The sequence below is a fragment of the Paraburkholderia sp. MM6662-R1 genome (assembly GCF_050436245.1).
In the GTDB taxonomy this organism is placed as follows: Bacteria; Pseudomonadota; Gammaproteobacteria; order Burkholderiales; family Burkholderiaceae; genus Paraburkholderia; species Paraburkholderia tuberum.
On record NZ_JBNDLV010000001.1, the window covers coordinates 1,257,766 to 1,371,903 of the forward strand.

Below are 114,138 nucleotides of genomic sequence, written 5' to 3' on the forward strand. Positions count from 1 at the left end.
CATCCAGTTCGGCTTCGGCATGCTCAAGGCCGGCCGGTTCGCCGCCTACGTGCCGTCGCCGGTGATCAAGGGGATGCTCGCGGCAATCGGCGTGCTGTTGATCCTCAAGCAGTTTCCCGTTGCGCTGGGGCTGTCCGGCACCGCCGACTCCGGCCAGTCGGCGGCGGCGGTCGCAACGCCGCTCGGCCCAATCTCACTGACCGCCGTGCTGATCACACTGCTGTCGCTCGCGATCCTCGCCGGCTGGGAAACGCGCGCGCTGCGCCGCTTCGCTGTCGTGCGCATCATGCCCGCGCCGCTCGCGGTGGTGCTGCTCGGCATCGGCGCGACGCTCGCCCTCAATCTCGTCGCGCCATCGTTGGCACCGCCCGCCGAAGGGCGGGTCGCGTTGCCGTCGCTGGAATCGTTCGCGGCACTGCAGGCCGTGCTCGCGTCGGCCGACTTCGGCCCACGGTTCGCCCAGCTCGTCAATCCCGACATATGGCGCGTTGCGATCACGATCGCCATCCTCGCAAGTCTCGAAACGCTACTGAGCCTCGAAGCGGTCGAACAGATCGATCCGGAGCGCCGCCGCGCGCCTCCCGATCGCGAGCTGAAGGCGCAGGGCGTGGGCAATCTGATCGCGGGTGCGATCGGCGGCCTGCCGATCACCGCGGTGATCGTGCGCAGCTCCGCGAACGTCCATGCCGGCGCAAAAAGCCGACTCTCGGCGATCGTTCACGGCGTGTTGCTTCTCGTCAGCGTGTTCGCGCTCACGAGCGTGATCAACCTGATCCCGCTCGCCTGCCTTGCCGCGATCCTGATCTTCACCGGGTTCAAACTCGCCAAGCCGTCGTTGTTCGCCGGGCTCGCGCGGCAGGGATTCGCGCCGTTCGCACCATTTATCGTCACGGTCGTCGGTGTGCTCGTCACCGATCTGCTGATCGGTATCGTGCTCGGCATCCTATGCAGCATGCTGTTCGCGCTGTACGCAAACCTGCGCGGCCCGATCGTGCTCGCGCAGCATGGCGATCACTACCTGCTGTCGTTTCGCAAGGACGTATCGTTTCTCGGTAAGGTGCCGCTCAAGCACTATCTGCAGCAGATTCCGGATGGCGCCACCGTCATCGTCGATGCGACACGCGCCGATTTCGTCGACCACGACGTGCGCGAACTGCTGGACGCGTTCGTCGCCGATGCGCCTCGCCGTGGGATTACCGTCGACGTCAGATTTCAAGTCCGCGAGCAGGCCCGCGCAACGCGCGGCTGGTCGCTGCGGCGCACGACGGCGGACTAGTTTCGTCATATCGCGCCACCGCAGCTGCGCGATGACGGCAGAAAAAAGCCCCGTGTGCCGAGCACCACGGGGCTTCTCCTCCGATCCACACAAGCGATCGCGCGCTACCGGCGCGCCATGCTCGCGTTACTCCGAGCGCTGCGGATTCACCTTGTCCGCATTCGAATACAGCTTGTTGAGCGCCGAAAAATATGCCTTCGCGGATGCCGCGACGATATCCGGATCAGTGCCCGTGCCGTTGACGATGCGCCCGCTCTTCGACAACCGCACGGTCACTTCGCCCTGCGCCTGCGTGCCGGTCGTGATCGCGTTGACCGAGTACAGCAGCAGTTCGGAGCCGCTGCCCACTTCCGTTTCGATCGCGTTGAGGGTGGCGTCGACCGGTCCGTTGCCGCGCGCTTCGCCGGTGATCTCTTTACCCTCTACCGAGAACACGACCTTCGCGTGCGGCTGCTCGCCGGTTTCGGAATGCTGCGACATCGACAGAAACTTGTAGTGCTCCTTCTCGTGCGCTTCCGCCGATTCCTCGTTGACGATGGCGATGATGTCTTCGTCGAAGATCTCCGCCTTGCGATCGGCGAGTTCCTTGAAGCGCGCGAACGCGGTGTTCAGTTCGGCTTCGCTGTCGAGCGCGATGCCAAGCTCCTGCAGACGCTGTTTGAACGCATTGCGGCCCGACAGCTTGCCGAGCACGATCTTGTTCGCGGCCCAACCCACGTCTTCCGCGCGCATGATTTCGTAAGTATCGCGCGCCTTCAGCACGCCATCCTGATGGATGCCCGACGCGTGCGCGAAAGCGTTCGCGCCGACCACGGCCTTGTTCGGCTGCACGACGAAGCCAGTGATCTGCGACACGAGCTTCGAGGCCGGCACGATCTGAGTCGTGTCGAGGCCGACGTCGAGTCCGAAGTAATCCTTGCGGGTCTTCACCGCCATGACGATTTCTTCGAGCGACGTATTGCCGGCGCGCTCGCCGAGACCGTTGATCGTGCATTCGACCTGGCGCGCGCCGCCAATCTGCACGCCGGCGAGCGAATTCGCGACCGCCATGCCGAGGTCATTGTGGCAATGCACGGAGAACACCGCCTTGTGCGAGTTGGGAATGCGCTCGCGCAGCGTCTTCACGAGTTGGCCATAGAGTTCCGGCACGCCGTAGCCGACGGTGTCCGCGATGTTGATCGTGGTCGCGCCTTCGGCGATCACCGCTTCCAGCACACGGCACAGGAAGTCCAAATCCGAGCGGCTGCCGTCTTCCGGCGAGAATTCGACGTCGTCGGTGAACTTGCGCGCGAAACGCACCGCAAGCCTGGCCTGCTCGAATACCTGCTCGGGCGTCATCCGCAGCTTCTTCTCCATGTGCAGTGGCGACGTTGCGATGAACGTGTGGATGCGGAAATGATCGGCCGGCTTCAGTGCGTCGGCGGCCTTCTGTATGTCCTTGTCGTTCGCGCGCGCAAGCGAGCAGATCGTGCTGTCCTTCACGAGGCCGGCGATCGTATGGATCGCGTCGAAGTCGCCGTTCGAGCTGGCCGCGAAGCCCGCTTCGATCACGTCGACTTTCATCCGTTCGAGTTGCCGGGCGATGCGGATCTTCTCTTCCTTCGTCATCGACGCGCCGGGCGATTGCTCGCCGTCACGCAGCGTGGTGTCGAAAATGATCAGTTTGTCGGACATGTCGGGCCTCCTCGGGAGTCGTTCAGATGTGGGACTTGGTTTTGGAATGGGACGATGAGCGCCGCCGCTGGCAAGGTAGGGCGATCACGATGATCGCGGCCGGTGCGGATGGGACGCAAAACCGCATAAGGGCGTGAACGAAGCATGATGGCGCGGCGCAGCGAACGGCCTCGCCGACCCGGCAAAATCGGCCACGCCCACGCACTGATCCGACGACTATAGCGGCATTCCAGCCACCGCGCAATGCGCGCCGGGGCGGCCTGCGGCGCTGTCCGAAGCGACCGCGTAACGGCACCAACCAACGAAAAACGGCAGCCTGCAGGCTGCCGTTTTTCGTACGTCGCTGCGATGCAGCGCGGTTCAAATCCTCAACGGTCGTGCGACATCGAACGCGCCGGATTGGCCCGGCCGCGCACCGCCTGATACGCCCAGAACACGTAGCCGGACAGACCGTACAGCACGAACAGACCGAACAGCATCAACGGCGGATCGGACGACACGAGCACGAAGGCGACCACCACCAGCAGGATCACGCCGAACGGCACGCGATGCCGTACGTCGAGCGCCTTGCCGCTATAGAACGGCGCGTTCGACACCATCGTCACGCCCGCGTAGATGGTCAGCACGAAGGCGACCCACGGCAGCCAGACGAGCTTCAGCGGCACGCGGTTGTCGGTGGCGAGCCACACGAAACCGGCGATCAGTGCCGCCGCTGCCGGGCTCGGCATGCCCTGGAAAAAACGCTTGTCGACCACGCCGATATTCGTGTTGAAACGCGCGAGCCGTAGCGCCGCGCCGGAACAATAGACGAACGCCGCGAGCCAGCCCCACCGGCCGAGGTCCTTCAGGATCCATTCGTACATCACGAGCGCGGGCGCAACACCGAACGACACCATGTCCGACAGGCTGTCGAACTGCTCGCCGAACGCGCTTTGCGTATGCGTCATGCGCGCGACGCGACCGTCCATGCCATCGAGCACCATCGCGACGAAGATCGCGATCGCCGCGATCTCGAAGCGCACGTTCATCGCCTGCACGACGGCGAAGAAGCCGCAGAACAGCGCGGCCGTGGTGAATGCGTTCGGCAGCAGGTAGATGCCGCGTTTTCTGAGGAACTGCTGACGCTGCGCGCGCCGGCTGTCGGCGACCGGCGACTCCGTGACCACCGGCGGCTTGTTGCGACGAAACGGCCGCGGCAGCGGTCCACTGCCGCGGGGTCGACGCGGTTTGAATGCGGCCATTCGGACAACCTCCTGTATGCCGCTTTACAGCTCGGCGAGGATTGTGGACGACGCCGACACCTTCTCGCCGATCGACACGCGCGGACGGCTGCCCACCGGCAAATACACGTCGACGCGCGAACCGAAGCGGATGAATCCGTAACGCTGGCCGCGGGTCAGCGGCTCGCCTGCACGGACGTAGCAAAGAATCCGCCGCGCGATCAGCCCGGCAATCTGCACCGACGTGACCGTCTGGCCGCCGGCCATTTCGATCACGACCGCGTTGCGCTCGTTTTCGAGCGAGGCTTTATCGACCGCCGCGTTCAGATAGGCGCCAGGAAAGTATTCGACTTTCGAGATCGCACCGTCGACGGGCGAGCGCTGCGAGTGCACGTTGAATACGTTCATGAACACGCTGATCTTCAGCGCTTCGCGATTCGCATAAGGATCATGCGCGGTTTCTACCGCGACGATACGACCGTCGGCAGGACACAGCACCGCGTTGGCCTGCGTCGGAATCGGACGCGCCGGGTCGCGGAAGAACTGCACGATAAAGATCAGGATCAGCCAGAAGAGCCACGCAAAGCCGAACCCCCCGAAGGCGTGAACCAGTAATGCAACGACGGCCGCGATGGCGATGAACGGCCAGCCTTCTCGCGCGATGATCGGATGAGGGTAATTCATGGATGGCTTCTGTGTTTTTGTAAAACCGTAGGATAGCAAAAGCCGCCCAGGGTTCAGCACCCTTGGACGGCTTTTTGACTGGTCCGGCCGCCGCACCGAAGCGCCGCGCCGGACCTCGTTACGTCGAGACGCTTAGTTCTTCGACTGGTCGACGAGCTTGTTCTTCGCGATCCACGGCATCATCGCGCGCAGCTTCGAGCCAACCTGCTCGATCTGGTGCTCGGCCGTCAGACGGCGGCGCGATTGCAGCGTCGGTGCGCCAACCTTGTTCTCGATGATGAAGCTCTTCGCGTATTCGCCGGTCTGGATGTCGGTCAGCACGGCCTTCATCGCCTTCTTCGTTTCAGCGGTCACGATGCGCGGACCCGTCACGTACTCGCCGTACTCGGCGTTGTTCGAGATCGAGTAGTTCATGTTCGCGATGCCGCCTTCGTAGATCAGGTCGACGATCAGCTTCAGTTCGTGCAGGCACTCGAAGTACGCCATTTCCGGCGCGTAACCCGCTTCGACCAGCGTTTCGAAGCCGGCCTTGATCAGGTCGACGGTACCGCCGCACAGCACGGCCTGCTCGCCGAACAGGTCGGTTTCGGTTTCTTCGCGGAAGTTCGTTTCGATGATGCCAGCCCGGCCGCCGCCGTTAGCCGCTGCGTACGACAGCGCGATGTCGCGCGCCGCGCCCGACTTGTCCTGCGCAACCGCGATCAGGTGCGGCACGCCGCCACCTTGGGAGTAGGTGCCGCGAACCGTGTGGCCCGGCGCCTTCGGCGCGATCATGATGACGTCGAGGTCGGCACGCGGGATCACCTGGCCGTAGTGAACGTTGAAGCCGTGCGCGAACGCGAGCGCTGCGCCCTGCTTGATGTTCGCGTGGACTTCCTTCGCGTACACGTCGGCGATCTGCTCGTCCGGCAGCAGCATCATGACGACGTCCGCGCCCTTCACCGCTTCCGCGACTTCCTTGACTTGCAGGCCGGCGTTTTCAGCCTTGCTCCACGATGCGCCGCCCTTGCGCAGACCGACCGTGATGTTCACGCCGCTTTCCTTCAGGTTCAGCGCGTGCGCATGGCCTTGCGAGCCATAGCCGATGATGGTGACCTGCTTGCCCTTGATGAGGGAGAGATCGGCGTCCTTGTCGTAGAAAACTTTCATGTCGGTTCCTTGGCTAGATTCGATGATTCAGAGAAATTCGGGTACTGCGAATGTTGTTATTGCCAGCCGGGCGATACAGCGTTGCCCGGCCTTGCGAAACGCGACGTCAGACCTTCAGAATGCGCTCGCCGCGACCGATGCCCGAGCTGCCCGTGCGGACCGTCTCGAGAATCGCCGTGGAATCGAGCCCCTCGATGAAGGCGTCGAGCTTGTCGCTCGCCCCCGTCAATTCGATCGTGTAGGTCTTTTCGGTGACGTCGATGATGCGGCCGCGGAAAATGTCCGCCATCCGCTTCATCTCCTCACGTTCCTTGCCGACCGCCCTCACCTTGATCAGCATCAGCTCGCGTTCGATGTGGGCGCCCTCGGTAAGGTCGACCACTTTCACCACCTCGATCAGGCGGTTCAGATGCTTCGTGATCTGTTCGATCACGTCGTCCGAGCCAACGGAGACGATGGTCATGCGCGACAGCGAACGGTCTTCGGTCGGAGCCACCGTCAAGGTTTCAATGTTGTAGCCGCGTGCGGAGAACAGACCCACCACGCGCGACAGCGCGCCTGGTTCGTTTTCCAGCAGGACGGAAATGATGTGTCTCATGTTTCGCTTCTTCCAGATGATGTGTCGATGTCTGCGAGCGGAGCGGCGCCGCTTCGTCTGCCCTCGCCTTTTTTGAAGACGCGCATCACGAAGCCGGCGCTGGAGTTATCCAGACGCCCCGTCGTTAAAGATCTTCCGAACCCATGAGCATCTCGGTGATGCCCTTGCCGGCCTGAACCATCGGCCAGACGTTTTCGGTCGGATCGGTCTGGAAGTCGAGAAACACCGTGCGATCCTTCAGGCGCAGCGCTTCCTTCAGCGCCGGTTCCACATCGGCCGTGCGCTCGATGCGCATGCCCACGTGTCCGTACGCTTCGGCGAGCTTCACGAAGTCCGGCAGCGCATCCATGTACGAATGCGAATAGCGTTTGCTGTATTCGATCTGCTGCCACTGGCGCACCATGCCCAGATAGCGGTTATTCAGCGAAATAATCTTGATCGGCAGGTCGTACTGCTTGCAGGTCGACAGCTCCTGGATGCACATCTGGATCGAGCCTTCGCCCGTGATGCACAGCACGTCGTCGTCCGGATGGGCCATCTTCACGCCCATCGCGGCCGGTAAGCCGAAGCCCATCGTGCCGAGGCCACCGGAATTGATCCAGCGACGCGGCTTGTTGAACTTGTAGAACTGCGCGGCCCACATCTGGTGCTGGCCCACGTCGGAGCACACGAACGCGTTGCCGTCGGTCAGCTCCCACGCCTTTTCGACCACGTACTGCGGCTTGATGATGTCGCTCTTGCGGTCGAACTTCAGGCAATCTTTCGCGCGCCAGCCTTCGATGTCCTTCCACCAGTCGGCGAGCGCCGCGGCGTCGGGGCCATGCTCGGCCGTCTGCAACTGCTCGATCAGTTCCTTCAGCACTTCCTTCACGTCGCCGACGATCGGAATGTCGACCTTGACGCGCTTGGAAATGGAAGAGGGATCGATGTCAATATGGATGATCTTGCGCGGCCGCGACGCGAAGTGGTTCGGATCGCCGATCACGCGGTCGTCGAAGCGCGCGCCGATCGCGATCAGCACGTCGCAGTGCTGCATCGCCATATTGGCTTCGTACGTGCCGTGCATGCCGAGCATGCCGAGGAATTTCTTGTCGCTCGAGCGGTAGCCGCCCAGACCCATTAGCGTATTGGTGACCGGATAGCCGAGCAGATCGGCGAACTGGTTCAATTCACGCGACGCATCCGCGAGCACGATGCCGCCGCCGGTGTAGATATACGGACGCTTCGCCGACAGCAGCAGCGACACCGCCTTGCGGATCTGACCGGAGTGGCCCTTCGTGACCGGGTTGTATGAGCGCAGCGAAACGCTCTTGATCGGCTCGTATTGGCACGGCGTCTTCGACACGTCCTTCGGAATGTCGATCAGCACTGGGCCGGGACGGCCGGTACGGGCGATGTAGAAAGCTTTCTTGACGGTGGCGGCGAGATCGCGCACGTCCTTCACGAGGAAGTTGTGCTTCACGCACGGACGCGTGATGCCGACCGTGTCGCATTCCTGGAATGCATCCTGACCGATCGCGGCAGTCGGCACCTGGCCGCTGATCACGACCAGCGGGATCGAATCCATATAGGCGGTCGCGATGCCGGTCACCGCGTTGGTGACGCCGGGGCCGGAGGTCACGAGACACACGCCGACCTTGCCGGTGGAGCGCGCGTAGGCGTCCGCGGCATGCACGGCGGCCTGCTCGTGGCGCACGAGCACATGCTGGAACTTGTCCTGCTTGTACAGCTCGTCGTAAATGTAGAGTACCGAGCCGCCGGGATAGCCCCAGATGAACTCGACGTCTTCGTCGGCCAGTGCCTTCATGAGCACGGTGGCGCCGATAGAGTCCGCTTCGTGATGGGGGGTCGTATCCGACGTGGAGAATTCCGCGCTGGGCATATTCATTGATTCACCTTTCGAATTTTCGGCAAAAAATTGATCGGGTGCTCTCTGCCGGGCTCGTGACTCGGGTTCAAGCGGCGCGTCCAGTTGACAGGCGGGCCTCTTGGGCCACACCTCAATTGAGACAACTCACTTATGTTGCGAACCAGCGACGATAGCTTCTGACGCGCTCGCGGTCAAGAAAATATTGCCATTGGCTCGCGCGTAGGAGCGCGCGATCGGACGGAATGACGACCGTCATGTAAATGCAAGCTTGAGCAGGTTTCACCCCTATCGGAGCAAAAGTTTGTTAGCATCCGCGAGTTTTACGACATTTTTCGACCGATTACGCGCACGCTTGCTGCGCCGACCCCAACCGGATGGCATCAGACAAGGAACTCGCCGATTTTCTGGCGGGCGTCGAAAGGCGCGCATTCAAGCAGACGGTCTACGCCGTGCGGGACGACGATGCGTCCCTCGACATCGTGCAAGACGCGATGATCAAGCTCGCCGAGAAATACGGCGACCGTCCGGCGGCCGAGCTACCGCTGCTGTTTCAGCGTATTCTGCAGAATGCGACGCACGACTATTTCCGCCGTGCCAAAGTACGCAACACCTGGGTTAGTCTATTCTCGTCGCTCGGCAATGCCGACGACGACGAGTTCGATCCGCTGGAAACCTTCGAGGCCGAGGCGGGTTCGGCTGGCGCCGAGAGCAACGAACAGAAGCTCGAACGAGAGCAGGTCCTGCAGTCGATCGACAACGAGATCCAGAAATTACCGGCGCGTCAACGGGAGGCGTTTCTCATGCGTTATTGGGAGGATATGGATGTCGCCGAGACTGCCGCCGCAATGGGCTGCTCCGAAGGCAGCGTGAAAACGCACTGCTCCCGGGCCACTCACACGCTGGCGCAAGCGCTCAAGGCGAAAGGAATCACGCTATGAGCTCCCTTGAAAACACAGAACTCGAGTTTGCGCGTCAACTGCGCCGCGCGCTTGACGAAAACACCGCCAGCCTCCCTCCCGCCACCGTCGACCGGCTCGCTGCCGCACGTCGTGCCGCGTTGGCGCGCAAAAAGCCCGAAGCCGTCAGCGCGCCGGTGTTCGTGCCTGCGTTCGCCGGCATGCCGGCCGGGATAGCGGGGCTACCGCAGGGAGGCTTCGAGCCGCGCCGCCGCTGGCCTCTGCGCCGCTTCGCGCTCGCGTGGCCGCTGGCCGCGCTGGTCGTGAGCCTGATCGGCATCGCCTACTGGGAAGATCACCAGCGCACCGCCGAACTTGCCGATATCGATGCCGCCATGCTAAGCGACGACCTGCCGCTCAATGCCTATCTCGACCACGGCTTCAACGCGTATCTTTCACGCGCCCACTGAGCGGGAGATTCCTCGGGTGAGTTACAAGCGCGGCCTGGCCGTTGTTTTCGGATGCACGATCGCGGCCCTGGTGTCGTTTGTCGCGACCTATCCGCGCTTTCACCCGAGCCCATCGTCGGCGGGCAATCCGTCGCCCGGCGTCAACGTCGCCGCGCCCGCGCCCGCCCCCGCACTTTCCGTCGAATTGCCCAGTCTGCCGGGCAGCAATAGCCCCCTCGCGTGGTCACGCCTGAGCGCCGCCGACCACGCCGCGCTGGCCCCATTCGCATCGCAATGGGATTCGTTTAGCGACGAACGCAAGCGAAAGTGGATCAAGATTGCGTCGCGATACGCAAAGATGTCGCCGGATGCGCAAAAGCGTCTGCAAGAGCGCATGAGTGAATGGATGCGCATGACGCCCGATCAGCGCCGCGTCGCGCGCGAAAACTACCAGGTTTCGAAGGAGTTGCCGCGCGAGGCGCGCCAGAAGGCGTGGAAAGCGTACCAACAACTGCCCGAAGAAACGAAGGAGCGGCTCGCCGCGAGCGAACACAAGCGTCGCCCCAGCGTCGTCAGCGCGCCGCCATCGGCTCGCAACGAGATCAAGGGCATCGACCGGTTCGTGAATGCGCGCGAGCACGGCGCCAGTGCTGCCGCGGCGGCGAGCGCCGCGCCGGCTGCCTCCGCGCCGGCCGCGGCCTCGCTGCCGGCAACGCCTGCGATTCCGGCGGCGGGCAGCTTCGTACCGGCGACGCCCGTGCCCGTGTCGCCTGCCGAAGCGCCGGCAATCTTCCACGGCTCCTGATTCCGACCCCGAACCCATTACGTGTCCCAGCCGCTCGCCACCCCCACCCTGCCTGCCGCCGCACCCGGCGGCAGGGCGCCCACCGTCCGGCGACGGCTCGCCGCATTGCTCTACGAAGCGGTCATTCTGTTCGGCGTCGTGTTTGTCGCCGGCTATCTGTTCAGCACGCTGACGCAGCAGCGTAACGGGCTCGCGCATCACAACCTGCTCGCCGGCTGGATCGGCCTCGTGGTTGGCGTGTACTTCGTCTGGTTCTGGACGCACGGCGGCCAGACGCTGCCGATGAAAACCTGGCGATTACGGGTTGTTGGCGCTGATGGCGCGCCGGTTTCGGTTGGGCGGGCGATTGCGCGGTATGTGTTCGCCTGGTTGTGGTTTTTGCCGCCGCTGGCGTTGCATCCACTTCTTGGGTTGCGGGTGCCGCAGACGCTTGTTATTGCGGGCGTCTGGTTCGTGGTGTGGGCCGCGAGTGGGCGTTTTGATCCGCAGCGGCAGTTTTTGCATGATCGGTTCGCGGGGACGCGGGTGGTAGCGGTTGGGCGCTAGCGCGCGTGGGGATGGGCCGAATGCGTTGCTCTCCTTGGGCGGGGGAGGCCTTTTTTGCCTTTGTTCGTGCGGTGTTGGCCTTTCCTTGCTGACTTATCGGTCTATTAGCGTTGCCCCTGTGCGGGGCGGCACCTACTTTCTTTGCTGCTGCAAAGAAAGTAGGCAAAGAAGACAGCTAAAACCGCCAACTCTTAAGCGGGTCCCTCGGTCCGCGTGAGGTAGTGGTGCATCTGGAATCCGTGCTCCCGCACATTCCGCGCTAGTGACAAGGCAGTCATTCTTCCGGCGGCGCTACGCGCGCCGAATCCCCGCTCAAAAACCACTGGTCGTTTCGGCGCGTCGCCGAGGCGCAGCCGAGGGTCCCCGCTGAGCGGGCAAAACCATTGGTTTCCCTGGCAGACCCGTCCGCGACGCACGCAGTGCGGAGCGGGAGGGATGATGGCTTTGTCACGACCGGGGGAATGTGCGGGGGCCCGGATTCCAGATGCACCACTACCCCCTCCAAGCAAGGGGACCCGCTTAAAAGTTTGCGGTTTGAGCTGTCTTCTTAGGTGCCGCCCCGCACAGGGGCAACGCTAATAGACCGATAAGACAACAAGGAAAGGCCAACAAAGCCAGAACAACGAAAAAACAGGCCCCGCCAAGGCCCCTCCGTAATAAGAACTTCTCATGACTGTCACGCCGCAGTCACGCGCACCCGGCCCAATACGGGCACCGCCACTCGACGCGTGAGCCATGGACCCCAATACGTCCGCGACTTCCCTGTTTCGTCAAACCGGACCGAGCGTCGACCCCGTCGCGTTCCGGCCCGCTCCGGGTTTTACTCAACACGGCCTACCGCTGCCCGCGACGCCATCACTCGATGCCCGCGCCGATCATCCCGATGACGGCCACGACGATCCGCATCGCTATCGCACGATCTGGCTCTCGGATATCCATCTCGGCTCGAGCGGCTGCCAGGCGGGATATCTGCTCGACTTCCTGCGCCACAACGAATCGGAGTACCTGTACCTCGTCGGCGACATCATCGACGGCTGGCAGTTGAAGAAAGGCTGGTACTGGCCGCAGGCGCACAACGACGTCGTGCAGAAAGTGCTGCGCAAAGCGCGCAAAGGCACTCAGGTCATCTACGTGCCCGGCAATCACGACGAAGCCGCGCGCCAGTTCTGCGACCTCGCGTTCGGCGACATCCACGTACGCGGCGAAGCGTTCCACACGACGCTCGCCGGCAAGCGACTGTGGATCGTGCACGGCGATCTGTTCGACGGCGTGATCCAGCACGCGAAATGGCTCGCCTATCTCGGCGACACGCTGTACACGATGATCCTCGTGCTGAACCGCTGGTTCAACCGCATTCGCAGCAAGCTCGGATTTCCGTACTGGTCGCTGTCGCAATACCTGAAGCATCAGGTCAAGAACGCGGTCAACTTCATCTCGTCGTTCGAACGCGTAATGACCGACGAAGCGCGTCGCCGCGGCTGCGACGGCGTCGTCTGCGGCCACATCCACAAGGCCGAGATGCGCGAGATCGATGGCGTGCTCTATTGCAACGATGGCGATTGGGTCGAGAGCCTGTCGGCGCTCGTCGAGACTTATGAAGGCGAGCTCAAGGTGATCTTCTGGACTGCGCTGCGCGCGCCCCAGGCGGGCACGCAAAAAGCCCGCGCCACTGCCTGAGCACTTCCACTCTCCACTTCCACAGGGCCCGCAGCGATGAACAACGCGATGAAGATCATGATCGTCACCGACGCATGGGAGCCGCAGGTCAACGGTGTCGTACGCACGCTGAAGAACACCCGGCGCGAACTTACCGCGCTCGGCCATCAGGTCGATCTGCTGACTCCGCTCGAATTCCGCACCATCCCGTGCCCGACTTACCCGGAGATACGCCTGTCGTTGCTGCCGCGCCGCCGGCTGCGCGAGCGCATCGGCCGTTTCGCGCCCGACGCGTTGCACATCGCGACCGAAGGTCCGCTGGGCATGGCCGCGCGCGCGTATGCGCTCGACCACAAGCTGCCGTTCACGACCGCGTATCACACGCGCTTTCCCGAGTACGTGCAGGCGCGCTTTCGCATCCCGCTCGCGGCGACCTACAGGTTTCTGCACTGGTTCCACAAGCCGTCGCTCGCGGTAATGGCGCCGACCCCCGTCGTCAAGCAGGACCTCGAGAAGTTCGGCTTCACGAACGTCGTGCTGTGGACGCGCGGCGTCGATCTCGAAATCTTCCGTCCGATTGACTCGAAGGTGCTCAACACCGCGCGGCCGATCTTCCTGTACGTGGGACGCGTGGCGGTCGAGAAGAACGTCGAGGCATTCTTGCAGCTCGACCTGCCCGGCTCGAAGTGGGTCGCGGGCGAAGGTCCGGCGCTCGCCGAACTGAAGTCGCGCTATCCGCAGGTCAACTATCTGGGCGTGCTGTCGCAGGCCGAACTCGCGAAGGTCTACGCGGCCGCCGACGTCTTCGTGTTTCCGAGCCGCACCGACACGTTCGGACTCGTGCTGCTCGAAGCGCTCGCATGCGGCACGCCGGTGGCCGCTTATCCGGTCACCGGCCCGATCGACGTGCTCGGCGACGGCGGCGCCGGTGCAATGCACGAGGATCTGCGCGAAGCGTGTCTGGAGGCACTGAAGATCGATCGGTCGCATGCGCGCGCATGGGCCGAGCGCTTCTCGTGGGCAGCGGCGTCCGCACAATTCGCCGCGCATCTGAAGCCGCTGCGCGACACAGCGTATCGTGAGGAAAGCGCCGCTGCGTGATGCGGCGCGCGGAGCCATCCATGCGAAGCAGTCGATCCAGCGCCGAAGGCGCGTCGAACGGCGCACTGCGCGCCGTCGAGTCTACCCGCGACACCACCAGCATCGAACCGTTCGACGACGTACGCGAGCCGGGTATGACCGGGCATGCGGATACCGTGCATCGGGTGAACGGCGCGAGGACCATGACCGGCGGCGCCAGCGTCGCGGGTGGCGTGCAACCTGACGCCACCCAGGACACGACTCGCGACTCAAGCCACGACGCCCCCAACGAACCGCTCAGCCCCGACGACCCGCTCGCCCCGCTGCCCTTCAACCCCTACAAAGGCAACCGCGGCCTCACGCGCGCATGGCACGCGATGAAAAACTCGCTGGCCGGTTTTCGCGTTGCGATTCGCGAGGAAAGCGCGTTTCGTCAGGAACTCACGTTGGCCGCGATCCTGATTCCGTGCGGCCTCGTGGTGCCCGTCGATCCCGTTTCGCGCGTGTTGCTGCTCGGCTCGGTACTGCTCGTGCTGATCGTCGAGCTGCTCAATTCGAGCGTCGAAGCGGCAATCGACCGGATCTCGCTCGAACGTCACGAGTTGTCGCGCCGCGCGAAGGATCTCGGCAGTGCGGCCGTGATGGTCGCGCTCGGCATGTGTGTGATGACGTGGGGAGTCATCGTCGGGCCGCTGGTCGTCGGCTGGGTTCGCGCGTGGCTTTGAGGTTCGATGCGGGTTGAAGCGCACGCTTCGCCACGCCCCACAGGATGAAAATCCGCGCAGGCGGTTGGGGATTAGAACGCTCGGTTTATAATCGTTTGACGGTCTCACAGGAAAGCGCTCGCGCAAACGGATCCGCGCCTCGCCTCATCCTGCCCTTTCGGGGGGCCCGCCGCGTGTCGGCGGGTTCGGGAGAGCTCAATATACCAACCGCATCCGGGTGGAACACGCAGCAGCGGCACGCCGCCACGCGCCCAGCCCGGCATAACCAGGGCCGGACGACATGGAAGCCAAACCTCCCCGCCGCACGCGCGAACGGATTCTCGAACTGTCGTTGAAGCTGTTCAACGAAATCGGCGAGCCGAACGTCACGACGACGACGATCGCCGAGGAAATGGAAATCAGCCCAGGCAACCTGTACTACCACTTCCGCAACAAAGACGACATCATCAACAGCATCTTCAGCCAGTTCGAGCAGGAGATCGAGAAGCGTCTGCGTTTCCCCGACGACCATCGCGCGACCATCGACGAGATGTGGTCGTATCTGCAGTACATGGTCGATTTCACGTGGCGCTACCGCTTCCTGTACCGCGACCTGAACGACCTGCTCGCGCGCAACCGCACGCTCGAGACGCACTTCAAGCAGATCATCAGCCATAAGGTGCGCTTCGCGAGCCAGTTCTGCGAACAGCTCGTCGCCGACGGCGAAATGGTCGCGACGCCGCAGGAAATGCAGGTGATCGCCACCAACGTCGGCGTGATCGGCACGTACTGGCTGTCATATCAGTTCGTGATGAATCCGCGCAAATACAACGAGCAGGAAGCGATCCGCGAAGAGCTGCATCAGGTCAGCGTGCAGATCGTCTCGCTGATGGCGCCCTACCTGCGCGGCCGCTCGCGGCAGCTGTTCGACGATCTCGTATCGGGCAGGCTGCCCAAGCGCGAGTTCTACGACTACCTGCCGCCGCGTGAAGGCGCCGCGCCTCGCAACGAATCGAAGGACAGTTGAGCATGAAGTCGGTGTGTGTCTATTGCGGCTCCTCGATGGGAGCCAAACCGTTGTATGCGCAGGCGGCGCGCGCGTTCGGCCGTGCGCTGGTCGAGGCCGATCTCGCGCTCGTCTATGGCGGCGGCAAGGTGGGGCTGATGGGCGTGATCGCCGATACCGTGATGGCCGAAGGCGGCCGCGCGATCGGCGTGATTCCCGAGCTGCTCGTCAGCAAGGAAGTGGGGCATAACGGCCTGACCGAACTGCACGTGGTGCCCGACATGCATCATCGCAAGAAGATGATGGCCGAGCTGTCCGATGCGTTCGTCGCGATGCCCGGCGGCGCGGGCACGCTCGAGGAGCTGTTCGAGGTCTTCACGTGGGCGCAGCTCGGCTACCACGGCAAACCGGTTGCACTCCTGAACACCGACGGCTTCTACGCGCCGCTGATCGACCTGCTTCAGCACACGGTCGACGAAGGCTTCATGCGCAAGACCTATCTCGACATGCTGCAGATCGACGCCGATCCGCTCGCGTTGATCGGCAAGCTGCAACGCTACGCGCCGCCCGCGCGCGACAAATGGGCGGCGGTCCAAAGCGACGCGATCTGAATCCCGGGTCCGCCGAACCCGAGCGAAGCGCGCCGCGCACGCACCACCCCAACGACGAGGTTGCGATGACGAAAGCTGTTCTGATCACCGGCGGCAGCCGCGGCATTGGCCGTGCCACCGCGCGTCTGCTTGGCGCGCGCGGCTGGTGCGTCGGCGTGAACTACGTGCGTGACCTCGCCGCCGCGCAGCAGACGGTCGCAGAGGTCGAACACGCGGGCGGCCGCGCGCTGCCGATCGCCGGCGATGTCGCGAACGAAGCCGACGTGACCGGCATGTTCGATACGCTGCAGCAATCCTTCGGCCGCATCGATGCGCTCGTCAACAACGCGGGCATCGTCGCGCCGTCGAGCCAGCTCGCCGATATGGACTTTGCGCGTCTGAAACGCATGTTCGACGTCAACGTGCTCGGCGCCTATCTGTGCGCACGGGAAGCGGCACGGCGCATGTCGACCCAGCGCGGCGGCGCGGGCGGCGCGATCGTCAATGTTTCGTCGGCGGCGGCGCGGCTCGGTTCGCCGAACGAATACGTCGACTATGCGGGGTCGAAAGGCGCAATCGACACGATGACGCTCGGCCTCGCGAAAGAACTCGGCCCGCAGGGCGTGCGCGTGAACGCGGTGCGTCCGGGCCTGATCGACACCGAGATCCATGCGAGCGGCGGCAAGCCCGAGCGCGCCGCGCAACTGGGCGCGACCACGCCGCTCGGCCGCCCCGGCCGCGCCGAAGAAGTCGCCGAGGCCATCGTGTGGCTGCTCAGCGACGCGTCGTCGTACGTGACGGGCGCGCTGTTCGACGTCGCCGGCGGCCGCTGAGCGAACGCCGCACGCAACGCGGCGCAAGCCTTAAACACCTGGCGCGGGCCACTACGGCCGCGCCTTTCCAGCCCGCTCCCCCCTCTCCTCTTTCCCCACGAACCCTGGTCGATTTCTCTTGAAACCGGCACAGCCGCGCATCGAATGCGCGCGCGTTCGTTCGTGTGTAATCTTCAGTAATAATGCGGCGCTACAATTGACCAGATCGTATGCATCCGCAGGCGACGTAAGCAAAGCATAAGTACGAGGCCAACGCCGCCGCGTACGCTGACAGAGACTTCCATGCAAGACCAGCAGTCCACGCGCTGGCGCGCGCACAGTGCCAACGCGACGGCCCCGACCTCGGCCGCTCCAGCAGGTGGCGCGCACGAGGCGCTTTCCGCCAGCACCGCGCACCCGTCTGCCGGCGCGCAGAGCCAGCCGGCGGCCGGGGACCCCGCGGCTTCGGCCGCAGCGGTATACAGCGCCGATACCGCCCATCCATCGGGCTCCGCCGTTTCTGCCGACCGCGCAACGCGCGGCCTGCAGCGTTGGCGCGCGCTCGCGGCAATCCGCCCGCTGCTGTGGCTCGTCGCGCTGGCGATCCTGTGCGCGTGGCTCGCCCCCGGCATTCTCGGCCACGAACCGTGGAAGCAGGACGAAACCTACACATTCGGCATCGTCCAGCACATGCTCGCTACCGGCGACCTCGTCGTGCCGACCAATGCCGGCCAGCCCTTCGTCGAAAAGCCGCCGATCTACGATTGGGTCGCCACGGGCCTCGCGTGGATGTTCGGCCGCTATCTGCCGCTGCACGATGCGGCACGGCTCGCGAGCGCGCTGTTCGCGGGCCTGACGGTGTATTACACCGCGCGCGTCGCGCGTCGCGCGGTCGCTGCGTCGAGCTGGTTCGACCTGCGCGTGATCGGCACGCTCGCGCTGTTCGGCGGCACGCTCGTCGTCGTCAAGCACGTGCACGACATGATGACCGACGTCGCGCTGATGGCCGGCGCCGCGCTCGGCTTTTGCGGACTGTTCGAACTCGTACTCGTGCATCTGTGTGACGACCCGCGCGCCGCGTCGTATTTACCGATGCACTCGCAAGCCACCCGGCAGACCGAACCGCTCGATGCCCGCGAGCGGCGTCACGCGATCATCAGCGCCGCGACGATGTTCGGCGCGGGCGTCGGCGTGTCGCTGCTCGCCAAGGGGCTGTTCGTACCGCTCGTGTTCGGCGCCACCACCTGCGCGGCGCTGCTGCTCTATCCCGCATGCCGCAGCCGCGGCTTCGCCGGCGCGCTCGGCCTCGCCGCGCTCGTCTGCGCGCCGTTCGCGCTGATCTGGCCGATCTGCTTCTACCTGCGCTCAGAGGCACTCTTCAAGGTGTGGCTGTGGGATAACAACGTCGGGCGTTTCTTCGGTTTTTCGGTCGCCGAGCTCGGCTCCGAAAACGAGAGCCACCTGTTCGTGCTGCGCACCGTGCTGAGCGTCGGCTTTCCGGTCGTACCGCTCGCGCTGGCCGCGCTCGCCGGTGGCGCCTGGCGGCGCTGGCGCGATCCGCGCGTCGCGTTGCCGGTGCTGTTCGCGGGTATCGGTTTCGCGGTGCTCCAAAGCTCGGCGACGGTTCGCGAGCTATACATCCTGCCGTTCATCGCGCCGCTCGCGCTGGTCGCGATGCAGGGCGTCGAACGTTTGCCGGCGCGCCTGCATACCGGCTGGGATATGACTAGCCGAGTGCTGTTCGGCAGCGCGGCCGCGCTCGTGTGGATCGTCTGGTCGATCATGACGACCCCCGCGAGCACGCATGCGTCGCTGCATCTGCTCGGCCGCTGGCTGCCGCTCGACTGGGTGCTGCCGATTTCGCCCGCGCTGATCGTCGGCGCGCTGCTGCTGACGATCGGCTGGCTGTGGCTATTGCCGTCGTTCAAGTACGCGGGCAAATGGCGCGGCGCGCTCAGCTGGTGCGCGGGCGCGATGCTCGTCTGGGGGCTCGTCAGCACGCTGTTGCTGCCGTGGCTCGACTACGCGAAAAGCTACCGCTCGGTGTTCCGGGACCTCGGCGCGAAGATGGATATTGAATGGAACGACGGCGACTGCATGGCAAGCTCCGGACTCGGCGAATCCGAAGCGCCGATGCTCTTCTACTACACGGGCATCGTGCATCAGCCGAGCGAAGATCCGCGCACGACCGCCTGCACCTGGCTGATCGAGGAAAGCCGCCGCGACAACGCGCGGCCGCCGGCCGGCGAATGGCGGCTGTTCTGGTCCGGTGCGCGACCGGGCGATTCGGATGAACTGTTGCGTGTCTTCGTGCGCACGCCGATGGCGGGCAAGCTGCACGGCGACGAGTAGGGCCGCGCAACGCGTCGCGCCGGCCGAGTGTCTCGCGCGCGCGTCCGCGTCGATTCAGAACGACGAACCGGGCTCGCGCAGGAACGCGATCTCCTCGTCGCTCGATTCACGTCCGAGCAACCCGTTGCGATGTGGAAAGCGGCCAAATCGTTCAATCGCTTTCGCGTGGCGCAGCGCGTACTGATAGTAGCCGTCACCGCCCGGCTCCGCCGCAAGCTGTTTGAACAGACGCAGCGACTCCTGCTGGCTCGCGAGCGTTTCATCGTGCTCGAACGGCAGATACGCGAACGCGCGATGCTGCACGTCCGGCAACAGCCGATCGGCGCCGCTCGCGATGATCCGTTGCGCGGTTTGCAGCGCCTTGCCGTCGGTCGCGAAGGCGCGCGGCGTATTGCGATGGCAGTTGCGGGAAAACTGGTCCAGCACGATGACGAGCGCCAACGCACCCAACGGCGTGCTCTGCCATGCGTCGAGCTCACCCGCGTTCGCCGCATCGATCAGGTTACCGAAACGTTCGCGCAGCATCGTATCGACGGCGTCATCGCGCTTGAACCAGAACTTGCGCTCCGTGCCGCGCTCCGGCGTGCCCGGCGCACCGAACCAGCAGTCGAGAACCTCGCGCGCCCGCGGCGCAAGCGCCGCATAGTCGGCTTCGACCGAGTACGGTGCCGAGGTGGCGTGCGGCGGCGTGTCAGCCATTGCGGTTGCGCATCCCACCGTTCTGAATACTACTCACTATTAGCAAGCTCCAAGCCATTGTATCTAAACGATATTTTACGACTAACAAAAATTATGAGACTGTGCTGCACGGTCCGTCAATCAGCAGTCGTTAGTTCGCAAAATATGAACTATCCGATGGTGTCAGTCTTTCGTCTCTTCGAGACGAGCAGCAGATAGGGGGCCGGGGGAAAGACGACGCCTGTGGCTTTAGCTAACAGGAATTACGATTTTGGCTCTCGCTGTCGAGTAGGCATAGTGAGGACTTTGCCCATTATCTGCGCCTTGAGATAGGTTATCTCTTCGCGCAGCGTTTCGTTAATCGACGTAAGTTTGGCAATGTCAAATTTTGCTACGCGAAGCTCCTCTCTTAAATCCTTGAGAACGGCCTGCGCTTCATACAATGCCGCTGCCTTGGCATCACGCTGCTTACGTGTGGAACGACCAATCTGCGCGCGGATTTCTTCGGCAACGTCGGGGTATGTGTTATGGATGAGGCTCGGATTGACACCCGCCGCAGCGGCGACAGCGGTTATGCTCATCTTTAGCCCTTCGTCCTTGACCCGCTGAATCGCACGCTTCAGTTCATCTTTTGTTTGCTTTCGGTTACGAGGGCGAGACTTGCTCATTGTGGCAGTGCCGCACGGCTTCACGAGAATTGACCCGAGTTGGCGTAAGCTGCAGCTTGTGCCGCAGACGGCAGAGGAACACAAAGGTCGCTTAGCACCGATTCGGAACGTCGTATTGCGCGTTGCGCCTTTTGAACGACTGCCGGCCCGCAATCTGTAATAGCCGCTAACCGCAGATTGTCGAGATGAATCATCTGCCACGTCGTTGCCTGGTCGCGGTCGATGACCCCATGGGAGCACCTGCCACACATGGCGGGGTCATACACTCCTTGCCCGTGGCACCCCTCAGTACCACTTAGGCACCATGCATGGCCCGTACTACGAATATCGACTGCTTCCGCCGTATGCAGCAACAGGTCGTTGATACTTCGGACCGGCGTTGCCCGGGTTTGCATAATTTTTCTGCCAGCGCCGCCACTGAGCGGCGCGTCGGACTGCATCCAGCCTTCCATCAACTCGAGACGAGCCTCAATCCGTTCGTCTTCCAGTTCTCGGTATAGCGCGACGTCCTGATGCGGGTTAGAGGCATAGAGTTCACTCCAAGACATTGACGAGTGCTTTAGCTGCCACATCACGAACACCAAACCCATACGCCCTAGTCGCGAATTGGCCACGTTATACGCAAAGGTACGGCGGCATTGGTGATTTGCCAAGGGCCAGTCCACGCCTGCAGAAACGGCGAGGGATTTGAGCTGGGCGTTGCAAGCCTCCACACTCATCACCTCTACCCGCGACCCACTCCCAAGATGGTCAGTCCGACGTTTATCCAAACCGAGGAACATATGGTGACGAATCTCGCGGATGTGGTTGAGACGCTCGACCGCATCTGCGACCGTCATTCCGTTCTCCAAAACGCCGGTTTCATCGCTCACTCGTCGCAGCTGCGTTCTTAGCCAGCGGGCCTCCGCAGCAAGACGCGCCTGCAACGGCGCAGCGTAACGCTGCAAGATGGTGAGCGCTCGCACTGTCTCTGGCGGCACCAAATACTCTACAAAGCCCTTGCCTGTCTTTGCCTCATATGTACGTACCCAATGGAACGTCACTCCCCGCACAACCTCGCTTCGCCAGCAATCATTGGTGACACACGTGCTTTCGCTATTTCGCATTCCCGACGTAATCTGCGTAAGGTACAACACGACGTCGCGGACTTCGGTAAGCTCACTTGATTGAGCAGAAATCCTCTCGGCGTCTCGGGCCTGAAACAGGGCTTCCGCGTTGTCAAGACCGGCCTCACAATACGCAAACAGGGCTTGTTGCACCGAGCGCGGAATCACAGGCGTTTTGCTGGTACGGGCGGCCGAACTACCATCGTTGACGTTGCATCCGCAGGCACCAGGGAGAGTCTCCCCGCTCCATGGATGCTCCGGAAGCGGATAAAACACCTCCATGGGGAAGTGCCAGACTAAGTCGATAATCTCCAGCTGGAGCCTAATTGTAGTAGGCGCGAGCCTGCGTTTCAGGTCTGTGATGTAGTCCGACATATGCAGTGCGCGGACTTGGCTGAAATAGCAAATCCCCGGCGATGTCAAATGTCGGAGCAAGACGCCCAGTCCTTTTCCAGTTCTCGACACAGAACTTCCTGACCAGGGCTTTCCGAGGGGCCCACGACGGAGTGCGCAATAAAGCGCTGCTTTCGCATCGTCCACTAGGGATTTCGGTGCGTCAGTAGGCCAGATAACTCGATGCTGTGAAGCCTTTCTGTTTTTTGCCTTCGATTCCGATGACAAGACCCAAATGGGGTCCGCAAATCGGCTCACCTGGTATTCTTTACCGAGCCCGTCTGCGACAGCGGTAACGACGACAAGGTCCCGCTCAGCCTGCGACATCCCCGCCAGACTCAGGGGCTGCGCAGACAAGAGTTCGTAGGCCCTAGGACGTTGATGGACAGGAAACCTGACAATTGGCGCCAGGGGCCGTCCAGCGCTCCTTGTTTTGGCTTCGAAAGCTTCAGCGGCCACATTATTAGCGCCCCCAGGCTCCTTTGAGGAGCGGTCATGAACGCGTCGGCGTTCAGTGTTCTTGCTGCGAGCCATACCAGCGCAAGCGAGCGGCCGCGCTCGTCGCGATTGAGGCAAAAAACCAACGATTCGACTCGCTGCTGACAGCAGAAGTGACGCCGCGCCCGGTGCTTCATACAGCCAACGACCTCGTCATTCCGAAAGCCGCTGGGTTCGCTGGCGTGGCCGTCGTAGTAACGCTCCCATTCCGCCCTCTCGTCGTCTTCTGCTGTCTCTTCCACCATCGTCCCGGCAGAAATACTTCTTTTCGTCTACTCGCGCGTATCATTGTCTCTAGCGAATATGGAAAAGCATCCTTATAAGGAAAGATGTAAATTTGTAGATTCGAGTTGGAATGGATTTTGCGTTGAGGGTGGACCATACCATTTGACTTCGTGTTAGAGGTCACATTTATCATTCGTGAATTGAATACAATGATGCTGTGCCTCTAATTGGCACGTGTTGGAACGCCGGCCGCTGTAAGCTCGCTCTTCGCGGTGAGGGCCTTTCGATTTCCGCAGTCTCAAAACATATTTGACCTATGTTCCCAGCGATTAGCGCTTCGGGAGGGGAGCCGTATGTCGGCGGACACAGACGAAAAACACCTGAACCTAATCTTTAGGAAGGTGCCTCTACTTGAAGGGATTCATCGTAACGATGTTTAATTTGGTTCTAGGTTTATCTGCATGACCTTTTAGCAGGGGAGCTGGAAAATGGGCTTCATGTGTTGGACTTTGACATTTGTCGTCGCGCCGATATTGCTGCCATTCCTTGGCGCGTTCTGGGTGGGGCGCTTATTTCCAGGGCCGCCCACGTCAAGAAAGAGTCCGGGCTTGTTCGCTATCGTTCTTGGACTGCCTTGGCTAGCAGCTGGATGGGCGTCAGGTGGTTGGTATGAACTCTTTGACCGCTGCTCGAAGACTCATCTTTTTTCGGCACAGATTGAAGCCTTGTGTGTCTTGGAAGTCGTGTTGCTCTTCATTTCGATTGGAACCGCGGTTACTGGAATAGCAAGAGAGCCGTGGGGTGATGGTGGCCGGCGCGAATTCACTGCTTTCACTGTTGCCTTGACTTTTGTCTCTGCTGCTGTCTTTACGTACGTCCATTGGACCTATGCAGCTATGTAGTGCTTCCTGTCGGCTACGAAGTGTTTGAGCTGATGAAGGCCGCTGCACCTTGGGAGGAGGCTGCCGCTAAGACAAATAATGAGAGCAAGAGGGTCCTAAGAAACGCGCTACCGCCTCACCAGAGAAGTTAAGGCGGCGGAGAAGGGAGCCCTCACGGAGTCGCCACCGGATTTCTGGAAACTGCCTCCTTGCGTGTTTATATAATACTCTCCGCGCAGAATCTCGCGGGGTGGCCTAAATTGGAGGAATTCGGCTCTTCAACCAACTGCCCTCGTGAAATTAGTGAGCCCTTTTCCCTGTAGACGTTTGACGATTCATATCTCCGGGCTGTTCCTGCTCGGCCATCGGGTGAACACATTATGGGCCATCCGAGAGAGTCGTTGCTCATGCTTCTTTTGGCGGCAGCCGAATCGACCAAACGAAACGAGGGCATGCGCGAGCTAAACCGGGTGCAGGTAGACAAGAGCACCCGCTCGTTGCTGCAGTTAGCGGTCGAGCGACTGAGGACCGTGCTGAAGACCGTTGATTACAAATACGACGCTTGTCGCGTCACTACCTTTCAGACCTTTTTGGCTCGCTGGGTGGAGCACATCCCCGTAGCCAATCAGCCCACGTACAAGCAGACTCTGCAATTGATGGCTGGTGGGGAAAACCTGTCGGCGCGGACGTACGAAACTGGTCACTGGGAACCGGTGGCTACTTCGCTCGCTGATTTGCGAGAGCGGCGACCGGATACCGAGTGGCCCCAGCCCTTGTCGCGTCTAGTAAGACCATCACATTTAAGGTGCTCGATTTTTGACGAAGAAACCGGTCAGTCAACCAACCCTGGCGCGAAAAAATGCTCGGCCTATTTCAGAGTTCAACGCCATTGCTGATAGGTCTATCTCGCGACGACCCGAATCTGCGGAGTGTTCTTGCCGACGTGAAAAGGTCTCGCGTGTTGCTTGGCTCTGGACATCTGTATTGGGCAACCCCGCTTTACAAGCGCGGAGACGCCGATAAATCTTTGTGGGAAAACCATGGCGTCTGGTGCGACAAAGTCGCAAGCTACGTGGACGTAACAAAGCTTCTGATGGCAGTTTGCAAAAAATCGTCCGAGCTCCCTCACGAAATCAAAACTCAGCTGACGATGACATCAGTATTCAGCGGCCCGCGAGGGGGAGGTGTTGGTCGTCCAGCAACAACTGACCACAAAGTAGATACACCGACGAACGCCGCTGACTCCCGCACGCTGTCCGACTAACTCGGCGTGACATTGAAATCAACGAGGACGTTCGCTGAGCCCGCATACTTCGGGAACGGCGTCGCGCTTGTCATGTGAACCTTTGACTTCGCCCGGTCCTCAAACAGAACAACAGCCTGTTCCGTGTTCAAGTGGCGAGAGACATACAAAATCCCGTCGACTTTCTTGGGGTGCGCGTACACCGCCTGTCCCCACGCCTGCGGGACATCGTACGGCAGAACTGTCGATAACGAACCGTCGCCGCCTAGCCGCTTAAGAGGGATACCGCACAGCTTTGCCAACACAACTGAACTGCCGTCGAATGTAATGACGAAACGACGGCCAAGTTCATAACTTGGTATCAAAAATCCATTCACCGGGTCAGCGACTTCGTTGTGCAGAACAGTTTCGGCGAAAGCACAGTGCAACGTAAAGCCCATGTAGCTTGTCCCGTACACGCACGTAGAATCATCAAACCGGTTGGCGCCGGTGTGACCGAAAAACGGCTCATTGACGTTTTTCGGGGAAATGCGGATGAACTTGGTTGGGTCGAACGTTTCCGTCTCTAGATTAGCACTGGGGAATTTTTGTGGATTGGGCGCGCTCAGCAAGGAACCCCCTAGCACTCAACATATGCTCGGGCGGCCCGCTTCACACGTTCCACCTGACCCTCCCGAAGCGCCTCGAGCGGTGCGACACCCCCGAGCGACCCGTTCTTCGCCGTGAAGAAATGCCACTTGCTCCAACCGTGCAATTCTCCAAGCAGTGTACTGACCGCGGCCAGCTCTCGCGGGTCGATTAAAGGGTCCAAGTAAAATGCGGGCGCGAAGGTCCGCTGGTCAATGTTAACAGTGAAGAAGCGCTGCGCGTCTGCTAGGGCGAGTTCAGGAGCCCGCGCAACCCATTTGTCCCTGATTTTTTCGACAGGCAAGAGCTTGCCGTCCTCGACGAGCTTGCGCCGCAAGGGCTGTGCCGCAGCTTCATAAGCATCGAGGTCTAGTGTGCCTAATGATGACCCTAACTCTGATTGCTCATACCATTGAGGACTGTTCATTTTGGCCTCGCGAAGAGGAGTACGGCGCACCGGTCAGACCATCGTACGCGTAATCCCAGTTTCCCGCACCCTGCCGTCAAAAAGCGATACGGGTCAGCCCTGCGTTGGTGCGCTCCCGAACGTATTTTTATACGGCTGTGCGATTTCGTCTCCTGTTCGGTATGCCAGGCCGTGTAGCGACCTGTGCGCCGAATGAACAGCGCGGGCATGCGCGCAGTTTGTCCCCAGACAGGCCGCCGCCCGAGACGCCGGCGCCGGCTTGTTCAGCCTTGGGCCGAACGAACTCTGGTGTTGCGGCTGAGACGTATCTCGACGCGACCGCGACGGGTTTCGTCCAGGAAAACGAGTTCGAAAGCGCTGGCATGGAGCAGTTCCAGCGCAGTCTCCCCGTCGTGCGCCATAACGGCGCGGTGACCAATGCAGTCCAGCAGGAAAGCCAGACTGTCCGCGACGAACTCATTATCGTCGACGACGAGCACATTCATTCAATATCCTTATTACGCGAAGTTCGCGGCGCTGCCAAGAATGCTTCTTATGTAATAAAATATTATTAAATGGCGTTGCCTGTATTTTAGTCTTGCAGATTAATTCATAAGTATATAACCACGGACCCGTTCAGCAGGCGTTTAAATACCTGCCATACGACGCGAAGGAAAAGGTCGACAATGCAACCGGGGACTAATGGAAGCAGCGGAGCCCCAAAGCCCCAGGTCTTCGCTTCGCCTTGTAGTCAAATTTCGGCGTCCGCGCTCTTCCGCTGGCAGATAGTTCTGCTTATCGTCATACGTTAGTTGAATTGATAGTGGAGGTGTTGAAAGACCCGTCGACGTGCAATGGAGGCTGAAACTGGTCACCGCACGGACCGACACTGCTGCGCGTGGGCGAGCTGCGTCCACTGAACCCACAGCCTCAGCTGTCGGGGAACTGTTGAACACGAGCGCATCTCTGTTAGCGTTCAATGCGAACGCCCGTGGCCGCCGCCACCGCCCCAGTAATGGCCGCCGCCCATACCACGCCAGGGGTATCCGTTGCCACCCCAGTCCCCATGACCGCCCCAACCGCCTCGATATCCGTGGCCCCAATAGCCGTGGTGGCCCCAGTAGCCATGGTGGCCCCCGCCGTAACAGCAGCCGCCCCAATAGCCGAAACTCAGTGACACCGATGTTCCCCACCACGCGGGCCAGCCGTAGTACGGATACGCGACGGGGTAATCCGCAGGCATGACGAAGACAGGCGCGGATGGTGCGATATAGGTGTTCGTCGATGCAGATACATCTGACGCGGCCGCACCGGTCGCGGCTACGTCGCTCATCGAGAAAGGATATTGCTGCCGCGGCGCCGCCGCCGGCACCTCGCCGTACGGAACGTAGCCGAAGGGCACGTAGTAGTAGCAACCGGACAGAGCTGCGGACAGGACCACCACCGCAACGACGCCGCCCCCGCGCGACGTTGCGTCCAGCGTTTTCATGACCAGCTCCGGGGTCTGATGCGACGCAACATGCGGCGCGTCTTCAATTAATACGGTTCGTGAGCGTAGGCGAGCAAGCAGGATGCCTATTCGCGAGTGCAAGATTCAGCTTGACCCGAACGGTCGCGAGAGTACGCAGACGCTGCTCTTCGCATCCTTGTAGACGCAACCCGCGCGGAGCGCTTACATGCCGCCTTAGTATCCACCTCCCGTGTCAGGGCGGGCGAGAGGCTGAATCAGAATGTTGCGCCGCCTTAAGAACAACGTGGGGCCCAGATTTGCCCACGATGGGCTGCATGAATAGAACTGGAAATCGCAGACCCATCACCCTGCCGGAAATGCAAGTCGTGAAGAACGGTTCGAAGGTCGCGGAAGCTTTCCCTCGCGAATACCGGACCCCGGGTCCTTAACCGCGGCGACAACATCGCCTTCAGGGTCAAGGCGGGACTGGACTATGCACGGTTCGGGCACCGTTCGTTAAATCTCCTAAGCGAAGTCTGGGGTGTCCATTTAACCGGAGTTAGCGATTTGCCTCTGCGGGCGGCTCAGGAAGGTCGCTCTAAGCTGGGTGGATATCCGCGTTGCCTCCGCCATCCTCCCGGATGACCACAGGACGGGCTGACGAAGCCGCAAGGCCATCGCAGCCATTCCACAGTCCAGCAGCCTGCATCAGTCGGGAACCAAGCCTGAAACTCCTAAGGAACCTAGGGTATTGGGTGCTGGCGTGGGACCTTCCGTTGCCCCTGTCTACGCTCAACTCCGGTTAAATGGACACCCCAGAGCGAAGTTATACGCCCGTATAACCAGGTAACGCCAACGCGGTATCGACATATCCGACCGCATAGTAGATTTGCCGTTCGGCAAAACCTACTCTTCTCTCATCGAGACAGCGTTGCCGTTATGACAGTGCAAACTCGCGGTTCGGCCCGACCACGACATCGCCTTTTGGGTGGCCCGACCCGTTCGCTCTTTTAACGTCTTCAAGGATTCATCGTGTCAGCTGTTTTGCACAACTGGATATATATCGGCAGTAACGCGTATGCGGAGTACACGTTCGTGCCGTGGCTTGACAGGAACATCTATCGCCGTACCGTCGACCTCTCCGCAATATGCATTCAGTAGCCGCAAGTCAGGGATTATTCAACCTCTAGCCAGAATGGCACTTACTTAAGCCTACATGGAGGAGAAGACGCGGGTAAGTGCTTGAAGAGAAAGGGAGGGGGCTGATCCAGGGATTGATACGATGGTTGTTACCAGGCAAACACCGTCTCATTCCAAAGATCAGCCCCCATGGATCGTAATGCACGAAGTCATCACAGGCAAACACGAAGCAGGGTTCAAAGCCGGGCGTGCAGGGCCCAGGCGGTAGACTACTTCAACATACTGACGAGCCCGGGGCTGTTGGGCATAACGGAAGCGTATTTGCCAGAACATCGGGAACGGCTGTATCCGCCGACGGTGACACTGTCGATGTTCATGCGCCAGGCGCTGGAAGAGGACGCCTCCTGTCAGAAGGCAGTCAACGGGTGGGCGGCGCAGCGAGCTGCCGACGGGCTGCGGCCCATGAGTGTGCGTACGGGAGGCTACTGCCGCGCTCGCCAGAGACTGCCGCTGACGATGGTGCGGGAGTTGGCGCGCGAGACGGGGCGCCAACTGCATGAGCAGGCCGAGCCTGCCTGGAAGTGGCGCGGGCGCCCGGTCAAGCTGGTTGACGGCACCGGGATCTCGATGCCCGATACGACGCCGTCGAACCAGGCCCGTTTCCCGCAGTCCAGTGCTCAGGCCGAAGGAGTGGGCTTTCCATTGGCCTATCTGGTTGCGGTGATCTGTCTGGCAAGCGGCGCAGTACTGGAGTCGGCGGTCGGAACTTACGCGGGCAAAGGCAGCGGGGAGCTGACGGCGTTTCGCATGCTGCAAGGCACGTTTCGCAAAGGTGACGTGATCGTCGCCGATGCCTTGTACTGCCACTACTTTCTGATGGCCTCAATGATCGCCGCCGGGGTGGACGTCGTGATGGAACAGCATGGGGCACGCCGCACCGACTTTCGGCGAGGCCGGTCCCTGGGCACGCGCGATCACATTGTGACGTGGCCCAAACCCCGGCAGCGTCCTGACTGGATGACGCATGAGCAGTACCAGGCCTTCCCCGATGAACTGATGGTGCGCGAGTCCAGGCTGCATCACCGGGTGCTGGTCACCACGATGCTTGATGCACGCAAGACCAGCAAACAGGACCTCTCGCAGTTGTACGCCAGGCGCTGGAACGTGGAACTGGATCTACGTAACATCAAGACGACGATGGGCATGGATGTGCTGCATTGCCAGACTGCCCACATGAACGAAAAGGAGATCTGGGTCCATCTGCTGGCCTACAACGTGATTCGGCTGCTGATGGCTCAGGCCGCCAGTCACCATGCCACTGACCCGAGAACACTGAGTTTCAAACACACGGTGCAGTTATGGACTGAATGGCTGGCCAGAGGTCTGACGGCAACTCACAACCAGAGTCTCCTGTTCAACCTGATCACGCAGTCTTGCGTTGGGAGTCGCCCCGGTCGCATCGAACCACGAATGCGCAAACGAAGACCGAAGTCCTACCCATGGCTGAAAGAGCCTCGTCACATCGCACGTGAGCGCGTCCAAAAATATGGGCACGCTCCACGGGCTTAAGTAAGTGCCATTCCCTCTAGCCACGTACTGTGAAGCTCTGTTGTGCAGGTTGTTGACATTCCAACGTCTTCCGGCACTGACGCACCGCGCGGAGGCACGCTACCGAAAGACCTTGGCGAGCCACCAATGGCCGCAAAGCGCAAGTCTGCATTGAGGATGCATCACCCCATGGGGAATTCCGACTCTACGCGAAAACCTCAAAACACGGCTCGCGCCCATTGCCACCGCACTGACGGAAGAACTCGCGGCGCTGTTGGCAGCCGCTCTCGACGACGGAAGAAAACGGACGCTCGACCGTCTGTCGCAGGCGCTAAGCGACGCGGTCCCAGAGTTTCTGCTAGAGGCGTTTGAACAGAAAATGCTCGCAGCCGGAAAGTCAGCGTCGGAATGTCGGCCATCGCTTGTCGCGGTAAGGCGCGCGAGTCAGGCTGCACCCACCGGGCAAGCATGCGCACCTGATGAAGACGTTAGCACAGACTGTGCTGTCGGCGGCGTCAGCTGCCGCGAGAACGCTCCCGTCCAACGCACTGCTTTCAACGCGTGCGAGCAGCGGAATAGCTGTTGCCGGCAAACAGACGAAGTGAAAGACCACCGCTTCGGGGGCGGGTCATGGTGATGGTGTTACTGGTCGATGACGACATGAGCCTGCTTCAGGCGCTTGAAACGTTGATTTGCGGAGAAGGTTACGAGGTAATGACTGCGTTGAACGGGGATGAGGAACTGCAGGCAGCACGCCGAAGGCGCCCTGACATCGTGGTTTCGGATTTCATGATGCCGGTCATGGACGGGCCCACCCTCATAGGTGCGCTCGCGGCCGAGCCGGACTTCGCAACTATTCCTGTCCTTCTAAACTCAGCGGTGGCGACACCACCGGCCCACCTGCAGGTGGCGGCATTTCTCAGAAAGCCAGTCGCGGCCCCGCGCCTGCTCGAACTGCTTCGACTGCACAGTCACAGTAAGGCCCAATCGCTGTGACTGGTCACTTCGATATACCGCCAATGGAAAGCCATTCCTGCCTCCATCGGGGAGTACCGCATTTTCGAAGAAAGCGCAGCCGCCGGAAACAGTGCTAAAGGGAGGAAGACGATGTTGAACGCTGAACCGAATACGGGCTCCACCATCCTGTCAGAGAGTGGCTCCAATCGTACGTCTATTGTCCCCGCGCTGCCTTCAGCCCACTATCCGTCGCCGCACCGGCCGGGCCGGCTCGCCCAGTCAAAGTCCGCTTGCGGCACTTCGTCGCCGAATGGCATGGACCCCTGGGCATCGACGCTCGCAGCCATCCATCGATTTTCTTCCCCGCCAGACCCGATGCGAACTGCTCCGGACCTGTCCGGCCGTCCCCGCTCCATGGGCGAGCCGTTCCGTCCCCGGCAGACGGGCGGCGGCGACGTGCGACCCTTCACTGTGACCGTAGTTGAGGAACTGTCCAATTGTCTCTTCGTGCTGCGCTGGCGTGACGCGACGCTTTGCAACTACGAAGAGCAGGTCTGGGCGGCGTGTCTCGCTCGCGCGTCAGGGTGTTGCGCCCTATCCGGCAAGCATATCAATCTGGGCGACTCAGTCTACCGTCCCCGAGTCCGCGGACGAGTCATACCACTTAACAGAGACGCAATGATTCTCGCCAGCGAGCTGGTCAAAGCCCGCACAGGTGCCGGACACGCGCTGGAGTTAATGTATGTTGGACTCGGACTCGCTAAAAGCATCCCCAGAACACAGGCGGTCTCAGGGTGCTCACTACCGCCTGACCACAGGAGATTCAATATGAAACTTGAGGCAGCCACGTTCGTGCGACTACGCCGTCTCGCCCCGGTTCTCGACGACATTCTCAGCACAGGCGAGGTCGACCACGCAGACCAGGCCGTAGGCCTTGATTCGCTCGCCCAGCTATGCTCACAGCTCTTCGATGCATACCGCGGCCAACATCCGGGCGAGATTGCGCAAGTGCGACTCGACGCCCTTGAGTCGCTGTAACGCACCGCTTAGGGACTGGCTCGCGGCTTCAGGTATCGCCGGTAGAATCAAAGAACCTATCGCTTTGACCCAGAATACGACCGTACCTCCATGCGTACAGGACGATTTTCTGCAGACGCTCGCAAAGGACAAGACCACCGTAAGCGTGTTCCTCGTGAACGGTATCAGACTGAGTGGCCAACTGGCCGGCTTTGACCAGTTTGCAGTTCTGTTGGAGTCTGGCCCAGGCGTGCAACCTGTTTTCAAACATGCCATTCCGACCGTGATGCCGGTCAATGGCAGGGCCCCGGCCGCGGTTCCGGCTCGGCGGTGAGTCGGGACAAGCCGAACAACTTGTGAGTTCGCGTCCGATGAGAATTGTCATGACATGCTGTGGTCTACGCTTGACGTGCGCATAGCCGAAGCCGCAACCGAATTTCTGCAACAAGGTTTTTCACTCGCCAACACCGCCTGCGAAAACGTGCAAAAAGCCACGAAGCAGGCAGTCGATGTCGCGCAAGGTAACCTGAGCGCCGCAACGAAAGCGGCATCGGAGGTAGCCGAAGCGGCTGAACAGGCAATCGAGAAAGCGGCGAAGGCGGCAAAGCAGTAATTTGAAGAACCTCTGAAACCGCGTTGTCGCACGGCGCGGTAACGAGCTTGGCCACACTGCGATGTGGCCACCACCGGACAAGCCGTACCGATGGTGGCCACGATTCGGATGGAAGTACTCGCCTCGATGGAGGCGAGGCAGCGAAATCCGCTGGTAAAGGCAGAAAAAGCAAGAGCCCTTACACGCCGCAAAACGTTGATGTCGCAATCAACCGTCTTGAACGGGTCGTGCTCGGAAAACAGTCAGATTCGTTCTTCCCCAGAGCCTATTTGCATGAGCGAGTCATTCAGGCGTTCGCGACACCCGGACTCAATCCAGTCCAACAGCAGCGACTGGAACGACTGCTTGAGCGCATCAGCGCTTCTGTGCCTTGAACCGCCGCCCCGGGGCGTCACCGCCTGTCCTATTGATGCCCCCACATTTCGACAATCAGACTGCTGCGGCGGCTGCATTTCCTGCTCGCGTCTTAACTACCCGAGGCGTCGCGCTCAAGCTGTGCTTGCGATACATGGCGGACATCGGCACCCTTGACAGCGTAGACCACAAATTCGGCGATGTTCTTCGCGTGGTCGCCGATGCGTTCGATGGCCTTCGCTATGAACAGGTAGTCCAGTCCAATCGAGATGGTTCGAGGGTCTCCCGTCATGTATGTGACGAGCTTGCGCACGAATGCTCGAAACTCGTTATCGATGGCTTTGTCATCCCGGACAATCTGTGCGGCGGCCACCGCATCCATCCGCGCAAATGCATCCAGCGCTCTGCGCAGGAGGTGTAAGGCCATTTCGCCGGAGACCCTGATTTCTGCGATGTTGAGCTCTCGGGCAACGCCATCCCGATGGATTCGGCGCATACGCTTTACCAGCTTTCGCGCCTCGTCGCCCGCGCGCTCGAGGTTCGTAATGCACTTCGAAGTGGCCATCAGGAATCGCAGGTCACGAGCGGCGGGCTGTCGACGCGCAATGATTTGGCTGACTTCTTCGTCGATTGCGATTTCCATCGCATTGAGGCGACGTTCGCCCTCGAGGACGTTGTCCACGAGCGCCGGGTCGAAGTCGTTCAGAACCGCCAGCGCGTGTGCCGTCTGTGATTCCACGAGTCCGCCCATTTCGAGCAGCTTCGATGAAAGGAGGTCAAGGTCCGCCTCGAACCTGCTGGAAAGGTGCTTTTCCGACATGTTCGATTCTCCAAAAAAACGCCAGTGACGTCGTTGTCGTTGCCTGCCGTGTCCGCCTCGCGAAAATGCGTTCACTCGTCCCGGCCCCAGCGTCCCATTGCGGTCTAGTTCCACGTCGTCATAACAGGACAAAAACCGTATATACCGTTTCATCATACGCTTCGCATTTGAATGCAGACAACAACAAACGTTGCGTATCTAATGCACTTTATCCTCATCGCGCTCCGATGTACGTGCTCACAGACTTCGGAGGTCAGGCTACGGGTAACATGCTGACCTAGGCGGCCTTTCCTTTGTCATCTGCTCTACCGTCGGGGCGAGCCGTTCGTGCGCACGCCGAATGGTAGACGGTGGAAGTACACCTGCATCCAATTACGCCACCCGGGGACAATCGCAGCGCACTGGCACCGCTAGCTGCGAAGTCGCATCGCCGTTCCGTTGCCGTATTCACGGACGCTATCCGTCTCCCGCGACAACAGGGGCACGCCAGCGTCATTCACTCGTTGAAGAGGTCGCGGCACGGCCCGCCATATCGAACGTCGAGTGATGACTCGTCCTTGAAAACAAGTCGCTTTAGAATTCCGGAATCCTGAACTTTTTGAACCGCGTCCCGCTTCACGAAGACGCCTGGACGTTCATCGGGCAGAACCAGCTGCATCAGCGGACCGTACTTTTGCATGGCGTGGAAGAAGCTGGACTCCAATGAAGGTTCTATCACACCCAGCCAGTAAACCAGGGCTGCGCTGGGATTTTTGGCGTCGCGTTCGAGAAAGCGCAACGTCTTCCGGGTGGCGAGGCAGGACGAGGGTTCGGTATGCGGCACATCGTGCATGCGGGTCTCCAGCTGGTTGTCCGTACGTTTTGCGAAATGGACCGCATAACGGCCCATTCATCGCGACGAGGCGAGCGTCGGGCTTGTTACAGCGGCTTGATGTTGGCAGCCTGCTTGCCCTTCGACCCCTGCTTTACGTCGAAGCTGACCTTCTGACTCTCTTGCAATGATTTGAAGCCGCTGCCCTGAACCTCAGAGAAGTGGGCGAACAGGTCTTCTCCGCCGTCGTCCGGCGTGCTAAAGCCGAAGCCCTTGGCGTCGTTGAACCACTTTACTGTTCCGGTTGCCATATTCATTCCACAAAAGTTTGATGTCGCATTCGCGTTTGCTGGATTTCACAGCGCAGCGAATCAGGAGGAAGAGTCTTACCACGCTGACATTGTTTCTGCGCGTCACATCGGTCGTTAAGGTGTCGCGAATGGTCCTGTATTGAGCCGTCGATGTGCGTGCCGCAAAACGGCTTGCATCTCGTCGTCACTTCGACGGGAACGCGGGCCTGGACTGCTAGCGGCACGCGTAAAGCACGCGTCCATCGAGGTCTCAACCCATGTGGAGTCCACCGTTGAGCGAAAAATCAGCACCGGTCGCAAAGCCGGACTCATTGCTGGCGAGCCACGAGACAATTGAAGCAATTTCCGACGCCTCTCCGAGACGGCGCACCGGAATGCCCTGAATAATTGCGTCCAGTACTTCAGGACGCACCGCACGAACCATATCCGTGCCGATGTATCCGGGGGAAACCGTATTCACCGTGATGCCCTTCGTTGCCACTTCCTGGGCAAGCGACATCGTGAAGCCGTGAATGCCCGCCTTCGCAGTCGCATAGTTGGTCTGGCCAAACTGCCCTTTCTGCCCGTTCACCGACGAGATGTTGATGATTCGCCCCCACTCCCTGCCAACCATCCCCTCGATGACCTGCTTGGTGACATTGAAGAGGCTGGTCAGGTTCGTATCAATGACATCGTTCCAGTTCTCCATCGACATCTTGCGAAACGTCCCGTCCCGCGTAATGCCGGCATTGTTCACCAGCACGTCAATGTCACCGACCTCCTTCTTTACCTTGGCGAAGGCGGCTTCGGTCGATTCCCAGTCACCGACATTGCCCTCCGAGGCGATAAAGGAAAATCCAAGCTCGGCCTGCTTGGCCAGCCATCGTTCCCGTCTCGGAGAGTTGGGCCCGCATCCCGCCACAACGGTCAGCCCATCTGTGTAAAGCCGCTGGCATATCGCTGTTCCAATCCCACCCATACCACCGGTTACGTAAGCGATTCGCTTTGACATGTTCTACCCCCGGTTCTTGCTACGGTTAAAGGACCAACATACTTTTTCCTGGTAGCTAACCCGCGTTTCCGATGTGCGCGTCAGACGAGGCTTCTTTCCGCCGCGCCGTCCGATGGCAATCAAACAGCTTCAGCGGTTGCAGCCACCCCACCCCTCAGTGACGGGGCTACTCGCTGCTTTGGGGCGACGGGCTTCCGGGTAGACACAGGTCCGGGCGACGCGCCGGATGTCTGCTCTGGCAAGCGACCATGGTCGATAAAGTCGTGAAGCACCTTCACTGCCTCCGGCTTGCCGCGCTCCTCCAGTCTGCCGAGAAGGGCATGCGCGAACGCTTTCACGTCTTGAGGTCCGTAACATGCCTCGAACTGGAGAAGGGTTTCCCTAACCGCCGCGCGAATGCTGTGCTCGTACAGCATGCTCGCGATATGCGAAGCGCCTCTCGCCAGTTCTACCTCGCAACCAGTCAAGCGCCAGACGTCATCAGACGACCGTTTGCGTTTAGCTGCCTTCACATCGATACCCCGGTTTTGTGGCAAGCACATGCCGCGCCGACTTGCAAATGGCTGCTTGCGCGTCGTCGCGCGTTAGTCCGACCATGTTGACAAGGAAAAATAGGGATGCAAGGCACACCGACTCCATGGGCCGCCGGTGTCACGAAAGGCGGATTACGCGGCCTGATGCTTCCCGGTACAAAGCCAGTAAATGTCGAGATTCAGGACTGCGGCCAGACGCGTACAGACGTTGAGCGGCGGCACGGTGATTCCATGCCGCCAGTAGTGCACGTCGTATTCGCTCACGTCCAGCCACCTCGCTGCGCGCGCTGAACTGATGCCAGCGCGCTTGAATCCCCGGTCGAGGCGCGCAGCCAGGGCGCGCCTGAGGCGGTCACTCTGGAGGCTGCGCTCGAGGTGGCCATTCATTGAATATCGATTCGTCATACTTAGCGGCTCTCAGGTCTCTAGTTTCTAGTTTTATGCAATTCGGCGCCGCTTGGGTGGCGGCGTCGAATGAAGCTACATGTTGGTCGTGACAGCGTTGTGACCTTGCTGCTGCGACTTTATTTCCTTGGAACAGACGCTTGCCTGCCACTCGTTTGCGTCACTATTTAACGGCGGCGGCATCGACGTCAAATGGAAAATAATCTGGTCCGTGCTGTCTGACTGGATAAACGCGAATCGCTGCCGCGCATGTTCAATCGGCAAAGGACCGCATCTTTTTTCCGCACTGCACTGTCAAGGCTGGGCGGTCGAGTGTGGCTGTGCGATGGTCCGATGTATACCTCGGGTTTTCACCTGGAGAACGTTTGCAGCCCAATGCAGACAAGGCGATGCCGCTGCGCTTGCGCTCGGCGGTGCTGCCCGATGGAACAAACAATTTGACATTCAGCCACCCGTCCCTAGAATGGAATTGCTGCATCGCACCAACCATTCCACTGGACTCGCAGGCCGTGAGGTCCAGTTGACTTTCAGGCTTTAGCCAGGTTTTCCTTCCGCGGAGTGAGTGATGAGCAGTCTTGCCCCCAAACAAATCTTTGCCGCCCAGAAAGCTGGTGTAGACATGACGTTTGCAGTCCTTAACGAGGTAGTGGACGGCGTTGCAAAGCTCGTCGAGCTGAACGTGCAGGCGGTCAAATCGATGCTCGCTGAAAATCAGGAAGTCCTGTCCACGGCGCTTTCGGCCAAGAAGCCACGCCAGCTGTTCCTGCAACAGGCAACCCAGACTACACCGGCCCTGGAGAAAGCACAGTCATACTGGCGCCACGTTCACGGAATCCTCTCCAGCACCGTGGCCGGGGTCACGTCGCTCGCAGAAGCGAGGTTGAAGCAGCGCCAGACCGGAAGCCGCGGGACAGCGAAACTGGCCGGCGATGTTACCGAAACCGATGACAGCGTTGCCGCGTCGAGCACGGGGGCGACGGCTGTACCAGCAGTCCTTGAGTAGCGCAGTGATGCTGAGGGGGTGAAGTGTTCTTTGGAGACCCTCTCATACGGGATTGTTCAGAGGGGCATTGCACACAGCGATTATCCCGAGACGCATGCGTTCGCCAGTTGTAAATTGACATAGCGGGACGCATGCGGGGGCGAAATTGTGTGGGGAGGCCATATGTCTACGAGGATGACGCGGTTCAACGAGGCGCGAGCCCTGGAGCGGGTCGCGAATGCTGCTCATGAAGTGCAAGCGGCGTCTGTCGCTCTACAGCAACACTTCTCACCCGATGGCGACGCACAGCCACCGATGCTTGAGCTAGTCAGATTCGAAGCAGCGATACTGGAACTCAGCACTGCCCGAGCCGATTTCGACGCCCTTTTTACTTTTGGACAGCTGTCGCCGACACCTGCCTGACCCCGTAGGCCGAAAGAGCCTGAACCAGACCGAATGGGTCGCAAGTTCCCAAATCTTTCCATTTGGAAGAACAATGGACCAATCGTGTTCAAAATAGAGCCCGCACTGCCATTATGGACGTTGTTTCCGGACTGGATGTAGTGATTGGGCCTCCTTGGGGACTGCAGCTGGTTCCAGCGAGCGCGCCCGACGGGATTGTTGGCAAAACGCAGGAGCAGGTTCTGGAGATGGCGACTAGCTTCAGCCACGGCAGCGCTCACGACCGAAATCGAGGGGCTATTGCGTTGCGGTGCTTTTCAACTGCGGCAAGGTGTATTCAGGCTGCGCCAGCGGCATTGGAGAAACATTTCGATGAGACGCACGCGGTAACGTCGCCGCAGCCTCAGCCAGTCTGAATCTTGCAGCCGCCCTTCCCGGTGACATTGCAAATCGCAAGCAGGTCTAGCCCGGTGTGATGCGCGACCAGCCACGGGATGCCCGAATAAGCGACTAGCGGGCGCCGTACCCTATATTCAAACATACCAGGTCCAATCCGCTTGAACAGCACGACGTCCGATGCATGTCGTATCGCGAAGCGCACGCTGACCAGGCCGAGCTGGGCCGCTCGAGGCATCGACAATGAACCATCGAACGAGTATTCAAAGGCCAAGTTTGACAGTACACAGTAGGCGACTGCAATAACCAGCACCGGCTTTCCCACTAGCCAACTGTAAGCACAAATCCTACGCGTCACTGAATTCTTCGGGGTTAGTGCGGTGACAGGCATCCGGTACTCCACCGTCTTTGCTTGCTAGCGATATTACTGGCATCACAATGCACGCGCCAACAAAGATGAGGAACAAGGCGGCAGGAAGATGCGACAGTCGGATGCTTGTGGCCTTTCGTCAGGCTATGCCGCAAGGGACAAACCAGGTCAGCCGCGCAGAATGCTCGGAATTTTACGGCGGCAATGATTCTGCATTATTGCGTTCGGTTAATTGCCGATATACGATAATACTGTATATATTGTTTTTGTTGCCGACCCGACGTCTCTATATGAGTTTGCGTTGCAACGTCGCCCGGACATTCCCGGCAACCGCGCCTGTATGACTGAATACGTTGCGTGAGGAGCGCCCATGCCGGACAAGCATCTTTCCACTTAGTTTGACGTTGACCTCAACCTGCTCTCGACGCGACTGCTCGAGACGGGCGGACTGGTCGAGTCGCAAGTTGAGCGCGTGCTCGGATTGATGAACACATATGATTCCGCCCTGGTCTTGCAGGTTCTCGACGACGAAAAGCGGCTCAACGTAATGGAGCTTGAACTCGACGAAGAGATTTGCAATGTCATTGCCCGTCGACAACCCGCTGCGCGTGACCTCCGGCTTCTGATGGCTGCCTCGAAGTGTGTTACCAACCTCGAACGGGCAGGTGATGAGGCTCGCAAGGTTGCGAAACGGCTTCGCCGAATTCATGAGAGCGGCGAGACAGGGCCCATCAATACGACGGAGCTAAGAAGGACCGGCGAGCTGGCCTTGATGATTCTGCGCAGGGCTCTCGATGCGTTCGCGCGGATGGATGCCGTGGCGGCCGCGCAGATTGTCCGCGACGACGGAGCAGTCGATAACTCGTTCCGGGCGTTCGGTCGCAGGCTGGTCATGCAGATGACGGAAGCTCCCCGGACAATTCCGGTTGGCCTGGAATACATGTTCATTGCGAAGGCCATTGAGCGTATCGGGGAACACGCTACCAATATCGCTGAGTTCGTTGTCTATGTGGTCAAAGGCCGGGATGTACGCCATGTACCCCTTGACCGGCTCGAGCACGCAGCCTTGGCCAACTGAAACCGAACGCGAACGTCCAACGTCCGCGAACCGTTCCGCATGCTACCGATGCGCGTAGAGCGGCAGGAATGGGTCTTTGGCAAGCGGCGCTCCGGCGCTCGACGGGCGGCCCGTTCCAACAGCGATAGGCGATGGGCGCGTTGGAATGTCCGGGCGCGCAGTCGGTAACGCCAGCATCTTCGAAAAGTCGGCGGCAGCACGCGCGCGGGCAGTGAGATTCAGCGAGCCGTTCAATCCGGGCACCTTATCGACAGTTTTCAATATCGACGTGTGGTCATATTGGGTATGGTCGATAGTCCCCGCCGGAACATACGGTGAAGTAACGAGAGCCGGGACACGCACACCGAGGCGGTCGAAAGGAAAGTTGTGCGTCTTGAGCCTCGGATTCTCGCTGGCGCCCGGCGGCACACCTGGCGGAGGGCGCACGTGGTCGAAGAAGCCTCCGTGCTCGTCAAACACGATAACGAACATGCTGCCGGGCCGGCTAATACAAGTCATCAACGACGACTACTCTACGCTGCGCGGAGGTCCGCGGCTGTCACGAGAATACGAGTAGCCCGCAACGCGCGGCCTTTTCTGTCCGCTGCCTCAAGTATCCGCTTTACTCCGCGCTCGAACGCTGAGACAAGCGTCGCGTCGTCGGATTCCCGTCGAAACAGGAAGTGTCGCTCCAGCGCGTCGCGAGTCACTGCGCACGCGATGTCGCGACCTTGTGACATCAGGGTGAACGTCAGCAGCCGTCCCCCGGCAAAAAACCCGGGGCGTCCTTTCATTGCAAGCATCTCATCCTCATCTTTACATCAGACTGCCAAAGCCCCTGAAAACGGGGGGCGCAGCGCCGTATTCACCGGTTAAGTTCCAGACCTTGGGTCTCGGCACCGTGACCAGAGCTTATCAAGAACAAAAATGCAGCGTGGCGTGGCCATGACTACGACGGCAAATGCTGCCGCAGGGACTGAGACAGTCCCGCCGAGCCGAAGCGCGACCCGGCCAATATTTTTTTGCGACGAGGCGAAGCGCAAAAGCCATTCAGCAAAAGCGTTGTGCGATTCCATGTCGTACCTCGTTCGGCAGCTTCAAGAGTCAGCGTCGAAGAACTTCGTAGCAAAGACTGTCGGCGCCTGCCTGGCGGCAATTTCGATGTCCATGTCATTTGGGTAGTGCTTCAATATGGCCGCCGCTTTTCCCCGCAAGGTCTCTATTTTCGCTGTTCCGGACGACAACTCCGAAAGCAGCTCCCGCGCCCGTCGGAGTGATAGGGTCCTTTCGTATGGCGTTGTCATGACCGTCTCGGCAGTTTCGTTATGTCAGCTGGCATGTGAGCAAGCGCTGATAACTGGCCGCAGCGAAGGTGATTGACTATCAGCCTTCGCTCACTCTTACTCTCCTTGCCGAGCGAGCGTTGCGAACACGCGGGTCATTACAGCTCGAATGTTGCGAGCAGTGACAGCGCAGGCCGCTGCGGCACTCCCATAGAGAGCGGCACCTGCCCACCATCGGACAACCTGACTATGCGATGACCACAGGATGGAACTAGAGCCAAAGCCGTCGTGGGTTACCTTTTTTAGGTTGCACGCAGGTCCGCGGCCGTCACCAGAACGCGAGCGCCCCGCAATGCCCGACTCTTTCTGTCCGCTACCTCCAGTATTCGTCTGAGTCCGCGCTCGAAGGCTGCGACCAAAGTCGTGTCATCCGACTCCCGCCGCAATAGGAGATGTCGCTCCAGTGCATCGCGAGTTACCGCGCACGCGATGTCCCGACCTTGTGACATCAGGGTGAAGGTCAGCAGCCGTCCTTCGGCAAAAAACCCGGGACGTCCTTTCATTGCAAGCATCTCATCCTCAACTTCACATCAGATTACTACGCCCCGAATCAAGGGCCTTTTCATGGTGTCAAGCGGTCACCCCCCAAACGCTGCCGTCCTGGAGTCCCTGTCTGGCCGCCAGCTGCTATTCAAGCGCGCAATCTCTACGGGTGATGCCAAACACAGGGGAGCCGGCGCCACGGTCGCTTGCCAATGCGGAAGAGAGTCGCGCGAGAACCTCGCGCGCGTAATGCACGTGCGCTGCGCGTAAGTGCATTCCCTCATCGAATGCGCTGATGAAGGCGTTTCGTCATTGGCCCTGGTTAAAGAGGTTCGCTTCCGCCCGAGTCGCCCGGCATAAAGCGCTCCGTCTGTAACCCCGACCAGGCCGCTTCTGCCGCCTGCGCCCCATCGTTGCGACGCTAACGCTAACGCTGATGACGATGACAACGCCGGCGCTGAGCGCCAGGCGGGAAAACTGTCGGGCTCCTTCGACGTCCTCAAACAGATGCGCGAGAAGGGGCTGTCGTCTTTAGGGCAGTCAAACATTTTCCGTGGTGCGCCCGGTAGATGCGATGACGGGCGAGACTTGACGCTTGGTGCAGAAGCACCAATGCAGGCGGCCCGCATTCTCGACTGCCGTATCGGACATCTGCAAACCGGTCGACGGAGTGCATAGACCATGGTGCGTGGTGCAGCACCTTCCGGGCGGTCGTCGTCGATAGGGTTGGCGACAGCTCGGTCAGGCCATTGCCGCCGGCACACGCCAGGATTCCGGATTGGTCCAGAACGCGCCGCGGATGCGCTCGGGGCGCGGCGGTGCCGGTGGCTTTGCAGCCGTTGCGCCAATTCGGCCACGCAGCGAAATTTTGCGACCGCTCGTACCGAGCCGTTTGACTATTTCGGCAAGCGTGCCGTCGGCTTGCCACTCTTCAAAGCGGCGGCGGCAGGTCGGCGGCGACGGATAGCGGCCCGGCAGCCTGGTCCAACCTTCTCCCGACGCCAGAACCCACAACACTCCATTGGCAACCGCGCGAGCTTCCGCGCGAGGCCGGCCGCGTCGTTCAGTGGTTGCGGGCTGAGCATCGAACAAAGCCTCAACCAGCGCCCACTCGTTGTCTGTCAAATCGTCGAACACGTTCATGTCTTGCCTTTGCTAAGCGAACTACAATGCGCTGCCCCGCGCTGCGCACCTTTTTTCTATTCGCACTCAAATTCGAGCGCTCGGCGGTCGGGGTAGTCACGGCGGTTGCTGTGCTGCTGAGCCATAGTGGCCGACCTATGCATAGGATAAGCAAACATCGTGCCACTTCTTCTGTAAGCGCCTCACAATCAAAATTCTGAAGGTTCAGGTCGGCACGAGCGGTAACCATGCACCTCTTGGAGAACAAAATTGCGTTTCGGAAATCGAGTCACGCACCAAATGTGTGCGACAAAGCCTTGTAGACTAGGCAGTCTTGAGGGCTTTGGCGAACGACCGGACGGGATATCGCATCGGTCAGCGTGCCGTTCAAATAATCGCTTGGTCACACGGCGCGACAACAGCGCACCCTTTCATAGTGGGGTATTCCTCTCGAGGGGCTGAACGGTAAATTCCTCGCTTGGCTTCTGCGAGGTACCGCTGACGAGTCGTTGCTTCGACGTGATGAGGCCGGACATGGCACCAAGGCGTTGCGGATGGATGCGTGGACGTCGATGCAGTTGTTGCCTGTGCCACCCATCCAGCAGCAATATGAGATTGCGAACTTCCTCGAAACAAAGACTCGCAGGATTGATGCACTACGGATGCCGACGGCGACGACGCTGTACTGCTATCGGCCCGTCAAAGCCTGACGTCGACTTCAGGACAGTTTGGCGAGCAGCTTGATGAAGTTGCGCTTCGCACGATACGCTGCCCGAATCGCTTCCAGTTCGCTGGTGAACTCCGCACGTTCATCCAGCCTTGCCCGCAGCATGCCGATGGCCCGCACAATTTCGAAGGCCTCGTCATATCGGGCGTTGCGCGAGCCGTTCTCGGCAGCGACCGGCAGCAGGCGGTGATAAAGAGCGATGGCGTCGTGCGGATGGGTTTTGCCGCGGACAGACGCCATCTCAGGCCACAGCTGGGTTGCGACCGGACCTCCGGTGAACGTTTCCCAAGCGACGTCGTTCTCTTTCCCGGCCAGAAAAACCCTGACCAGTTCGGTCCGCGTCGCGCGCTGCCAGACACTGCGTTTCGATTTTGCGACCGACTCCTCTTCGCTGACCAGCGCCCAAAGATGCCTGAGAGCACGCTCCCGGGTTTCGTCATGCCTGCCGGTGGCCGTAGCGACCTTCATCAAGGTGGGAAACGCCTCGGCCGTCGGGTGCATCTCGAAACGGCGCCACGCGAACGCATCGGCCTTGTCGAATTCGCTGCGACGCAGATACGCATCAATGCAGAAGTCGAGCAGGCGCTGGTCAAAGCTCTTGCCGGATTCCTTGATGCCGCGCTCGGCCCACACGAGCCCCTCGTCCGGGCGACCGTGCTTCACACAAAGCTCCGCCACCAGCAGAAAGCGGTACGGACTCGAGAGGTCCTTCGAGCGAATACGAATCAACGTATCCACATCTCCGTCGAGTTCGGCCAGGGCCTCCATCGCGTGTTCGAGCTGCATGCGCGGCGAGTCGTATGACCGTCGATATTCCTTGCCCGGTGCGAGCGCGGGCAGTGCTTCCCAGGCCTCGTTGACGAGTTCGCGATAGCGGCTCAACCCGTTCTTGCCCAATGGCTCCGCATAGGCCGGAAGGACGTTGTAGAACGTGTCCCACTTGCCTTCTGTCTGGAAGCGGAAGAGTCGCTCGGCAAGCTTCACCGGGTCGGGGCCCGTCAACGTGCAGGCATCGAGGTGAACAGACGCCAGCTCGAAGATGGCCGGCATTACGTCCCCACCGGAGTCGTCAATCTGTTCGAGGCTCTTTTCCGCGCCCGCAATCGCCAGCTCCGAAAGTTCGACCACCTGTGCGGCGTGTGGCCCGGCAAGCCTCTGACGCAACATGTCGGCCAGCGACATCAGGCCATCCCCGTATGCACCAGACTCGCGCCAGTCCAGCGGACGGGAAATGCGTGTCGCCTGCCTGACGGCGGCCTTCATGCCGGGCAAATCGGATGCCCCCGCGGCACGCGCAGCGAACAGCAGCTTGTCGCGCAGCGTCAGGTCGCGTTCGACGGCGTCCATCAATAATTCCTGAAGCTCATCCTTGCCCAGTGTCGCCACGTATTCGCGAATCACTTCTTCGAAGGTTTTCCGCTTTTTGCGTGGGGTCCCCGGCGCCGGTTCTTCGGCGTGAAACACTTCTTCACCGGAATTTTCGAGCCAGGAGAGCGCAACGGCGACAGCGTGCTTGCAGAAAACGCCATCATCGCCCACCGGACAGTTGCATTCATACGCGAGCTCACCATCGTCGACGGCGAGTTCAACCCGGTAGCGGTGCGTGCCGCGCACGGTGGCGCGAACAGCTTCGTCGCGCTCATCCAGGCGGGAAACGACGCCATCGTGAAAATAGGCCTTGCCGCGCGCAAAGGTTTTCGTGTCGGCGAGCGACTGGACTTCAGCAAGAGTGAGAACCTCGGAAAGCTTTGCAGACTGGGACATCGGGTGACCGGTGAAAAACGGATAATGCCGCGACGGGCGGCGTACAGACACGATGATACGGCGATGAGCAAGGAGGCGCCCGATTCCGAGCGTATGGGTTGGGCGGCACGCGTGCCCGGCGGCGCGTCGACAAAACACGAATCCAGGCTTTCCCCTCGATGGCCCGGTATCGGCTTATTGGCTTGAACACCTGGCCGGAAATCCCGAAACGTCTGCCCGCCAATGCGCGACGCACCGTGTATTCGCTCGCATATTTCGCCGAGGTGAACCCGATGGCGTTCGTCTCGCGGCTCACATCGTACGCGATATGGACCGCCGCTACCGCTCTTCCTGATTTGTCGATGGTTGCGTGGTTCTCGCCTACGCCATGATGGGCGATGGTGATGGGAGATTTTCGTCGGGACGGTCCCAGACGACTATCAGATTCGACGGCGAGGAAAGAAATCTCACCCGTTGGTTCCAGAAATCTCAACCGATGCTTCTCAGGGTCGAAGAAGCCTTGTCTGGCGGGGTCAAAAATCTCGAATTATGGGTCTCGCTACACCCGGCCCTGAGCACGCGGTATCCTTCCCGTTCGACCAGCAGCCGAAGCGGACGCAGAATATTCGGTCGTCATCGACGAGCAGGACGGTCGCCAATCTAGGGGGCCGCGTTTAAATCGAAAAGATAACAATGGAGCCGCACACGCCTCTGACCTTCACCTTGCTTTCGGAGGCGGGATTGAATCCGTTGAAGCTCGACACGAGCTGGATAATTTCGGCGTTCGTATCGCCCCGCGAGACGAGGGTGTGCATTAGTAGTCGAATTCGCCGCAGCAGCGTCCCTGACTAACCTGGCCGTATCTATTCGCTATCCGCTCTGATGACAAGCAAACGGCGCTTCAGAGTCATGCGGGGCGTCGCGCACGTGTCCGAAGTGGCCCTCGCCGGGTTCAGGGCGGCTCGACCGTGAGATACAGCGCGCATCCACGGCTCGGACCCTACACCTTCTCGCGCACGACTTAACCGCGACGGCTTGGGCTCGCGCCGCTGCCAAAGGGAACCACGACGTCAAAGTTGAACCACGGCGAGAAGCGCTGGCCCGTCGCCGATGACACGACTCTGATGCCCCTTGCCGGTCGTGTCCTCAAGCAGTATCGCGCCTCCTGCGGCGACACGACGTCGCTCGCCGTCGCTGGCCTCGAACTCAATCTCCCCGTTGAGAAAAAACACCCACAGACACTTGGGCGAAGGATGAACGTCGCCGACCCATCCGCTCGGCAGGCGCACAAATCCGTAGTGGGTCGCTGCCGCGAAATCCGACACGTCAAAGGATTCTGCGGGCGGCGCGAAGTTGCGGCTGACCAGCTCGATGCTAAGCGACGCAAAATGACTTTCACCGACGGCGTCTGAATACAGTTGCGAAAATGACAGTGCATACGCCACAGAGCTTCTCCTTTTCGCAACCTATATTCCAGTCGGCGTTCGACGTAACCCGTCCGGTTGGAATATCGGAGGTTTGAGTTACCCAGCGCTTTGCAAGACGTCGGCCGCACAACGACTCCGGATGAGTGTCCCGCCCGCCGGCACAGGCGTCAAGGCAAGGTAACGTAGCAGCGAGGGCATCGTGCCAGCATGGCGAACAGGCTCGCAGAGGTGTGCGCTCAACCGATGAGGCGGTTCCGCGCCGGAAACTGTCCGAATAATCCTCGGACTTTGCACGCACTCAAATTCGCCACCGCGTACGCCAAGGCTTAAATTGACGGGGAGGCGGTCACGAAACCGCCGCTCACGCGGAATGAGTGACGCTGGAGACCGGCGAGCGGACCCATATTGCGTGACTGGCCATGAACGCACTAATCGTCACGAGAGGTTGCAATGCGGCGTGCATATGATTATCGGAGCTTCGAGGCAACCATTGAAGTCGAGTCGGTGCCGGCTGTTATTGTCGCGGGCTCGATAGTCGCGTCCGGAGGTCTTGTGGTGAAGGTTGCTGTGCGACACCGGCTGTCCGGGCGCGAGTTTCCCCCCGCGCAACTCTCGGACGAAGGTGAACCGACTTTCGCCACCGAAGCTGAAGCGCTGATGGCGGGGTTTAGTGCCGCCCAACGGCTTATTGATGACGCGCTTGCAGAACGATGATGCCCGTATGCTTCGTCGTGCGTCACAGCCACGTCCTAGCCCGCGCGCTCGGGCTGTTAGACGGGTAGAAGCGGCGTCGGATTTTCTAACCTCTCGTGTCATAAGCACACGCGTTCTCCGCAGTACCCGAGCGACGCTCTTTTAATTTCTGCGGCGCATCACTCAGGGGTATTCTCGCAAAGCCGTCGTACCCCCTGCTCGAAGCCGTTGGTCGACTCACGACGGCTGTCAGAACACGGCTAGCGTACCCTTACGACCGTTGTCTCTATCGAGACAACTGAAGCCGCAAAAGTGAACGTCGCCGCGCCGTCTACCAAGAGCACGGCTGTGGCCAGCTTCAACCTGAGAGCAGAGACTCGAATTGTTCAAGCGATAGCGGCTTCAAAAGCTGGCCATCAAAGCACGACATGTCGAAGCGCTCGCGGACGTCATCATACGCGGTCATTGAAAAGATGCGCCGGGACGCATATTTCTCGGACGCACGGAGCCGCAGGCACAACTCGTGGCCGTTAATGTCGGGCAGTCCAATGTCCACGAGAATGAAATCGAAAGCGCCGTCACCGCCGGCCGCAACCAATGCGTCAGCACCGGAATACGCCTTCGTCACAGCATGCCCCATCGAGCATGCGACGTCGGCCAGCAGGTCAGTTGTAGCGCTGTAGTCGTCTACCAGAAGAACTTTCATCGGAAAGTACTCCAACATGCAGAACACGCGAGGGCAGTCGCCTCACCTTGCGATGTCATGCAGTTTTGTGCCGCGATTAACACCTACGCGGAGTACCATCGCATCCGCGCTCGCGCCCAAGGTGCTTGCTCGTCCTGGAACTCGCTGCAACGTCGGACGTCTCCCTCGTCGCGCGAGAACTGGACTCGACGCGCTCGGAGCATTTTCCAGCAAAACCCTCGGCCACATAGCCAGTATTAACACTACGCTGGTGGAACACCAATCATGTCGACATGGCAGCTCAGCGTGGGACTTTGGCGTATGTTGATTGTTGCTGCGCTCAAGACCGCGCCGAAAGCGGTCACAGTCGCGCCGAAGGGGAAGGATTCGCCCTGGCGAACCTAACCGAGCACTGCCAGTAGCTTGATAAAATTGCGCTTGGCGCGATAGGTCTGTCGGATTGACTCGAGTTCATCGCCAAACTGCGCATGCTCGTTCAGTTGCGCTCGCAGTCCCCCAATAGTCCGCACGATGTCGAACGCCTCCTCATAACGGGCGTTACGCGTGCCACTTTCGGCGGCGATGGGCAGCAGGCGGTGATACAGGACAATGGCGTCGTGCGGATGGGTCTTTGAGCGAATGGATGCCATCGTTGCCCACATAGTTGTCGCCACTGGACCGCCGCAGAACGTCTTCCATGCCGTGTCGTGCTCGCGCCCGGTGAGAAAGATTTTGACCAGTTCGGTTCGCGTCGGCATCTGCCAGGAATTGCGCTTCGCTTTGGTCGGCGCCTCTTCAGCGCGAACAAGACTCCACAGATGATTGAGCGCACGCTCGCGTGTCATATCATGCTGGCCAGTCGCGCTGGCGACACCCATCAGGGCGGCGAATGCTTCTGCGCCCGGGTGCATCCCGAAACGCTGCCACGCGAGCACATCAGCCTTCTCGAATTCGCCGCGCCGCAGGTGCTCCTGGATGCAGAAGTCAAGCAGACGCTGGTCCACGTTCTTGCCAGACTCTGTGAGGCCGCGTTCGGCCCACGCGAGTCCTTCGTCGTAGCGCCCGTGCTTCGCGCAAAGCTCTGCGACCAGCAAAAAACGGTAGGGACTCGACAGGTCCTTTGACCGGATGCGAACCAGTGCGTCCACATCGCCGTCGAGGTCGGCCAGCGCCTCCATCGCGCGTTCCAGTCGCATGCGGAGCGGTTCGAACGACCGGCGAAATTCATTGCTCGGCGCCAGTGCCGGCCGGCCGTCCCACCCGTTTTCTACAAGCATGCGGTACCGATGAATCCCAAGGTCGCCGAGCGGTTCGGCGTAAGCCGGCAACACATCGTAGAAGGTATCCCACACGCCGTCGGTCTGAAACCGGAACAGTCGCTCCGCGAGCTTCGTTGGGTCCGGTCGCGTCTGACGACATGCTTCGAGATGTACGGCGGCAAGCTCCATGATGGCCGGCATCACATCACCCCCGGAGTCATCAATCTGCTCGAGACTTGCTTCGGCGCCGGCAATCGCAAGCTCCGCAAGCTCGACCACCTGGGCGGCCTGAGGACTGGCAAGCCGCTGCCGCAGCATGTCCGCGAGCGACATCAGGCCGTCGCCGTACGCGCCGGCTTCGCGCCAGTCGAGCGGCCGCGAAATGCGCGTCGCCTGTCGTACCGCAGTCTTCATGCTCGGAAGGTCACTGGCGTTCGCCGCACGCGCCGCGAGCAACAGCCTGTCGCGCAGCGCCATGTCGCGTTCGACCGCTTCCAGCAACAGTTCGCGCACGGCTTCCGCATTCAGCGTCGCAACATATTCACGAATCTGCTCCTCGTATGTCTTGCGCTTTTTACGAGGCTTTGCCGGCTCTGACTCATCGGCATGAAACACTTCCGCGCCGGTATTCTCGAGCCACGACAGGGCGACCGCGACCACGTGCTTGCAGAAGATACCGTCCTCGCCGACCGGACAGTCGCATTCGTAGGTCAGCTCGCCGTCGCCGCCTACGCCAAGCTCGACGCTGTACCGGTGCGTGCCGCGTACGTTCGCGCGAAGGACACCATCGCGCTCTTCGAGGCGCGAGACGGCGCCCTCGTGAAAATACGCCTTGCCGCGCCCGAACGTTTTTGTGTCCGCGAGCGACTGGATTTCGGCGAGGCTAATGATGTCGTGAAGTGGTGACTGGCTGGACATGGCGTGCGTTTGAGATATGCGAGAAAGAAGGATGCACGAGCCAATCGGCTGTGGCACGAATCCGCAAAACCAACGGCCACCCAAAGGCGCCCGTCGCATGCGAAATTCCCTGACTCTGCAGGAGGAATTCCAATTTCGGGAGGGACCAGGCGCGTCCGTTGGTACTACGTCTTTCCGAGCGATACGACAGATATAAGCAGTCGAGGGGTACTACCAACACGGTTTGTCAGCGCTCCAAGCGTAACGCTCCCGTAGAGCATCGGCGCGCACAATCCGGACCCTGTGGACGTCGACGAACGCAGCGAAATCACCGGCGACGTGGAGTCAGGTCAAGAGAACCGTTCATCTACTCTCACGCCGTCTCCACAACTTACGCGTCGGACTTCCACGGCCATGAGGGGTAGACTCGCCCGCTGCTTTCAACGCTCTCCCGGCGCTCCTCGGTTTGTCCGCCGTTGCGCTCGACATCGCCAGCGCTCGGAGCCTCGTCCGCCTGCGAGCTCTCGGAGTTGCCATCGGTCGAATCCGGGCGCACGCCCTCGCCAGCTTTCAACGACGGCAGGCCCACGCCGAACCACCGAACTTCACTGCGCAACGCAGCGACGTACGCACCCCATCCCGCTGCGTTGTCCGCGAACAAGGTCCGTCGAACAGTGGAAGCAAGACGCTTGCGATTCAGCTCAGGCTCAAGCAGTTCCCGTGGCCATGCGAGGAAGGCGTCTGACACTCGCTGAACAAACTGCTCTGCTGTCATCCGCGGCGATACCTGTTCCAGGAGCGGGAAGCCTCCAAGCGGGTCGTGCGCTGCGGCCAGTTCGCGTACGGTCTTGTGGCCGTCACCACATTTCAGGAGGAGGTGAACAACCTCCAGTACGTCCCCGAGGTGAAGCAACAAGGCACGGCGCTCGAATGCATCATTCATCTGCTCATTTCTCTCTACGTGAGTCGAAGCACAATTCTAGCTCGCCGGTCGCGCAGCGCTGTGAGAGGGACGGTCTTCGCCTTGCCTCGAGCTGCAAAAACTCGGACTTCTCCGCGGACCTGTCTGACAAAGCGTCCATTTTGTCAATTTATCAGCAACCCGGAACTGCCGATGCATGGCGAGGCGACAGGAGTCGCTCTCAGGCAACGCGGGCGCCGCGGATGTCGATGGTCAGGGTTCGAGCCGGACTGTGCCGTCGGCCGTCCAGCTCTTGGCAATTCTCTGAGGCCCACTCACCTCGAAATATCCGGTTTCAGAAATCACAAATCCCCGCCAACATTGCGGGCGTCTGCGGCGTTAAGGAGATGAACGGTGAAAAACCGTCCCGTTACCTGAACGGAAAACTTGCTGGAGGGGAACATGAAAAACACGAACGAGCAGTCCCTGCGTTGTCAGGTCGAAAAGTGGCCCGCACCGTCTCCCACGATGCACGTTCATGTAACCAGATTCAGTCGCACCGCAGGGAATGGGAGACGCTACGTGTGCGTCGAAACGTCGTCACCAGCCGGAGCGCGCGCGTTGTTTTTCTTCAGGCACGATGACGGCAGGTGGAGCGTGTTCCCGCCCACTGCCAACAGGCGGAAGTCAACTGCAGAGCACCCTCTGGTGCAGGTGGCCGCCCCCACCTTTTGATGACGGTCACGAGTTCGCCGCGCTCAATCGAGGCGCTCGGGATTCAATCTGGTTTCGGGCCGGTGCACGGCTATTGAGCCGCATTTTCGCAGGATGGGCGAAGTCCACGGACACGTAGGGCGCCACTGCACGGCGCGTCGGTCGTCTCGGCACAAATCGAGCAAGTGTGAGCTATGCAGGTGACGACCCCCCGAGCGACGGGTACTGGATGTCGAACAAATCTGACGCCGATTGTCGTCGTCGAGATGGGAGGGGGAACCGGTTGATGTGCATGATGCCGGTGCAATCCGGGCACACAAGATATTCATCGGAGCCGGGAAAGCAAGGCGACAGCTCACCCGCCGCCGCCGCCCCTTGAAGACACGGCTCCTTCATCAAAGTACATTGGTAACTGTGATTGGGCTAAGGCTTACAACACTCACGCTCACTGAAGTAAATGCGCTCTTCGAATTTTGTCGGGAACGGACGATGGCAACTGGAACAGTGAGTCTGTTCCTCTAACCAGCAGCTAGACCGGCGCGCACGGCTGCCAAGGCGCCACGCATTGCGTGTTCACCTTAGCTCGCCGCGCCGTGCGACCCCGGGTTCAACGTTCCTTCAAATTACTGCTTCGCCGCTTTTGCTGCTTTCTCGACTGCCTGGTCAGCCGCTTCGGTCACCTCTGATGCGGCTTTTGTTGCGGCGTCCAGGTTACTTTGCGCGACTTCGACTGCCTGCTTCGTGGCCTTTTGCACGCTTTCCTGAGTGGTGTTGGCCAGCGTGATAGCTTGTTTCAGAAATGCGATTGTGGCTTCGGAGCCGACCGGGGCGTTTTGCGCAAGATTCTCGACGAACGATTGAACCTGGAGGCTGACCTCCTGGTACCGCGCGTTGACGACCTCTGCTAGCTGCGTTTGCGTGGTCGACGCAATCTCCGCAACCTGACGTTCGTACGTCAGGACCTTCTCCGCCGAGTGCAGCGCCAGCGCGTCTTGCAGACCGGTAACTTCCTGTCGGTCCTTTTTCGCCAGCCCGTCCTGCTCGTGTTGGTGCCAATTGGCAAGCGTCATTTTCGCCGTATCCAGATTCAGTCTGACGAGCCTTTCCTCGCCCTCCAGCATTTTGCTGGCCAGGCCGAAAAAGAAGTCAAGATTGGCTTGCTGGGTTGTAGCAGCCTGTCTCTGAAAATCAGTCATGTTCGCCTCCGGAAGATGTATGCCCAACGCCAGCATGTTCCGCAACGGTGACCAACTGATGAAGCGCGTCGTCTGGAAGCTCCCGGGTCGGCTGCATTTTCGACACCGGCTCCGCAGGCGTATTGGTCTCGGCCGCGAGCCCGCACAACGTCCTCAGCGCTGGGCTGCGTAAGGGGTGCTCTGCGGACGTCAACAGATGCACGAGCTACAAACGACGAAAATTCAATTAGAGGACGGTAGCGGTCGGGGTGCCAATTGAATCTGCCTATCTGGGGCACCCTTGAAGAAGGATGTTTTTTCTCTCGCCGCCACCTGCTGGACGCGTCTGCACCCTCATTGCGATGGCGCCTTCGCCGAAGACCATCATCGCGATGTGTGACGAGGTCGTGGAACAGCGCGCCGCTCTTTTCCACGCAAGCAGATATTTCGCCAGTGGAACTTCCGGCACCCGCTGGTGACCAACGCCGGTGACGCACGAACAGGTGCCGACCTTCGGGTAAGTAAGTTTTCCGACACACCTACGTCTGCGAGCGCTCTCATTGAGCGGCTACTTCACTCGAAGCAAGCGGCGGAGTGACTTGCTGTGTACGGGATAGCGAAAACGGCATACGTATCGATTACACCGGGCATTTAAAGCGTTAACTCAGAGCGGGGAAGACGCGCCGCAACGGGCGTTCAGGTGCAGTGAAGTTCACACGAACGACATGCCAGCCCGAGTGATGGCGTTCGACCGCAAGCATCAACATCGAAGTCGTGTCACACCTTCGTAGCCTGAAGTACGTAGGTTTGGTCACGATGAGTTACACGGAGCATTGCAGGTCATGAATCGTCGTCTGAATCTTGATGTCCATCTGCAAGGCACTCTCAAACACAACGGCTCCAGGCGGGCCTTCGCTGCACGACTGGACATGACCATCAAGCGCGCCAAGGTGACCTCCGGTCGGGTGGCCAGGTCACTCGGCGTATCGGAACACGAGGTGACCCTTTGGCGCGCCGGAGTTACCGTTCCGAAGAGCACGGATTGTGCGCGCCTTTCTGAACTTCTCGACGTGGACGTCGTCTGGCTATGTGCAGGTCAAGCGTAAGCGACAGCATGTCATGGCAGTTCTCATCGGACACGGCCTCGCACGCGGTTCGGCTTGTCGCCATTCACCGGCACCTCGGTCGGGTCACGTGCCTGGCTCCTGCCATTGGCCGGCAGCACGGTCGAAATGGCATGTTTGAAAACAAGTTGCGCACCCGGACCAGACTCGAGCAGAACTGCAAACTGGTCAAAGGCGGCCAGTTGACCGCTCAGTCTGATACCGTTCACGAGGAATACGTTTACGGTGGTCTTGTCGTTCAAGAGCATCTGCAAAAAATGCCTCTTTTGAAACCCGAGTGGGTGATTTGGCGGGTCAAGGGCGGGCGTGAGCCCGGCGCAGCGAACCCTTGAGGCGCCCTGAACCGGCAAGCTGGTGCATGGCTGGTTGCGGCAGAATGCGGCAACCAGCCATGCGAGACGAAGCGAACATGACGAATCAACTCTTTGAAGCCGCCTTGGGAATCAAGGCCCCGTGGTACCTGCAAGGCGTCGACTTCGACACGGCCAAACGGCAGCTCACGATTGCCGTGGACTTTGTCGCTGGCAGCCGCTTCGCCTACCCCGGGGTCGCCGGTGAGCACCCAGTGCATGACACGCAAATCAAGCGACTGCGCCACCTGAATTTCTTCCAGCACGAGTGCTATCTGGAAGTGCGGGTACCGCGAGTGCGCTTGCCGGATGGCGCGGTACGGCTGGTGGAACCCGACTGGGTCGGCCAACTCGACGGCTTCACGTTGCTGTTCGAAGCGCTGGTGCTGATGCTGGCGCAGCAGATGCCGTTTGCCGCGGTGGCACGCATCGTCAATCTGTCGTGGCACCGAGTGCACGCCATCTGTTCGCGCTATGTGGAACTCGCGCTCACGTCGGCGAACCTGTCGGACGTGAGCACGGTAGCTATTGACGAAACCTCGTACCGGCGCGGCCACGAGTATCTGACGCTGGTCGCCGACATGCAGGCGCGACGGGTCGTGTTCGTCACGCCCGGGCGTGACGCGAAGACGATTGAAGGCTTCGCGGCATATCTGAGCCGACACCACGGCACGCCCGAGCAGGTCACCTCGGTGAGCATCGACATGTCGCCCGCCTTCATCAAAGGCGTGCGCGAACATCTGCCCAATGCGCGGCTGACGTTCGACAAGTTTCACGTCGTCGCCCACGCGTCCAAGGCGCTTGATACGGTGCGCCGCCAACAACAGAAAGCCGACCCAGAACTTAAAGGGATGCGCTGGACGCTGCTCAAGGACGCCAACAAACTGAATCTGGCGCAATTGACCGACCTCGAGGCGCTGGTCAGGCAGTACGCCACCAAGCGCACCGCCCGCGCATGGCTGTATCGCGAGCAACTGCGCGAGATTCTCGGGCGCAAGCAAATCCATGTCGTCTCCGAGATGTTGCGGCAGTGGTGCACCAACGTCATGCGTTCGAAAGTCGAGCCGATGAAGGACGTCGCGCGTCTGATTCGTCGGCACTTCGACGGCATCGTCGCCTGGACTTAGACGCGCCAGACCAACGGCTTCATCGAAGCAATCAACGGCTTGTTTCAAGCGGCCAAGCGAAAGGCTCGCGGCTACACGCGCTTCGCGACGATGCGCACGGTCCTCTTTCTCGTTGCTGGCAAGCTCGATTTCTCCGGCCTCAACCCGCATGCCTCGTGAGCCCCGTTACCCACTGCATTTTCAAAAGAGCCCAAAAAATCGTCTTGTACGCTTGGGCGTCCGGTCATGTTCGAGGTCAAGGCGATAGGTCCTTGGATTGTACCGGCGATACCTGAAGCCGCCAGCCTTTTGCAGCGACACCCTTCTCAGTAAATCTTCTTCATTCCGCCACTGTCGGAGGCTGGCGCAGCCATTTCCCCCTTTTTATGCATCTTCGGCTTCATCTGCTTTTGCGACATTTCACCTGACTTTCCCATAGTGTTTGCACCCGACGCGCCAGATGGTGACTCTGTCGTTCCGCTTGCATCCGGGGTTCCCATTCCAGTGCCACCCTGGCCTGCACCAGCGCCCCCGCCACCAGTTGTTCCCGCACCCTGCGCGTATGCGACACCAGATAAACTCAAAATGAACGCCGAAAACAAGACTCCTTTCATAGCAGCTCGCATGACGGTCTCCTTCGTATGCAGAGCGACTGGCTGCAACCTGGGTCGGTGCAACCCCGCCGTTCTGCTTACTGCAATTCCCGTGCCGCTTCTGGCCTTGGCATAAGGCCCTTCATTTCATCGTTGACGGAAACAACCAAGCTATCGTGCACACATCGACGGGCCGCGCGCCAGAACGCGAATGCCGCTGCGCTGGAGGGGTTTCCCAGCGCGCTCGCGTTTTAAAAGCGGTCAACACAGCGTCTGCAGAATCGGCGGACGCTGACGAAGAATTACGCCGTTACATGCCGGACGTCATCTCACGGACGGACATTGTTCACCACCGGTACCGCACACGGCGGCAAATCTACCGGCCAAGCTTGCCCTGTGACCCTGGACTCCGACCGCCTCGCACGAGCCGGCTGCACATCTTCGTCGGTGACTCATCGCGCCGAAGACGTAAGGTGCTTCCCGAACAGGCGTTGCGCTGATTCCGGCATTTCACCGAATTTCCACGTGTCGCGAAATATTTGTCGAGCGGAAATCTCGGTACATATCCCGGAGTTTTTGTGGACGTCGAGAAATCTCCCTGCATGCCAGCCAGTTTTTGAGAGCCTTCACGCCTGTTAAATTGGCTATATCTACTGCCGTCTGTTGCAGCGGATTCAAGTCTTCAAGGACTGAGGTTCGCGGTGGCGGACGTGCAGTAGGGGCACCTTGTTTGTGCTCGAATGAAACTCAAATATATTTGGCTGGGGATACTGATGGACGACACGAACATTTTTGACGGAGACGACGGGCTTTTTGAGTTTGGTACGTTGCTTCCGCTTTGGCTGTTCAATCCGAGACCGGAAAAGACGGTTGGATTGCCGGACAACACCCCGGTGTTGACGTGCCCGGTGTCAGACGAGGATGCTCACTGCCTTGCGACGGATTACCTCGAGTCATCCGTTAGTTTCGGGTATTACAAGGCGGACGACTTTTTCGTCATTGCAATCTGTCTGCGGTTTGGTTACACGCAGGTCTACTGGGTCGCGGAGATAAGTGACCCGGAAGTCTATGAGTCTATTGAGATGTGGATACGGGTGGGGCAAGTTCCTATTATGTTTTGTGTCCGTGAAGGTGAGCAAAGGCATCTGTTGTTTCACGTTGTAGATATATGCCCATGTTCACTCCGCACGTCGACGAATTCTGGTCTGGACCGGAGCACGCGCCGACCGCGCTCAAATGGCAAGCGATGGCCTCGCTAGTTGCAAGATGGCGCTTTCAGACGGATGCGGTGACCGAGATTGCGGGTTTCCAGATGTGGCACGTCTTTGGGAATGTGTTGCTCACAAAGCGGTGGGAACGGTTCATAAACGAAGGCGCGGTCGTCACGAACTCAAGGATTGCGAAAAGCGCTGAGGCACTGAATTAGCCTCGCTTGGCCTTTAGAGGCACCCAAGCCTTTCGAACTCCGCGAAATCTTCCCGCATCACTTGAAAAACGCCGCAGTGATTTCTGGAATTCTTCTTCGGACTGCACCTTGTCCGCAAGCCCGGACTTGAGACCCTCCTCGGCATCATGCAACAGGACGAGCCGACCGTGCTCGGCTTCGAGAGCGTGGTAGTAATTCAGCTTTCGGGCGTCGACAATCGCGACGTATGCCGAACCATCCTTTGTCAAAAATTTCTCGGCACCTGCGACGACGTCTTCCGCAAGTTCTGCTAGCCGCGAACAGGCCTCGCTTATGGGCACCATGTCTTGGACACGAATTGGCATAACTGGTCTCGTCCGTTTCAATCCGCCTTGGGGTGCACCGCGCGATACTGCCAACTTTCTACTGAGCGAATCTATTTTTTCTTGCATGCCAGCTGCTCGCCGAAGAAGTCGCCCGACTTCGTGCCAATAAGCATAGCCCAAATCACCGTCCGCCAAGGCTAGCTGGTGAATCGCGCGGAGGGCAACGCGGGCGCAACTGCGGGTGGGTGACGCGTACAGCCGTGCACCTCATTCAACCAAATCTACCGTCAGTGGGTGCCCTGAAATATTCCCTTACCGGCACCGCTTGCTTGATAGGCGGTCTTGTCGCCAATCCAATCGTTCGCAAGCTGTGGCCCGACATCTGACCAACTCGCGCCCCAGATTCCGGAGCACAGAGAAGAATGAGCAAGATGACCCGGTGACGACAGTTAGCGATTTCCAGTCGGCCGTAGCGCGCATGATGATTGATGCCAGAGAACCGTGAATGGCCGCATGCTTCGCCGGAATCACGTCATTGCCGCGGCCAATGCGCTGTTGCGATTCGCCGTACGACCTACCGAGGCACCCCGGAATGACGTGCGGTTGAGCGCGTAGCCCCTTCTCCGAGGTCACTACGGGATTCAGACCATTCCTCTTTGGTCGACGAGTCAGAGACAGCCGACCCGGCTCCTGCTAATGCTTTATCTTTTTCGTCGATGACTTTTATAAGAAAACGTGTGTATCCATCAGCGCTAATCTCGCTGAAGCGAAAGAGGGTCGCCTGAAGTGAAGAAGGAGATTCGGCAACAGTGTGACCTGTGAGTCGCTCCGCTACTTGCAGCATCACCTGCTCTGCATCGAAATGGACGGTCGCCCCGGGATGGTCAAAGAAATAAGGCTCCGTGTGTCGCGCATACGCGCTCGCCCCACCACAATCGAGACCGGCCGCACTGTTCGAAACGTGGTACTCAGCGGAGGCTTCACGTCGCTGTGCGCTCTGCGCTCTCGTCCATAATTCCCGGGACGTCGCGCTTTGCACGGCGTACAAGTCAAGCAGACTCGTGATGCTTTCAGCCCTTCCAAGCGCCATATCTGTCAATTTCGACGCCGCATCGCCCAAGTACCGCCATGCCACGGCCTGAGACCCTAGATGCAAGATGAATCTGAAAAGCAAACCCGTCCGAATGGCGAGCAACACCGGGTCCATCGTAGCAAGCTGGTCAGTTGAACCAACACCTTCGGCCTCTAGCAGAGTGGCTGTCATCGCGCTCACTCCCTCAAGCCTCATCAACTGGCGAGCGGCCTTATCTTCGCTCCGCTCCTTGACGAGCGTTAGGGATAGTCGCCTGAAAAACTTAAGGAATCGGTCGACTGGAAAAAGGCCGATGGCGAAGGCAAGTCCGACGCTCGCTTTATCGGTATCCGGAAATCCAGCAGCCGCAACGCCAATAGGGAGGGCGAGCGCGAGCCGCAACGCGTACCAGTACACGTCCGATACGTTAAGCTTGCGCTGTCGCATGCTCAGTACACTGTCGCCGACCGCAAAGATGTACGCGCCAGCCATCGCGCAAACACATACTTGCGCGCTTGCGCCGACAATCTTTGTGTCTGGGAAGTACTGTAAATACGTTGCCAGCGCTGTATCGAAAAAAATGGCGATTAACAACCAGCCGGCCGCGAGAGCAAGTGACTTAAGACCGTAATGGTCATGATAAAGGGAGTCATAGATGTCGCGGCGGACAGTTTGCCCGGCGTCGCTTTCAAGATTACGCACAACCTCGGACTCCAAGTGGTGCTTGGAGACATACAAGCGCACCCGGTCCTCCCAAAACTGCGCCAGATAAGTTCGCAACGCGCCTTCGCTCAGGCTGTTCCGAATTTCGTCGTACCGGGCGAACCACCTTTGTTCAGTAGGCGGACGAAAGGTGAAGCAGCAAGGCCGCACATGAGCGACGTGACGACCGCCACCGGCGGAAAGACTACCGGGTCAAAACGGAAGCGGAAGAACGCCGCGTAGACAATCCCGAGGCATAAAGCGACGATGCCGACCACCACGACCCAAAGGGCCGCGGCCATTTCGCCCTCGCGACTCCGAACAGCTTCGTCGAAACCCAGCAGACTCAAAAGAGCTCTTTTCACGGCACTCCTTTCTTCAGACGAAACGCGCGAGGCCTGGAGGGCGCCACATCGACAAAAAGAGGACTACGCGAACTGACGTCAGGCAACACAGGCTATCCATTGGGCGCGATGCTGACTACTCGCGCAAGCTTGCAAGTAAATCTGTTGTGACACCACTACGTTGTCGCGCCGGGTGCTCCTTCGACGTCGATTGGCTTTCGACGGCGACGGCGATGGCGACGCGCTTCCTGCTGGTCTCGCGATATCGGTCGCGGCGATGGCGAATATTTGCCAGCGACTACGCTTCCCCGCATCAGGTTGGCGAAAGCACTATAGTGAAATACATTAAACGTTTGATTTGTCTCGCGGTTCGGTACAAAATATAAAAATATCGAGGAATACCGAAAAGAAACTATCGAGGAATACCGAAAAGAAACGGACGCCCTCGCAGACTGAGAGCACCGCGCAGGGACACAGACTCCATTACTCGTCTCAAAATTGGAGGCCGGGCGAGTCGTCAGCGTCTCCCAAGACTCTCGGTATAGCTCCCAATCATGTTGCAACGCCGTGCGGTCACCATCCGTTCAGCCATTTATCTCTGCCGCTGGTCGTCCTAGCAGTTCGGTGCTCGGCATGCGATGGAATGACCTACAAGCCAGCATATGCCTATGCCACGAGCGCACATAATATTGCTACGAGTTTACGACATGGCTGAAGCTAAGTTTCAATCCCAGGGCTGAACACAGTTTCGAATAATCCTCCGTCATTTTCCAGGGACCGAAATGGTCACCGCTCGCCGACGTAACAGCGTGTGGTGGACTGCATAGGTCGCTCGCAGCTGATTGCAGTGTCCAATCTACGGAAACTGCGCATCGCTGCAATCGGCGAACGGTTTCCACAAATGGATAGCTTAAAGAAGGAATAGTTCATGGACGAAAGAAAGCGAGACAGCATAGTTGCTTATCTCCGCCGCCGCATGCAGGAGTTTGGCATCAAGCCGGACGACCTGGCGTCAGCCCTGGCGGCTGAGCAATCAAAGCAAACAGAAGCGCGCTACCGCAGTGCGACCGGAGTCACGTGGAACGGGGAAGGTGAGATGCCGCAATGGCTACAGCAAGCGATTAGCGCCGGACAATCCGTCGAGCACTTCAAAGTATCCCCAAGCGGGGAGCCGCCGCGGAAGAATCGCGAAAAGGTCGACTGGCGCGACGACCCTTTTGCAGGCAGTCCGCTGGCACGGGTGCAGCGCCAACCGTGAACTGCGTCGCTACCTTCTGGCAACACGCGACGGCCTTCGGCATAAGTAACAGCCTGTCTGACTGGACGTACACCATACGTGACTGCGTTCCGGCTTGATAGCAACCACTACCGACGGAACGGAGCCGTAGTCCACGGTCATCCCGATTCAACCGTTCACGGTTCGATACGCACAACTGTTGACGTTGAGTTTGAGTCGATGTCAGGCTGCCACTCTTGTCGGGCGTCCCGGTGCGAATCATCATCTCCGCGATAACTGAAACGACGAGGCCTCGGCAAAGCAACTGTCTGCATATCATCCATTTTTTAGCATTCGGCAGGAATTCGTTGCTATCGCTCTCCAGTTTTGAGACGGTGGGCACTTACAATCACGAATGCACGTATCCACAAGCTTTTGAGCAACGAGATGTCGCACTTCGCCTTCGCATTGCCACAATCCAAGCACCCCGAGCAGTGATGCGCCGAGGACGCGGAGGTCAAGTCACAACTGCGGTGAGGTATCATTGTGCGCATCACTCACCACAGGACGCGAAATCTGATGTCTGTAGATTCCAGCTGGTTGGGCCAAATTGAACGTGAGTGGGCACAACTTCGCCAGAGCGACCCGACACTCGATGTAGAAAAGTTCTTGCGGCACGTTGTGTCAGCGAACAAGGTTGGATTTCTTTCACTTGAATCAATCGCGGCCATTGCGAATGGCCTGCTCACAAGCCCGTTGCCGGGCGCACCTTATCTCGGCCGGCGCCTTATTGAACGGGTTGGCCCTGACCGGCACCCGTCGCTCCGGGTCGCCCTTGCACTGTCTCTTGTCACGGAGACAGGTGGGCCTGCCGATTTCGAGGGCGGACACGTCATTCTGGGCGATGTCCTGAAGGACGATATGGCGAGCGACCCGCTTCGCGGCATGGCGGCAGCGGCTCTTGCGGACAGCGCGAGGCTTGGTCGTGGCATGGACGCCGACCTTGAGATGGCCAAGGACATGTATGCCACGGCCTTGGAGCTTGGACACCGGTCGGCCGCGTATAACTTGGGCTTGTATTGGGAGGGACGCTGGGGTACGAGTGCTCCCGGCGACGTCGTCCCCGACAGCACAAAGGCGGCACAGGCCTACAAGCGTGGTGGTTCGAACGCAAAATGCGCCGCCCGCCTGGACGCATTGCGGACCCGTTCGAGGTAAACCACGCCAATCGCGCGTGCCGACGCAAAAAAAGCGAGCTCTGTGTGCTCGCTTACACGGTCGATTATGCAGCAGCAGCTTCCGGGGCAGCCGCGACATTCGTCGTCGTGCCCACCTTTTTGGCGCCAACCAGGTTCTTCGCCGGTGCCTTCTTCGCTACCGCCGCCTTTGTCGCGGGTTTCTTCGCGACGACTTTCGGCTTGCTCGCAGCGCCAGAATCTGCAACTCCGCTAACGCTAGCAATCAGAAACTTGGTCCGGTCCTTGGCACCAGACAACCAAGCCGGCGCCCGACCGCGGCCGCTCCAGGTCGCACCGGACTTGGGGTCACGGTACATCGCCGGCTGCGGACCGTTCCGCTGACCCTTGCCAGCAGCGGCGCTGACTGACGACGAGACCTTCTTGCCCGCAGTCTTGGCCTTCTTCGCACTTGCCACGCCTGCAGCGACGACTGCATCGGCACTACCCTCAATCAGGAATTTGCTGCGGTCTTTCGCGTTCGCAATCCAACCCGGAGCGCGTCCGTGTCCGGACCATATGGCCCCTGTCTTCGGGTCCTGATATTTCGCTGCGGACGGCTTGGAGATGACCGCAGATTTAGCTGCGGCTTTCGGTCCGCCTTTCTTGTCGCCAACATGCGCGTCAAGGTCAGCTGTCGTCAGGCCGTGCGTTGACATCAACTCGCGAATCTTTTCGATAACAGCGCTCGACTTCTTCGCGATGAGTGCGTCTGCTTGGTTCTGCAGTTTTTGGATTTTTGCTTGCAAGGATTCCAGGGGCGTCATTCGCACCTCCGTAGTTGAGATGCCGGCACTATGCCATGCGCAAGATGCAGTGCGCTACTTCTAGTTGGATGGCCGAATAGATAACCGAACATTCTTTAGTGGTTCCTCGGCGCGCCATCACTCTTTTTTCGGCGTCTGACGAGCGCGCCGCACCGCATCCAATGGCAACAAGCAAGACTGTCATCAGACCCGCGCTCATGCCGGTCGTGCTGCGGGAGTCGCTCGGACTGGAAGCAGCAGAAGCGACCGTAGGCGAAGAGGCCTGCGTCGCAACCGGCTGCGGAAGCGCTACGCCGGCGGCACTGCCTTGGCGAACGAGCGAGGCTTCCGACGTTGGGGAGGCCGGAGATGCGGTAGGGGGAACTGCGTCCGGGGCGGGTCCGACGGGAGCCATAGCAGTAGACGAGGTCATAGCCGGCGCCAGTGCAGCGCGAGAAGTGGTTTCGACAGACTCGGCCATCGCCTTCCACTGACCAAAGACGCCGTCGATGCAGTGGACGTCGGTGCAGGCGTTCCGATTGCCTCCACTGGGCGAGTTGTTCGGGAGAAAGTTTCCCAGTACTCAGCAGAGCCTGTTGCTGCGTGAAAATATCGTCATATTCATTGTTCAGGATGGCGTGGTCGCATATGACGCGCGCAGCTGGTTGCCGCGTGGTGGCACATTGAATATCGCTCGCTCATGCTTCGATTGAACCAAACGCTGCCATTGACAGCAGCAAGGTCAAATGTGGCGTTCGATGCACCGGTCCTCATAAAGTGTGATTGCCGTGATTAAGCTGCTGTCGCTCGTGGGCGAACTTCAAGGTGTGCCTGATGGACTCAGGGACACTTGACGCTTCGGCTACGTCAGCCGTGTCGGTTAGGCCGCGAAAGCGGTCTGCCCTAAGCCTCTCTACTGTGGCCAGTGGGAGCGGGCACGATAATGAATCCGCCTAGCTCGTCGCCGTACGCAACGACTCTCCCTTCAAGTAGGAAGCTTGCGGTCAAGGCGCAAAGCGCCGCATCCACTTCGTCGATAGACCTCAGCGACGTTGCATCAATTCCCGCATGGTCAAGAATTTCTCGGCGCTGAGTTCGCTTTCGCTTCGCAGATGCGACTGCATTCCTAATAAGGGCGCAGGTTATGGCATGGGGAAACGTCTCAAAGCCCACCTGGCGACCGATTTCCCCATCCTTGAAAAGAGGAAAGTGTGGCGCGAATGCATTATAGACACGCTCGCCATTGAACATCCACCCGTAGAATCCGCTTTTACTGGCTATGGCCAGCTCGCGACTCGGTGTCGCAATCGAAAAGATTCGTTACTGCGCAAGCGCCTTCTCAGCTCGCCTTCCGGCCTCGCCAATTCGCCACCGACAGGGTGCATCGATACCCACCCCTGCCACCTTAAATTTGAGGCATTTTTCGAGCATATGCTCCGGCGTCTCCTCGCGGAGATTGCACACAATCTCAGTGCCACGCAGGATAACGAGATGATTTCCCTTCCGGTCTCCGCCGATGTCGATTCCAGCTGCAGCTCGTCCCGACTTCATCGTGAAATTTCCCCTCAAATGAATCCCAGCGTTCGCAGGAGGAAACGGAAAATAGTCCGGTGCGAGTTTGCCGTTGAACGGCAAGGGCGTTGGCAAACATTTTTTTCTCCACACTGCACTCTTGGCAGCGCGCTCCCGATTTGGAAAAACCAGGCGTGAGGCACCTCACGCCCTGACGTTGAGCAAACGTTGCGTCAGTGCTGGCCTGCGTTCAGCATCCAAACCTGCCGCGTCGGCGGTGCTACAAGAATGCGCGCAAACACCGCGCGGCATCGAACGCAGGTGTAGTGCTCTTCTGCTCGCACATTCCCAACTGCGCCAGAGCCGTTGAGCGTGAGGTCATGGTGCGGGGACTGAGTGGCCGGCTGCCCGTAGAGGTCCGCGCGCGATGCGCAGGGTTGAATCCAAAGGTCCATTCGTCGGTCATGGCCGGCGGCCGCAACTTCCGTCGGCGGCTCGTCGGTAATTGCGGCGAATGAAAGCAAATCGGGCTCTCCCGGCGCTGACCAGCGTGACCAAAGACAGGCTACCAACATATCGTGTGGCGGGTTGGGCTTGAACTCCAGTACAACATTCTCGTCCTTCTCACCCGGAGCAAGCTCGCGACGTTCCTTTTTGGCTCGGCTACCGTACGAGGAACCCGTAAGTCAGAGGGTCACGCTCGTCCACAATCCAATTCGCAAAGCCGCAAACGAAAGCGTTGCCATCGACCTCGGGGATGACGGCCCTGAAATTGCCCACAGTCGTCTCGCTCAGCACCCGTCCTTTGAATACAGTGCCGATGATGGACTCGTTCACGAGCGTGTCGCCCTTTCCCAGCTTTCCACGCAGATAAAGCTGCGCAACGCGGCCGCCCGTTCCAGAACCCGTCGGTGAACGGTCCACCTCACGGTCTGCGAAGATGCAGCAATTGGCTTGCGTCGAACCGGGGTGCCGGGGCGCGGCAGCGATGATTGTTCCGTAGATGTGGTTGATTTCAGGGATAAAGGGATGCTCAACCGGGAATGCCTTGTTCGCAGCCTCCTTTACCTCTGCTCCAAAACGAATGAGTTCTTCCACCGACGATTCACGGACTTCAAGTCCGTGTGGTTGACCATCGGTGTAAAAGTAAAATGCACCGCCGAACGCAATGTCGCCAGTCACCGAACCGAACGACGGCGTCTCGACCGTCACGTCCTGTTTCCAGATAAAGGACGGCACATTAACGAAGCGGACATTTCCGGCGTGCTCGCCGTCCCACTGCACGAACGCTTCGATGAAGCCGCACGGCGCGTCGATACCGATGCGTGTCTCCGGTATCTGACGTTGCACCCAGCCCAGCTCAACCGCTGCTGTGGACAGGGCAATGACGCCATGCCCGCAGTGGTCGCTGTAACCCTCGTTGTGAAGGAAGATGATGCCGAAATCAGCGTTCGGGCTAACCGGCTCCGTCAGGTAACCGCCATACATGTCCGCATGACCGCGAGGCTCGAACATGAGGGCTTTGCGAATTTCGTCGGCGTTCTCCTTCAGCCACGCGCGTCGCTTGACAATAGTATCGCCAGGAAGACGCGGCAGACCGCTGGTAACTATGCGGAATGCTTCACCGCCGGTGTGGACTTCAACAGTCGAGATGGTGCGGGTGATTTTCATGTTTGCTTTGGTGAACTCGGTGGGTATCCTGCTTTTACTCGCCGTACGGAACCGGCAAGCAATTTAAATCGGCGCTACTTACACGTCAGCGCCGACTTGACAGGCGTTTGCGTCGAGTGCTTTACGTGCGACGCGGCACGCGGCCAAGTCCCACGCAGCGCAGCCAACGCTCTTGAACAGAATCGGCGCACTCGGCTTCAACTCGCCAGCCAATGCCTTGGCAAGCGGAGAAACTGAGGTCCAGTCGACGTTGGCCTGGATAAGGTCGTCCGCTTCATGCTTTGCACCGACGGGGTCGTCTACGACCACGAAACTTCTGTCGACGGTCTCCTTGCCGATTTCCGCTGCGTCCGACGTGAAAGCGCCGACGCCGACGACGAGACGACCGGGTCGCGCCGACATCGTGTAGACCGGAGACCTGCTGGTTGTCAAAGTCATGACGACTTCAATGCTGTCGGGAATCACATCGCCATCAAGGACAGACAGGTTTGGTGCTACTGACCGGGTCCGGGCCACGAAGGCGTCTGTGCCTGCCGGTGACGTGCCCTTTGCAAACAGTTTGGCTTCCGGGAACGAGGCCGCGAGAGCTTCCGCGTGATTGGCCGCCTGTTTCCTGGTGCCAATGATGAGAATTTCGCGCGGAGCCATGCCATGCAGGGTCTGGATGCCCAGCACAGTGACAGCTGCCGTTCGGCGCCCGGTCACGGTCGGCCCATCGAGCACGAACAACATTTCCCCAGTGTGCGCGTCGCATGCGATGACCTGGCCTTGGATGGTCGGGAGCTGGCGCTTTCCATTCGAAGGACAGACGTTCACCAACTTATGAATGGCGATGTCTTCAGCACTGGCAGGCATCGACAGCATCAGGCCGCCTTCCTGCATCGGAATGGCCAGCCGCTCAGGACTCGCGATGTGTCCTGCGCCGTATTCGACGATGGTCTCCCGAAGAACGCGAACCAGCGAGGGATAGTCCAGCAGTGCAGCTGTTGCATGGGCGTCGAAATTTCGGGTTCTGAGAGAGGTCATGTTCGGGTTCGCCTTTGGAGAGGTGGGTACGACCATGCGCTGGAGGGATGCGCCAATTGAGTGCTAATCAGTCAAGTGTGCGGCGGCTTCCGCCTGGTCTGGATGACCGCCATCGACAGACCCGTGGCGCATTCGCCTGTACGTCGCTGAACATCGTCTGATTTACGAGGCTATCGTGACCGGCAATGCTGACGTAGCACCTTCTACTAGAGCAACATATTCATCGCGTCCAATGAGACATCGTTTCACAGTAGATGGAAAGTTGCCCCTTTAGCGCATGGGTCCGAGAAAATGACCGCTAAGCTAATAGGTGCGAACCCCGGCTTACAGTGCCAGAGCTGGCCGCGAGCGGCCTGGCTCAAGGTCAACGAAAAAGGCACCGGTTGCCATGGGGCGAATCCGGAAATCGCGGCGCGCCGCGAATGATGCCGGGAGGACCTTGAGTGCAAACGGTCGGCGCGACCGATGCGACGCACCAGCAATTCACTCTGCGATTGGTTCGAGCAGTCGGCCGGCTTCCTTCATACACACTCCAGCCTTGATGACCACGGGAATGTGTTCGCCTTGCCCCAGCAGAAGGGAAATGTCCTCAATGGGGTCACCGTCGACCACGATGAGGTCAGCCACGGCTCCGACAGCGACCGTTCCCCGCACGCCTGGTTCACCCGTGATTTCGGCGGCAACGCACGTTGCCGACCGGATGGCCTCAACATTGCCGACGATTTCTGCCCGAACCGCAAACTCGTCGGACTGGAAGGCGTGCAGCTCGCCCAGCATGTCCGAGCCGAACCCGACCTTCACGCCTTCGCGCGCCATCAGCGCAAGTGCCTGCCGGCCGACAGAGCGTGCTCCCTCAATCTTTGCGAGCGATTCAGCGGGGAAACCAAGCGCGGGACCTTGTTCAATGAGACGGTCGAGAGTAGCGATTGTGGGCACAACCGCTACGCCACGCTCCGCGAGCAGACGGGCAGTCTCCTCGTCGATGAGGTTTCCGTGCTCGATACATTTCACCCCGCACTCGACGGCGCGCCGGACGGCACGAGCGGTGTAGGCGTGCGCCATCACGTAAGTCCCGGCGGCCTCCGCTTCCTGAACCGCGGCACGGATTTCATCTTCCGAGTACTGGGTGTTGGTGATGGGGTCGTTGGGCGAAGCGACGCCGCCCGACGCCATTATTTTGATTTGGGAGGCCCCTTTGAGGAGTTCTTCGCGTACCGCCAGGCGCATCGCCTCGACACCATCGACCACCCGGGCAATCGCTCCCTGACGTCCCAGGCACCCGCAGGCATCGTCAAGCTTGTCATTGCGCTGACGGAAGTCGCCGTGCCCACCGGTCTGCGATAACGCCTTGCCCGAAGACAGGATGCGCGGGCCCCAAAGCACGCCGCTGTTGACAGCATCGCACATTGCAAAGTCAGCGCCGCCTGCATCACGAACGGTGGTGAACCCGCGATTCAGCATGCCGCGCAGGATGGGCAACGTTTTAAGCGCAGCCAGAAAGTTTGGCATCATCGCGTTAGCGCCCAGATTCGCATTCGACGCGACAACGTGGACATGCAGGTCGATGAAACCCGGCAAAACGGTGCGCCCGGGGAGGCTCATTCTGCGGGCACCGACAAACGACGGTGGTATCTGTCCTATTGCCGCAATCTTCCCGTCGGCGATGCAGACATTGACGTTTGTCTGGCGTTTCTTCGTTGCGGGGTCGAAAACATTCACCCCTTCGATTACCAACATGCTCATGTGAATTTTCTCAAGACTGGTATGGCTTTGTCAGCAAGATGCCGAGCAGGCTAACCACCGCGGCGAAGATGATGTAATAAGACGCAGACTCGGCGTCACCCGTGTGTTGGGTAAGCCAGGTGATGATGAAAGCGGCAAAGCCACCGAAGATGGTCACTGCGCCGTTGTAGGCCAAAGACAATCCGGTCGCACGGACGCGGCTCGGGAACATTTCCGTGAAGAGAGCCAGAATCGGGCCGGTGTATGCAGCAATCAGCACGCCGAAAATCGCCTGGAAGGTCAGCAGCGTGGCAAAGTCGGGCGATTTAATCAGATGAGAGAACAGTGGATAGCTGGCAACCAGAATAACGAGCGCAGCAACCGACAGGACCCGCCGCTTGCCGACCTTATCCGACAGTGCCCCGAACACGGGCGCCATGACCATCAGCACGACACCGCTGACGACGCCCGACGTGAAGCCCTCACGCTGGGTCATGTGCAGATACTTCACAACATAAGTCGGGATGTAGAACAGGATGACGTATGTGCAGACGGTCCACAGTACGACCATCAGCAGGCTGGAGAGCACCTGGCGAGGATACTCGCGAATGACGTCACGCAGCGGCGTGTTGGTGTGGCGCTTCTCGGATACGAACTCGGGCGTTTCCTCGATTTTCAGCCGAATGTAGTATCCAACCGGGGCCACCAGCATGCCGATGAAAAACGGAATACGCCATCCCCATGCGGTCAGCGAATCAGCCGACATGCTCGACGTGATGAGCGTACCGGTAAGGCTGCCGATGACCACGGCGAAACCGATACTCGTCTGAATCCAGCTCGAATAGAAAGCACGACGTTTAGCTGGAGCATGCTCGGTAAGGAACGCAGTAGCGCCGCCCATTTCACCGCCAGCGGACAGCCCCTGCAGCAATCGCGCGATTACGATAAGACACGGCGCGGCGATGCCGATAGATTGGTACGTAGGGGCGAAAGCAATGATGCCCGAGCCGAGCGCCATGATGAGCATGGCGAGCGACAGCGCTCGCTTGCGACCCACCTTGTCGCCGTAGATGCCGAACGCGATGCCACCGAGGGGTCGCATCACGAAGCCAACCCCAAAGGTTGCCAGTGATAGCAGCAGCGACGTTGTCTCGTTGCCTGCGGGGAAAAATAACTTACCAATGGTTGCTGCGAAGAATGCGTACCCGGAAAAATCGAACCACTCCAGACCGCTGCCAATGACAGTGGCGAAAATCGCCTTCCGGCGCGTCACCATCCTGATGGGCGGCTCGCCCACCAGTATGCCGTTTGATGCACTCGTTGCCATTTAGACCTCTCGGAATTGTCGTTTAGCGACGTGAGCGTTCGCGATTCGTCACGCATTCAATGTAATTTTTGGCGTGACGACCTCATAACGCTAAATTCGCAAACGCGCTTGCAAAAAACGCAACCGCATCGAGAGGCTTGCAACGGAGAGCTCAGGGAGCGACTGTCTGACCGATTACCCACTCGCGGAACCGACGGGCGGCAGGTGTTTCCGCACGCTCCGATGGCCAAGTGACAAAGTATGAGCCGCCCATGGTGGCGTAAGAGTCCGATGCCCTGACGAGCGCGCCGTGCTCAAGGAGCGGGTCAATGACCCGGTTCCAACCTAGCGCGACGCCCTTGCCATGCGTCGCGAGCTGCACAATGAGTGGGTAGCTGTTGACAATGATGGTTTGATTGAGCTCTGGTCGTTCAAGCCCCGCCTGTTCGAACCAGGTGTGCCAGGACATCCAGCTACGTTCCGCGTCCTCCAGAACAAGCAGCGTGCAGGACAGCAGTTCCACTGGCTTCAGTTTGCGCCCATCAAGATAGGTCGGCGAACAAACCGGAAATACCTCCTCGTCGAAAAGCTTCCGTGTGTGCGTTCCGGGAACCTCGGGGTTGCGCAGATAGAAAATGCCTACGTCGTACTCAGCTGGCGAGACGGCTCCAAAGTGGTCCCGCACGATGATGCGCAGGTCCACATCGGGATTCGCATCGATAAACGAGCCGATTCTCGGCGCGAGCCAGAATACCGAGAGGCCAGCTGTGCAGGACACCGTGAGACGAGACCTGACGACGCGAGCCATCAGGCTCGACGTAACGCTAGTGCACAGCTCCAACATGCGCCGCACATCCACCGCATAAGTTTCCCCTGCCGGCGTGAGCCTTAGGGTGTTGTGCTCCCGCACGAACAGCCGGCGTCCCAGGAATTCTTCGAGTTGAGATATTTGGCGGCTCACAGCACTGGTGGACAGGTGCAGTTCCTGCCCCGCACGAGTGAAGCTCAGATAACGGGCGCTAGCTTCGAATGCTTGCAGACATGCGAGTGGAGGCAACGGAGAGAGAGCCATGGCGTTCGGCGGACTATCCAGGTTGTAGTAGAGCAACAGGATAGCCCAACGACGTCAGCCGATGGGTCATGAGTGTCCTCGCATATTTCACGGCCGTACAACCGTCACTTGGATAGCGGCTCGAACGGACGGAAGAGCAGTCCGAGGCTGCCTGATAACCTCCACATTCATCAGCGTGGTGCCAGACCATATCAACGTGCCTTTCATGCCGTAAGCGGCGTAAGCGAGTCACTCGACTCGCCAAAATCACCAGTATTGACGAAGCAGACGGCCGCGATTAATGGGTACATCTCCGGCAGGTTCGACGCGAACCAGGGCATCGCATACCTGTTTGCGAGCAAAGAAGATGTGCGTGCCTTCCGACTCATTCATCGAGACGCCGGCGCTGACCGGTGGGGTGCTTGGCTCTTTCGATACTGACGAAGAGGCAGAATCAGCAGGCCTTTCGTGGTGTCGCGCGTGGGTCGATAGCCATGGCTAGTGCGAAACAGGACGGATGTACTTCATCTTTCCCCACTCCCACTCGCTCAGATTTCGGGGAAGATGCTCCGAGCGGGTTGAAGTGTTTGTCTCTTGCGACTCTCAAGTCGATGCTGGGCATATCGCGACAAGTGGTGGACGAATCGATGTGAATCGAAGAAGGAGTACGTTTTCTGAACGTCGCGCGTCCGTACGCAACTTCGTTTGTCCGCGGCCGCTGTGCGTGAGTATCACAAGTTGCGACCTCGAGAAAGCCACTAAACCAGGCAGTGTCTCGTGGACGTGTCGCAAGAAGCCGGCATTTACGGCGACCATAAAAGAGGTGAACTGCTGGAGAGCGGAAAACACGAACCTCGACACGGGCGGTGTTGCGCTTACGGGACTCTCATGCCTGTACAGAGGGCAGCCAGGGAGTGCGCTGCACGGCGGTGACTTCCGAACAGCTTGACGCTTCCTTAAGGGGGCCCCGGCTTGATAGCAGAAACGCCGCTCGTGCGCACAGCCCTTCGTCCTGGTTGCCATAAGCGCTACCCCCGGGATATTCAGAGCCGTACAACAACACCGAGAAGATTTATCGGAATCGCTGTCTTGAGCTAATCTTAGGGGCTTCTCGCTCACGCATAGGGTTACACAGATTAAAGATTATAAGATTACCGGAGTGCTCGACCGAGAAAACGTCTTGCCTGCAGCACAGTTTTCAGAAGTGGATACCCATTTTCCGTGTGTGAAGGCCAAGCAAAACGTGGGTGGAGGACAAGTCACGTCGATGAACTTCGACAGAACAGTTGCGTCACGAGAACGATGCGCAACGCATCTGCAGCTTTGTACGTGCTTGCATCGGGCGTCGCCTGGACATGCCGCATAGTTTCAGCATCCTCATGAACGGGTTGATAGGTCGAAAAGCGTGCTCTGAACCACACGAATCGTCGGCGAAGTCCAGTTCAGCCAATCAACCGGCGATAAGCACTAAGGTGTCGAACTAGACCCTGTTTGTCGCCGCGAATCTCGCTCAGCCGGGCGAGGTTAAAGTGTGCGTCTGCATGCGTCGGGTCAAGTTCTATGCACCGCTGATAGGTCGCCGCCGCAGCGTCATAGCGTTTCAGCTCTTCGAGAACGACCGCGCGGTTGAAGTGCAGTAACGCGTCGTCTGGGAAGTGCTCTAACGCCCCATCAAAAACGGACAATGCCTCGTCGCAACGCGTTTCTGCCTCGCACAGCAATACGCCCAGATTCGTATAAGCGTGGTAATGCGGTGATGGCGCGAGCTCGAGCACTTTCCGGTATGCCTGCTCCGCGCCAATAGCATCGGTTCCGGTGAGTTGTTCGGCGAGTGCGAACCATTCCTCCGCTTGCTGTTCGCGACTCGTCTGGTTTCGCGGTGCCGAGTCGAGGAACGCGACCTCGCCTCTAATAGGTGCGACCTCGAAGTCGAGCAGGTGCTGGCCGGAAGCGGCGTCCCATTGGGCCTGTCCTGACCTGACAGCCACCGTCTCGCCTACCGATGTGATTCGGATTCCAGAAAGCGGAAGCTCGTCAGGAAGTTCGGCTTTCAGCTTCGCAAGCGCCCTCAGAATCTTCCGTGTTGAGACTTTGGCTGACTGCAACTGAAACGCTGTGCGCAGGACCACGACATCCTGGAAAGAGAATCGAAGCTCGTTTCTGCGACCGCGCGCCGGGTGAACGAATCCGGCTTCAATCAGCCCAGATAGCACCCGACGCGAGACACCCAGCAGCGATTGAAGGCTGCGCAGCGAGTAATCGTTTGACTGATTCGGTCTGGTCACTTGCGTGCTCGAACCTTTGCCGGTTGCGCCTCTTTGATGTCGGCTTTCGGTGTGGCTCGTTTGACAGGGCGCCTTGGTTTGGCTGCCAACACTTCGACGTCAGCGGCGGTGGTCTTCTTCGTTGCCGTTGTCCTGGCCGGCGCCGTCTGCGCCGGTACGTCCCGTTTCGCCTTGTTGGCGCTGAGACTCGCCCGAAGAGCCTCCATCAGGTCAATTACCTGGCCGCCCGACTCACTCGTGGTCTCCTCTGGAGACACAATCTGCTTGCCCGCGATTTTCCGGTCGATGGCCTCGAGAATCCGCTTTTTCTCCTCGTCCTCATAAGCCGACGGGTCGTAAGCGTCTTCGGAGACCTGGTCGATGATTTGCAGCGCAAGCTTGAGTTCCGCGGCGGTTACGGGCTCCTGCTCGATATGCAAATCGCTCAATGCGCGCACCTCATCTGCGAACAGCAGCTGCTGGAAAACCATGCCGTCTTCAGCGGGCCGTATCTGGACGATGCGGGTTTTGCCTTTATAAGACCATTTGGCGAGTGCGCACCGTTCGCTTTGGCGCATCGCCTGCTGCAGCAGACTGTAGGGTTTGCCACCCCGTTTGTCCGGCGCAATGAAATACGCCTTGTCGTAGTAGAGCGGGTCGACCGATTTTTCCGGCACGAAGGAGACAATTTCTACAACGTGCGTAGCACCCTCTTCAAGCGCCTTCAGCTCGTCCGCAGCGAAGACGACGAACTGCCCCTTTTCAAATTCGTATCCCTTCTTCATATCCGCGCGTGCGACGACCGCGCCAGTGGCCTCCGATATGTACTGCTGCTTGACCCGACCGCCTTCCGGCGTCAACAGGTTGAAGCCGACACCGGCAGCGCTGTCTGTCGCCGAATAGAGTTTTACCGGTATGGACACCAATCCGAAGGATAGCGTCAGCGATGCGATGGAACGCGCTGCCATGTGATTCTCCTGATAGCGGCCGGTGACAGTGTTGCCGGCGCTGCTTGCTAGCCATTCACGAGGGGCCAAAGCTTCGCGAGAGAGAGCATGTCATGTGCCGGTCGGCTGACGACCTTGCGCCGTGCAACCGGCTGGCGTGCATGTACCACGCGCGCTGTCGCGGCACTCCTACTTCTGCCGCCGCGAACCGCTGGACCTTCCGGCGCGAGACGTCTCATCACAGACGCTTTATGACTGACGCCAACGATTGTCTTGTGGACCAGTACGCTTCCCATGGGTCTCGCGTTTGAAAGCTAAGATACTCTCTCGCCGTTTGCACCGTCCAGTGCGCACCGCTTTTGAGGTCTGACAGTTGCTCCCATGACACTGGCATCGAGACACCCATCCCGGGCCGCGCCCGGGCGGAAAACGCGGTGGCGGTCGTCTGCGCCTTGCCGTTGCGCAGATAGTCGACATAGACTTTGCCGATTCTGTTGGCTGGCCCTGACGTTGCTGAAAAGCGGTCGGGAATTGTTTTCGCCAGATGCCCGACGAACGCCTGCGAGAACGCCTTCACAGATTTGTAATCCAGTCTTGGCGTTAACGGCACCACGACGTGCAGCCCCTTGCCGCCGCTCGTCTTTAACCAGGCTTTCAGGTCCAGTTCGTTAAGCAATGCCCGGACAAGAAGCGCTGCCTCCTGCATCTGCTTCCACTTCACGCCATCGCCGGGGTCAAGGTCAAAGATGACCCTGTCGGGCTTGTCGATTCGCAGAATTGTCGAGTTCCCGGTATGGAACTCAACGACATTCATCTGGGCCGCCGACATCAGCGCGTCCGCAGTATCGACGGTAAGCAACGGCGGGTGATTCACCCACAAACTGCGGTCGTGCGCCGTGAGACCGGGCATCCCCGTCTTCTCAGCGTGCTTTTGGAAAAATATCTGACCAGATATGCCGGTAGGTGCGCGGACCATTGCAAGCGGACGGTCCTTCAGGTGAGGCAGCATCCACTCGATAACGCTTTCGTAGTACCGGACCAGGTCGAGTTTTGTAACGCCGCTCGACGGGTCAACGATACGCTAAGGATGCGTGACTTTGACCTGCGAGACAGGCGCGGGCGTCAGCGTTTCTCCGGACTCGCGGACGACGCGGCGCGCCGGTTTGTCGACGCGCAGACCTTTGAACGACGCCTGCCGAACAACACCTTCCGCAGTCCACTCGGCGAACTCGACCTCGGCAACCAGCTCAGGACGTACCCAGCGTTCGGCGCCGGCGGCACGCCTGGACCAACGACCCGGCTTCGTTACAGCGACGTCAAATGGTGTTGCGTCGCGCTCAAGCGGTGTCAGGCGAACCCATAGGTCCCGACCAGTGCGGGCGTCCCAACCGGTGCCCACGCTGCCAGCGTCGTGGAGCTTGTTGCCCACGTAGTAACCGAGCAGCAAACTGCCGACTTCACCATCCTTGCCGCCTCTCGCAGTGAAACCACAGACGACCAGTTCGTGCCGCAGTCGGCATTTAGCCTTCAACCACGTCTGCGTCCTTCCCGATTCATATCGCGCGTCGCGGCTTTTCAACATCAGACCTTCGAGACCTAATCCCGCGGCGGCCTCGAATATCTGGGCCATCGGAGCGTCGAAGTCCTGACTGAACCGTACGCGGTCGCCATCCTTCTGCAGAAGCTGAGAGAGCAGCGCGCGCCTCGCCCACAGCGGGACGTTTCTCAGGTCTTTCCCATTACAGTACGGCAGGTCGAATAGAAAATAGACAATTTCCTGATTCGCTGCACCGTCTATCGCATTCTGGAGGGCGCCGAAATCGGGCAGACCGTCTCTGAGCACGACTATTTCACCATCAAGCCATCCGCTGGAGACAGGGAGCTTCTCGACCTCTGTGGCCAGCCTCGCAAGCTTTTTCGTCCAGTCGTGCCCGCCGCTCGTAAACAACCGCACACGCCCCTTGTTCACGCGGGCGAGCATTCTGTAACCATCCAGCTTCGACTCAATTATCCAGTCACCGCTCGTCGGTAGCGACGAAGCTAGCGACGCGCGCTGCGGTTCGAGTTTGGCGGGCAGCGCCGCGCTAACTGCGGCAGACAGGTCTATCTGTGGTTCACTACCGCGCCCAGGCCGCGCGACTTTCGGCTCCCGTTCTTCGACAAGCCCGAGCGGCTTCGTGGTAATGCTGTCGGGAAGCGCCTTGATAACGTCGTATTCCGCGAGCGGTTGCGCCCACTCGTCGCGCTTTTTGAAGAGCATCCACTGGTCCTGCTTGTCCTCCGGCCTGGATATACGGACGAGCTCCCACAAACCGGCGAGCTTTTCGCCATGGAGCCGAAAGACCAGCTTGCCGGCCTTCATTCCCTTGCGCGGGTCTCCGACCGGCTCCCACGCCCCTCGGTCCCACAGTATCACGGCGCCGGCGCCGTAGTGCTTGGGTGGAATCGTTCCCTCGAACTTCGAATACGCGACCGGATGGTCCTCCACATGGACCGCCATCCTTTTCTCCTTCTGGTCGTAGCAGGCCCTTTTGGCAGGGCCCACGAAAGGAGCACCCCATCCAGTTCGAGCCGGAAATCGTAATGGAGCCGGCTCGCCCAGTGCTTCTGCACGACAAAACCAGCATTTGCTGGCCCGACAGATGTGACATCTGACGGCGAGGGTTCAGGCGTAACCTCGAAGTCTCGCATTTTCCCGTAGCGGCTAAGACGCGGAGAAGTCGGTTGACGTGCTGAGACCATGATTGTTTTCCAGCAGGAAGCGAATGCGTAGGCCGTGTCCGGACCCCGTGCGCCGGAGGTACCACCTCGTGGCGGCAATGCTTCGCGCACGGCACGAGCTGTGAGACTCCAAGGGTCGAACTCGGTATAGCTATTGCGCATCCGGGAGGACTCACCGCCGCGATGTACCGTGTCGACACGGATGTTAGCTTCGAGCTTCCATGCCCTGCAGTTCGCCATGCTTGTGCGAATGTGTCGGCCGCGTATTTCAGCTCGAAATGCGCACCCTTGCCGCTACGCGTCGGGGGAAAGTGTTCGCCTTCCACGCAGGTGACCTCGAAAGTGTCCTTCCCATCATCATGTACGACCGCGTAGATGCCAGACACTTTCACGGTTTCGCTCGGCTTATATGAATTGTCGCCTGCCATCATCCTTTCCTTTTGAATGGTTGAGGACAGCCATCCAGCAAGCGTCGTATCCGTCGCCCCGTCGCCAAGGCTTTTCGGCATCTCGCCCTGAAGGCCTATCGCTTGCCGTAGTTCCGCGCGATTTCCCGGCGCTCGCGGTTTCGTTCGCCCGCCCGCCGCTGGCAAGGGTCGGGCGGCCTACTTCCCCAGGGCCTCTGCCGCCACCTTTTCTTCTGCGAGCAGAGATAGCTTGTCGTCAGTCGCCTTTTCCTCTTGCAGCGTTTCATTGAGAAGTGTGACGGCAGCCGTTTCGCCAAGCTGTTTGGCCAGTGCTATCAAGGAGCCATATGCTGCAATTTCGTAGTGCTCCACCTTCTGTGCTGCCGCGATGAGGGCTGTATCCAGCACCGGTCCCTTCTCGATTTCGTCAATCTGCTCCTGGCCTTCTTCGACCAGTCCTTCCATGGCGACGCACTTGACACGTTTGGAGTTTGATTCCGCTGGCTTCCACTACCTGGTCAATTCTTTCAATCTGGCCTTGCGTTTCTTCCAGGTGCGTCTCGAAGGCCGAGCGAAGTCCCGGGTTCGTCGCTGCACGTGCCATCCTGGGAAGCGACTTTGTCATCTGCTTTTCGGCACTGTAAATGTCGGACAGCGAATGAATGAACAAATTTTTCAACGTCTTCGTAGGCATGTCTACTCCTTAGTCGGTTGGGAACCGCCTCTGCAAGAAAGCGCGGTGTGAGCGCACCGGCGCAATCACCATTCCCGCTCGGCAACGTGCCTGACCCGACGGAACACCCGCGCCTAGCGTGCGGCGAGACAATTCCCAGACGTCTCGGGCGCTCGCCGTCTTGCAAACTTCTCGTTGCAACAATCGCCGCGCGAGCGCCGGAATGTCTTCGCGATGAGCGGCGGTAGAGACGTGTCCCTACCAGGGCCAGGAGGGTTGCACCGCGTGGGAATTCGAACGCCGCGTGACGAAGACTCGGCGCGATTGCCGCACTTCACCGGTCAGGAACGCTGCATGCGCGGTGTCCAGCGCAATGTTCTTTCCACCGTGTAGCCTCGCTGCACATTCGCCAGAGCAACCCAGTTCTGAGACCCGGGCGCCCAGCAGGGTGCGGCATTCAGGATTGCAGCGTGTCGCTGTCCGGGAGTTACCTAACCAGCCAAAGTAACGTGCGCATCGCTGTGACGGCAGGTCCGGCCATCCGGTAGCCCGTTACCCGGCCTCCTATGGAGAAATGACATGTTTGTGCACAACAAGCGGCTTCAATATACGGTGCGCGTCTCAGCGCCGAATCCCGGCCTCGCCAACCTCCTGCTGGAACAATTCGGCGGACCGCAAGGTGAGCTGGCGGCAGCCTGTAGATACTTCACACAGGCGGTCGGAGAGGATGACCCCGGTCGGAAGGATTTGCTGTTTGACATTGCAACCGAGGAGCTGAGCCACCTGGAAATCATCGGCTCTATCGTGGCAATGCTCAATAAAGGCGCGAAGGGACAACTCGCAGAAGCTGTGGAGTCGGAGGCCGAACTCTACCGTTCGCTCACAGGCGGAGGAAATGATTCGCACACGACAGCGCTGCTGTACGGAGGCGGCCCGGCTCTTACGAATTCAGCCGGGGTTCCGTGGAGCGCGGCGTACATCGACACTATCGGTGAGCCGACGGCAGACCTGCGTTCAAATATAGCGGCGGAGGCGCGCGCAAAGATTGTCTACGAGCGACTGATGAACGTGACCGACGACCCGAGCATTTCCGAAGCGCTTGGCTTCCTCATGACGCGGGAGATTGCTCACCAGAAGTCCTTCGAGAAAGCCCTGCATTCAATTCAACCAAACTTCCCGCAAGGCAAGCGTCCTGGCGTGCCCGAATTTACGAACGTCTATTACAACCTGTCACAGGGCGATGATGCGCCACGCGGTCCCTGGAACGACGGCCCCGGTTGGGAATTTGTTGAGACGCCCGAACCTGCCGTCGATGGGGGGCGATGGGTTGGCTTCCGCCAACATCTCCGGCGCGGACGCGAAAGTGCTGAGTGCGATGGCTGCACGGACAGCTTCGGACACAAGTTCTGACCCAACCACCGGTGCCGACCTGGGTTCGGGATACGAAGAGGCAGAGCCGAAAGAGTGAGGGTACTCATCAGTGGCGGCGTAAATCGTCGCCACTCCGCCCGCGATGGGCGCGGTAGTCAAATACCACCGGCAAAGCCGGTCGCTTGAGATTGTGAGCGCCTCAAAGGCGCCCATAAAACCGAGAGCCGCCCGTGGCGGCTTACTCCATGACCAGCTTCATCTGGTCATACCGCTCGTCCTCTTCTTCCTGATTGCCGATGTGCGCTCGCGCCATGTGCTCGTCCAGACAAGCAGACCTCAGACGAAAACTGTCGAGAAAATTGCGCTCACCCTGATTTGCGGAATACACCTTGCTGTATCAATTCATTCCACCCAACCGGAGACTGAAATGGCCACCAGCCCGAAGCAGAAGAACCCCGCAAGTGACAAGTCCGAGGAGGATGTTGACAAGGCTGTTGAAGAGAGCTTCCCCGGCAGTGACCCACCTGCGACAGGTGGAACAACCCGGATTGAGTCAGAGGACGGCGAAGAAGCCGACGAGGACGAGCCTAATCCGCAGTAATCGCATACAGGCGAGAACATGTGTCGACGCCCAGGAAACTGCCGCAGCGGTCTACGGGGCACATGACGCGCCAGTCGCGTTCGACACCTGGACCGCAGGCCGCAGTGGACAGCGTTCGCGGGAGCTTTGACAGGCAACAAGGGGAGACCGTCATGAGCACAAATGCAAGCAACGCAAACACGCCGACCGAATTCGCACCGCCGCGAGACGTCGCACCGACACATCAAGCTCGGCGCTTGGTAATGCGCCGTCTCCAACCGCGCCCACGGAGGTTGAGCCGCTGGACGGGCCAGTCGTGCTCGCGCAACCACCTGTCGTCGGTACTTCAGCGCCGGTAGCGCGCTTCGGGGGTACAGAGTCTGGAACTGCGGCCGACGTCTCCAGACCCGCGCTCGAGGTGGCGAAGAGTGCGTTCACCAGCGCGCAAGCAGCCGTGTCAAGCGGATACCGGACCGTCTCCGCCTCGACCGACGAATTTGCGCACGAGAGTCCATGGAAGTCCATTGCCTTTGCAGCGCTCGGCGGCATCATTATCGGGATGCTGCTAGCGCGATAGAGAGAGTGATATGCACAAACCGCTGACTGGCTGCGCGAGCCGGAGCAGCCAGTTAGCCAGGCTCTCTTTTTCAGGCTTCCCCGCAGTTTAGCGCGTGAGGTTCCCGTATGTTGCGTCAGGTAAAAAATCAAGCCGTCCAGCGCAAGCTAACCGTGATGGCCATCGCGCGGACCGCCATCAGCAAATTCTTGGATGACCGTTCGTCAATGATGGCCGCGAGCATCGGCTTCTTTTCCGCCTTTTCGCTTGCCCCAACCCTCCTCATCGTACTTGCCGTCGCCGGATGGTTCTTCGGGCCGGACGCAGCCAAAGGGCGGCTCTTTGACCAGGTCAAGGGCGTTCTTGGCAACGATGCTGCGAGCGCTATGCAATCTCTGGTCGAACACGCACATAGGGCAAGCGGAAGTGGCATCGCCGCTGCACTGTCTATTGTCCTGGTGGCTGTCGGTGCTTCGGCGACGTTTTCGTCGCTCAACACCGCTCTGGATGTCGTGTTTGGCGCAGAGTCGCCTAAAGGTATCGCCGGACTAGCGCTCCTGCTGCGCGCGCGTCTGATTTCCTTCGGGATGGTCATGGGACTGGGTTTCCTGCTGGTCGTGTCCCTTGTCTTGGACGCGGCCATACAGTTTGCCGGCCATGCGATTTTTGGTGACTCCAGTTTGGTTGTGCTCGCGGCGGTAGGTGAATCAGTCTTCGGGCTGGTGATACTCGCGATTGGGTTTGCTGCCCTTATCAAGTGGCTGCCGGATGCAAAGGTGCATTTTCGTCATGCGCTTATCGGCGGTGTGACTGCATCGGTGCTTTTTACGGCTGGGAGGCATCTCTTCGCGTTTTATCTCGCCCATGCCGGCACCGCAAACTCGTTCGGTGCGGCAGGCTCTCTTGCCGTGCTGATGATGTGGCTATATTTCTCTGCCGTCGTTTTCTTATTCGGTGCGGAAATTGCCGCATCCATCCGGGAGGCGTCACAGGCACGGGGCGAAAAGCTTTCTGACCTTTCGCCGCAGAAGCAGGGTCCAGGTAGATGAAATTGCGGCGGCCGCGATTAGCGTGATGCTGTACGCAGTGTCCTCTTGTCGCGAGCGCGAGTGCAGAGCCGACGGGAGCTTCTGGAGCTGCTCCATACTTTGCGTAATGTCGAACCGCAACGGCGCCCTCACTGTTTGCACGTGCATCGAGTTTTACCGCTAATGCCAGGAGAAAACGTTTTAGGTCGGCGCTTCCATGTCTTGCCAGAAAATTTTCCTTGAGCTCCTCAATACGTGCCTGCCGCGACGCCGGATACAGCATGCATGGCCACATGTGATGCTTCCTACAGACAGCTCCAGCAGATACGCAGTATCAATGTGAGCCGTTGTGGCGCTTCGCATCCTTCTAGACGCAACCCGCGCGCAGCGCTTATATCCGCCTTCGCATCCACCTCCTGTGTCAGGGCGGGCGAGAGGCTGAATGAGAATGTTGCGCCGCCTTAAGAACAACTGGGGGCCCAGATTTGCCCACCATGGGCTGCATGAATTGAACTGGAAATCGCAGACCCATCGCCCTGCCGGAAATGCAAGTCGTGAAGAACGGTTCGAAGGTCGCGGAAGCTTTTCCTCGCGAATACCAGACCCCGAGTCCTTAGAGCGTGTTAGGCACTTTGTGTCAGACCTGGTAACCTGGCGGCATGACAGAACGCAAGCCATACCCAACGGATGTTTCGGACGAGGAATGGAGCTTCGCCGCTCCGTACCTGAGCTTGATGAGCGAAGATGCACCGCAGCGCCGATACGAACTGCGCGAGATGTTCAACGCGCTGCGCTGGATGGCGCGCGCCGGCGCGTCCTGGCGTATGCTGCCGACCAACTTCCCGCCGTGGGAACTGGTCTACCAGCAAACGCAACGCTGGCTGAACGCGGGTTGCTTCGAGGCGATGGTGAACGATTTGCGCTCGGTGTTGCGCGTGGCTCAGGAACGGCAAGGCCAGCCCAGTGCGGTCATCCTGGATGGACGCACATTGCAGTCCACGTGTGAAAGCGGCCCGCGTGCGGGCTACGACGGTTACAAGCGCAAGCGAGGCAGCAAAGTCCACATGGCTGTCGACACGCTCGGCCTGCTGCTCGCGGTGCATATTACACCGGCCAACGAGCAGGAGCGCGCCCAGGTGGGCGAGCTCGTGCGTCAGGTTCAGCGCGAAACCGGTCAGACGGTGAAAGTTGCATTCGCTGACCAGGGCTATACGGGCGACACGGCTGCGCAGGCCGCACGCGAAGAAGGCATTGAGCTGCAGGTCATCAAACTGTCTGAGGCGAAGAAGGGCTTCGTGCTGCTGCCCCGTCGCTGGGTGGTCGAGCGCAGCTTTGGCTGGCTCAACCGATTCAGGCGCCTTGCACGCGATTACGAGCGCTTGCCTGAAACGCTGGCAGGCCTGCACTTCGTCGTCTTCGCCATGCTTATGCTTGTTCATGCTGCACCGATTATGCAAAGTTCCTAACACGCTCTAACCGCGGCGACAACATCGCCTTCAGGGTCAAGGCGGGACTGGACTATGCACGGTTCGGCACCGCTCGTTAAAACTCCTAAGCGAAGTTATACGCCCGTATAACCAGGTAACGCCAACGCGGTATCGACATATCCGACCGCATAGTAGATTTTCCGTTCGGCAAAACCTACTCTTCTCTCATCGAGACAGCGTTGCCGTTATGACAGTGCAAAGCTCGCGGTTCGGCCCGACCACAACATCGCCTTTTGGGGTGGCCCGACCCGTTCGTTTTTTTAACGTCTTCAAGGATTCATCGTGTCAGCTGTTTTGCACAACTGGATATATATCGGCAGTAACGCGTATGCGGAGTACACGTTCGTGCCGTGGCTTGACAGGAACATCTATCGCCGTACCGTCGACCTCTCCGCAATATGCATCCAGTAGCCGCAAGTCAGGGACTATTCGACCTCTAGCCACGTACCGTGAAACTCTGTTGTGCAGGTCGTTGACATTTCAACGGCTTCCGGCACTGACGCACCGCGCGGATGCACGCTACCGAAAGACCTTGGTGAGCCACCAATGGCCGCAAAGCGCAAGTCTGCATTGAGGAGCATCACCCCATCGGGAATTCCGACTCTACGCGAAGACCTCAAAACACAGCTCGCGCCCATTGCCACCGCACTGACGGAGGAACTCGCGGCGCTGTTGACAGCCGCTCTCGACGACGGAAGAAAACAGACGCTCGACCGTCTGTCGCAGGCGCTAAGCGACGCGGTCCCAGAGTTTCTGCTAGAGGCGTTTGAACAGAAAATGCTCGCAGCCGGAAAGTCAGCGTCGGAATGTCGGCCATCGCTTGTCGCGGTAAGGCGCGCGAGTCAGGCTGCTCCCACTGGGCAAGCATGCGCACCTGATGAAGACGGAAGCGCAGACTGTGCTGTCGGCGACGTCAGCTGCCGCGAGAACGCTCCCGTCCAACGCACTGCTTTCAACGCGTGCGAGCAGCGGAATAGCTGTTGCCGGCAAACAGACGAAGTGAAAGACCACCGCTTCGGGGGCGGGTCATGGTGATGGTGTTACTGGTCGATGACGACATGAGCCTGCTTCAGGCGCTTGAAACGTTGATTTGCGGAGAAGGTTACGAGGTAATGACTGCGTTGAACGGGGATGAGGCACTGCAGGCAGCACGCCGAAGGCGCCCTGACATCGTGGTTTCGGATTTCATGATGCCGGTCATGGACGGGCCCACCCTCATAGGTGCGCTCGCGGCCGAGCCGGACTTCGCAACTATTCCTGTCCTTTTAAACTCAGCGGTGGCGACACCACCGGCCCACCTGCAGGTGGCGGCATTTCTCAGAAAGCCAGTCGCGGCCCCGCGCCTGCTCGAACTGCTTCGACTGCACAGTCACAGTAAGGCCCAATCGCCGTGACTGGTCACTTCGATATGCCGCCAATGGAAAGCCATTCCTGCCTCCATCGAGGAGTACCGCATTTTCGAAGAAAGCGCAGCCGCCGGAAACAGTGCTAAAGGGAGGAAGACGATGTTGAACGCTGAACCGAATACGGGCTCCACCATCCTGTCAGAGAGTGGCTCCAATCGTACGTCTATTGTCCCCGCGCTGCCTTCAGCCCACTATCCGTCGCCGCACCGGCCGGGCCGGCTCGCCCAGTCAAAGTCCGCTTGCGGCACTTCGTCGCCGAATGGCATGGACCCCTGGGCATCGACGCTCGCAGCCATCCATCGATTTTCTTCCCCGCCAAACCCGATGCGAACTGCTCCGGACCTGTCCGGCCGCCGCCGCTCCACGGGCGAGCCGTTCCGTCCGCGGCAGACGGGCTGCGGCGACGTGCGACCCTTCACTGTGACCGTCGTTGAGGAACTGTCCAATTATCTCTTCGTGCTGCGCTGGCGTGACGCGACCCTTTGCAACTACGAAGAGCAGGTCTGGGCGGCGTGTCTCGCTCGCGCGTCAGGGTGTTGCGCCCTATCCGGCAAGCATATCAATCTGGGCGACTCGGTCTACCGTCCCCGAGTCCGCGGACGAGTCATACCACTTAACAGAGACGCAATGATTCTCGCCAGCGAGCTGGTCAAAGCCCGCACAGGCGCCTGACACGCGCTGGAGTTAATGTATGTTGGACTCGGACTCGCTAAAGCATCCCCAGAACACAGGCGGTCTCAGGGTGCTCTCCACCGCCTGACCACAGGAGGTTCAATGTGAAACTTGAGGCAGCCACGTTCGTGCGACTACGCCGTCTCGCCCCGGTTCTCGACGACATTCTCAGCGCAGGCGAGGTCGACCACGCAGACCAGGCCGTAGGCCTTGATTCGCTCGCCCAGCTATGCTCACAGCTCTTCGATGCATACCGCGGCCAACATCCGGGCGAGATTGCGCAAGTGCGACTCGACGCCCTTGAGTCGCTGTAACGCACCGCTTAGGGACTGGCTGCCTGCTTCAGGTGCCTCGCAGCCATCAAAAAGCCGGTTCCGTCGGCATATGCTATCCAGCTTTTTTTCCGAATTGTTGCGTGTCCCACACCGTCAGCCTGTCATGGATGAAAGAAAGCGAGATAGCATAGTTGCTTATCTTTGTCGCCGGATTAAGGCGATTGGCATCAAGCCGGACAACCTTACGCCTGCAATTGCGAGCGACCAATCAACGCAGAAAGGAGCGCGCTACCGCAGTGCGACCGGAGACGCCAGCCTTTTTCGCCGTTTGAAGAGGTCCTGTTCGAGCTTCGAAGTCTGTTGCTCGTTGAACTTGTCGATAAGGGCCTTGATGGCGCCTTCGGCGTCAGTTTGCGGCTCAGCGAACGCATCTTCCATCGCCTTGGGTATCTTCGCGCTGCTTATGCCTTCGGTGCGCTCGAAAAACAGCCGCGCAAATTCGCTAATGTCCGTGATGGCGCCGAAGGTGCGCACGAATTTTCGGTAGTCAACCAGAATCTGAGCCGAGTAGCACATCGATGCCTCCGTTTCATGCTCCCATGACACGCATTCTCTCGAACGACGCGAGCGCGACGAATATGCGGCGTCGATGAATGGCCCCGTGAACTTTGGCCTGCATCGAGTTGCCAAACAACATGTAGCGACTCTTGCGATTGGTCATGACAAGCGTACTGCTGGTAGACGATGATGCGGAGGCTTTGGCCGCGTGGGGCGCAATCTGTGCCGCGGACGGATTTGAAGTAAGAAGCGCGAGCGACGGCCAGGCGGCATTGAAGATGTTCATCGAGTCCCCTGTCGACATAGTGGTTGCCGACTGGCGCATGCCGGTGATCTCGGGAAGCGAACTCTGTCACCGTTTGCGAACACGTCCCGGTTTAGCTGACGTCACATTCATTCTGGTTTCGGGGGAGCCCAGCCCACCAGCCTTCGTCAGCTACGATGGGTTTCTTCGCAAGCCTGTAGATGGGCAAATGCTACTGGCCACAATGCAACGGTTGCTGGCGGACAACGTCACGCACCGGGAAACCCAGCGCGGCAGAGCAACGTAGTCGAACGACCGCTGCTTGGGCCGACGGGCAACTCGAAACATGCCGACTGACGGAGCCCAGTGAGGGGTACGGGCACAATTTTGGTCAGCAAAAATTCCTGCTCACCGTTTGCAAACCGCCAAGCAGATGCGACATGTCGACAAGTCACTGGGACTCGGTCCGAGTCGAGGTCTACGTCCTGACGCATGCAATTCGCGGCGTCTATTTCGGACTCAAGGCGCCCGAGTGCCCAAACTCTCGTAGTGACCTCCATTCCGCTCGCTCTTGAAGCCGGCGCGCTTCGCATGTCCAGAGGCTTCCCGAATCAGGCGTCCCCGAACCTTAAAGAATGAAAGGGGACCGGGCCAGCCCCACCAAGGACGTCGGCCCCCATCTCGGCGCGGGCGCCTGGTGCTTCCGTTGTTGGCTCGCGCGCCGTCAGTTTGTTTTTAGCTGCCCCCGAAAAAAACGTTGCATTGTGGGTCCACCCTGCAGGGCCTGCTGTGTTTTACGCCGCTTTGTACCCTCGTATCGGGCATACCGCCATATGCCTCCATCCCCGCACTGGGGTCGGTGGCTTGAGTCGCGGCGTTTTCCTGTGGGGCGGGTTGAGGGGCTTGGGGCGCGCCTTGCGAATGCGCAAACCCGGCCATGACAAACAACCCTGCAGCAGAAGCGACCATCAGTGATGATTTCACGTTGGCTCCTTTAATCTACGTTGAGTTTTCCACGCATGAGATTCGCTATTCGCGTGCTCCGAACTCGAAATCGACACGGGATTTTCGGACGTGCGGAGCCCACTTCGGGTCTGCGTGGCTAGCTGCCCTGATAGATATCGCAGGACAGGCCCACCGTGCACGCGGCACCGTTTCTGGCTTTGCCGCTGCCGCTGCTTCCGCCGGGCTGGGGTCCGTATCCCAGGTCAGGGGTGCGGTCCATAGTCGTGGCCGGCTGGGCAGTTGTCATGGGCTGCTGGGCAGACGACGGGTCAGTTGTGCCCGACGGTTGCATTTGCTGCGAGTGGGCGGCGCCGGTCGCAGCGAGCAGGGATACCGCACTGACTACAGCTAAAAGTTGCACTTTCATCTCGTCACCTCTTTGTCGTCAACGTGTTGCGAATAACACGACTCCGGAATAACAAGGGGATTGGCATCCCCACGAGCACGCGAGGGTTGCATTAGGCCTTTTCTCGCTCCTTGCTGATTCCTGCTTTCGCTTTACCAAATGCCGTACAGCGTCGTCTCCGACGCCGTTTAGCCGAGCAAATGCGAAGTTGGCTTGTTGCACCGTTTGTGCCCAAAGCCGGACTTATTCGATGACTACCTGGGTAATGACGCGAGGCTGGTACCGGGCGGGGCAGAAGTATGCGCAATGAGTGCGCCGGTGACAGGACGTTGTACGCCCATTGACCAATAAGACCGCTGCTGCGTTTATGTTATAGAACGCTAAGGTCATGATTGACAGCGGAATCGACAATCGGCAAATCAGGGGCGACAGTCGCGCCTGGTCGCTCGCACTGCCATCGGAAGCAGCGACACACCTGTCATCCCCCGCATCCAGCTACCCGAGGCCCCCGTATATGCAGTCAACGCAGCGCAATCCGGCGTCGCGTCATGAGGAAACCTCTCATGAAGCACACTGCTTTTCTCGTTGCTGCCGTGTTGTCAGCCGCAGGGTCCGGGTTTTCGCGGCTAGCGATACCGTCACGGCGGGCGGTCAGGCGACGTATCCCGTTGAAGACATTGTGGACATCGCGATGAATTCGACGGAACACACCACGCCCGTCGTCGCAGTTAAGGCAGCAGGCCTCGTGGGTACGCACAAGCGTGTTGCGCGCCTTATCGTTTTCGCACCAACCAATGAAGCATTTGCAGCATTGCCGCCGGCCACGGTCGACAACCTTATCAAACCAGAAAACAAGCCGATGCTGACCTGTATCCTTCCCTGTCCCGTTATCCCGGGGCGTTACGATTTTTAGTTGCCCGACCAGCCCATCAGGGAAGGTGACGGCGAGGTGGAACTTAAAACCGTGAACGGCGAGACGCTCACGTCCTCGGACGGACGGACCACACAACATCGTGCTATTGGACGCTGCGGGGGCACACGGCAGACATCTCGGCCTACGACGCCATCCAGGGTAACGGCGTAGTCATGATGGTCGACAAGATACCGATGCCGAAGTAGCAGGACCGGCGCGCACGGTCAAATGTTCGAATCCAGCCCGGCTCTGTCATTTTCGGCGCCAAACCACGACTTACCTGCATGCCTGGCGTCCGGATAAGGCAACTGTCTGCCCTGTTCTGGCCCGAGCGGCTGCTTGCGTTTCGCCGCTGCGCAATCAGTCATCCAACGGTCAGCCGTTAGCGGCGCATGAAACTTCGACGCTGCTACAGCACGCGCCGAAATCGCAGGAGAAATGTGATGGAAAAGGTAACGCGGAAAGTCGTGCTGGCGTGCGTCGCTGTCGTCTCGCTCTGCGCCTCGAGCGCGACGTTTGCGCAAGGTGGAGGGAATGGGAACGGTGGAAGTGGGGGCGGCGGTGCTCACGGTGCCGCAACAGCAGGGATGACATACCACAGCGAGCCTGTCTCGAGCCCGTGGAACGCGAGACCGGGCAAAATGACAAAGAACACTGGCTCGACCGATACAGGCATGCACAGTATGTCGCCGGACGACGATGTTATGCCGGCAAAAACAGGGCAGTAGTGCCCGCTGCCAGTAAAAGGCTGGCGCGTTTCATACAGTTCTCCTGTCCCGCTCACTGCTGGCGGGTACAGGGCAAGAGCGAGCGGCTGGGACTGTACGGGTGGCTTGCCAAACCAGGTAAAACTGAAATGCACATTCTGGCCGGCAGCCCCCCGCCGGTCATGTAGGCTTTCACGATGAATACGACGCAGTCAGAAAGTCGTCGGCGACCTGGACTCGCTCACCAATCTGCAGGGTCGCTGCCAGTCGCAGTTAGCACTGGCGTCAAGTCGTCTGCGTACCACGCCAATACTTACTCCTGCCGCGGGCACCGAGTCTGCGCGATGCGCCTCATAGGGTGCTGGCAGCAGCTTGCGCTTGGCAAGGTCGCCAGTTGCACGATACAAAACTCAAGCGAAGGAAGCCACGCGCGAACGAGGGGTTCAGCGACTGCGGCTCACAACGAGATGAGTAACGTACGCCATCCCCTTCACGAGTAACGTCTACATCGGCAACGGCGTGATGACGGCAGCAGCGTATGCTACAGGGAGTGTTCAGGAGACAACCATGACCCTTGCCGGCAAGACCATATTCATGTCTGGTGGCAGTCGCGGCATCGGACTCGCGATTGCACTCAGAGCCGCACGCGACGGCGCGAATGTCGCGATTGCCGCAAAGACCGCCGACCCAGACCCACGTCTCGAGGGTATGATTCACACGGCGGCTGCAGTTGTTGAAGCTGCTGGCGGCAGGGCGCTCCCGCTTGTTGTGGATATTCGCGACGAAGAACGCGTGAAAGCCGCGGTTGCCGAGACCGTTGAGTTGTTCGGTGGCATCGATATCCTCGTGAACAATGCCAGCGCCATTCGACTGACTGGCACGCTAGACACACCCGTCAAACGGTACGACCTGATGCATGGGGTCAATGGCAGAGGCACGTTCGTGTGCGCGCAAGCGTGCCTGCCGCATCTCCTCAATTCGCCGAACCCGCACATCCTCACGCTATCACCTCCGTTGGTCCACGACGCAAAATGGTTTGGCGACTTTCCGGCATACACCATTGCAAAATACACAATGAGCCTGTTCACATTAGCGCTTGCCGGGGAGTTCAAAGACCGAGGTGTCGCAGTCAATTCGCTGTGGCCTCGAACAGCTATCGCGACCGCGGCTGTGCGAAATGAGATTGGTGGTAAGGACATGATTGCAGCGTGTCGCAAGCCTGAGATAGTTGCCGATGCGGCCCACTATATCCTGACGCGCCAAGCCAGGGAGTGTTCGGGAAATTTCTTCCTCGACGACGAGGTTCTGCTGGCAGCCGGTGTGCGCGACTTTGCACAGTACGACGTGCAGGCTGGGGCTGCATTGCAGGCAGATTTCTTTGTGGAGGCCTTGCCGGGCATGTTGCCGGCGGACAATATGACGAAGCGTCCATCCCGCAATCCCCTCCGCTAAATAGTTAGGATGTGCGGAAACGGACTGACGGCACGGCATACGTAGCTACTCTAGTCCCTGTTGAATTCGGAGGAACCGTGAATCGAACCGAGACAGCGCTGATTGTGGGTGCAGGAAAGGGATTGAGCGCCTCCCTTGCTCGCCTGTTTGCGGCGGAAGGTATGCAGGTTGCGCTCGCCGCACGCGACACGAGCAAGCTCGCCGACCTGGTCGACGAGACGCGTGGAGTGGCTGTGGGCTGCGACGCCAGTCGCCCGGACGAGGTTGCAGCACTCTTTGACCAGGTAGAGCGCGTCTTTGGCGTCCCCGACCTCGTTGTCTACAACGCGAGTGGCCGCTATCGCGCGGCAGTTGAAGCCATCGAGGCAGAGAGACTTGAAGCCGCCCTTAGGGTCACCGCATTCGGCGGCTTTCTCGTCGCGCAAGCCGCAGCCGTGCGCATGCTGGCCCGCGGCCACGGCACCATCCTGCTGACCGGTGCTACGGCAAGTGTGAAAGGGCTAGCCGGTTCGACACCGTTTGCCATGGGAAAATTCGCCCTGCGGGGAATGGCCCAGTGTATGGCGCGAGAGCTTGCCCCAAGGAATATCCACGTTGCGCATTTTGTGATTGACGGCGGCATTGCCAGTAGCTGGGCACAATCAGACGATGGCGGCACGGACGACAAATGGTTGAACCCTGACGCAATAGCGTGGGAATACCTGCACGTTCATCGTCAGCACCGCAGTGCGTGGACGTGGGAGGTGGAACTCCGACCATGGGTGGAGCGGTTTTAGGAAACACCGCTCACCTCACGACGCTGCGAATTTGGCCGCTATGCCAGCCGTGGTCTCCCTGAAGAGACAGTGAGATACACCTCGCCATTCTTTCAAAGACTTCGCATGGACGTGGTTATGATTGGCACATCATCCCTATCAACCCCAGCACATGACGCCTGGCTTAGCCCGGATGCATCGAACTTGCAGGACATGTACGCGATACTTGATGACAGGAACCGGCCGTACTACGCGCACCGTCTCGCTGCATGACAGGCTCCCGCTTTCCGACAATCCAAGCATGGACCTTTGGATACAACCTTGCGCGGAGTGCGCCGACCTTCATGGCAAACCGGCGGCAGAACCGCCTCATCAAAATCTTGTGCTCAACGGCGTCGGTACGGTTGAAGATTCCCGGCGAGAGGAGCACTACACGTGCACGCAGTGCCGGGCTGCGTTTGCTCGCATTCTCGCGGGACCTTCGAGGCGACATATTTGGTTGTTGTTGAACGCAAGGCAGCACTGAGGGCTTGCCACAAACTTGGTTCGATTCCAGCCATGGATTCGCCAGCGGGTATCAACGTAACTGTTTTGGACTTATTTCGGAACTACAGATGGGACCGCACCGACGGCGGAAAAGAGAGTCAATCTTACTACTCAGTCATCCATTTCATCGGCACCATGGCCGCCTTCCACGACCAAAAATGGCATTCCGTCGTTACTCTAGTCGGTAGCCTGATATGTGTACCCATCCCCGATGCCTGCGCGACTGAGAGGCTCCCCGGCACGTACCAGGGATTGCGGGTCCTTTTCTTTCTAAGATATTTACGCATGGCGGGACGATGCGCGACTGTGCGAGGCTGCAGGTCAACTCAGTCTAGATTGATATCAAATTAAGACCTTGGTCAGGAGAGACGCCTGTGAAACCCCGCCTAATCAAGCCCGTCAGCTACCTGAAGAGCCATACGGCCGAGATGGTGAAAATCGTCACCGAGACTGGCGAGCCCATCCTCATCACCCAGAACGGCGTGGCTTGTGTCGTTGTTCAGGACGCGCAGTCCTATGAGGACCAGCAACAAGCGCTCGCGCTTCTGAAAATTCTCGCTCTAGATTAAAAAAAACATTCGGGCGGGCAACTTCCGTGACCCGGGTGCATTCTTCGCTGAATTCCAAGCTGAAGATGAGAGTCGTTCCTCATGAAAGTCATTCCCCTACCGTGAGCGTTCAGCGCGCACTCGGCCGGCTGGATTTCGCGCAGGAGATTCTCGATGCAGTGGGAACCAGCCGGCTTGGAAGCAGGCGGAGAGAATTGGGGACTGCTCGAAGACGCGGTGCAATTTCTAGACTATCCGGGAGAGGCATCGCACTCAAGCTGCGCTGTTCGGCACAAATCCAATTTTCAACGAAACTTACCGATACCCCGTAGATTTCAATGGCTCGGTCATCGACATCCATTGCCCCGAACTGCGCCCGTGCTACGCCAAATCCCTTCTCCGAGGCGGACAAGAAGTTCGTTTCGATTGCACTCGAGACTCGACTGGACGTGGCCTTTAGCCTGACAGCCGATTCCGTGTTGCCGACGGCCCGTCTGACCACCCACCAATGACGTTGCGGAAAACGCGATTACGCTGCCACCCTAGATAAGACATGCCCGTAGTCCGGGCGTCATCAAATAACCGCTGGTTGATAACCTCGGACATCGCATTCCATTGCACGGGCGTCGATGTTTCCGGATGAATCTTTCTCAGCCTAGTGTTGCATGCAAGAGCGAACTGCGACCGCTCGTGACCACACCGACACAGGCTCGTATCCCAGCATTAACTTCATCGCTCCACCAAGTCCTTATATTTAAATATATAAACACAAAATCCAAATGCTTATATTTTTTAAAAAAATCAACGGAAATTCATTTTAACCGTTGATTTATATCAGTCGAATAGTTAATCTCACATCACCCCTTTGAAATCAACTAGAACTATTTATACAAACGAATGACTATCTACAACCCATACCAAAATTTCGACGTCCCGCTGGGACTCCTTCTGCCTGCTGCTGAATACGGTTCCCCCAACCCACGATTTCGAGGGTTTGTTCTTGAACAGCCCGTCGAATTCGACCCACTAAGCTGCGCTAACGCGCGCCGTTCAAGGTTTGCCACATTGGTTATAGACGGTTCTCGTACACCGATGCTGCTATTCGTAATTCAACTTGCTGACGCAATCTTGTCGTGGCTGGCCGACCCAGCGGACTCTGCCGTCTCAAGCGCCATTAACAGTTGGAATACCGACGGGTCGGCTTCGGTAGCGTTGAGCCGTGAAAACACGCACCTATTTGTTATTCCCTTGACGCGTCGAATCGACAAAGCCGCACTCCTTCGCCCTGTAAAACCTGTCCAATCATCAGCTATTTTTTGTGACCAAGCGATTGAAGCTCTTAGCTCGGGAGCAGTTGGCGAGGCTATTACTAGCAATTTTCCTCTTAGCACAAAGTCGACCTACTGCATGATTCATACCGAAGGTGTCGCCACAGCTCTCGCACGTCAAGGATATCAGGCCAAGTACGACGCCAAAACGAAGAAATTGTTGGCACAGAAAGGTCAACTCGCCTCCCTCTGAAACTGCAACTACACACATCTCCCTAACGGCAACCTAGTAGCGAATGCAGTGAGGCACCCTCTGCGGCCGAGACGTTGCTGCCGCCAGATTAGGTGCGCCTGCAAGTTAATCCCAAGCCCAAAAACTCGTTCAATCCGATGTCTACAAAACATGAGCAATCGAACAGCCCTGACTTATGAAGTAAAAACGTTAACCTTCGACGAAGTAAACGAAAGCGTACTCGGTGACATTGAGGACCATACATCTCTAACAGAAGAGGAAGCCGATATGTTTGTCGTACCGGCATGGGTAATGCTTGAATCTGTTCCACACTGTGACGGTCAGGATTGTATTGTCGTTAGCCTGCGCGACATGAGCACGAGTGATTTGATGAACGGTTCACGTGACGTTTGTGCGGGCGTTGCGTCGTGGTTTGGCAGGTACTATCCATGCCTGATGCTGAACGGTGGCCTGATTGGAATTGACGCAGAGACCATTCTCGACGCACATATTGAGGTTGATGAGCCTTTGCTCATTGTCTTCGATTGCGAAGACGGATGTGTTCTCACCAAAACAAACTTTACGGCACAACTGGAAAATCAATTGAAAGCAATTGTCGCGGCAAAGGATTATCTCCCCACCGCTAAGGTGGGAGATGACGGACGAAGCATAGACCAGACGAAATACGCTGCGCTAAGCGCCGCGTACTATGGCTTCGCTTAGCCTCACTTTCGCACTCTATCTACATGAGACGACACACGGCCGCTATGCGCGGAAGTGCTGCTCGCCGCCCGAAGCGAGACAATGCCCGGCGTGAGCAATCGCGCCCGGAGGTGTGTGAGAAATTCGTTCTCCACCCAGAGTTATGTTGGAGCCCGATTGTGAGACATAGCGTCTCTCATTCGCGGTTGATGGCCCGCTTCGTCCGAAGAGCCAAAGTACTGAGCGAACTCTCAGGAACTATCCTGAAGCGCCGCCGCTTGCGAAGCCACTTTCTGTCTACTCCGGGTTTGCACCCCTGTCGCTTGGCGGCGTTTCGCCCTGACTATTTGGTTCGTCCGTGCGACTTTCGGCATCCTGCGGGCGGTCAATCCCGGCTTCGTTATTCCAGCTTGAAACCGTTCATCCGACTCTCCTGCGAATGGTGAGATAGGCCGTCCATGCATCTGGTGCTAGCAACAATAGACCGCCTCGCCCCTTCGTCATTCGTTTGGCTCGTCGCTAGACGCAGAGCGCAGCGGAAGGTCCGCGTCATAGTTATAGAGACCTAGGCGTTGAGATTCGCTCATGAGGGCCTCGAGTGCCGCTTTCTGCTCGGTGCGCATCCTCTGCCGGTACTCGGTCAAAGCGACAATCGGTATCCATTGAACAGCACCGTCTTCGTCCAGTCGACCTGAAATTTTGCCGTCAAGAACCAGTGAGCGCAAATAAGCACGCGAAAGGCAGAGCAGCCGCGCGGCAGCATCGAGCTTCACCTCGTCATAGTTGGCAGGAGCACGGCTGCGCTCCCGACAATCCGGAATCAGCTCTGCCGTCGCATCCCGCCATGCCTTACCGCCTCCGATACCCTTCGCGACCGTGTTAAACACGAATTCCGCATCGGCGTGATACCCGCTCGGGCCGACAAGCTGGTAGATTCGCCCGCTGAGTGTTTGTGCCGTACGTGTAGTGCTATCCAGATGAAGTACTTTTGTGCTGACGCGACCATTACGCGTTTCCCGACTGTATCCTACAAAATGCCTCGCACCGTCAGCAGACTCGCGTATCGACCAGTGGCTTAGCCAGACGATTTCGGGGCCGTCTCCAGCAATCTCAAGATAGATAGACATTCCCCCTCCATATCTCCATCAACGTTCTCCACGGCTACGACTTAGCCTTCGGCCTGCTCTTTGGTCGCTGCTCAAATTGTTCGTCCCGAATAGCTCTCTTAAATGCGCGACCAAGCTCCGCGCTGGACGTTGTCATCAGCTCTACGTAGAGGCGCGGAGTTATTTCATATATCACAGGTTCGAGGCCGTGGTCGACTGCTACGGCTAGTTGCTTTTTAGCCCGTCGGCTCGGTCTGCTCTCAGATATCGAGTCTGTGCTTTCACCACGCGTCTTTGCTTTCCTGCGCGCGTTAGTTCTCGGCGTCATATCTGGGCCCGTCCGTGAAATACTGCTGTAGCCTCTCGCGGAATTGCTCGACCACAGCACAGTCGCCCAACCCTGCATCAGTTTGACAATGTACAAGCTTGTGCCGGTGCGCTTCGAATCCGTCCTTTCGGTCATCGACCGCTAACCATTTGAGCGGCGCATTGCGTTCGACATAATCCAGAATTTGCTGTCCGCGTGAGAGAACTGGCCAAAACAGCGGATTGCATGCGCAACCGTCGAACGTCGCACCGACTATGCGCTCCTTAATTAGTGACGATGGAATCGCGTTTCGCGTAAATTCCGTCCCTAGGACGACTGACCAGTCGCTTGAAAGCACGATTTCTACATCGGAATAAGGAAGTAGCAATTCGTCGAGCACTGGAACGTATTCGAACAATGCAATTTCTGGGGAACTGCTTATCACCCGGTTGCCGGCACGACGAGCGCCGCCTCGATGCAGCACGCCGTCTATATCCATAAATAGAACCTTTCGCATCGTTCTGCTCCGAAAAAATCGGCCTATCCGAATTGTTCAGCGAGTCGAATGCGCAGCGCATTCCGGGTGCCGATATCACCGAGGCCCAAATTCTCATCACATCGGACGACATGTGAGAGGTGCTCACCGAAACCCTTTACGTCATCGTCAATCGCGAGCCATCTGGTCAAACGATGTGTCCAGACATAGCGTAGCACCTGCGTCCCGCGCTCAATCGTCGACCACCTGCCCGCGTCTGCAAATTTCGAGTGATACGTTGCGCCGACAACTCGATTCCTAAGCGTGGCAGGCAACGCGTCTCTCGCTCGTTGAAAACCAAGAGCAGGTACCCACGATGTTGAGAGAACTATTTCCACTCCAACATGCGGCTCCAAGAGCTCAGACAAAACTGGGGCGAATTCGAACAGATTGATTGAAGGAGACGCGCTCCGAATTCCGTGTCGCGTCCTTACCGCGCCAAGGCAGTGAATAACCCCGTCAAAATCCAAGAACAGGACCTCCCGGCCCCTTTTCGTCTTTTCAACCCTGTCGTTGCTCTCAGTCATAGAAGCGCTCAACATCTACATCCAAGGCTATTGGCAGGCGCCTGAACGTCTGCCCTCAAGGCCGCTCGCTGCAGGTCACCGTACGAAGATTGTGGAGTCGTCGAGTCGATAATTGCATTTAAAGCCGCTTTCAAGCTGCATGTTCGCCCCTCCTGAGCTCGATGCTTTCTAGTCGACCAACGATACGCGGCCACCAATTTCAATATAAGCCTTGGCACTCGTTTTTCCATCTACCCACAGCACAACTTGCCCGGCTTCGAGCTCAAATGCGTGCATGTCCGGGCTTCGCACCGGCCTCAATGCGACGACGCGTCTGAACGCCATTGGCCCCCCTTTTTCCTTCGAACAGATATACACATCTGCCTCAGTCTTATCGGCGCTTTCTTCAGTCAGCAATTTGTACAGGTCTGAATATGTCTGCACCACAAACCCGTCCCCCATACCCCGGCCCTCGCGCGAGCCGTAGCACACGTAAAACCAAGGACCGCTTACTTTCATCGGCGATGTGGGGCTGGAATTACTCATTGGTGTCACTGCGTCGCGCCCTTTCTCAGGCAATTCTTCAACCGGCGGAGACACAGGTGAACGACAGCTCTGCATCATTTGATATCTCTCCCAACGCGTTGGGGCCAGCACATCGTCTGCTCCGCAATCAATCGGAGGGTTCCGTCGTCTGGGTACTGTCTGATGACGCGAAGTGCTAACTCTCGCAAACCGCAGGCATTGAGTTCAGAAGGCAAGCGAGATAGCTGCAGGAGCAGGCCTCGCACCTCCCTCGGTGCTCTCGTTCTCTCATAGCGCATAGTCATGGCGTGGTCCCATTTCGCAAATGGGTAGGCCCGGTTCTCAAAGAGACGAAACCGTCGCCCGAGAGATACCAGCACAATCGAGTTCCAGCCTTGAGCCTGAGCGTACTTCTGACAGCACGAGGCACCGTGACCAGGCTACGGCCGCTCGGTTTGGAAACACCCAAAAACCTCCGTCTTTTGCGTTGAGCAAGCCTACCTCGGTCGGACAAATTCGGATTTTCGTTCGACCACCTGCGAACAAGGCGGGATGGCGCGTATCTGTTGATTGCCTGCGCCCATCTATGGCTACGCAGACCACGATTAACAAGTTCCTGCTGACGCTGACTTACCTGGTACCGCGTCACGTACCGGAGATTCGTGGGCCCATCTGACAGAACGACCACGTGCTCGGGCTTTTGGGCTGCTATTACGTGGCGCTCGCCCTCTACTGGCTCGGGACCGCTTGGGTATCGGATGTCGTACCATTCACCGTATCGCAATCCCGTCTCATGAGTCCAAAGGTAAGAATCCACGAAGGCTTCATGAATCTCATCGGACTCGTAGACGTCCGCGTACGAGTCCAGGTAAACCACTACAGCGTCAGGGTCAGCTGTGACGAGCTGCTCAATCAGTTCACGGACTTTCATTCCACGTTCCCGCTTCGATTCCAGTTGCCCAGCGGCCAGTGCCACTAGAGTTCGCCCCGATGTACGAATCTCACGCCAAACCGGTCGACGGATGTCTCCGGGGACGAAAGCTCTGAGTTATCCCGCCTGTTTAACGCTTTCCGACTAGGGCGTGCAGGCTTTGTTGAAACAGAGTGTCTTCTCGCGCATGCATGAGCGAGAACATTCGTCTGGCACGGCGAAGGGCATGCCCCGAAACCGTGGCACGCAGCATGTCGTCGTACGAGAGCTCCCGGATTGCAGGCTCTCCAATTGCCCGTAGGTGCGAGACCAGAGCTGATTGCGCTGATTCGTTAAATCCGAGCTGCATATCAAAATCAACACGTTGGAAGTCGGTGGGTTCTGAAAACTCAGTCTCTTTGGAGGCAATGACCACGTATGGCTCGGCGCGGTCTTTCATGAAATCAAAAATCGCTTCTTCCTGCCTATCAGCCAGCGTGCTGACGAAATTTGTGACACGCCGCCCCAATATAGAAAATGCTTGTCGCAGCGAGTCTAGGCTGTAATGAAACGGCCAAGCGTTCCCGGCGACGATGACCACACCTGGGTAGTCGCGCACAGTTTCTGTCAAAAGCAACACGTCCGGCTCAAGACTTCGCATGTTTGCCATCGCGCCCTGCTCCTTAGAGCGTGTTAGGCACTTTCTGTCAGACCTGGTAACCTGGCGGGATGATAGAACGCAAGCCATACCCGACAGATGTTTCGGACGAGGAATGGAGCTTCGCCGCTCCGTATCTGACCTTGATGAACGAAGATGCACCGCAGCGCCGATACGAACTGCGCGAAATGTTCAACGCGCTTCGTTGGATGGCGCGCGCGGGTGCATCGTGGCGCATGCTGCCGACCAACTTTCCGCCGTGGGAAATGGTCTACCAGCAAACGCAGCGCTGGCTGAACGCGGGTTGTTTCGAGGCGATGGTCAACGATTTGCGCTCGGTGCTGCGCGTGGCGCAACAGCGTCAGGGCCAGCCCAGCGCGGTCATTCTCGATGGACGCACATTGCAGTCCACGTGTGAAAGCGGGCCACGTGCGGGCTACGACGGTTACAAGCGCAAGCGGGGCAGCAAGGTTCACATGGCTGTCGACACACTGGGGATGCTGCTCGCGGTGCACATTACGCCGGCCCACGAGCAGGAGCGCGCGCAGGTGGCCGAGCTTGCGCGTCAGGTTCAGCACGTCACCGGTCAGACGGTGAAACTTGCGTTTGCTGACCAGGGCTATACGGGCGACACTGCTGCACAGGCCGCACGTGATGAAGGCATTGAGCTGCAGGTCATCAAGCTGCCTGAGGCGAAGAAGGGCTTCGTGCTGCTGCCCCGCCGCTGGGTGGTCGAGCGCAGTTTCGGCTGGCTCAACCGCTTCCGGCGGTTGGCACGCGACTACGAGCGCCTGCCCGAAACCCTGGCAGGCCTGCACTTCGTCGTCTTCGCCATGCTCATGCTCGTTCATGCTGCACCGATTATGAAAAGTACCTAACACGCTCTAGGAAGAATGGCACTTACTTAAGCCTACATGGAGGAGAAGACGCGGGTAAGTGCTTGAAGAGAAAGGGAGGGGGCTGATCCAGGGATTGATACGATGGTTGTTACCAGGCAAACACCGTCTCATTCCAAAGATCAGCCCCCATGGATCGTAATGCACGAAGTCATCACAGGCAAACACGAAGCAGGGTTCAAAGCCGGGCGTGCAGGGCCCAGGCGGTAGACTACTTCAACATACTGACGAGCCCGGGGCTGTTGGGCATAACGGAAGCGTATTTGCCAGAACATCGGGAACGGCTGTATCCGCCGACGGTGACACTGTCGATGTTCATGCGCCAGGCGCTGGAAGAGGACGCCTCCTGTCAGAAGGCAGTCAACGGGTGGGCGGCGCAGCGAGCTGCCGACGGGCTGCGGCCCATGAGTGTGCGTACGGGAGGCTACTGCCGCGCTCGCCAGAGACTGCCGCTGACGATGGTGCGGGAGTTGGCGCGCGAGACGGGGCGCCAACTGCATGAGCAGGCCGAGCCTGCCTGGAAGTGGCGCGGGCGCCCGGTCAAGCTGGTTGACGGCACCGGGATCTCGATGCCCGATACGCCGTCGAACCAGGCCCGTTTCCCGCAGTCCAGTGCTCAGGCCGAAGGAGTGGGCTTTCCATTGGCCTATCTGGTTGCGGTGATCTGTCTGGCAAGCGGCGCAGTACTGGAGTCGGCGGTCGGAACTTACGCGGGCAAAGGCAGCGGGGAGCTGACGGCGTTTCGCATGCTGCAAGGCACGTTTCGCAAAGGTGACGTGATCGTCGCCGATGCCTTGTACTGCCACTACTTTCTGATGGCCTCAATGATCGCCGCCGGGGTGGACGTCGTGATGGAACAGCATGGGGCACGCCGCACCGACTTTCGGCGAGGCCGGTCCCTGGGCACGCGCGATCACATTGTGACGTGGCCCAAACCCCGGCAGCGTCCCGACTGGATGACGCATGAGCAGTACCAGGCCTTCCCCGATGAACTGATGGTGCGCGAGTCCAGGCTGCATCACCGGGTGCTGGTCACCACGATGCTTGATGCACGCAAGACCAGCAAACAGGACCTCTCGCAGTTGTACGCCAGGCGCTGGAACGTGGAACTGGATCTACGTAACATCAAGACGACGATGGGCATGGATGTGCTGCATTGCCAGACTGCCCACATGAACGAAAAGGAGATCTGGGTCCATCTGCTGGCCTACAACGTGATTCGGCTGCTGATGGCTCAGGCCGCCAGTCACCATGCCACTGACCCGAGAACACTGAGTTTCAAACACACGGTGCAGTTATGGACTGAATGGCTGGCCAGAGGTCTGACGGCAACTCACAACCAGAGTCTCCTGTTCAACCTGATCACGCAGTCTTGCGTTGGGAGTCGCCCCGGTCGCATCGAACCACGAATGCGCAAACGAAGACCGAAGTCCTACCCATGGCTGAAAGAGCCTCGTCACATCGCACGTGAGCGCGTCCAAAAATATGGGCACGCTCCACGGGCTTAAGTAAGTGCCATTCGCTCTAGGAACCGAAAAATTTAGGTTCAACGGGCCAAGAGCGCCGCTCACGCAGAAAAAAACATAGACCACGGTGGCTCCATCATTGGAATTGAAAACAAAGCGGCACGGCCGCCTCGCACCGCCACGCAACCTCCAGTAACTGGTCGTTTTCACAATATATTGGTCATTCTGGACCAGACGACTCATGTTCACAATATATTGTGTAGATTGTTAAAGTCGCTGCTAGGACACTCTCCCCCATTCGTTCAGTACTGGGGGACAGATGAGCCGCATCGCCGCCTTTGGCCGGGTCGTCCGAGAGGAGAGGCTCGCGAGAGGCATTTCGCAGGAGGAGCTGGCCGAGAAGGCGAACCTGCACCGCAACTTCATATCGTTGGTCGAACGAGGACAGAGCAAGATTGCGCTCGACTCCCTTTTTGCACTCGCCGACGCTCTCGACACCTCTGCGTCGACACTGCTACGGCGTGCGGAAACCGCTGCGAACAAAAGGCAAGAGAAGCCCGATGAGTGACGTTAATCGGCGGATTGCTGAGGCGCCAAACGTGGACACCCTAGAGCCTGCCATGCATTCGCAACATCAAGTTGGTCGCTCCGGACCCGTACTTCGCTCCCGCTCAAGCAACCACGTCTCGAAAACGTCCTGCCGCCAGCGCAGGTGCGCTCGGTCGAGAAGCAAGCCGAGCGCCGTGGCAAAAGGAGCCAAGGCCGCTGTCTAGAGCGTCGACGGATTGTTTGATAGAAAGTCCATAAACCTCGGCCAGTTCATATTTGCCGGGTAAGTGCGCGTAGAGGCCTTTTCCGGGGAGTCATGCACTGTATAGCGCGCCATCTTGAACGCGGCTCACGCAGGCGGCCGACCGGCGCTATGCCTTCCAGATACTGCCGCTCGAACGAAGTGGCAAATAGGTCGGTCTCATGCTTCCAAGCGAAACTTACCACCGCAAAGAGGCCGCAGCGGACCAAACGCAAAGTTATCCACAGGCGTCGTCTTTCCCCCGGACCCCCTATCTGCTGCTCGTCTCGAAGAGACGAAAGACTGACACCATCGTCTAGTTCATCTTTTCGTAACTAACGAATGTTGGTTGACCATCCAGTCGGCGGTTTCGAAGAACGAGCCGAGCAGGCGCTGGCGCAGCGGTTCCGGCAAGCCGACATCCTCCATCGCCCATGCCATGCACCTCAACCACTGGTCACGCTCGCTCGACGCGATCGCGAACGGCAGGTGCCGCGCGCGCAGACGGGGATGGCCAAAGCGGCCGATGTAATGATCGGGACCGCCGAGCCAGCCGCACAAAAACCAGAATAGCTTGTCGCGCGAACCCTCGAGCGACGCCGGATGCAGCGCGCGAATCCCGGCGAAATCCGCCTCGAGATCCATCAGGTCGTAAAACCGGTCGACCAGGTCGCGCACGCGCGTCTCGCCGCCCAACAGTTCGAAGGCCGTCGGCTTGTCCGAGGACACTTCGTCGTTCAAATCGCTCATACCCTGCTCAACAGCAAAAAGACATCACCAGGAAAACTCACGCGTCGCGCAGCGACTGCAGCGCTGGCCGCGCCAACACATGCCGCAAACTCAACCACCCGCCGACACCGGCACACGCGATGCCGGCCGCAATGCCCGCCGGCAGCAGCCACGGATCGAAGTCCAGATAAAACTCGAACACGTGCGTGGCCAGCATCGAGCCGACGATCTGCGCGCCGAGCGCCGCCATCAGGCCGGCAAGCGCGCCGACCGCGACGAATTCGGACACCTGCACCGACCGCACCTGACGATGCGATGCGCCCAGCGCACGCAGCAGCGCGGATTCTCGCATACGCTCGTCGCGCGTGCCGGCGAGCGCCGCGTATAGCACCAGCACGCCGGCCGCGAGCGTGAACGCAAACAGGAATTGCACCGCGCCGATCACCTGCTGCAACACGCGCTGCACCTGCGCGAGGATCGGGCCGGTATCGATCGCGGTCAGATTGGGATACGCGGCGATCAGGCCATCGATCGTCGACTGTTTGTCCACCGGCAGATGGAAGCTCGTGATGAAAGTCGCCGGAAAATCCTGCAACGAAACCGGCGGCATCAGCACGAAGAAGTTGACCTTGAAAGAACCCCAGTCGAGCTTGCGCACGCTCGTCACCGGCGCCTCGACAGTCAGCCCCGTCACGTCGAAGCGCAGCACGTCGCCGGGCTTCACGTTGATCAGCTTCGCGAGACCCTGCTCGATCGAGATCTGCGGCTTCGTCGTCTCGCCGAACCAGGTTCCCGCGGCGATCCGGTTGTCGTCGGGCAGTTGCGTCGTGTAGGACAGGTTGAACTCGCGGTCGACCAGTCGCCGCGCATCCTCGCCCTTGAACGAATCCGGATCGACCGCCTTACCGTTGATCGCGACGAGCCGCCCGCGCACCATTGGCGACAGCGCCGCGCCGGCGATGCCGTGCGCGTCCAGATACTGCGTGACCGCGTCGCGCTGATCGGGCTGGATGTCGATGATGAACTCGTTGGGCGCATCGGGCGGGGTTGATTTGCGCCAGCCCTGCACGAGGTCGTTGCGCGTCATCGCGATCAGCAGCAGGCACATCAGGCCGATGCCGAGCGCGGTGATCTGCAGCGTGCTGGTACTGCTGCGCCGCTCGAGCGACGCCAGCGCATAGCGCCAGCCGATGCCCGCATTGACGCGCTCGCTGCGCACCACGCGCGCCGCGCCCCACAACGCGAGCCGCGCGATGCCGGCGAACACCAGCAGCCCGCCCGCGAATCCACCCGCGACGATGCCCCCGAGCTTCAATTCCCCCGCGGCGAGTATCAGCAGCCCCGCGAACAGCACGATGCCGACCGCGTAGGCGGCCCACGCAGTGCGTCCCTCCTCGCCCCATTCACGCCGCAGCACGCGCACCGGCGGCACGCGCGTGAGCGGCAACAGCGGCGGCAGCGCGAAGCCGAGCAGCAGCACGAGGCCGGCCGCGATGCCCTCGAGCGCGGGCCACAGCGTCGGCTGCGGCAGCACCACGTCGATCAGGCCGCCGAGCCACGTCAGCAGCGCGAGATGCCCGAGATAACCGAGCGCCACGCCGAGCACGCCGCCGAGTACGCCCAGCCCGACGAATTCGAGCGTGAACAGCGCGCGCAGCGCGGCCTGGCTCACGCCGAGACAGCGCATCGCCGCGCAGCCGTCGAGATGCCGGCGCATATAGCGGTGCGCGGCCATCGCGATCGCGACGGCCGCGAGCAGCGCGGTCAACAGCGACACGAGCGTCAGGAAATGGCCCGCGCGATCGAGCGTCTGACGCACCTGCGGCTGGCCGTCCTGCAGCGACTCGAGTGCGACGCCGCGCATCTTGCCGCCGTCGACGCGCGCATGCGCAAACTTCGCGAAGCGCGCGACCGCCTCGTCTGAACCGGCGACCAGCAGCCGGTACGTGACGCGGCTGCCATAGGTGATCAGGCCCGTCGACGGTACGTCAGCGGCATTCAGCATCAGGCGCGGCGAAAAGTTGACGAACGAGAAGCCGCGATCGAGCTCGCGCGTGATCAGCGCGCCGACCGTGAAGTTGCGATTGCCGAGCTTCACCGCATCGCCGATCTTCAGCTTCAGCGCGTCGAGCAACTGCCGGTCGACCCACACGGTGCCCGGCGCCGGAATCGACGTCGCCGCATGATCGGCCGCACCCGGCGCCGCCGCGATGCGCAGCGCGCCGCGCAACGGATAGCCGGACGACACCGCCTTGACGGCGGCGAGCCGCGACGCCGGCTGCGCGCCGGTCGAATTGATCATGCTGGGAAAGATCGCCGTGGTGGCGGTGCGCAGGCCCAGGGCGTGCGCCTCGGCGGCGAATTGCGGATCGACCGGATGATCGGCACGCACGATGAAGTCGGCGGCGATCATGCGCCGCGCATCGCGCTCGAGCCCCTGATGCAGCCGATCGCCCAGAAACCCGACGCTCGACAACGCCGCGACCGCCAGCACGAGCGCGAGCAGCAACATCGTCAGTTCGCCCGCGCGCCAGTCGCGCGCCGTCATCCGCATGGCCTGGCGCAATAGATCGATGCCGCCAAGCCGCCGCGCCGGTCTCGTGTCGGCGCGCGTTCTTGAACCCGCCTTGGATCCTGGTAGTGCTTCGCTCAATCGTGCCTGCTCCTCGCAAATCGCGACACCATGTGCGTGGCCATGCCGCGAAAACCGCCCTGCACGCCACGCCACAATCGCGGCAATGCCCACGCCGCGAGCAGCAGGAAGCCTACCATCAAGACCAGAAACACGAGCGGCACGAACAGCGCAAGCAGCACGCCGCCGACCACGAGGCCGTCCTCGGCGGTCGACGTGACGACGTTCGACACCGGCTCCGGCGACAGGTTGATCAGCGCGCGCGTGCCCGCCTTCGCGAGATGCGCGGTGCCGGCGAGCGTGCCGCCCGCGAGCGCGGCAACGCTCAGCAGCGTCGGATCGGCGTGGCCGAGCGCGCCGGCGGCCAGCACGGCGCCGGCCGGAATGCGGATGAAGGTGTGGATCGCATCCCACAGCGAATCGAACGCGGGGATCTTGTCGGCGAAGAATTCGGCCAGCGTCAGCACGGCCGCCGCACCGATCACCCATGGCGATGACAGCGCGGACAATGTGTTCGGCAAGTGAATCAGGCCAAGACGTTCGAACACGCCGGCCAGGAGGACCGTCAGATAGAGGCGCAGACCGCTGCCCCATGAAAGGCCCGCTGCAAGTGAAAGTGATTCAAGCATGGCCGCCTCCGCGCGCTCAGTGCGTGCCAGGCGCCGCGGCGGGAACGAGCGGGCGTTCCGCGCCGAAGCCATCAGGCTCGCCAAGCTGGCCGCGCCAGCCAGGCCGCGGGCAATCTCAAGGTCGTTTCTGTCTCATTATAGCTACGATAATTCGCAGAACGTAGAGCCGCGAAGCCTTCGCTGTGGCTTGCAGGCAATGGCGGCCGCGCCCCGAGCGGACGTGGCCGCCCGGTCAGTGCCCCGACGACAGCTTCAGCCCGACGAGGCCGATCACGATCAGCGACGCACTGGCGACGCGCGCGACCGTCAACGCCTCGCCCATCATCACGACGCCGAAGATGAACGCGCCGACCGCGCCGATCCCTGTCCAAACAGCATAGGCTGTGCCGAGCGGCAACTGGCGCATCGCGAGCGCGAGCAGCACGAAGCTGCCGAGCGCGGTCACGACCGTGAAGACGGACGGCCACAAGCGGGTGAAACCTTCGGAAGTTTTGAGACCGGCCGCCCACGCGACTTCGAGCAGACCGGCAATCAGGAGAAGAAACCAGGACATCGACACAGCTCCATGAAAAATGGGGCCGTCCCCGATGATTGTGATGCAGGCGCAAGGTCGTCCTTACGTCGAGAGATTATAACGAAGCGGCATCGCGGACGAACTCACACCGCACCCACCAGCCGGTAACCGACGCCCGTCTCCGTGACGATATGCTCCGGCTGCGCCGGATCGCGCTCGAGCTTGCCGCGCAGATGCGCCATGTAGATGCGCAGATAGTGGTGACTCTCGACGTGTGACGGCCCCCACACCTCGCGCAGCAACTGCCGGTGCGTGAGCACGCGGCCCGCATGGCGCACGAGCGTCGCGAGCAGCCGGTATTCGATGGGCGTCAGATGGACCGCGGCGCCGTCGCGCGTAACCTGGCGCAGCGCGAGGTCGACGGTGACCGCACCGAAGCGCACCTGCGGCGATTCGTTCGCGCCGCCGTGATTGCGCCGCCGCAGATGCGCGCGGATCCGCGCAAGCAACTCGGACACGCCGAACGGCTTGGTCAGGTAATCGTCGGCGCCGGCGTCGAGCGCGGCGACCTTTTCGCTTTCCTGGGTACGCGCCGACAGCACGATCACCGGCAGCTCGCTCCAGCCGCGCAGCTCGCGGATCACGTCGAGGCCGTCGGTGTCGGGCAGGCCCAGATCGACGATCACGAGATCGGGCTTGCGCGTCGCCGCTTCGACGAGCCCCTGCTTGCCGGTCTCGGCGTCGTACACGGCGATGCCCTCGCCTTCGAGCGCCGTGCGCACGAAGCGGCGAATCTGCTTCTCGTCTTCGATCAGAACGACGGTGATGCTCAGGTCACTCATGGGCGGGGCGGGTTAGCGGGTTGAGGTCGGCGGCGGAGTCGGTGTCGGTGGCTGCGCCTTCGTCTTCGAGCGTATCAAAAGTCTCGGGTGCGTCGGGCGGCGTCTTGACCGGCAGCGTGAACCAGAAGCGCGCGCCCTCGACGTGGCCATCCGTGGCCAGCCGGTTGAGCGCGCCGATTGTACCGCCGTGCGCCTCGACGATCGCGCGGCAGATCGCGAGCCCAAGGCCGATGCCTGGTTTCGCCGACTCCTTCTCGCCGCGCGTGAACTTCTCGAACACGCGCGCTTCCATGCCGGCGGGCAGGCCGGGGCCGTTGTCGTCGATCGTGATGCGCACGAACGGCGTGCCGTCCGCGTCGATCTGCTGCGCGCCGATCGCGAGCGGCGTGCCGGACGCCGTGTATTTGGCCGCGTTCTCGAACAAGTTCGAGAACAGGCGCTCCATCAACACCGCGTCGAGATGCAGCAGCGGCAGATCGGCGGGCAGCGTAACCCGCACCGGATGATCCGCGAGCACACGCTTGCACGCGCGCAGCGCGGCGCCGACGGTCTCCTCGAGCAGCGTCCATTGCTGGTTCAGTTGCAGGCTGCCGGCCTGCAAGCGCGCCATGTCGAGCAGATTCGTGACGATGCCGGTCATGCGCAGCGCTTCTTCGTGGATTGCGTCGACGAGTTCGTCGTCACGCCGCGCGGCGGATTGCGCGTCGGTCCGCAAAGAAGCATTCACCTCGCCTTCTGTCCGCCCCTGCCCCGCCTGCCGCCCCTGCGCGAGCATCGACGAAAACCCGACGATCGTCGTCAGCGGCGTGCGCAGATCGTGCGAAATCGCCGACAGCAGCGAATTGCGCAGCCGCTCCGACTCCATGTTGACGAGCGCATCGCGCGCGATATCGACGTAGTGCACCCGTTCGAGAGCGAGCGCGATCTGCGCGGCGAACGCATCGAGCATGCGGCGCTGTTCGGGCACGGTCAGCTCGCGCTCGTCACGCACGACCACCGCGAGCACGCCGCGCGTGCGCATCGGCGCCTTCAGCGGCAGATACAGCGCCGCGGCGGCCGGCAGCGTATCGGTGCCGTGGCCGGCCGGCTTCTGCTGATCGTAGACCCATTGGCCGACGTCGAGATCGAGCGCGTCGCCTTCGAGCGTGATCGCCGCGTCGGGGTCCTCGATCTTCTGTTTGATCTGGTCGGCGCTGTCGGGCAGCAGGATCGCCACACGCGCGCCGAACACCTCGCTCACGTGCCGGGTGCCGATGCCGACGATCTGCTCGGTCGCGAGCGCCGCGGCGAGCTCGCGCGCCATCTCGTACATCGCGCCGGTGCGCTGCTCGCGGCGTCGCGCGACGCTCGCCTCGTGGCGCAGGCTCGAAGTTAGATGGCTGATCACGAGCGAGGTCAGCAGCATGCCGAAGAACGTCAGCAGGTATTGCGTGTCGGAGACCGACAGCGACATGCGCGGCGGTACGAAGAAGAAATCGAACGCGGCGACGCTCGCGAACGACAGCACGACACCCGGCCCGCGCCCGAGCTTCACCGCGGTGAAGATCACGCCGAGCAGATACAGCATCACGAGGTTGGTCAGATCGATGCGGACGATCAACCGGCTCGACAGCAACGTGATCGCCGCGCCGATCGCGAGCGCGAACGCGTACGCGCGCGGCGGCGAGCGACGCTCGCGGGCCGCGCTCAACGCCTCGCGCCACGCGTTCGCGGTCGTGTTCAACAGCCGCCGCTGCTCGCCGCCGTCGCGCTCCGACGACACGCGAATCAGCGTGAGATCGAGATCGCCGCTCTTCTCGGCGATGCGCTCGCCCAGCGGCCGGCGCAGCCAGCGGCTCGCGCCCGTGCGCGACGATGCGCCCGCCACCAGCTTCGATACGTTGCGCGCCTGCGCGTAACCGATCAGCGCGTCGAGCGCATCGCTGGCGGCGAGCGTCGCGGTTTCCGCGCCGAGCTCGGCGGCGAGCTTCAGCGCGTTCAGCGTGCGTTCGCGGCGCGCGTCGGGCAGGCGCTGCAACGCGGGCGTTTCGACATAGACCGCGAGCCAGTCGGCCCTCAGGCTCGCGGCGAGGCGCGCCGCCGAGCGCACCAGCGCCGGCGCCTCCGGACCGGGACCGACGCACACCAGCAGCCGCTCGCGCGCCTGCCAGATACGCTGGATCGACCGATCGGCGCGGTACTCGCGCATCTGCGCGTCGACCCGATCGGCGGTGCGGCGCAGCGCGAGTTCGCGCAGCGCGATCAGGTTGCCCTTGCGAAAGAAGTTGCGCACCGCGCGCTCCGCCTGCTGCGCCATGTAGACCTTGCCGTCGCGCATGCGGTCGAGCAGTTCCTCGGCCGGCAGATCGACGAGCGTGACTTCGTCGGCATGATCGAACACGCGATCGGGCACGGTCTCCCACACCCGGATGCCGGTGATCTGGCCGACCACGTCGTTCAGGCTCTCCAGATGCTGCACGTTGACGGTCGTATAAACGTCGATGCCGGCGTCGAGCAGTTCGTAGACGTCCTGCCAGCGTTTCAGATGACGCGCGCCCTGCAGGTTCGAATGCGCGAGTTCGTCGACGAGGATCAGTTGCGGCTTGCGCGCAAGCGCGGCGTCGAGATCGAACTCGCCGAGCTTGCGGCCGCGATACTCGATCTGCGCGAGCGGCAGCACGTCGAGCCCCGCGAGCAACGCGGCGGTTTCGCTGCGCCCGTGCGTTTCGGCGATGCCGACCAGCACGTCGACCCCTTCTTGCTGGCGGCGGCTCGCGGCCTGCAGCATCGCATAGGTCTTGCCGACGCCGGCCGACGCGCCGAAGAAAACCTTCAGCCGGCCGCGCTGGCGTTTTTCTTCGTCGCGCTGCAGCTTGTCGAGCAGTTGGTCAGGATCGGGGCGGTTCATGCTCAGTGGTTTTGATAGTCGTACGAGCGGCGGTGTCTGCATGGTGGCACGGCCCGCGCCGGCCCGCAAATGGCGGCGCGGCGCCACGCGAAACGCCGCTGTTTCAGCAATGAACCGCAATTGCGGCTGGTGCGTCGTCGATGCGTTCAGTGTCAGCCGCGCTTCATTTCATCGAGCGCGAGATTGAGCTTCAGCACATTCACGCGCGGCTCGCCGAGCACGCCGAACTGGCGCCCCGTCGTGTAGCGCTCGACGAGCGCCTGCACGTCGTTCGGCGCGAGGTGACGGGCCTGCGCGACCCGCTCGAGCTGATACGCGGCCGCGGCCGGACTGATCTCCGGATCGAGCCCGCTGCCCGACGACGTGACCAGATCGACCGGCACCGGCTTCGACATGTCGGTGCCCGCCGCCTTCAGCGCCGCGAGACGGCCCTTGATCTCGTCGAGCAGCGCGGGGTTGTTCGGCCCGAGGTTCGAGCCGCCCGAGCTTTGCGGGTTGTACGGCATCGGGCTCGTCGCCGACAGCCGGCCCCAGAAGTACTGGGGCGCGTCAAACTGCTGGCCGATCAGCTGTGAGCCGACCACCTTGCCGTTCTGCTCGATGAGGCTGCCGTTGGCCTGTTCGTGGAACACCGCCTGACCGAACGCGGTCATCACGGCGGGATAGGCGAGTCCTGTGATCGCGGTCAGCACCGCGAAGATCACGATCAGCGGACGGAACAGATTTTTCATGATGGGTCTCTTTCCCTTTTCATCACATGGTCACTGCGCTCAAACCCAGCCGAACGCGGCGAGCACCATATCGATCAGCTTGATGCCGATGAACGGCGCGATGATCCCGCCAAGGCCATAGATCAGCAGATTGCGGCGCAGCAGGATCGCAGCGCCTAGCGCGCGATAGCGCACGCCCTTCAGCGCCAGCGGAATCAGCAGCACGATGATCAGCGCGTTGAAGATCACCGCCGACATGATTGCCGAGGTCGGCGTCGCGAGATGCATCACGTTCAGCGCGTTCAACGCCGGATACGTCGACGCGAACGCGGCCGGGATGATCGCGAAGTACTTGGCGAGGTCGTTGGCGATCGAGAATGTGGTCAACGACCCGCGCGTCATCAGCATCTGCTTGCCGATCTCGACGATCTCGATCAGCTTGGTCGGATTCGAATCGAGGTCGACCATATTGCCGGCCTCTTTTGCCGCCTGCGTGCCGGTGTTCATCGCGACCGCGACGTCGGCCTGCGCGAGCGCGGGCGCGTCGTTGGTGCCGTCGCCGGTCATCGCGACCAGACGCCCTTCGGCCTGATGCGCGCGAATCGTCGCGAGCTTCGTTTCGGGTGTCGCCTCGGCAAGGAAGTCGTCGACGCCCGCTTCGGCCGCGATCGCGGCGGCGGTCAGGCGGTTGTCGCCCGTCACCATCACGGTCTTGATACCCATCTTGCGCAGCTCGGCGAAGCGCTCCTTGATGCCGCCCTTCACGACGTCCTTCAACTCGATCACGCCGAGCACGCGCGCGCCCTGCTCGCCTTTCTCGGCGACCACCAGCGGTGTGCTGCCGCGTCGCGCGACATCGGCGACCGCGTTGCTGACTTCATTCGGGAAACGGCCGCCGTTCGCTTCGACATAGTGCTTGACCGCATCGGCCGCGCCCTTGCGGATTTCACGGTTCGGCGCCCCGGAGGAAGTCCCCTGGGGGAAGAGATCGACGCCGCTCATGCGGGTCTGCGCCGTGAACGCGAGAAACACCGCATGCAGCGAGGCCATATCGCGCTGACGGATATTGAAGCGCTGCTTCGCGAGCACGACGATGCTGCGGCCTTCCGGCGTTTCGTCGGCGAGCGACGACAGCTGCGCGGCATCGGCAAGCGCCTCTTCGGTCAGACCTGGCGCGGGCAGAAACTGCGACGCCTGGCGGTTGCCGAGCGTGATCGTGCCGGTCTTGTCGAGCAGCAGCACGTCGACGTCGCCGGCCGCTTCGACGGCACGGCCCGAGGTCGCGATCACGTTCGCCTGCATCATGCGGCTCATCCCGGCCACGCCGATCGCCGACAACAGGCCGCCGATCGTCGTCGGGATCAGACACACGAGCAGCGCGGCGAGCGCGGTGATCGTCACCACGTGGCCCGCTTTCGCGGCTTCGACGGAGAACATCGAGAACGGCAGCAGCGTCGCGGTGGCGAGCAGCATCACGATGGTCAGCGCGACGAGCAGGATGGTGAGCGCGATTTCGTTCGGCGTCTTCTGACGCTTCGCGCCTTCGACCATCGCGATCATGCGGTCGAGGAACGCCTCGCCCGGGTTGGCCGTGACGCGCACGACGATCCAGTCCGACAGCACCCGCGTGCCGCCCGTCACCGACGAAAAGTCGCCGCCCGACTCGCGGATCACCGGCGCCGATTCACCGGTGATCGCCGATTCGTCGACCGAAGCGACGCCCTCGATTACTTCGCCGTCGGCCGGGATCACGTCGCCGGTCTCGACCAGCACGACGTCGCCACGGCGCAGATCGGTCGCGGTCGTGATGCGGATCGGCGACTTCGGATGCGGCTCGTTGAGCTTCTTCGCCATCACGTCTCTCTTCGCGCTGCGCAGCGACGCGGCCTGCGCTTTCGAGCGGCCTTC

Annotated in this window: 103 protein-coding genes and 11 pseudogenes (2 of these 114 cut by a window edge); 47 read left to right on the forward strand and 67 right to left on the reverse strand. The window is 60.0% G+C overall.

Annotated elements, in window-relative coordinates:
- Positions 1-1,276, forward strand: partial view of a SulP family inorganic anion transporter gene (locus tag OKW39_RS05965; protein WP_090803753.1) — the 3' portion only. Its footprint begins 287 nt before the window's first position; 1,276 of the gene's 1,563 nt are visible here — the last part of the coding sequence; the start codon falls outside the window, past its left edge; it ends in the stop codon at positions 1,274-1,276.
- Between the two features lie 126 nt (positions 1,277-1,402).
- Here OKW39_RS05965 and OKW39_RS05970 read toward each other — a convergent pair whose 3' ends face one another.
- The 6 genes from OKW39_RS05970 to OKW39_RS05995 all read right to left on the reverse strand — a co-directional run bounded on the left by OKW39_RS05970 (position 1,403) and on the right by OKW39_RS05995 (position 8,489).
- Entirely contained in the window at positions 1,403-2,950 is a 1,548-nt protein-coding gene (locus OKW39_RS05970; protein ID WP_018420003.1) for a 2-isopropylmalate synthase, read from the reverse strand.
- Positions 2,951-3,318: 368 nt separating this feature from the next.
- Positions 3,319-4,191 carry a CDP-diacylglycerol--serine O-phosphatidyltransferase gene (pssA, locus tag OKW39_RS05975; RefSeq protein ID WP_429361839.1) on the reverse strand — a complete coding sequence of 291 codons (873 nt, stop codon included), beginning with the start codon at positions 4,189-4,191 and terminating at the stop codon, positions 3,319-3,321.
- 24 nt (positions 4,192-4,215) lie between these two features.
- On the reverse strand, positions 4,216-4,854 hold the full coding sequence (locus OKW39_RS05980; protein ID WP_184059342.1) for a phosphatidylserine decarboxylase: 639 nt from the start codon (positions 4,852-4,854) through the stop codon (positions 4,216-4,218).
- A gap of 132 nt (positions 4,855-4,986) precedes the next feature.
- Positions 4,987-6,003, reverse strand: a complete 1,017-nt coding sequence (gene ilvC, locus OKW39_RS05985; protein WP_429562265.1) for a ketol-acid reductoisomerase — start codon at positions 6,001-6,003, stop codon at positions 4,987-4,989.
- A gap of 106 nt (positions 6,004-6,109) precedes the next feature.
- The gene (ilvN, locus tag OKW39_RS05990) at positions 6,110-6,601 is read right to left on the reverse strand and encodes an acetolactate synthase small subunit (protein ID WP_018420000.1); all 492 of its coding nucleotides are present in this window, start codon (positions 6,599-6,601) and stop codon (positions 6,110-6,112) included.
- Between the two features lie 124 nt (positions 6,602-6,725).
- Positions 6,726-8,489: an acetolactate synthase 3 catalytic subunit gene (locus OKW39_RS05995; RefSeq protein WP_184010170.1), complete on the reverse strand. Its 1,764-nt coding sequence runs from the start codon at positions 8,487-8,489 to the stop codon at positions 6,726-6,728.
- 356 nt (positions 8,490-8,845) lie between these two features.
- Between OKW39_RS05995 and OKW39_RS06000 the strand changes: the two genes are divergently transcribed.
- From OKW39_RS06000 to OKW39_RS06050, 11 genes are all read left to right on the forward strand, one after another.
- Positions 8,846-9,409, forward strand: a complete 564-nt coding sequence (locus tag OKW39_RS06000) for an RNA polymerase sigma factor (RefSeq protein WP_090803748.1) — start codon at positions 8,846-8,848, stop codon at positions 9,407-9,409.
- Positions 9,406-9,837, forward strand: a complete 432-nt coding sequence (locus OKW39_RS06005) for a DUF3619 family protein (protein WP_429336031.1) — start codon at positions 9,406-9,408, stop codon at positions 9,835-9,837. The genes OKW39_RS06000 and OKW39_RS06005 overlap by 4 nt, the downstream gene beginning before the upstream one ends.
- Positions 9,838-9,853: 16 nt before the next feature.
- Positions 9,854-10,621: a DUF3106 domain-containing protein gene (locus OKW39_RS06010; RefSeq protein ID WP_429562266.1), complete on the forward strand. Its 768-nt coding sequence runs from the start codon at positions 9,854-9,856 to the stop codon at positions 10,619-10,621.
- A gap of 21 nt (positions 10,622-10,642) precedes the next feature.
- Positions 10,643-11,167 (forward strand): RDD family protein, encoded by a 525-nt coding sequence (locus OKW39_RS06015; RefSeq protein WP_090803744.1) that lies wholly within the window; start codon positions 10,643-10,645, stop codon positions 11,165-11,167.
- Positions 11,168-11,902: 735 nt separating this feature from the next.
- Complete coding sequence (locus OKW39_RS06020) at positions 11,903-12,844, forward strand: UDP-2,3-diacylglucosamine diphosphatase (protein ID WP_429562267.1); 942 nt, start codon at positions 11,903-11,905, stop codon at positions 12,842-12,844.
- A gap of 48 nt (positions 12,845-12,892) precedes the next feature.
- Positions 12,893-13,924, forward strand: a complete 1,032-nt coding sequence (locus OKW39_RS06025) for a glycosyltransferase family 4 protein (protein WP_090805654.1) — start codon at positions 12,893-12,895, stop codon at positions 13,922-13,924.
- Between the two features lie 20 nt (positions 13,925-13,944).
- A complete protein-coding gene (locus tag OKW39_RS06030; RefSeq protein ID WP_090805653.1) occupies positions 13,945-14,628 on the forward strand; it encodes a diacylglycerol kinase in 684 nt (227 codons plus the stop codon).
- A gap of 280 nt (positions 14,629-14,908) precedes the next feature.
- Entirely contained in the window at positions 14,909-15,634 is a 726-nt protein-coding gene (locus tag OKW39_RS06035) for a TetR/AcrR family transcriptional regulator (protein WP_090803741.1), read from the forward strand.
- Positions 15,635-15,636: 2 nt separating this feature from the next.
- Entirely contained in the window at positions 15,637-16,224 is a 588-nt protein-coding gene (locus OKW39_RS06040) for a TIGR00730 family Rossman fold protein (protein WP_026225698.1), read from the forward strand.
- A gap of 65 nt (positions 16,225-16,289) precedes the next feature.
- A complete protein-coding gene (locus OKW39_RS06045) occupies positions 16,290-17,036 on the forward strand; it encodes an SDR family oxidoreductase (RefSeq protein ID WP_429562268.1) in 747 nt (248 codons plus the stop codon).
- Between the two features lie 282 nt (positions 17,037-17,318).
- Positions 17,319-19,367, forward strand: coding sequence for an ArnT family glycosyltransferase (locus OKW39_RS06050; RefSeq protein ID WP_429562269.1), 2,049 nt, complete (start codon positions 17,319-17,321; stop codon positions 19,365-19,367).
- A 54-nt stretch (positions 19,368-19,421) separates the two neighbouring features.
- Here OKW39_RS06050 and OKW39_RS06055 read toward each other — a convergent pair whose 3' ends face one another.
- The 4 genes from OKW39_RS06055 to OKW39_RS06070 form a co-directional block, all read right to left on the reverse strand.
- Positions 19,422-20,066 carry a DUF924 family protein gene (locus OKW39_RS06055; protein WP_187617966.1) on the reverse strand — a complete coding sequence of 215 codons (645 nt, stop codon included), beginning with the start codon at positions 20,064-20,066 and terminating at the stop codon, positions 19,422-19,424.
- A 242-nt stretch (positions 20,067-20,308) separates the two neighbouring features.
- Positions 20,309-20,713 (reverse strand): TetR family transcriptional regulator, encoded by a 405-nt coding sequence (locus OKW39_RS06060; RefSeq protein ID WP_429562270.1) that lies wholly within the window; start codon positions 20,711-20,713, stop codon positions 20,309-20,311.
- Between the two features lie 20 nt (positions 20,714-20,733).
- Entirely contained in the window at positions 20,734-22,194 is a 1,461-nt protein-coding gene (locus OKW39_RS06065; RefSeq protein WP_429361848.1) for an integrase, read from the reverse strand.
- A 356-nt stretch (positions 22,195-22,550) separates the two neighbouring features.
- The gene (locus OKW39_RS06070) at positions 22,551-22,955 is read right to left on the reverse strand and encodes a hypothetical protein (RefSeq protein WP_429562271.1); all 405 of its coding nucleotides are present in this window, start codon (positions 22,953-22,955) and stop codon (positions 22,551-22,553) included.
- Positions 22,956-24,217: 1,262 nt separating this feature from the next.
- Between OKW39_RS06070 and OKW39_RS06075 the strand changes: the two genes are divergently transcribed.
- Positions 24,218-24,712, forward strand: coding sequence for a hypothetical protein (locus tag OKW39_RS06075; RefSeq protein WP_429361859.1), 495 nt, complete (start codon positions 24,218-24,220; stop codon positions 24,710-24,712).
- A gap of 364 nt (positions 24,713-25,076) precedes the next feature.
- Here OKW39_RS06075 and OKW39_RS06080 read toward each other — a convergent pair whose 3' ends face one another.
- The 4 genes from OKW39_RS06080 to OKW39_RS06095 all read right to left on the reverse strand — a co-directional run bounded on the left by OKW39_RS06080 (position 25,077) and on the right by OKW39_RS06095 (position 27,581).
- On the reverse strand, positions 25,077-25,670 hold the full coding sequence (locus OKW39_RS06080) for an RES family NAD+ phosphorylase (protein ID WP_429562272.1): 594 nt from the start codon (positions 25,668-25,670) through the stop codon (positions 25,077-25,079).
- A gap of 8 nt (positions 25,671-25,678) precedes the next feature.
- A complete protein-coding gene (locus tag OKW39_RS06085; RefSeq protein ID WP_429361862.1) occupies positions 25,679-26,113 on the reverse strand; it encodes a hypothetical protein in 435 nt (144 codons plus the stop codon).
- Between the two features lie 263 nt (positions 26,114-26,376).
- Positions 26,377-26,598 (reverse strand): hypothetical protein, encoded by a 222-nt coding sequence (locus OKW39_RS06090; RefSeq protein ID WP_429562273.1) that lies wholly within the window; start codon positions 26,596-26,598, stop codon positions 26,377-26,379.
- A 470-nt stretch (positions 26,599-27,068) separates the two neighbouring features.
- A complete protein-coding gene (locus tag OKW39_RS06095) occupies positions 27,069-27,581 on the reverse strand; it encodes a hypothetical protein (protein WP_429562274.1) in 513 nt (170 codons plus the stop codon).
- A gap of 1,290 nt (positions 27,582-28,871) precedes the next feature.
- Here OKW39_RS06095 and OKW39_RS06100 point away from each other — a divergent pair.
- From OKW39_RS06100 to OKW39_RS06125, 6 genes and pseudogenes are all read left to right on the forward strand, one after another.
- Positions 28,872-30,251, forward strand: a complete 1,380-nt coding sequence (locus OKW39_RS06100; protein WP_429562275.1) for an IS4 family transposase — start codon at positions 28,872-28,874, stop codon at positions 30,249-30,251.
- A 609-nt stretch (positions 30,252-30,860) separates the two neighbouring features.
- Positions 30,861-31,226 (forward strand): response regulator, encoded by a 366-nt coding sequence (locus tag OKW39_RS06105; protein ID WP_429361864.1) that lies wholly within the window; start codon positions 30,861-30,863, stop codon positions 31,224-31,226.
- Between the two features lie 375 nt (positions 31,227-31,601).
- Positions 31,602-31,868, forward strand: a pseudogene (locus OKW39_RS06110) (DUF3331 domain-containing protein); the annotation flags it as partial.
- Between the two features lie 147 nt (positions 31,869-32,015).
- Positions 32,016-32,225, forward strand: a complete 210-nt coding sequence (locus OKW39_RS06115; RefSeq protein ID WP_429363743.1) for a hypothetical protein — start codon at positions 32,016-32,018, stop codon at positions 32,223-32,225.
- On the forward strand, positions 32,158-32,538 hold the full coding sequence (gene hfq, locus OKW39_RS06120; protein WP_429361866.1) for an RNA chaperone Hfq: 381 nt from the start codon (positions 32,158-32,160) through the stop codon (positions 32,536-32,538). Before OKW39_RS06115 ends, hfq (OKW39_RS06120) begins: the two co-directional genes overlap by 68 nt.
- A gap of 54 nt (positions 32,539-32,592) precedes the next feature.
- Positions 32,593-32,817 carry a hypothetical protein gene (locus OKW39_RS06125; RefSeq protein WP_429562276.1) on the forward strand — a complete coding sequence of 75 codons (225 nt, stop codon included), beginning with the start codon at positions 32,593-32,595 and terminating at the stop codon, positions 32,815-32,817.
- A gap of 466 nt (positions 32,818-33,283) precedes the next feature.
- On the opposite strand, the gene phoU (OKW39_RS06130) is transcribed toward OKW39_RS06125, so the two are convergent.
- The 5 genes from phoU (OKW39_RS06130) to OKW39_RS06150 form a co-directional block, all read right to left on the reverse strand.
- Positions 33,284-33,991 carry a phosphate signaling complex protein PhoU gene (phoU, locus tag OKW39_RS06130; RefSeq protein WP_429562277.1) on the reverse strand — a complete coding sequence of 236 codons (708 nt, stop codon included), beginning with the start codon at positions 33,989-33,991 and terminating at the stop codon, positions 33,284-33,286.
- Between the two features lie 496 nt (positions 33,992-34,487).
- Positions 34,488-34,823, reverse strand: a complete 336-nt coding sequence (locus OKW39_RS06135; RefSeq protein WP_429361868.1) for a hypothetical protein — start codon at positions 34,821-34,823, stop codon at positions 34,488-34,490.
- A gap of 86 nt (positions 34,824-34,909) precedes the next feature.
- A complete protein-coding gene (locus OKW39_RS06140) occupies positions 34,910-35,113 on the reverse strand; it encodes a cold-shock protein (RefSeq protein WP_429361869.1) in 204 nt (67 codons plus the stop codon).
- Between the two features lie 250 nt (positions 35,114-35,363).
- Positions 35,364-36,104, reverse strand: coding sequence for a 3-ketoacyl-ACP reductase (locus OKW39_RS06145; RefSeq protein ID WP_429361870.1), 741 nt, complete (start codon positions 36,102-36,104; stop codon positions 35,364-35,366).
- Positions 36,105-36,769: 665 nt separating this feature from the next.
- Complete coding sequence (locus OKW39_RS06150; protein WP_429562278.1) at positions 36,770-36,901, reverse strand: hypothetical protein; 132 nt, start codon at positions 36,899-36,901, stop codon at positions 36,770-36,772.
- Between the two features lie 706 nt (positions 36,902-37,607).
- Here OKW39_RS06150 and phaP (OKW39_RS06155) point away from each other — a divergent pair.
- The gene (gene phaP / locus OKW39_RS06155) at positions 37,608-38,045 is read left to right on the forward strand and encodes a TIGR01841 family phasin (RefSeq protein WP_429361873.1); all 438 of its coding nucleotides are present in this window, start codon (positions 37,608-37,610) and stop codon (positions 38,043-38,045) included.
- Positions 38,046-38,829: 784 nt separating this feature from the next.
- Here phaP (OKW39_RS06155) and OKW39_RS06160 read toward each other — a convergent pair.
- The gene (locus tag OKW39_RS06160) at positions 38,830-39,213 is read right to left on the reverse strand and encodes a hypothetical protein (protein WP_429562279.1); all 384 of its coding nucleotides are present in this window, start codon (positions 39,211-39,213) and stop codon (positions 38,830-38,832) included.
- A gap of 349 nt (positions 39,214-39,562) precedes the next feature.
- Here OKW39_RS06160 and phoU (OKW39_RS06165) point away from each other — a divergent pair.
- A pseudogene (phoU, locus tag OKW39_RS06165) lies at positions 39,563-40,270 on the forward strand (phosphate signaling complex protein PhoU).
- Between the two features lie 42 nt (positions 40,271-40,312).
- On the opposite strand, the gene OKW39_RS06170 reads toward phoU (OKW39_RS06165), so the two are convergent.
- From OKW39_RS06170 to OKW39_RS06200, 7 genes are all read right to left on the reverse strand, one after another.
- Positions 40,313-40,741 (reverse strand): alkaline phosphatase family protein, encoded by a 429-nt coding sequence (locus OKW39_RS06170; protein ID WP_429562280.1) that lies wholly within the window; start codon positions 40,739-40,741, stop codon positions 40,313-40,315.
- A 41-nt stretch (positions 40,742-40,782) separates the two neighbouring features.
- The gene (locus OKW39_RS06175; RefSeq protein ID WP_429361876.1) at positions 40,783-41,052 is read right to left on the reverse strand and encodes a DUF1488 family protein; all 270 of its coding nucleotides are present in this window, start codon (positions 41,050-41,052) and stop codon (positions 40,783-40,785) included.
- 294 nt (positions 41,053-41,346) lie between these two features.
- Complete coding sequence (locus tag OKW39_RS06180) at positions 41,347-41,553, reverse strand: BPSL0761 family protein (protein WP_429562281.1); 207 nt, start codon at positions 41,551-41,553, stop codon at positions 41,347-41,349.
- Between the two features lie 281 nt (positions 41,554-41,834).
- Entirely contained in the window at positions 41,835-42,104 is a 270-nt protein-coding gene (locus tag OKW39_RS06185) for a DUF1488 family protein (RefSeq protein WP_429361877.1), read from the reverse strand.
- 712 nt (positions 42,105-42,816) lie between these two features.
- Positions 42,817-43,218, reverse strand: coding sequence for a transposase (locus OKW39_RS06190; RefSeq protein ID WP_429361878.1), 402 nt, complete (start codon positions 43,216-43,218; stop codon positions 42,817-42,819).
- A 697-nt stretch (positions 43,219-43,915) separates the two neighbouring features.
- Complete coding sequence (locus OKW39_RS06195; protein WP_429361879.1) at positions 43,916-45,688, reverse strand: SWIM zinc finger family protein; 1,773 nt, start codon at positions 45,686-45,688, stop codon at positions 43,916-43,918.
- A gap of 1,049 nt (positions 45,689-46,737) precedes the next feature.
- The gene (locus OKW39_RS06200; RefSeq protein WP_429562282.1) at positions 46,738-47,112 is read right to left on the reverse strand and encodes a cupin domain-containing protein; all 375 of its coding nucleotides are present in this window, start codon (positions 47,110-47,112) and stop codon (positions 46,738-46,740) included.
- A 432-nt stretch (positions 47,113-47,544) separates the two neighbouring features.
- On the opposite strand from OKW39_RS06200, the gene OKW39_RS06205 reads away from it, so the two are divergent.
- Entirely contained in the window at positions 47,545-47,808 is a 264-nt protein-coding gene (locus OKW39_RS06205) for a hypothetical protein (RefSeq protein ID WP_429361882.1), read from the forward strand.
- 337 nt (positions 47,809-48,145) lie between these two features.
- On the opposite strand, the gene OKW39_RS06210 is transcribed toward OKW39_RS06205, so the two are convergent.
- Together OKW39_RS06210 and OKW39_RS06215 are read right to left on the reverse strand one after the other, a co-directional pair.
- A complete protein-coding gene (locus OKW39_RS06210) occupies positions 48,146-48,493 on the reverse strand; it encodes a response regulator (protein ID WP_429361884.1) in 348 nt (115 codons plus the stop codon).
- Positions 48,494-48,873: 380 nt separating this feature from the next.
- Positions 48,874-50,445 carry a DUF6880 family protein gene (locus tag OKW39_RS06215; protein WP_429563460.1) on the reverse strand — a complete coding sequence of 524 codons (1,572 nt, stop codon included), beginning with the start codon at positions 50,443-50,445 and terminating at the stop codon, positions 48,874-48,876.
- Between OKW39_RS06215 and OKW39_RS06220 the strand changes: the two genes are divergently transcribed.
- Positions 50,338-50,637: a hypothetical protein gene (locus OKW39_RS06220; RefSeq protein ID WP_429563512.1), complete on the forward strand. Its 300-nt coding sequence runs from the start codon at positions 50,338-50,340 to the stop codon at positions 50,635-50,637. The genes OKW39_RS06215 and OKW39_RS06220 overlap by 108 nt on opposite strands.
- Before the next feature lie 382 nt (positions 50,638-51,019).
- Here OKW39_RS06220 and OKW39_RS06225 read toward each other — a convergent pair whose 3' ends face one another.
- Entirely contained in the window at positions 51,020-51,571 is a 552-nt protein-coding gene (locus OKW39_RS06225; protein WP_429361888.1) for a hypothetical protein, read from the reverse strand.
- 420 nt (positions 51,572-51,991) lie between these two features.
- On the opposite strand from OKW39_RS06225, the gene OKW39_RS06230 reads away from it, so the two are divergent.
- Entirely contained in the window at positions 51,992-52,264 is a 273-nt protein-coding gene (locus OKW39_RS06230) for a hypothetical protein (protein WP_429361889.1), read from the forward strand.
- Between the two features lie 602 nt (positions 52,265-52,866).
- Here the strand turns inward: OKW39_RS06230 and phaP (OKW39_RS06235) are convergent.
- Complete coding sequence (phaP, locus tag OKW39_RS06235; protein WP_429562283.1) at positions 52,867-53,439, reverse strand: TIGR01841 family phasin; 573 nt, start codon at positions 53,437-53,439, stop codon at positions 52,867-52,869.
- Positions 53,440-54,260: 821 nt separating this feature from the next.
- Between phaP (OKW39_RS06235) and OKW39_RS06240 the strand changes: the two genes are divergently transcribed.
- Positions 54,261-54,524 carry an XRE family transcriptional regulator gene (locus OKW39_RS06240; RefSeq protein ID WP_429361891.1) on the forward strand — a complete coding sequence of 88 codons (264 nt, stop codon included), beginning with the start codon at positions 54,261-54,263 and terminating at the stop codon, positions 54,522-54,524.
- A 23-nt stretch (positions 54,525-54,547) separates the two neighbouring features.
- Here OKW39_RS06240 and hfq (OKW39_RS06245) read toward each other — a convergent pair whose 3' ends face one another.
- Positions 54,548-54,790: an RNA chaperone Hfq gene (gene hfq / locus OKW39_RS06245; RefSeq protein ID WP_429563461.1), complete on the reverse strand. Its 243-nt coding sequence runs from the start codon at positions 54,788-54,790 to the stop codon at positions 54,548-54,550.
- Positions 54,791-54,951: 161 nt separating this feature from the next.
- Between hfq (OKW39_RS06245) and OKW39_RS06250 the strand changes: the two are divergent.
- Positions 54,952-56,178 (forward strand): annotated as a pseudogene (locus OKW39_RS06250) (ISL3 family transposase).
- 146 nt (positions 56,179-56,324) lie between these two features.
- Here the strand turns inward: OKW39_RS06250 and OKW39_RS06255 are convergent.
- The 4 genes from OKW39_RS06255 to OKW39_RS06270 form a co-directional block, all read right to left on the reverse strand.
- The gene (locus OKW39_RS06255) at positions 56,325-56,624 is read right to left on the reverse strand and encodes a hypothetical protein (RefSeq protein ID WP_429361895.1); all 300 of its coding nucleotides are present in this window, start codon (positions 56,622-56,624) and stop codon (positions 56,325-56,327) included.
- A gap of 1,389 nt (positions 56,625-58,013) precedes the next feature.
- Entirely contained in the window at positions 58,014-58,361 is a 348-nt protein-coding gene (locus tag OKW39_RS06260; RefSeq protein ID WP_429361896.1) for a type II toxin-antitoxin system Phd/YefM family antitoxin, read from the reverse strand.
- Positions 58,362-58,896: 535 nt separating this feature from the next.
- Positions 58,897-60,096 carry a hypothetical protein gene (locus tag OKW39_RS06265; RefSeq protein ID WP_429562284.1) on the reverse strand — a complete coding sequence of 400 codons (1,200 nt, stop codon included), beginning with the start codon at positions 60,094-60,096 and terminating at the stop codon, positions 58,897-58,899.
- An 89-nt stretch (positions 60,097-60,185) separates the two neighbouring features.
- Positions 60,186-60,461 carry a hypothetical protein gene (locus OKW39_RS06270; RefSeq protein WP_429562285.1) on the reverse strand — a complete coding sequence of 92 codons (276 nt, stop codon included), beginning with the start codon at positions 60,459-60,461 and terminating at the stop codon, positions 60,186-60,188.
- A gap of 907 nt (positions 60,462-61,368) precedes the next feature.
- On the opposite strand from OKW39_RS06270, the gene OKW39_RS06275 reads away from it, so the two are divergent.
- Both OKW39_RS06275 and OKW39_RS06280 read left to right on the forward strand, forming a co-directional pair.
- Entirely contained in the window at positions 61,369-61,698 is a 330-nt protein-coding gene (locus tag OKW39_RS06275; RefSeq protein ID WP_429361898.1) for an H-NS family nucleoid-associated regulatory protein, read from the forward strand.
- 537 nt (positions 61,699-62,235) lie between these two features.
- A complete protein-coding gene (locus tag OKW39_RS06280) occupies positions 62,236-62,874 on the forward strand; it encodes a sel1 repeat family protein (RefSeq protein WP_429361899.1) in 639 nt (212 codons plus the stop codon).
- A gap of 64 nt (positions 62,875-62,938) precedes the next feature.
- Here OKW39_RS06280 and OKW39_RS06285 read toward each other — a convergent pair whose 3' ends face one another.
- The 5 genes and pseudogenes from OKW39_RS06285 to lhpI all read right to left on the reverse strand — a co-directional run bounded on the left by OKW39_RS06285 (position 62,939) and on the right by lhpI (position 67,846).
- On the reverse strand, positions 62,939-63,658 hold the full coding sequence (locus tag OKW39_RS06285; RefSeq protein WP_429562286.1) for an H-NS family nucleoid-associated regulatory protein: 720 nt from the start codon (positions 63,656-63,658) through the stop codon (positions 62,939-62,941).
- A gap of 882 nt (positions 63,659-64,540) precedes the next feature.
- Positions 64,541-65,188: pseudogene (locus OKW39_RS06290) on the reverse strand (DUF429 domain-containing protein).
- Positions 65,189-65,583: 395 nt separating this feature from the next.
- Positions 65,584-65,811 (reverse strand): annotated as a pseudogene (locus OKW39_RS06295) (SOS response-associated peptidase family protein); the annotation flags it as partial.
- Position 65,812: 1 nt separating this feature from the next.
- A complete protein-coding gene (gene lhpH, locus OKW39_RS06300; protein ID WP_429361907.1) occupies positions 65,813-66,820 on the reverse strand; it encodes a trans-3-hydroxy-L-proline dehydratase in 1,008 nt (335 codons plus the stop codon).
- A gap of 78 nt (positions 66,821-66,898) precedes the next feature.
- Positions 66,899-67,846 (reverse strand): bifunctional Delta(1)-pyrroline-2-carboxylate/Delta(1)-piperideine-2-carboxylate reductase, encoded by a 948-nt coding sequence (lhpI, locus tag OKW39_RS06305; RefSeq protein WP_429361909.1) that lies wholly within the window; start codon positions 67,844-67,846, stop codon positions 66,899-66,901.
- Positions 67,847-67,964: 118 nt separating this feature from the next.
- Between lhpI and OKW39_RS06310 the strand changes: the two are divergent.
- A pseudogene (locus OKW39_RS06310) lies at positions 67,965-68,082 on the forward strand (GntR family transcriptional regulator); the annotation flags it as partial.
- Positions 68,083-68,329: 247 nt separating this feature from the next.
- On the opposite strand, the gene OKW39_RS06315 reads toward OKW39_RS06310, so the two are convergent.
- The 10 genes and pseudogenes from OKW39_RS06315 to OKW39_RS06360 all read right to left on the reverse strand — a co-directional run bounded on the left by OKW39_RS06315 (position 68,330) and on the right by OKW39_RS06360 (position 78,958).
- Positions 68,330-69,589: an amidohydrolase family protein gene (locus OKW39_RS06315; protein ID WP_429361911.1), complete on the reverse strand. Its 1,260-nt coding sequence runs from the start codon at positions 69,587-69,589 to the stop codon at positions 68,330-68,332.
- A gap of 10 nt (positions 69,590-69,599) precedes the next feature.
- Positions 69,600-70,895, reverse strand: coding sequence for an MFS transporter (locus OKW39_RS06320; RefSeq protein WP_429361913.1), 1,296 nt, complete (start codon positions 70,893-70,895; stop codon positions 69,600-69,602).
- A 151-nt stretch (positions 70,896-71,046) separates the two neighbouring features.
- Positions 71,047-71,946, reverse strand: coding sequence for a LysR substrate-binding domain-containing protein (locus tag OKW39_RS06325; protein ID WP_429363749.1), 900 nt, complete (start codon positions 71,944-71,946; stop codon positions 71,047-71,049).
- 1,421 nt (positions 71,947-73,367) lie between these two features.
- Positions 73,368-74,210, reverse strand: a complete 843-nt coding sequence (locus OKW39_RS06330; RefSeq protein ID WP_429562287.1) for a tetratricopeptide repeat protein — start codon at positions 74,208-74,210, stop codon at positions 73,368-73,370.
- Positions 74,207-75,157, reverse strand: coding sequence for a Ku protein (locus tag OKW39_RS06335; protein WP_429562288.1), 951 nt, complete (start codon positions 75,155-75,157; stop codon positions 74,207-74,209). The genes OKW39_RS06330 and OKW39_RS06335 overlap by 4 nt, the downstream gene beginning before the upstream one ends.
- 217 nt (positions 75,158-75,374) lie before the next feature.
- On the reverse strand, positions 75,375-76,214 hold the full coding sequence (ligD, locus tag OKW39_RS06340) for a non-homologous end-joining DNA ligase (protein ID WP_429563462.1): 840 nt from the start codon (positions 76,212-76,214) through the stop codon (positions 75,375-75,377).
- A 3-nt stretch (positions 76,215-76,217) separates the two neighbouring features.
- A complete protein-coding gene (gene ligD / locus OKW39_RS06345; protein WP_429563463.1) occupies positions 76,218-77,498 on the reverse strand; it encodes a non-homologous end-joining DNA ligase in 1,281 nt (426 codons plus the stop codon).
- Positions 77,490-78,097: pseudogene (locus tag OKW39_RS06350) on the reverse strand (DNA polymerase ligase N-terminal domain-containing protein); the annotation flags it as partial. The pseudogene OKW39_RS06350 and the gene ligD (OKW39_RS06345), both read right to left, overlap by 9 nt.
- A pseudogene (locus OKW39_RS06355) lies at positions 78,063-78,285 on the reverse strand (hypothetical protein). The pseudogenes OKW39_RS06355 and OKW39_RS06350, both read right to left, overlap by 35 nt.
- A 177-nt stretch (positions 78,286-78,462) precedes the next feature.
- Positions 78,463-78,958: pseudogene (locus tag OKW39_RS06360) on the reverse strand (ferritin-like domain-containing protein).
- Between the two features lie 558 nt (positions 78,959-79,516).
- Between OKW39_RS06360 and OKW39_RS06365 the strand changes: the two are divergent.
- The 8 genes and pseudogenes from OKW39_RS06365 (at position 79,517) to OKW39_RS06400 (ending at position 86,351) form a co-directional block, all read left to right on the forward strand.
- A pseudogene (locus OKW39_RS06365) lies at positions 79,517-80,405 on the forward strand (manganese catalase family protein).
- Between the two features lie 45 nt (positions 80,406-80,450).
- Positions 80,451-80,909: a hypothetical protein gene (locus OKW39_RS06370; RefSeq protein ID WP_429361927.1), complete on the forward strand. Its 459-nt coding sequence runs from the start codon at positions 80,451-80,453 to the stop codon at positions 80,907-80,909.
- Between the two features lie 433 nt (positions 80,910-81,342).
- Positions 81,343-81,465, forward strand: coding sequence for a glycine zipper domain-containing protein (locus OKW39_RS06375; protein ID WP_429363755.1), 123 nt, complete (start codon positions 81,343-81,345; stop codon positions 81,463-81,465).
- A gap of 155 nt (positions 81,466-81,620) precedes the next feature.
- The gene (locus tag OKW39_RS06380; protein ID WP_429551825.1) at positions 81,621-82,493 is read left to right on the forward strand and encodes a YihY/virulence factor BrkB family protein; all 873 of its coding nucleotides are present in this window, start codon (positions 81,621-81,623) and stop codon (positions 82,491-82,493) included.
- A gap of 638 nt (positions 82,494-83,131) precedes the next feature.
- Positions 83,132-83,938, forward strand: coding sequence for an IS5 family transposase (locus tag OKW39_RS06385; RefSeq protein WP_429361929.1), 807 nt, complete (start codon positions 83,132-83,134; stop codon positions 83,936-83,938).
- Between the two features lie 1,049 nt (positions 83,939-84,987).
- Positions 84,988-85,353 carry a response regulator gene (locus tag OKW39_RS06390; RefSeq protein ID WP_429361931.1) on the forward strand — a complete coding sequence of 122 codons (366 nt, stop codon included), beginning with the start codon at positions 84,988-84,990 and terminating at the stop codon, positions 85,351-85,353.
- A gap of 336 nt (positions 85,354-85,689) precedes the next feature.
- Positions 85,690-86,037: a DUF3331 domain-containing protein gene (locus OKW39_RS06395; protein ID WP_429563464.1), complete on the forward strand. Its 348-nt coding sequence runs from the start codon at positions 85,690-85,692 to the stop codon at positions 86,035-86,037.
- A 104-nt stretch (positions 86,038-86,141) separates the two neighbouring features.
- Complete coding sequence (locus OKW39_RS06400; protein ID WP_429452611.1) at positions 86,142-86,351, forward strand: hypothetical protein; 210 nt, start codon at positions 86,142-86,144, stop codon at positions 86,349-86,351.
- Positions 86,352-86,621: 270 nt separating this feature from the next.
- Here OKW39_RS06400 and OKW39_RS06405 read toward each other — a convergent pair.
- Positions 86,622-86,888: pseudogene (locus tag OKW39_RS06405) on the reverse strand (SOS response-associated peptidase family protein); the annotation flags it as partial.
- Between the two features lie 143 nt (positions 86,889-87,031).
- Between OKW39_RS06405 and OKW39_RS06410 the strand changes: the two are divergent.
- Positions 87,032-87,421, forward strand: coding sequence for a response regulator (locus OKW39_RS06410; protein WP_429562289.1), 390 nt, complete (start codon positions 87,032-87,034; stop codon positions 87,419-87,421).
- Positions 87,422-88,979: 1,558 nt separating this feature from the next.
- Positions 88,980-89,378 carry a fasciclin domain-containing protein gene (locus OKW39_RS06415; protein WP_429361939.1) on the forward strand — a complete coding sequence of 133 codons (399 nt, stop codon included), beginning with the start codon at positions 88,980-88,982 and terminating at the stop codon, positions 89,376-89,378.
- Positions 89,379-90,297: 919 nt separating this feature from the next.
- On the opposite strand, the gene OKW39_RS06420 is transcribed toward OKW39_RS06415, so the two are convergent.
- A complete protein-coding gene (locus OKW39_RS06420; RefSeq protein ID WP_429361941.1) occupies positions 90,298-90,492 on the reverse strand; it encodes a hypothetical protein in 195 nt (64 codons plus the stop codon).
- Positions 90,493-90,652: 160 nt separating this feature from the next.
- On the opposite strand from OKW39_RS06420, the gene OKW39_RS06425 reads away from it, so the two are divergent.
- The 5 genes from OKW39_RS06425 (at position 90,653) to OKW39_RS06445 (ending at position 95,609) form a co-directional block, all read left to right on the forward strand.
- Positions 90,653-91,537, forward strand: a complete 885-nt coding sequence (locus tag OKW39_RS06425) for an SDR family oxidoreductase (RefSeq protein WP_429562290.1) — start codon at positions 90,653-90,655, stop codon at positions 91,535-91,537.
- Positions 91,538-91,614: 77 nt separating this feature from the next.
- Positions 91,615-92,313: an SDR family NAD(P)-dependent oxidoreductase gene (locus OKW39_RS06430; RefSeq protein ID WP_429361944.1), complete on the forward strand. Its 699-nt coding sequence runs from the start codon at positions 91,615-91,617 to the stop codon at positions 92,311-92,313.
- Positions 92,314-93,212: 899 nt separating this feature from the next.
- A complete protein-coding gene (locus tag OKW39_RS06435; RefSeq protein ID WP_429361946.1) occupies positions 93,213-93,407 on the forward strand; it encodes a type II toxin-antitoxin system Phd/YefM family antitoxin in 195 nt (64 codons plus the stop codon).
- Positions 93,408-94,283: 876 nt separating this feature from the next.
- Entirely contained in the window at positions 94,284-94,907 is a 624-nt protein-coding gene (locus OKW39_RS06440) for a hypothetical protein (protein WP_429562291.1), read from the forward strand.
- A gap of 150 nt (positions 94,908-95,057) precedes the next feature.
- Positions 95,058-95,609 carry a hypothetical protein gene (locus OKW39_RS06445; protein ID WP_429361948.1) on the forward strand — a complete coding sequence of 184 codons (552 nt, stop codon included), beginning with the start codon at positions 95,058-95,060 and terminating at the stop codon, positions 95,607-95,609.
- A 479-nt stretch (positions 95,610-96,088) separates the two neighbouring features.
- On the opposite strand, the gene OKW39_RS06450 is transcribed toward OKW39_RS06445, so the two are convergent.
- From OKW39_RS06450 to OKW39_RS06475, 6 genes are all read right to left on the reverse strand, one after another.
- Positions 96,089-96,715: a hypothetical protein gene (locus OKW39_RS06450; RefSeq protein WP_429361950.1), complete on the reverse strand. Its 627-nt coding sequence runs from the start codon at positions 96,713-96,715 to the stop codon at positions 96,089-96,091.
- A gap of 290 nt (positions 96,716-97,005) precedes the next feature.
- A complete protein-coding gene (locus tag OKW39_RS06455) occupies positions 97,006-97,518 on the reverse strand; it encodes an HAD domain-containing protein (protein ID WP_429361952.1) in 513 nt (170 codons plus the stop codon).
- 23 nt (positions 97,519-97,541) lie between these two features.
- Complete coding sequence (locus OKW39_RS06460; protein ID WP_429361954.1) at positions 97,542-98,078, reverse strand: HAD domain-containing protein; 537 nt, start codon at positions 98,076-98,078, stop codon at positions 97,542-97,544.
- Between the two features lie 153 nt (positions 98,079-98,231).
- Positions 98,232-98,666, reverse strand: coding sequence for a hypothetical protein (locus tag OKW39_RS06465; RefSeq protein WP_429562292.1), 435 nt, complete (start codon positions 98,664-98,666; stop codon positions 98,232-98,234).
- A complete protein-coding gene (locus OKW39_RS06470; RefSeq protein ID WP_429361956.1) occupies positions 98,663-98,872 on the reverse strand; it encodes a BPSL0761 family protein in 210 nt (69 codons plus the stop codon). The genes OKW39_RS06465 and OKW39_RS06470 overlap by 4 nt, the downstream gene beginning before the upstream one ends.
- 756 nt (positions 98,873-99,628) lie before the next feature.
- The gene (locus OKW39_RS06475) at positions 99,629-100,147 is read right to left on the reverse strand and encodes a hypothetical protein (RefSeq protein ID WP_429361958.1); all 519 of its coding nucleotides are present in this window, start codon (positions 100,145-100,147) and stop codon (positions 99,629-99,631) included.
- 62 nt (positions 100,148-100,209) lie between these two features.
- Here OKW39_RS06475 and OKW39_RS06480 point away from each other — a divergent pair, with 62 nt between their 5' ends.
- The 3 genes from OKW39_RS06480 to OKW39_RS06490 all read left to right on the forward strand — a co-directional run bounded on the left by OKW39_RS06480 (position 100,210) and on the right by OKW39_RS06490 (position 103,065).
- Entirely contained in the window at positions 100,210-101,013 is an 804-nt protein-coding gene (locus OKW39_RS06480) for an IS5 family transposase (RefSeq protein ID WP_429363759.1), read from the forward strand.
- 149 nt (positions 101,014-101,162) lie between these two features.
- Positions 101,163-102,539, forward strand: coding sequence for an IS4 family transposase (locus OKW39_RS06485; RefSeq protein WP_090800641.1), 1,377 nt, complete (start codon positions 101,163-101,165; stop codon positions 102,537-102,539).
- 277 nt (positions 102,540-102,816) lie between these two features.
- Entirely contained in the window at positions 102,817-103,065 is a 249-nt protein-coding gene (locus OKW39_RS06490; protein WP_429361962.1) for a helix-turn-helix domain-containing protein, read from the forward strand.
- A 543-nt stretch (positions 103,066-103,608) separates the two neighbouring features.
- Here OKW39_RS06490 and OKW39_RS06495 read toward each other — a convergent pair.
- From OKW39_RS06495 to kdpB, 8 genes are all read right to left on the reverse strand, one after another.
- Entirely contained in the window at positions 103,609-104,037 is a 429-nt protein-coding gene (locus OKW39_RS06495) for a group II truncated hemoglobin (protein WP_429361964.1), read from the reverse strand.
- Positions 104,038-104,074: 37 nt separating this feature from the next.
- Entirely contained in the window at positions 104,075-106,564 is a 2,490-nt protein-coding gene (locus OKW39_RS06500) for an ABC transporter permease (protein WP_429563465.1), read from the reverse strand.
- A 101-nt stretch (positions 106,565-106,665) separates the two neighbouring features.
- Entirely contained in the window at positions 106,666-107,277 is a 612-nt protein-coding gene (locus tag OKW39_RS06505; RefSeq protein WP_429336026.1) for a DUF4126 domain-containing protein, read from the reverse strand.
- 232 nt (positions 107,278-107,509) lie between these two features.
- Positions 107,510-107,830 carry a quaternary ammonium compound efflux SMR transporter SugE gene (sugE, locus tag OKW39_RS06510; RefSeq protein ID WP_090805648.1) on the reverse strand — a complete coding sequence of 107 codons (321 nt, stop codon included), beginning with the start codon at positions 107,828-107,830 and terminating at the stop codon, positions 107,510-107,512.
- Positions 107,831-107,934: 104 nt separating this feature from the next.
- Positions 107,935-108,633 carry a two-component system response regulator KdpE gene (gene kdpE, locus OKW39_RS06515; protein ID WP_090803733.1) on the reverse strand — a complete coding sequence of 233 codons (699 nt, stop codon included), beginning with the start codon at positions 108,631-108,633 and terminating at the stop codon, positions 107,935-107,937.
- A complete protein-coding gene (locus OKW39_RS06520; protein WP_090803731.1) occupies positions 108,626-111,520 on the reverse strand; it encodes a DUF4118 domain-containing protein in 2,895 nt (964 codons plus the stop codon). The genes kdpE and OKW39_RS06520 overlap by 8 nt, the downstream gene beginning before the upstream one ends.
- Before the next feature lie 152 nt (positions 111,521-111,672).
- The gene (gene kdpC / locus OKW39_RS06525) at positions 111,673-112,251 is read right to left on the reverse strand and encodes a potassium-transporting ATPase subunit KdpC (protein WP_429361969.1); all 579 of its coding nucleotides are present in this window, start codon (positions 112,249-112,251) and stop codon (positions 111,673-111,675) included.
- Positions 112,252-112,290: 39 nt separating this feature from the next.
- Positions 112,291-114,138, reverse strand: the 3' portion of a protein-coding gene (gene kdpB, locus OKW39_RS06530; protein ID WP_429562293.1) for a potassium-transporting ATPase subunit KdpB. It continues 264 nt past the right edge of the window; 1,848 of the gene's 2,112 nt are visible here — the last part of the coding sequence; its start codon lies beyond the right edge, outside the window; the stop codon is at positions 112,291-112,293.

Excerpts from the sequence above, each read along its gene's own strand:
- OKW39_RS06390 (WP_429361931.1), top strand. The coding sequence starts at position 84,988 with ATGGTGATGGTGTTACTGGTCGATGACGACATGAGCCTGCTTCAGGCG.
- OKW39_RS06335 (WP_429562288.1), bottom strand. The coding sequence starts at position 75,157 with ATGGCAGCGCGTTCCATCGCATCGCTGACGCTATCCTTCGGATTGGTG.
- OKW39_RS06000 (WP_090803748.1), top strand. The coding sequence starts at position 8,846 with ATGGCATCAGACAAGGAACTCGCCGATTTTCTGGCGGGCGTCGAAAGG.
- OKW39_RS06065 (WP_429361848.1), bottom strand. The coding sequence starts at position 22,194 with ATGTCGGACTACATCACAGACCTGAAACGCAGGCTCGCGCCTACTACA.
- hfq (WP_429563461.1), bottom strand. The coding sequence starts at position 54,790 with ATGCTCTTGAACGACAAGACCACCGTAAACGTATTCCTCGTGAACGGT.
- phoU (WP_429562277.1), bottom strand. The coding sequence starts at position 33,991 with ATGTCGGAAAAGCACCTTTCCAGCAGGTTCGAGGCGGACCTTGACCTC.
- OKW39_RS06035 (WP_090803741.1), top strand. The coding sequence starts at position 14,909 with ATGGAAGCCAAACCTCCCCGCCGCACGCGCGAACGGATTCTCGAACTG.
- OKW39_RS06190 (WP_429361878.1), bottom strand. The coding sequence starts at position 43,218 with ATGAACGTGTTCGACGATTTGACAGACAACGAGTGGGCGCTGGTTGAG.
- OKW39_RS06485 (WP_090800641.1), top strand. The coding sequence starts at position 101,163 with ATGGATCGTAATGCACGAAGTCATCACAGGCAAACACGAAGCAGGGTT.
- ilvC (WP_429562265.1), bottom strand. The coding sequence starts at position 6,003 with ATGAAAGTTTTCTACGACAAGGACGCCGATCTCTCCCTCATCAAGGGC.
- phaP (WP_429562283.1), bottom strand. The coding sequence starts at position 53,439 with ATGACTGATTTTCAGAGACAGGCTGCTACAACCCAGCAAGCCAATCTT.
- ligD (WP_429563463.1), bottom strand. The coding sequence starts at position 77,498 with ATGAAGGCCGGCAAGCTGGTCTTTCGGCTCCATGGCGAAAAGCTCGCC.
- OKW39_RS06315 (WP_429361911.1), bottom strand. The coding sequence starts at position 69,589 with ATGAGCATGTTGGTAATCGAAGGGGTGAATGTTTTCGACCCCGCAACG.
- OKW39_RS06415 (WP_429361939.1), top strand. The coding sequence starts at position 88,980 with ATGCAGTCAACGCAGCGCAATCCGGCGTCGCGTCATGAGGAAACCTCT.
- lhpI (WP_429361909.1), bottom strand. The coding sequence starts at position 67,846 with ATGACCTCTCTCAGAACCCGAAATTTCGACGCCCATGCAACAGCTGCA.
- OKW39_RS06325 (WP_429363749.1), bottom strand. The coding sequence starts at position 71,946 with ATGGCTCTCTCTCCGTTGCCTCCACTCGCATGTCTGCAAGCATTCGAA.
- OKW39_RS06490 (WP_429361962.1), top strand. The coding sequence starts at position 102,817 with ATGAGCCGCATCGCCGCCTTTGGCCGGGTCGTCCGAGAGGAGAGGCTC.
- OKW39_RS06280 (WP_429361899.1), top strand. The coding sequence starts at position 62,236 with ATGTCTGTAGATTCCAGCTGGTTGGGCCAAATTGAACGTGAGTGGGCA.
- OKW39_RS06500 (WP_429563465.1), bottom strand. The coding sequence starts at position 106,564 with ATGACGGCGCGCGACTGGCGCGCGGGCGAACTGACGATGTTGCTGCTC.
- lhpH (WP_429361907.1), bottom strand. The coding sequence starts at position 66,820 with ATGAAAATCACCCGCACCATCTCGACTGTTGAAGTCCACACCGGCGGT.
- OKW39_RS06455 (WP_429361952.1), bottom strand. The coding sequence starts at position 97,518 with ATGCGAAAGGTTCTATTTATGGATATAGACGGCGTGCTGCATCGAGGC.
- OKW39_RS06230 (WP_429361889.1), top strand. The coding sequence starts at position 51,992 with ATGAAAAACACGAACGAGCAGTCCCTGCGTTGTCAGGTCGAAAAGTGG.
- OKW39_RS06105 (WP_429361864.1), top strand. The coding sequence starts at position 30,861 with ATGGTGATGGTGTTACTGGTCGATGACGACATGAGCCTGCTTCAGGCG.
- OKW39_RS06005 (WP_429336031.1), top strand. The coding sequence starts at position 9,406 with ATGAGCTCCCTTGAAAACACAGAACTCGAGTTTGCGCGTCAACTGCGC.
- OKW39_RS06115 (WP_429363743.1), top strand. The coding sequence starts at position 32,016 with ATGAAACTTGAGGCAGCCACGTTCGTGCGACTACGCCGTCTCGCCCCG.
- OKW39_RS06185 (WP_429361877.1), bottom strand. The coding sequence starts at position 42,104 with ATGCTTGCAATGAAAGGACGTCCCGGGTTTTTTGCCGAAGGACGGCTG.
- OKW39_RS05995 (WP_184010170.1), bottom strand. The coding sequence starts at position 8,489 with ATGAATATGCCCAGCGCGGAATTCTCCACGTCGGATACGACCCCCCAT.
- OKW39_RS06275 (WP_429361898.1), top strand. The coding sequence starts at position 61,369 with ATGGACGAAAGAAAGCGAGACAGCATAGTTGCTTATCTCCGCCGCCGC.
- OKW39_RS06440 (WP_429562291.1), top strand. The coding sequence starts at position 94,284 with ATGACTATCTACAACCCATACCAAAATTTCGACGTCCCGCTGGGACTC.
- OKW39_RS06135 (WP_429361868.1), bottom strand. The coding sequence starts at position 34,823 with ATGCACGATGTGCCGCATACCGAACCCTCGTCCTGCCTCGCCACCCGG.
- OKW39_RS06425 (WP_429562290.1), top strand. The coding sequence starts at position 90,653 with ATGACCCTTGCCGGCAAGACCATATTCATGTCTGGTGGCAGTCGCGGC.
- OKW39_RS06410 (WP_429562289.1), top strand. The coding sequence starts at position 87,032 with ATGACAAGCGTACTGCTGGTAGACGATGATGCGGAGGCTTTGGCCGCG.
- OKW39_RS06055 (WP_187617966.1), bottom strand. The coding sequence starts at position 20,066 with ATGGCTGACACGCCGCCGCACGCCACCTCGGCACCGTACTCGGTCGAA.
- OKW39_RS06140 (WP_429361869.1), bottom strand. The coding sequence starts at position 35,113 with ATGGCAACCGGAACAGTAAAGTGGTTCAACGACGCCAAGGGCTTCGGC.
- OKW39_RS06045 (WP_429562268.1), top strand. The coding sequence starts at position 16,290 with ATGACGAAAGCTGTTCTGATCACCGGCGGCAGCCGCGGCATTGGCCGT.
- sugE (WP_090805648.1), bottom strand. The coding sequence starts at position 107,830 with ATGTCCTGGTTTCTTCTCCTGATTGCCGGTCTGCTCGAAGTCGCGTGG.
- OKW39_RS06125 (WP_429562276.1), top strand. The coding sequence starts at position 32,593 with ATGCTGTGGTCTACGCTTGACGTGCGCATAGCCGAAGCCGCAACCGAA.
- OKW39_RS06240 (WP_429361891.1), top strand. The coding sequence starts at position 54,261 with ATGAATCGTCGTCTGAATCTTGATGTCCATCTGCAAGGCACTCTCAAA.
- OKW39_RS06085 (WP_429361862.1), bottom strand. The coding sequence starts at position 26,113 with ATGAACAGTCCTCAATGGTATGAGCAATCAGAGTTAGGGTCATCATTA.
- OKW39_RS06465 (WP_429562292.1), bottom strand. The coding sequence starts at position 98,666 with ATGATGCAGAGCTGTCGTTCACCTGTGTCTCCGCCGGTTGAAGAATTG.
- OKW39_RS06020 (WP_429562267.1), top strand. The coding sequence starts at position 11,903 with ATGGACCCCAATACGTCCGCGACTTCCCTGTTTCGTCAAACCGGACCG.
- OKW39_RS06095 (WP_429562274.1), bottom strand. The coding sequence starts at position 27,581 with ATGAAAACGCTGGACGCAACGTCGCGCGGGGGCGGCGTCGTTGCGGTG.
- OKW39_RS06220 (WP_429563512.1), top strand. The coding sequence starts at position 50,338 with ATGAAACACTTCCGCGCCGGTATTCTCGAGCCACGACAGGGCGACCGC.
- OKW39_RS06370 (WP_429361927.1), top strand. The coding sequence starts at position 80,451 with ATGGGCGCGGTAGTCAAATACCACCGGCAAAGCCGGTCGCTTGAGATT.
- OKW39_RS06445 (WP_429361948.1), top strand. The coding sequence starts at position 95,058 with ATGAGCAATCGAACAGCCCTGACTTATGAAGTAAAAACGTTAACCTTC.
- kdpE (WP_090803733.1), bottom strand. The coding sequence starts at position 108,633 with ATGAGTGACCTGAGCATCACCGTCGTTCTGATCGAAGACGAGAAGCAG.
- phaP (WP_429361873.1), top strand. The coding sequence starts at position 37,608 with ATGAGCAGTCTTGCCCCCAAACAAATCTTTGCCGCCCAGAAAGCTGGT.
- OKW39_RS06260 (WP_429361896.1), bottom strand. The coding sequence starts at position 58,361 with ATGCCAATTCGTGTCCAAGACATGGTGCCCATAAGCGAGGCCTGTTCG.
- OKW39_RS06385 (WP_429361929.1), top strand. The coding sequence starts at position 83,132 with ATGACAGAACGCAAGCCATACCCAACGGATGTTTCGGACGAGGAATGG.
- OKW39_RS06505 (WP_429336026.1), bottom strand. The coding sequence starts at position 107,277 with ATGCTTGAATCACTTTCACTTGCAGCGGGCCTTTCATGGGGCAGCGGT.
- OKW39_RS06040 (WP_026225698.1), top strand. The coding sequence starts at position 15,637 with ATGAAGTCGGTGTGTGTCTATTGCGGCTCCTCGATGGGAGCCAAACCG.
- OKW39_RS06090 (WP_429562273.1), bottom strand. The coding sequence starts at position 26,598 with ATGAATGTGCTCGTCGTCGACGATAATGAGTTCGTCGCGGACAGTCTG.
- OKW39_RS06210 (WP_429361884.1), bottom strand. The coding sequence starts at position 48,493 with ATGAAAGTTCTTCTGGTAGACGACTACAGCGCTACAACTGACCTGCTG.
- OKW39_RS06475 (WP_429361958.1), bottom strand. The coding sequence starts at position 100,147 with ATGGCAAACATGCGAAGTCTTGAGCCGGACGTGTTGCTTTTGACAGAA.
- OKW39_RS06160 (WP_429562279.1), bottom strand. The coding sequence starts at position 39,213 with ATGCCTGTCACCGCACTAACCCCGAAGAATTCAGTGACGCGTAGGATT.
- OKW39_RS06205 (WP_429361882.1), top strand. The coding sequence starts at position 47,545 with ATGCGGCGTGCATATGATTATCGGAGCTTCGAGGCAACCATTGAAGTC.
- OKW39_RS06170 (WP_429562280.1), bottom strand. The coding sequence starts at position 40,741 with ATGTTCGTTATCGTGTTTGACGAGCACGGAGGCTTCTTCGACCACGTG.
- OKW39_RS06050 (WP_429562269.1), top strand. The coding sequence starts at position 17,319 with ATGCAAGACCAGCAGTCCACGCGCTGGCGCGCGCACAGTGCCAACGCG.
- OKW39_RS06025 (WP_090805654.1), top strand. The coding sequence starts at position 12,893 with ATGAAGATCATGATCGTCACCGACGCATGGGAGCCGCAGGTCAACGGT.
- OKW39_RS06060 (WP_429562270.1), bottom strand. The coding sequence starts at position 20,713 with ATGAGCAAGTCTCGCCCTCGTAACCGAAAGCAAACAAAAGATGAACTG.
- pssA (WP_429361839.1), bottom strand. The coding sequence starts at position 4,191 with ATGGCCGCATTCAAACCGCGTCGACCCCGCGGCAGTGGACCGCTGCCG.
- OKW39_RS06285 (WP_429562286.1), bottom strand. The coding sequence starts at position 63,658 with ATGACGCCCCTGGAATCCTTGCAAGCAAAAATCCAAAAACTGCAGAAC.
- OKW39_RS06460 (WP_429361954.1), bottom strand. The coding sequence starts at position 98,078 with ATGTTGAGCGCTTCTATGACTGAGAGCAACGACAGGGTTGAAAAGACG.
- OKW39_RS06145 (WP_429361870.1), bottom strand. The coding sequence starts at position 36,104 with ATGTCAAAGCGAATCGCTTACGTAACCGGTGGTATGGGTGGGATTGGA.
- OKW39_RS06470 (WP_429361956.1), bottom strand. The coding sequence starts at position 98,872 with ATGACTATGCGCTATGAGAGAACGAGAGCACCGAGGGAGGTGCGAGGC.
- OKW39_RS06225 (WP_429361888.1), bottom strand. The coding sequence starts at position 51,571 with ATGAATGATGCATTCGAGCGCCGTGCCTTGTTGCTTCACCTCGGGGAC.
- OKW39_RS06180 (WP_429562281.1), bottom strand. The coding sequence starts at position 41,553 with ATGACAACGCCATACGAAAGGACCCTATCACTCCGACGGGCGCGGGAG.
- OKW39_RS06320 (WP_429361913.1), bottom strand. The coding sequence starts at position 70,895 with ATGGCAACGAGTGCATCAAACGGCATACTGGTGGGCGAGCCGCCCATC.
- ilvN (WP_018420000.1), bottom strand. The coding sequence starts at position 6,601 with ATGAGACACATCATTTCCGTCCTGCTGGAAAACGAACCAGGCGCGCTG.
- OKW39_RS06395 (WP_429563464.1), top strand. The coding sequence starts at position 85,690 with ATGCGAACTGCTCCGGACCTGTCCGGCCGCCGCCGCTCCACGGGCGAG.
- OKW39_RS06030 (WP_090805653.1), top strand. The coding sequence starts at position 13,945 with ATGCGAAGCAGTCGATCCAGCGCCGAAGGCGCGTCGAACGGCGCACTG.
- OKW39_RS06495 (WP_429361964.1), bottom strand. The coding sequence starts at position 104,037 with ATGAGCGATTTGAACGACGAAGTGTCCTCGGACAAGCCGACGGCCTTC.
- hfq (WP_429361866.1), top strand. The coding sequence starts at position 32,158 with ATGCATACCGCGGCCAACATCCGGGCGAGATTGCGCAAGTGCGACTCG.
- OKW39_RS06100 (WP_429562275.1), top strand. The coding sequence starts at position 28,872 with ATGGATCGTAATGCACGAAGTCATCACAGGCAAACACGAAGCAGGGTT.
- OKW39_RS06520 (WP_090803731.1), bottom strand. The coding sequence starts at position 111,520 with ATGAACCGCCCCGATCCTGACCAACTGCTCGACAAGCTGCAGCGCGAC.
- kdpC (WP_429361969.1), bottom strand. The coding sequence starts at position 112,251 with ATGAAAAATCTGTTCCGTCCGCTGATCGTGATCTTCGCGGTGCTGACC.
- OKW39_RS05980 (WP_184059342.1), bottom strand. The coding sequence starts at position 4,854 with ATGAATTACCCTCATCCGATCATCGCGCGAGAAGGCTGGCCGTTCATC.
- OKW39_RS06380 (WP_429551825.1), top strand. The coding sequence starts at position 81,621 with ATGGCCATCGCGCGGACCGCCATCAGCAAATTCTTGGATGACCGTTCG.
- OKW39_RS06195 (WP_429361879.1), bottom strand. The coding sequence starts at position 45,688 with ATGTCCCAGTCTGCAAAGCTTTCCGAGGTTCTCACTCTTGCTGAAGTC.
- OKW39_RS06070 (WP_429562271.1), bottom strand. The coding sequence starts at position 22,955 with ATGGTGGAAGAGACAGCAGAAGACGACGAGAGGGCGGAATGGGAGCGT.
- OKW39_RS06450 (WP_429361950.1), bottom strand. The coding sequence starts at position 96,715 with ATGTCTATCTATCTTGAGATTGCTGGAGACGGCCCCGAAATCGTCTGG.
- OKW39_RS05970 (WP_018420003.1), bottom strand. The coding sequence starts at position 2,950 with ATGTCCGACAAACTGATCATTTTCGACACCACGCTGCGTGACGGCGAG.
- OKW39_RS06255 (WP_429361895.1), bottom strand. The coding sequence starts at position 56,624 with ATGCGAGCTGCTATGAAAGGAGTCTTGTTTTCGGCGTTCATTTTGAGT.
- OKW39_RS06175 (WP_429361876.1), bottom strand. The coding sequence starts at position 41,052 with ATGCTTGCAATGAAAGGACGCCCCGGGTTTTTTGCCGGGGGACGGCTG.